Here is a 115343-nt window from a genome sequence, read left to right as displayed (position 1 = left end):
TAAATCGTTAAAACTCGGTATAAAGAGCGTCGAAAAAAAGATTCCAAAGCCTACCCCAGAATAAAAATATCCTGCCCAATTTGTTTTTCCTACAATAGCCAGTTTATCTAGAACAATACTGGAAGCTAATACAAAAATGAATGCACTAGACACTCCTGAAATAAAGCGAATGATGAGCATCAGTGTGTAGGAGTGAGTCAGTCCCATCAAGCAAGTGGTAATAATACTTACTGCAAGACTAATTCTTAAATAAAATGTTCTATGCTTTTTCAAAGGAAGAACTCCTGCTAAAATTGCCCCGGCAAAGTACCCTGCATAATTGCTTGAAGCGAGGTAGCCCGCAACAGCATCAGTAAAGGCAAGAGCCTTCTGCATGAGCGGTAAGATTGGAGTATAAGCAAACCTTCCAATTCCCATCGCAATCATTAATGAAAAAATTCCCCCAATCAAAAATAAAAAAGGATTTTTATTCAAATTTTCACCTTCAATTATAATAATTTTGTTATATTTTTATCTTATCTGTTTTTTGCCATATGCTATAATACTAAAAAATGATGTATTGATATCACTTTTCTATATATCAAAAAAGGAAGAGGTGATAACTATGGATTTGCAAGCATTGAGATTTTTTCAAGCTGTTGCAGAGTTAGGAAGCATTTCAAAGGCAGCAAGGGAAATGAACTACGCACAATCCAATCTCACAGCAAGAATTCAACAATTGGAATCGGATCTTCAAACAAAGCTATTTTATCGACATAACCGGGGGACTACTCTAACAGACAAAGGTAAAGCATTACTTTCGTATACATACGAAATATTTCAACTTTTAGATGAGATTCAAAACGTTATGAGTGATGATCAAACACCTAAAGGTCCTTTATTAATAGGTTCAATGGAAACGACTGCAGCAGTTCGTTTACCAACAATACTTTCAAAGTTCCATCGTGAATATCCTGCTGTTGACCTTACGTTAAAAACAGGTCCAACTGAGCAAAATGTTCAAGGTGTTCTACAATATGAATTAGATGGGGCTTTTGTTGCTGGACCTATTGAGCATCCAGAACTCACATTTAAAACAATAATAGAGGAAGATTTAGTACTGATAACGGACACGATACATCACCGTTTATCTTCTATAAAAGAAATACAAAATCGAACAATATTGGTTTTTCGAAATGGCTGTTCGTATCGGGCAAGGTTTGAAGAGTGGTTGCAGCATGAAGGGGTTATTCCAGAAAAAATAATGGAATTTGGAACACTTGATGGAATTATTGGCTGTGTCTCTGCGGGACTGGGTATAAGTTTACTCCCTCGAAGTGTGGTTGATAAACATATGAAAGACAATCAACTTATCCAACATCCCATTCCAAATAAATTCGGGAAAGTCAAAACCATTTTCGTTTATCGTAAAGATAAATATATATCAACTTCTTTGAGGATATTTATTGAAATGTTAAGTAATGACAATACAACGATAAATAATTCAACGTTAGTTTAGAAAGTATTTATTTTAAAATATGGTGAAGAAATAAACTTAAAGAACTGGTTCAAGAGAAATAAAGGCATATTAGGAATTAATAACGCCTGGATTTAGATCCAAGCGTTGAAAGGTTTAGCATTTAGTTTGTTATTCAGGATGCTATTTCAAATGTTTGAATAACAAACATACTGTTAAAGATTTTCTGTATTAATTCTTGGAATTTCTGGTTCAAGAGCCGTTGCTTCCCTAGCATTAACATTATGTCGATCGTTTTTGTAACTATCTAATTTATTGTCTCTTTCTATGTCTTTGGAAGTTTTGTTTTTGTCAGCCACCATATCACCTCCTACGGATAATATGTCCAACTTTTGCCTTGAAAATAAAAATGGTTGAAGCATATTAATTCACGGAACACAATCCACTTGGCAAAAGTCTTGAAGCCATGATGAAAAGTTTAGCTGTTTTAATAAATAACCGATACTAGACAGGTCAATGTTTTGTCAAAGCATTGGCCTTTTTATCATTTATTTTAAAATTACCAGCCAAAATAATAACTTTCATAAAGATTTCATTTTTGATAGTTAAATTGTAATTAACAAATCAAAAGGAGGAATTTCAATGGAACGGATCAAGTTTATTTTTACGGGAATCGGTGTATTGGCGGCCTCTGGCGTTTTAATTTTGTTTGGAAGTTTATTTTAAAAGTCAGGCTATCCGGAAGGTCTGGCCCCATCAAGTATTATTAAATATAATATTATGGCGGAAATTTTTTCGAAAGCTAAGAACCTTCATGGCATAAGTAATTCAGTTAGAGGTACAAACTTGAGTATTGAATTGCAAAGCAATTTTATGCTCTTTCTTTTTATTGCTAAATCAATTTCTATTTCTGTTTAGGAAGGTAATTTGGTCATGAAGATGCAACCAAATTTGCAGCTTTGTAATAAACAAATATATTATTTTGGGTTAAAGTATTTAGCAAATCCTGTACATCCTATACCATCAATTTTTGGATATTATGAACGCAACTTGAAATAACTCAAATTGCGTTCTTTGTTTTATAAGAAGTCTTTTTCTTACTGCTAACAGAAATGACTACAGTAATTAATGATAAGATGATGAATAATCCGCCTGCAAATGGAATCACATTGACTGAAAGTGTATCAACTATTCCTGCACCAATAACTGAACCAGCAGCAACACCTAAATGAAGAGATGAATTATTCAAGCTTTGCTGAATTTCCGATGATTCGGGTGCTATTTCAATCAAATAAGATTGCATGGCCGGTGAAATTGCCCAACTGAGCATCCCCCATAAGATCAAGATGAGGAAAAATATTGGATAGAAAACTGTTGTATATGGAAATACAAAAAATAAAGCACTAAAAACTGCTAGAGCAATAACCATTGTTTTTCTTGAGCCCAATAAATCTGCCAGTAGTCCGCCAATTCCTCCACCGCATACAGCAGCAAAACCAAAAATTAAATAGATGACACTAACCCAATTAGCATTAAAATCAGTGGTTGCTTCTAAATAAGGCTTAAAATATGCATACATAATTGAATGACCTGTCATATACAGGAATGTCGTTGTCAGCCCTAATGTGATTTTGTGATTTTTAAATGCTGCAAGCTGTTGCCTCAATGGAATTTGAGGTTTTGGTGTTATACGTCCCATAAATACATGAACGCCAATAATTGATAATGCTGTCAATACAGTTATAAGGATGAATGGTGCTCTCCAGCCAAAATTAGTTCCCAATATAAGCCCGATCGGTACCCCTAAAACTAATGAAGCACTTACTCCAACAGAGACAATCCCAATAGCCCTGCCTTTATACTGTTCTCCTGCTAAGCTAGGAGCCATAACTAAACATAATATGATTAATAGCGCTCCACTTATCCCTAAAATAATTCTTCCTATAAACAAAATAGAAAAAGTAGGTGCAAATACTGTTACGATACAGCCAATTAAAAATATGTATAAGCAAACTAATGTTAGCCGTTTTCTTTCTATTTTAGCTGTCATAACAAGTAGAATTGGGGATGCAACTGCAAAAATTACAGCAAAAACAGTTATCAGTAAACCGGCCTGCCCGATGCTTACATGTAAATCCCCTGCAATTAAATCTAAAATGCCGCTAATGATCAGTTCAACCATCCCTATTACAAAGGATATGATCATTAAAAAATAAATACGCTTATCCATATTGTCTTCCTTCCTAATTAGTTCCCACACTATATACTATCTTTTGATGAAAGTTTACTCAAGAATAAGATAATAAAAGTCATTTCGCTGCCGTTTTAACATTTTTACTAGTAAGAACCAACAAAGTACCAGTTTTTCTCCATTTTATCTATTGCTTTGAAATCGCCATCGAACGCATTTTTAGAAGGCTTTTGGTCGTTAGGCGTATATACGAACCCTGAAAAGTTATCCAGTATCCCACGATAGGTAAAAAAGAGAATGTTATAGCCATCTCCAGATTTCTCCACCACTATTTCACCGCCACCAATAGAAAGATGTTCGTATTTCTTAGGTAACTGAAGGAGTGAAGAATTGTGTGAAATGTTTGGCCTGAGTTCTCCGTTCTCAACCATTTTAACTACTTGATTTCTTTCAGATTTGTTTAATTTAAAATCTATATCCAATATGATTTGATTGAAAGGAACGATAAATAACAATAGGATTGTGATAACTTGGATAACTATAGGCTTCCAAGTTTTATTTTTAAACAATGATATTATTGCTAGTACTGTTATAAAAATAAAAAATCCAAACACCAATAAAAGAACAGGAAACATTAGAAATTCCGTTATTATATCAATTAATTTCCATTGGAAGAACATATATAGAATGACTAAAACACTGCTGAATATTGATAAATATAACAACCTGTTTCTTTTCATTTCTTCACCAACCATAGATTATCCTCATCATATAGATTATATCTTGCTGTTGAGCTAGAATCTTACATCTATTTAAATGAGATTAATGAATAATGTAGACACTCAATATTAAAATGCTGTTAAATTTAAAGGAATGTTGCCCAGATAATAAAACTTTATACGAATGTATCATAATTGAAACGAGCTAATGGTTGAAGTGAAATAAATAACAGAAATGGAGGTTTTAATATGGTTATACAATCTAATATGTCTCCAAAAGCAATAGTCAAAGTTTGGGAAATTACATCAGCTATTTTTGCAAAATATAAAGTACCATTAACTGATAAGACATTAGAAATCACGATTGATTCCGAGATTCTTCCTAATCTTCTTACTGAATTAAATACTGCTGTTGGAAGTTCCTCTGCTACCTGTATTGAAGGTGGCTGACAAATGCCAACTAAATAGGAGTAGGTTACTCTTATAAAATTCTTTTTCAAGTAACGGTGCTTTAACACAATAAAAAAGCCTAATTTCTCGGAACTCTAGGGGAATTAGGCTTTTAATTATCGGCCGTATACTTATGAATTACCGTTAATTTATTTGATTTTCTCAGCCAACTCTAAAATAATTCCCTCCGGCCCACGAACGAAGCATAACTTATAACTATCTTCATATTGTTGTATCCCACTAAAGATTTCTGTACCTTTCTTTTTCAATTTGGCCACAACAGCTTCAATACCTTCAACAGCAAAGGCAATATGCTGCATACCCAAGGTATTTGCAAAAGGTTGCTGAATTTCTCTTTCGTCTGACGACGAATAAAATTTGATTAGCTCTATCCATGCCTGACCGTCTGGCGCCCGTAATCCTACACATGCTACTTTAACGTCATTAAGCCCAACTACCTGATCGATCCACTTTCCTTCCCATTCCCCTTGCACCTCAAGGCCAAAATCGACAAAGAACTCTTTAGCAGCAGTGAGATCATTTACGATTATACCTACATGATCTATTCTGTGAATCTTCATAGCTCATTACCTCCTATGTTCCTGTTATTTTGCAATATCCTGTATTCTGGAAATGTGTTTGTCATTCTATTTCACTATAACCAGAAAATATCCTTCTTCAACAAACTTACCTGTTTGCTGAAGATCACTGAATAATCAGTGCCAGCAAATTTTTCGTATCGTTAATATTTTTGTATATGTTTAACTAAGGTCACAAATTAATAGTGAAATCCTTGGAGTTATAAAACAATCCAAATGTTCAATTAGAAGGTTCTCTCAAATGTATATATTCCTATTTTAAACAAAATATAAAGATGTCAAAAAAGGCCGGAAAAAAGAGGTGATCTGTGTGAAAAATATCTTAATGCTAGCTTTCATGTTTTTCTTTTTAACTATACCAAGTGTTGTACAAGGAGAAGAATACAATAAAAAAAGGTTACAAGATGATTTATACAACGTAACGAATGATGTTACTCAAGAACAACATTTAAAACATTTTATGCTTAATTTAATTAACAAGGAAATCATTCTATCTGCAAGAGAGTTTTATAAAGATAAAAACATTTCTGGTATGGCATTTGACTGGGAGAAAAACTACAATGTTGTTGAGGTAACAGAGCCTCAAGTAACAGGCGAAAATGCAGAATATCCATTTATAGTTAAAGTAAATGTCATTCCTGCCAACGAGAAACCATTAGGGACGGATACTCTAACCTTCGGTGTGATCGTCGATAGCCATCCCGACGCACCAGGAAAACCCTCAATTACCAGTAAGCTTATAAAATATGAGCACAAGGATTTACCAAAGGAGTAGTCTACTCCTTTGGCTTTTTTTAAATCATTACAATATTTCTATATATCCTTCTGTTCCATTCACGCGTATTCGTTGCCCATCTTTGATCAGTTTGGTAGCATTCTCCACCCCGACGACTGCTGGTAATCCATATTCACGTGCGATTACTGCTCCATGGGTCATCAGGCCGCCAACTTCGGTGACGAGGCCTTTTATAGAGACAAACAATGGTGTCCAGCTAGGGTCTGTAAAGGTGGTGACTAATATATCCCCATCTTCTAAATTTGCATCTTCCATATTTAAGATGACACGAGCGCGTCCCTCTATAACACCAGAAGAAACCGGCAGGCCAACAATAGCTTCGGCTGGGAGATTTTCTCGTTTGTACTTACCTGTTAAAATTTCACCATCAGACGTGATAACACGTGGAGGAGTTAGTTTTTCATATAATTTGTACTCGTCTTTTTGTTTGCAGATGATTTGGTAATCCAGTTTATTTGTGCGCACGACTTCACGAAGTTCTTCAAAGGTGAGATAGTATATATCTTCCTTTTCATGAATAACGCCATTTTGTACGAGTTGTTCGGCTTCTTTCAGTAAAGCCTGCTTATAAACGAAGTAGCGATTAATCATACCGTATTTTGGATATTCCCGATAGCCGATGAAATTCCGGATTAGGTCAATCATTCGTTTTGTTTCTTTGGATTTTTGTTCACCATCTGGTAATTGCTTCAATCGTTCTAATAACTCTTGTTCTTTTTTCAAAGCTTCCTGCCGCCCTTGCTCAAATTTTCGATTGCTGGCATTAGGCTCAAAGTTTCTTATATTACCAAGAATTAAGGGTATAAGTGTAGTTGGTTTTTCGCTCCAACGACTTCTGGTCATATCGATTTCTCCGGCACATCGCATTCCGTATTTATTGAGAAAAGCGAAGAAGGCGTCTCTAGCTTCCCGTCCACCATCAAACTTAACCAGTTCATCCAGAAAGTTATCATCTTTTACTTGTTCGAAATAATCAATTACTTCTGGATATGGACGAATCACATCTGCGACATCCAATAATGCTAGACCCATTTCCGAAGTAATATTGTTTGGTACAGATTGAGAAAGTATGTCTGCTACGTTTTTTTCACCTAACCACTCCATCATTTTTTCATTGATCCATGTTGAAGCATTTATAGCAGCCATAAATACAGCTGAACTTTGTGGGTCAAATAAAATCTTCTTTAATTCCTTAATATCTTCTAGAATAAAATCAAATAAATCTGATCCTGATTTGGTTTTAATGTTTTGTTTTAACTCTTCAATGGATGTTTGGCTACGCTTGATCAAATCAGAAACGATTGATGGATTGTTTTCGATTTGTGCCAGCATATCTGAATTGCCTCTACCGGGATTCGGTGCTTTATTATCATCCGGTAACGATACTATAAAATCTCCACGTTCAATGATGTTCATAAGTGCGTCCTTCATGAGCGGATCGTGTTGACCCATGGCATTTAATAAAATGTTTCTACTGACAGGCGAAGCCAGTTGTTGTGAGATATCAACAAACAGCCTTCCACCAGCTTTACGCATGGGTGCAGGAGTCGTTAACAGGAAAAAAGACAATCCCAATGGTTTGATGGGGTCTGTCATCATTTGCTGATGGCCGACAGATATAAAGACGTGGTTTTCTTGATCATTCACTTCAGGGATGGGGAAAAGAGTCGTGATTGGGCGACTCTGGACAATATGAAAAGTATCATCAACCAAACACCATTCGATATCTTGCGGACAACCAAAATAAGCTTCGATCTTTCTTCCGATGCTTGCTAGTTGTAAAATCTGTTGATCAGTAAGTGTTTGTGTCTTTTGCTGGCCCGGACCGAGTGGCTGTGCCTCTGTTCCGCCTTCTTTTCGTCCATAGATAGCCAGTTTTTTCGTTGCTATCATCTTGTTGACGATTTTCTCTTCCTGTACTTTATAACTATCCGCGGATACTAAGCCAGAGACCAGTGCTTCTCCAAGTCCAAAACTGGCATCGATGGATAGCAGCTTTCGGTTAGAAGTAATCGGATCAGCGGTAAATAAAATCCCTGAAGCCTGTGGAAAAACCATCCGTTGAACGATAACGGATAAATACACTTGTTTGTGGTCAAATCCGTTTTGCATACGGTAGATAACCGCACGATCTGTAAATAGGGAAGCCCAACATTTGCTGATATGCTGCAAGATGGCTTCTTTTCCAATGATATTTAAATAGGTGTCTTGCTGGCCAGCAAAAGAGGCATGTGGTAAATCTTCAGCGGTCGCGCTAGACCTTACTGCATAAGCATGGTCCTCGCCAAAATGGGAGAGATAGTGAGTAACAGCAAACGCAACATCGGAAGGAATTTCAACTTTCATAAGGATTTGTCGGATCTTCCTGCTGATTTCTCCAACTTGTTCTCGATCTTCTACTTTTAGCAGTGTTAGTTGATCCAACAAAGCTTGAAACGTTTCGTTTTGTTCGATGACTTTTTGATATGCCACTGTTGTCACACAAAATCCTTCGGGTACTTGTATTCCTTGAATTTTGGATAATTCCCCTAAATTTACTCCTTTACCGCCAACGAGCAAATGCTGCGTTTTTTCCATTTCCTGAAATCCGAGAACCAAAGAACTCATTCTACATCTCTCCCAACCAGTAATGTTCTATTGATTTTAGCAGTCATAAATAAGAATAAACAGTCTATATTAACCATTTTTTAGATGTTATAATTAAATTAGGGAGAGTTTATTTTTTAAAAATAGCTATACCTTACCGTACAGTAATCTGATGCTTCGGTTCATCCCCTCGAACCTTTTAGCCATGACTAAATTGCATTTAATCTGTTTATTTTCCCAAGAACACCTTATATTAATATGAGATATTTACAGTAACTTTACAATTAACGACTTGAATTAACATGTTTATTAATCTAATATATAAGCAAATAATTATATATTAATTTATAATATAAATAAGTAAATAGTTATTTACCTATATGGAAATTTAGGAGGCGTATTTAATGTTACAATCAACTGTAACAATTGAACAAACAGCCAACTTTTTAAAATTATTAGGGGACAAAACACGGTTAACGATTGTTGGGATGTTAAAACAACGAGAGTGTTGTGTTTGTGAATTGCAGGAAGTATTTGATATAAGTCAACCATCCATCAGCCAGCATCTACGCAAGTTAAAGGATGCAGGACTTGTTAAAGAAGAACGAAGAGGTCAATGGATTTATTATTCCTTGAACCCAGAAAATGAGCTTTATGGACTTATAGATCCTATTTTGCAACATGTACCAGACCTGAAAGATAAAATCGAAATTATTAATAAAAGTAATCCCACACTTCGATGTGGTTGTTAACTTTTAATTGAATAAGGAAGTGTAGATCATGAGTAACACGGGGAAAAAACGTCTTTCCTTTTTGGATCGATACTTAACGCTTTGGATTTTTATTGCGATGGCATTAGGGATTGGATTAGGATTCATTTTTCCAGGATTTGCAGACAGTTTGAATAGTTTGCAGGTAGGGACTACATCCATTCCATTAGCCATCGGCTTAATCCTAATGATGTATCCTCCGCTAGCAAAAGTTAGGTATGAAGAGATTGGCCGGGTTTTTAAAGATGTGAAGGTACTATCTTTATCACTTGTGCAAAACTGGATTATTGGACCCATTCTAATGTTTTTGCTGGCAATTATCTTTCTGCCGGATAAGCCGGAGTATATGGTTGGCCTCATCATGATTGGTTTAGCTCGTTGTATTGCGATGGTTATCGTATGGAATGATCTGGCAAAAGGGGACACAGAATATGCAGCGGGATTAGTGGCATTCAATTCTATATTCCAAATGCTATTCTTCTCTGTTTATGCCTATGTGTTTGTGACCGTCATTCCTGAATGGTTTGGAATACAAGGGGCGGTTGTTGACATTACGATTGCAGAGGTAGCTAAATCAGTCTTCATTTATCTCGGAATTCCATTTATAGCTGGTATGATTACTCGCTTCACATTAGTTAAAGCTAAAGGAAGACAATGGTATGAAAAAGTGTTTATTCCCAAAATAAGTCCCATCACATTAATTGCATTGCTATTTACCATTATCCTTATGTTTTCTTTAAAAGGGGACGTTATTGTTAGTCTGCCTCTGGATGTGGTTCGGATAGCAATCCCATTGTTGATCTATTTTGTTGTCATGTTCTTTGTTTCCTTTTTCATGGGAAGAAAAATTGGCGCGAGCTATCCCGTTACAACAACACTTGCGTTTACAGCTGGAAGCAATAACTTTGAATTAGCAATAGCTGTGGCGGTTGGTGTCTTCGGGATCCATTCTGGCGCAGCCTTTGCCGCAGTAATCGGACCACTTGTGGAAGTACCGGTCATGATTGCGTTAGTCAATGTGGCATTATGGTTTAAACGAAAATATTTTAAAGAACACGCAGCCTAACAATAATAATAAAGGTGGCTTTCAACATGGAAAACAAAAAGAAACTTTACTTCTTATGTACAGGAAACTCTTGCCGCAGCCAAATGGCAGAAGGATGGGCAAAAAATTATTTAGGTGAAGAGTGGGAAGTACGTAGTGCTGGTATAGAAGCGCACGGATTAAACCCAAATGCTGTAAAAGCCATGAAGGAAGCTGGGATCGACATTTCCAAGCATACTTCTGACATAATCGAACCTAATTATCTAAACAGTGCGGATTTAGTCGTAACCCTGTGTGGTGATGCTGCTGATAAATGCCCTGTAACACCACCAAGCGTCAAACGAGTACATTGGGGATTTGATGATCCGGCAAAAGCTCAAGGAACAGATGAAGAAAAATGGGCATTTTTCCAAAGAGTACGTGATGAAATCGGGGAAAGAATTAAGCGTTTTTCCGAAACAGGGGAGTAAGATTTAATAAAAGCCAGGAGGGATTCACCCTCCTGGCTTTAAAATGTGTGTGAATGCCGTATTCAGTCTGTAAGCCATATTTTAACTTAGCTTATTTACAGCAACTGCTTTTTTGTTCATCTTGTGATTGAACATTAGTGTCTTCTTTTACTTCCTCAATCATAACATTGCAGCAAGAACGTTCTTTCTTTTGAAATAGACTTTTAAAAATACCCATTTTAAATATCCCCCTTAAATAAGGTAAAATAGAAATCCTGATATAGTAGACATCGTAAAGACTGAACCAACGAATGCAAATACGAGCTTCTTTTTGAAGATGCTATTTAATAAAGTCAACTCAGGTAGACTTGCACCTGCTGAACTTATCATAAGAGCCATCACTGGACCCAAAGCCATCCCTTTGGCAATCATGATTTGAGAAATTGGTATCATAGTAGAAAGTCTAATATAGAGTGGGATACCAATAATCGCAGCTATAGGAACGAGCCACCACTTATCACCTCCCAAAAATGTAGATATCCAACTGGTTGGAACAGCTCCATGTATGAATGCACCGATAAATGCACCTATTAGCAAATAAGGATATACACTTTTTATTAGTTGCAGCGTTTCAATAAATGCTGCTTTTAGTTGAAATTTCTTATCCGGTTCCTGGTAACCCTTTACTACCACATTTTTTATCTGTTCTTCAAAACCAAACTTTTCTAAAGCGAAACCAATAATTACGGAGAGGAGGGATGTTATGACAGTGTAAGCAAAGGCAACTTTTACTCCGAGTACGGCCATCATTAATGTTATGATGGTTGGGTCTAAAACAGGAGAAGAGAATAAGAAAATCATGACAATTCCAAATCGCACTTTTTTGTTTAGTAGATTAACTACTACCGGTATAGTTGAGCAGGAACAAAACGGAGTGATAAAGGCGAACCCTAGTGCAACAAAGGCACTTACCAATGGATGGCTTTTTTCCATCACTCGTTCCATCTTTTTATAGGGAATGAAAGCTTGTAATAGGTTGATTAGAAAAGAGATTCCAATAAACAATAAAGTTAATTCTAATGCAATGGATAAAAAACTATGAAACACTTCAGACCACATAAGCAACCCCCTTATTTATAAAAAACATTTTTTTATTTCCGCAGCATACTTCTTGGATTTTAATTTCACAGCAATCCGGTTTTGGCACAGCATTTTGTTTTTGGCTTTTCTTAAACATATTTAAGAAATTTCTATAGAGTTTTGACGTTGGACTATTTTTTTAATACTGGCTAGCCAGTACAGCTTTCTCCATTTCTTCTTTTTTCATTTCATAATAAACTTTTAATTTCATTTCATTGAAATACATATTGCTATCTCCTTATTACTTGCAAATTGCAAGTAATTATTTTTAATAAATGAGCAAGTGGATCTTGCTCAAATTAATGGTTTACAACAAACAGTAGATTTTGACATTGCTTCGTTTAAAAGTTTGACTGATTTGATGACCATTTCCCGTTCAAACTCGCTCATATTTGAAAATACTTCGTTAAGATATTGGTTCATGTCTGCATCGATCTTCGCAGCAACATACTTTCCCTGTGTGGTTAGGGCTAGTTGAGAAACACGTCTATCTTCAGGGAGAGGTGATTTCACAACTAGTTCCATTTTTACTAGCGTTTGAATTTGCCGGCTAAAGGTGGTTATATCCATCCCTAACGTATCAGCAACCTGTTGCATCGAAGGCTTTTCCCGGCGAAGTAGTTCATATAGGATATGGCTTTGAACGAGGGATATTTCAGTTCCGCCTATTTGACAACAGTTTTTATTTAAAAGACCAAATCGCCTTGTCATTACCTGGAACAGTTCTCTAAGGTTTTCCATATTTTTCACCTCTGATTTAATTATATACTAATCATTTGCAAATTGCAACTAATTTTCTTTTAAAAATGGAAAATTTTTTATATAATGGTTATAAGCCATTAATTTCTAGGGGGATTATCATGAAAATAGAGTTAAAAACAAGGCCGGCATCAGTAAGTGACTTAGAATCGATATTAAGTATTTATAATCAAGGAATTGAGGACAGGATAGCAACATTAGAGGAAGACCAGAAAGATTTTGAATATATGAGAAAATGGTATAACAATCATACTGGACGTTTTGCGGTAATCGTAGTGGAACAAGACGAGGAGGTTATTGGCTGGGCATCGTTAAATCCATATTCAAACCGGTGCACTTATGCCGGTGTCGCTGATTTATCCATCTATATTAGAAGGGATTACAGGGGAAAAGGGGTTGGTTCCGTATTGCTTAATGAAATTGAACAGGCTGCGATTAAAAATGACTTTAACAAGATTGTTTTATTTACATTTCCATTTAATAATCTGGGGCAAGGGCTTTATAGAAAGAATGGTTATAGAGAAGTTGGAGTATTTAAGAATCAGGGAAAATTAGATGGTCGCTTTGTGGATGTAATGATAATGGAAAAGGTTTTTGAGTAAAACTGTAAGTTTATTAAATACCGGAGTATCAGATTAACTGGAAATTCAGCTAGAAGAAGCTCTTACTAAATAATTGATAACTTATAAAAAAAGAATTTAACAGTCAATAGTTTGTTTAATGAGCAACTTGGTATATAGGTTGAGTTTCTGCAAAAAAGTTGAATCGTCTTTTCACTAACCGCATCGTTTAAGTAATTATTTTAGTAAAAGAAAGCTAAAATTTTAATATAATACGGAAAAATAAAGGAATGCCCTCCCGAACATGGCATGAATTCTTATTATCCACTTGATCCACCAAACCACTGAATACATCTAAGTAATTCAACTAAAATGGGCAAGAGTTCAAGTTTTAAGCTGTCTGTATGGTAGCTTTTCTTATAGAACAAACGGAGTGCTTTGCTTCAATATTGGAGCAAGGCACTTTTCTTATTGAAGTAACCGTCAGTTTAGTGCAAAAAGGATTTTCAGAAACAAACATTCATTGTTGCCCGTCTGAATATTTTCATCTACTCATTCATTTTCTGTTCCTATATGATAAATATTCTAAAAACTTCTTGGACGCAAGGGAAAGTGATTTTTGTTCTCTCATAGCAACACCAATATTTCTAAAAGCAGGAACTTCAAGCTCTTTCGCTATAATTTTGTGTGGAATACGCTGTAATATCAATTCTGGTAATATACTGATTCCTAGCCCATTTTCCACCATAGACATAATGGCATAGTCATCCCATGTTGTAAAATTTACATGCGGAGAAATTTGGTGCCTCTCAAAAATTTCGGAGATTTCTGCTTTTGCCCCCTTTTCCAACAGCATAAACGGGCTGTTCAGTAAGCCGTTTATGGGAAACTTCTCGCAATTAGCAAGAGGATGATTTTGTGGAATCACTACCAGCAAACGGTCTTGTTCCAAAAAGACTGTTTCAAGTTCTGCTTTTGTCGGTAGCCGCAAAAATCCAAAGTCAACACGCCCATTTAGGATCCAACTCTCAATTTCTGTATAATCACCAAGCAGAAATTCAAAATCTATCATTGGGTAATCCTTCTTAAAAATTTTAATGATGTTAGGGAGCCAATGAGATGCTACGCTGGAAAATGTCCCAATTCGAATCATCCCAGATTCCATATTATTTAGTTCTTCAATCTGCTTCATTAAGATTTCATACTCATTGCAAATTCGCTTTAATTGGGGCAGTACCTTTAAACCATCCGAGGTTAAATTGATACCGGCACGTCCCCTTTCAAAAAGAGAAATCCCCCATTCCTTTTCTAAATCGTTAATCATACGGCTTATCCCAGACTGTGAATAGTCCAATATTTCGGCAGCTTTTGTAAAACTACCAAATTCTACTGCTTTGACAAATGCCATATATTTTTGAATATTCATATCTCTTTCCTCTTTCCATCTGGATTTGTCATGTATATCATGATAAACATTCGTTTTTGTAATGTGTGTGATTATGATATATTTTTACTATTAATTATTCAAGTTAGGAAAGGAAAAGGTGTTTAACGATGTTTTTTGTGAGTGATGTTATGGAAAAAGCACCAGCCAGCTACAAGTCTCAGAATCTGCGAATTATGTTTCGTAGGAGTAGATGATGAAATCTAAAATTCAGTTTATATTATCAATGATTATTTTCGGTACAATTGGTTTAGTTGTTCGAAACATTGATCTATCTTCGAGCGAAAGAGCTTTATTAAGCAGTTTCATAGGATGCTTATTTTTACTGTTAATATTCTTCGTGATAAAGAAAAAATTATCATGGAATTTAGTTAAATCTAATGCTTTATTTTTGATTCTTTCAGGTATTTCATTGGGAGGAAATTGGATTTTTCTTTATCAATCGTATGACCATACCACAATTGCCAATGCAACGCTAGGTTATTACTTTGCACCTGTATTTGTGATGCTTCTTTCTCCATTTGTACTTCGGGAACAATTATCCATCAAGAAAAATGTGTGTATTGGTGTAGCGATTATAGGGATGTTAATGATTGTCGGAGAAGGCCTGAGAGCATCCAGCTCAGATGATCTTCTTGGACTTTCCTTTGGATTAATCGCAGCTGCATTTTATGCTGCGTTATTGCTTCTAAATAAATTTATTAAAGATATGGGAAAGTTAGAGCTAACCATCATTCAGCTAGGAACAACCACTTTACTTCTAATGCCATATGTTTTCTGGACTTCCGGATTTGGTATCTTTGAAGTATCAAGCTCTTCCATTCCTTTTATTTTAATTTTAGGGATTATCAATACAGGGATTGGGTTTTGGTTATTTTTCTCTGGTATGGAAGGATTGAAAGGTCAGAGTATAGCTATGCTAAGTTATGTGGATCCATTTGTAGCTATATTGATTTCTGCCATTATTCTGCAAGAACAAATGACAATTATTCAAGTGCTTGGTGGTGTACTCCTATTAGGCTCTACATTTGTTAGTGAAATTAGATCAGTCAACTGTTCAAATCAATTAATGAAAACACCAGCTGAATAAAGTTAAACATTGTGTAGAAGTGCATTTTAAGTAACGTCAACTTTAGTTGTAAAATAAAGAAAATGGCTCGGTTCAACTGGGCCATTTTCTTTTTATTAAAAAATAAGATTCAAACCATAGTGCAAATTCGCATAATTGTGCTTAGCCAAAAACTGCTTCGTCATTGCATTTTGTTTTTTTTGTATGCTAATGGAGTCATGTTCATGGAATCTCTGAATTTATTAATAAAATAACTCGTACTATTAAAACCGACTTGATAAGCAACTTCGGTAATATTCGAATCATCTTGCTGCAGTAGATATAGGCTCTTTTGAATACGAAAATCGATAACATAATTTAATGGTGTACATTTTAAAAATCGCTTGAAATATCGACAGCATTCAGAACGGCTCAGCTGACCTGCCCTTGCAATATCCTCTAACATAATTTTTTCTGTATAATGCTGTTGGATCCAGCTTAGCATCTGCTTCATTCTTTGACTCTTTACTATTTCTGTCTGAACAAATTCTAGTTTAAAACCATTATCGATTAAGTTTTTCCAAATGAATGGTAGTCGCATCGATATATCTATTTCATAGTATTGGGACTTTTGCTCAATACATTGATAGATTTCTAAAATTGCATCTAAAATGTTTTTTCCCCAAATCTCATTTGCATCTATATATAAGTAGGGTAAATTAGTCGCTTGAACATAAGGTTTTACATAATTAGGATAGAGTTCTTGTGATAATACAAAATAGGGTGAAAGATTTAAGCAAATATAGACACAACCCGAGCGATCCTTTTCCTGTGCCATGTGCAGGCATCCACTATTGATAAACAGTCCATCAGCTTCTCGAACCACGATCCAATCTTCATTAACTTGAAAAATTGCTTCCCCTTTTACGATTAACACAAATTGAATTTCGTCATGCCAATGAAGAGGAATATATAGCCATGGATATTTTGATTAATGGTGGTTTTATAACATGCAATTGGCATAACAACTGTATGGTGTTTGGTTAGTTCTTTTAGGCTTTCGTCAATCATGAAGTTTTTCATTTGCATAGCTATCACCTCAATATATTTATATTTTTCTATTCGATTTTAGTATTATTTCGTAAAAATACTCAATTATTATAACATTATAGTTACATTTTAATAATGTGATTCACCAAAGATCAGCTGATTGCCATTATGTCTTAAGTTGTTTCTGAACTACTTTACATGTTGAAAAGGGGAAATGAACATGATTTCAAAGTTAAATCTATCAATCAATAGTGAACGTTTACTTAACCGCTTACTAGAACTTGGTCGAACTGGTCTGGATGATGATAACAAACGAACAAGATTAGCTGCTTCAGATGCAGATAAGGCTGGACGTGACCAATTAGTCACTTGGATGAAGGATGCTGGATTGGAAGTTGAAATCGACAGAATCGGTAATACCTTTGGGATTTGGTATAGTACTGAAAATAGAAATGAAGCACCAATTATGCTGGGTTCTCACATCGACACAGTCATTAACGCAGGGATGTACGACGGATGTTACGGAGTACTTTCTGGACTTGAAGTAATAAACACTTTACTGGAGACAGGTTTTGTTCCATCTCGTCCAATTGCAGTCGCGGCATTTACCAATGAAGAGGGAGTGCGCTATCAGCCTGACATGATGGGATCTCTTGTGTATGCTGGCGGGCTCTCTGCCGATGAGGCGCTTGCGCAGGTAGGTACGGATGGTACCATTTTGGGCGAGGAACTCAAACGTATTGGATATGCTGGTACGAAGGAGCCTGGCTTTTTAAAGCCACACGCTTACATTGAGCTTCATATTGAACAAGGTCCAATTTTGGATAAAAAGGGTATTTCAATTGGTGCGGTCGAGAACCTTCAAGGCATTTCTTGGCAGCGGATTACGATTGAAGGTGTTGCCAATCACGCTGGTACTACTCCAACTGATATGCGGCGTGATGCAGGACTTGCGGCGGCACGGGTAATCACCTATTTACGTGATTGTGCAAACGCTTCTAATGGGCAAACTGTTGCAACAGTTGGAACCATTGAATTTAAGCCAAATGCTGTTAATGTCATTCCTTCTTTGGCCACATTTACTGTTGATTTGCGTGATCCTAACGAGCAGCGATTGAAAAAGGAAGAGCAATCACTTGCCAGCTATCTCAAAGAACTGGCGGCATCGGAAGAAGTATCCATTACATCTGAACAACTGGTACGTTTTCAACCAGTAACTTTTGATGAAACAATCGTTAAATTGATAGAGCAATCTGCAGGCGGACGCGGACTCGGGTCAAGACGAATGACATCCGGCGCGGGACATGATGCTCAAATGATGGCACGTATTTGTCCTACAGCCATGATTTTCGTTCCTAGCATCGACGGTATTAGTCATAATCCTAAGGAGTATACAAAAGATGCCGACTTGGCAGCTGGAACCAATGTATTACTTGACGTAGTTAGCAATCTTGCGGGTAATCAGTAAATTATTTATTGGGACAAATAAAAAAGCATGGCTTACATTTTAAAAGGAGATAAAAAAAGGAGATTTTAACTGAAATGAAAACAGATATTAAATATATTGTAAATGAAAATGCGAGAAAAGCAGATGCTGAGAACGCATCTGCGGCATTTATGAACCGTGAAGTAGTGGAAAAGGTAAGAAATTTTCATAAGAGTTTCCCAGAGTATGAAGTAACTCCACTTCACAGCTTAGATAAGTTGTCCAAACAATTAGGTGTAAGCCATATATGGGTGAAGGATGAATCGTATCGATTTGGACTTAATGCTTTTAAAGTATTAGCTGGTTCCTATGCTATCGGCAAATACTTGGCAGAGAAATTAAACGTCGATATTTCAGAGCTCTCTTTTGAAAAACTAAGAAGTAAAGAAGTGAAAGAGAAACTTGGGAGTATTACGTTTATAACAGCAACGGATGGAAATCATGGAAGAGGCATCGCTTGGGCGGCAAACCAGCTAGGACAAAAATCAGTCGTATTAATGCCAAAAGGGTCTTCGGAAATAAGATTAAACAATATACGAAAAGAAGGAGCAGAAGCTTCTATAACAGATCTTAACTATGATGATACAGTTAGGCTGGCGAGTCAGAAGGCTGAAGAAAATGGCTGGGTCTTGGTACAGGATACGGCCTGGGATGGATATGAAAAGATTCCAACCTGGATTATGCAGGGGTATGGAACGATCCTGGATGAAGCAGTGGAGCAGATTACTGAAGCTGGTCAGGACCGCCCGACGCATGTGTTTTTACAAGCTGGAGTTGGTTCTTTTGCAGGCAGTATGCTCGGATATCTAGAAGAGAGATTTGGAGAGGAACGTCCTATTACAGTTATAGTCGAACCAGATAAAGCTGATTGTCTATACCAATCTATTAATGTGGGTGATGGGAAGCCTCATTCCGTGACTGGCGCTTTGGATACGATTATGGCAGGTTTAGCGTGCGGGGAGCCTAGTACCACTTCTTGGGGTGTTTTAAAAGATTATGCAGAAATCTTTGTCTCATGTCCGGATCATGTGACCGCACGAGGTATGCGAATTCTTGCAAACCCATTGGGCAGGGACCCTCAAATTGTTTCGGGTGAATCTGGTGCAGTTGGTTTGGGATTAGTTTGTCTAGTGGCTGATAATTTGGCGCTCAATGATATGAAAGAAACATTGAACCTGAATCAAGATTCGAAAATTCTTATTATCAGCACAGAAGGTGACACTGATCCGGATCATTACAGAAAAGTAGTATGGGACGGGGCCTATCCATCAGTTTAATAATTGTTAATAGATTATGAGAGGGTGAATGAATTTGAACAGTGATAATTTTGAAAGACAGCTTACTGAGTGGAGGCACTATCTTCATGCGCATCCTGAGAGCGCTTTTGAAGAAAAACATACATCTGAATTTCTAGCTGTAGTCTTAACAGATATGGGATTAGAGGTTCACAGAAATATTGGTGGTACTGGAATCGTTGCTAATCTTACAGTGGGCGATGGGAAAGGCATTATAGGTATTCGATCTGACATAGATGCTATTAATCTTACAGAGGTGGGGAAACATCCATACACCTCCCAAAATCCAGGTAAAATGCATGCGTGTGGTCATGATGGACATATGGCCACTGTATTGGGTGCAGCCAAGTTATTAACAGAGCGGAAAAATTTTAACGGGACAGTTCGATTTATTTTTCAACCTGCAGAGGAAACAGGTAAAGGCGCTTTTGCCATGATGCAGGATGGACTTTTTGAACGATTTCCAGTAGATGAGATTTATGGAATGCACAATATGCCAGGCATGCCTGCTGGTTCCATTTCAACACGGGCGGGCGGAATTATGGCGAGTGAAGATAACTTTGTGATCCGTATTAAGGGACAAGGCTCACATGCTTCAAGTCCTCATATGGGTAAAGATCCGATCGTTATTGCGTCTGAAATTGTTCTTGCTTTGCAAACCATTATTTCCCGTAATATGAACCCAAATGTTCCTGCAGTCATTTCGTGTACTGAGTTTATTACAGACGGGATTCGCAATGCGATTCCTACGAATGTAGAAATTAAAGGGGATACTAGAAGTTATACAACAGAGGTACAAAAGCTGCTGGAAGAACGGATGCGGACTATTAGTGAGGGTATTTGCCAAATAAATGGAGCGGAATGTCAATTTGAATATACCCATGAATTTGCACCAACGGTTAACTGGGCAGATTGTGTTGAAATTGCCGTAAAAGCAGCCCAAAATGTGGTCGGCGATAATAATGTGGATGGAAATTGTCAACCGTGGATGGCTTCTGAAGATTTTGGTGCGTTTTTACAGAAAACCCCTGGCTGTTTTGTATTTATAGGCAATGGTGACGATTCTGAAGGAATAGGCAATGTTCCACTTCATAACTCAAGCTATGACTTCAATGATAAGATCCTTACAATTGGAGCGGAATATTTTGCAGAGTTAATTAAAGTCCGTTTGCCAAAATAAATATTTTTATATTTTTATGCTAGTTATATTTGGTACTGAATTTAGTTAGGGTCTTGGCATTATTTTTCTGAGACCTAGTTTATAATTGAATGTTGATTTCACTGTGTTTGAAAAATAAACGGCAAAATTCCGCTTAAATTGGGAAATACCCGTATTTCCTTAAAAATAAAGGAAGATTTTCCGTTTATATGATCCAAATCTTTAAATTTTGTCTTATTTAGAGCAGTTAATCGGAATTTCTCCGCTTATATCTGCTTCTTAAGCTTCCTCTATATACATTAGCCGGAATTTCTCCGCCTATGAATTCTCATACCTACACGAAAATCAACAATGAATCATAACAGAGCCAAAAATTATAAGAAAACGATTCCAAAATAGAATAAAAAATGCCGCAATCTTCTGATAAAAACTTTTATATTGAATTGGCCTTGTTTTAAATTAATGTTGAAATTTGATATAATTTCGAGAATATATGAATGGCCAATGTTTGTAAAGGAGACCTGAGGTATGACTGAATTTTGGGAATCAAGTTTTATAGAAAATCAAATGATGTGGGGATTTGAACCTGCAGACTCCGCCATCTTAACAAAGGACTTTTTCCTTGAAAAGAAAGTGAAGGAAATATTGATTCCTGGTATTGGCTATGGCAGAAATGCAAAGGTTTTTATAGATAACGGAATAAATGTAACAGGTATTGAGATTTCAAAAACAGCAATTGATTTGGCAAGGCAAAACGGGCTTAATTTTACTATTTTTCATGGTTCAGTAACCGATATGCCTTTTGAAAACAAACTTTATGATGGTATATTTTGTTATGCGCTTATTCATTTATTGAATCATCGTGAGAGAGAGAAGTTTATTAATGATTGCTATAATCAGTTAAAGCCAAACGGATATATGATTTTTACTACTATTTCTAAAGAAGCCCCAATGTTTGGAAAGGGCAAACAACTGGGTAAAGACTATTTCGAGACAACGAATGGAGTAAATATGTTTTTTTATGATGCTGACTCGATCAAACAAGAATTTGGAAAATATGGACTGATAGAAATTTCGGAAATTGTTGAGCCACATAAGGATAAGGAAAATAAACCTCCATTTAAATTTTTAATGGTCAAATGTCAAAAAGGACTTTAATTAGACAAGATGTTTTATTTTTAAAGGACAAAATGAAAAAAATTACCCTTAGGAAAAATATAAAAGAAGGAAGTCTTGGGCAGAGACTTCCTTCTTAATGGGTAGGTAATTCATATGCTTGTAATGCAATGGCTTACATTAAGATATGCTTGACTGTTTTTTCTGACAAGGCTAAATCCTATTTAAAAAGAAAAAACTAAAGAATAATTGACCGTGTCTGAATTTATCAGCGCGGTCTTTTTTGTTAGGGTATTGGGGGATGGTCACTGAATTAGTCTATGATGAATTGCACTTCATGCTTCCTCAAGATGATGAAACATCTTCTGTTTTCTATGTAAAAGGTGCAAATGTCTATTTGACAAAAATAAAATAGCAAACAAAAGGTCAACTTCTTCGATTCGTCCGAAGAGTTGACCTTTTGTTTTTTTAGAAAACCCTAAATTTATTTGGGTTCTAATCTAATCAATAAAAGCAAGATGCACCAACAATGATTAAAAGAATGAACAATACAACGATTAAAACAAAAGTGCCGCCGCCATAGCCAAAACCGCCATAGCCATAGCCGCCAAATCCGCCACATCCGAACATTATAAAATCCTCCCTTTCATTGAATTTAATAAACGGACTTAGTAATAAAAGCCGCCATAGCCACCGTATCCGCCGACAAAAGAAGCACCGACGATAATTAAAAGGATAAACAATACAACAATCAGCGCAAACCCAGCGCCGTATCCTGCACCATCTGTCATCCAAATCCCTCCCTTACTTTTCGGTAGTAATAAAGTATGTTGAAAGTAAAAAAGCGGGAAAGGCTTTCATCCATTTTTTTGAGATTGTTATTAAGAAAAGGGAAGAATGTTTTAGCTGATCTAAAATATCCAAAAGTTGATTGCTTGGTTATCCGTGTTTTGGCAGTATGTTTTAAATGAATCAAAAGAGGAATTTAGGGATAGAACGCTAATTTTTATCATTAAAACAAAGTTAAATATGGGAGTGTTTTCATTGATAAAATTTTTTGAGTATAACTGGAAAGTAAGGGATGAATGGTTTGACTGGTGCAATCAATTAGCTACTGAAGAGTTATTAATAGAACGCAGAGGTGGTGTAGGAAGTATTTTAAAAACCCTTTTTCATATTGCTGATGTGGAATATAGTTGGCTTCGTGGTATTCAGGGAAAGGAAGATGTAGTTTTTCAGTTTGAAGATTATCATTCACTTGCAAAGGTTAAATCACTTTCAGATCAATTACGAAATGAAATTGCTGAATTTTTAGAACTACAACCTATATCTGCTAATTTTATTGGAAAAGAGTTAAAATCTGCTCATTCTTATTGAAGTACCGAGGGCAAAGTTATCAAGGACCAAATCCGAGGTCCTTGATTCATTTCCACCTGCTTTATTGGTGCGAAAGTTGAGTTAATATCCTTAACTAATGTGTTTTTTTAAGTCACGAAGCATGTAAGATTTATTTTTTGCTTTTTGTTTTGTGACTTTGTTTTTCAATAATTTCCCATTTAACATTGTTGGTAAACTTATACCAATAAGGATGACTACGATCCCCGCTATCTGTATCGTAGTGACAGTTTCACTTAGTAATATCACGGACACCATCACCGCGATTGGCAATTCAATAGCACTCAAAATGGATGTCATGCCTAATCCAACTTTAGGAACGGCAATAGTAAATAAAAACACCGGAATAATCATGCCAAATAACCCTAATGCCGAACCATAAATCCAAAGTCCTTCGTTAAACAAAGTACCATTCCAAATAATCTCTGGAGATTGAAATGCAGCAGACATCATAAAAGCAAAGAAAGAAACAAACACTAAACGGCCTGAAGTATTCATACTTGCGGTTGCCCGACCGTTTACAAATAAAAATAGTGAATAACAAAAGGCTGCCGCTAACCCCCAAATCCACCCTTGCAAAGGTATTTTTGTTAAATCAACATCAATCAAACCGGCTGCCGGAATGGTTCCCAAAACCAATAAAAGTAAAGAAATAAATTCAATTCGAGTGGGCAGCTGACGCTTTGTTATACAGGAAATCAGCATACCGATCCATGTAAATTGAAATAGGAGAACAACTGCCAAAGAAGCTGGTAAATAGTTCAGTGAATGTCCATATACAATATTTGTCAATCCAGTTAAAATGCCTGCAAAGATAAGCATTTTAACTCCTTTAAAGCTTATTTTTGTTCTGCTTGTCATGAAATAAATACTCATAGCAATGCAAAAACCAATAAAGAATTGACTTGTAACAGCTTCCGATGCTGAAAAACCGCTATTCATTGCCAGTTTTATAATCGTTGAAACTACACCATAACTACTCGCGGCCATAATAACCAAGAGAGGATACAGATACTTCTTCATATTCTACCTCCTCCAATATTTTTTTATCTTTTTAAAAAGTCAAAACTACTATTATAAAGCAAAGAGCGACTATTTTTTACAAATCTATAAGATTACTTTTTAAAAGTATAGTATATAATTAAGTAGTTTACAAACGTTTGTTTAATCTGGAAACTATTGTTTAAAAAGGATGAGGTTAACACTTTTTTATAATTCCAAATGGGCTTGTGCAAACATTGCTTGGAAGGCTGGTTGTATTGCTTATATCTTCCATATACCTTACAATTTCGTCATATACCTATTTTTTTCTTTATATTTAAAGGAGGAGTTTGATATGCCAAGAAAGGCTTTTAGTGCATCTGGAGCTGTTGCTGTTGGTCCTTACTCACATGCAATTGAAGCGGGAGATTTAATCTTTCTATCTGGGCAAACCCCAGTAGACTCAAAGACTAGAAAGCTTGTAGAAGGTGATATTGCTGAACAGACAAAGCAATGTTTTAAGAATCTATTCAATGTATTGGAAGCAGCAGGTTTAACTCCTGATCATGTTAAAAAAGTGAATGTATTCTTAACTGATATGAATAATTTCTCAGCAATGAATGAGGTTTATTCTAAACAATTTTCTGAGCCATATCCTGCTCGTACAACTATAGGTGTGGCATCCTTACCTCTTGGTGCACAGGTTGAAATCGAGATGATAGCTAGAAGATAAAATTCAGGTAAAAAGGGCTCTATCAAAATAGCTAGAGCCCCATAAACCTTTCCTTTTTCTTATTGAACACACGAGGCAGGATTGTTTAAGAACATAAAAGAATATGTAATATAGCGTAAAATTAACATATAAGAGGTGTATCAGATGTTTATAAGACAGCCATTTGATGAATTTTTAGGTTTGAAATACAAAAAGATTGATGATAATAATTTGCAAATCATGTTGCCAGTTCAGGATCTATTCATTAATAGTGCAGGTGTTATACATGGTGGCATTATTTCTTCATTGGCTGATGTAGCCGTATCAAACTTGTTACCAGCAACTGAAGACGGTATACAACAAGCTGTAACCGTTGATTTAAATGTTTCTTTTTTGAAACCCGCCACTGGTACATACTTGATGGCAAATGCCAAAATTGAAAAACAAGGCAAAACTTTAATACATACGGAGTGTTCGATTTATAACGATAAACAAGATATTGTAGCAAAATCTAAAGCAATCCTATTTCGCACAAACCTAAAATAAGCCCACAAGAAGCCCAAGAGGGCTTTTATTTATGAATCCATTTTGGTTGTTTTAATCGGGTGCTTTCTTTAAAGAAGGCACCCTTTTTATTCATTTTGAATTTAGGATTTTAATTGCAATAAAAGCACCTTTGAAAAGTTAGTACAACAACATTATGAAAGAATCTACCGTACGGCCTATCTTTACGTACATAACGAAGAAGATGTTTGGATGTTGTCCAAGAAGCAACCTATCAGGCCCGGTTTGATTTAGGCCTGCAGGTAAATGATGTTACTCAAAAAGGTGGGAAATTGGTAATAGATTATCAACTTACAGGGCTTCCGAAGAATTTGAGTCAGGGTAAACTTGAAACGATTAACCATAATTTAGAATACCTTTTCTGGTTGGTTGATAAGGAATATTTAACTAAATGGATAGTCAATTAAAATTAACAGTAAGATTTCTCTAATAAGTTTTCATCTCCACAAATTTTTCGATGAGGATTAAAAAAATAATAAAAAGATGGTAACGTATCATTATCTGAAAATTTAAACAGGTGTTGGATGGGGATGGAGGAAAAAGGAATGGAGTTTGACGTAATTGTGGTAGGTGCCGGACTTGCCGGGCTAGTAGCAACGGTGGAAATCGCTGATGCCGGGAAAAAAGTGCTGCTCTTGGATCAAGAGCCCGAAGTTTCTATGGGTGGACAGGCTTGGTGGTCGTTCGGTGGTCTGTTTTTAATAGATTCCCCGGAGCAGCGGCGGATGGGGATTAAGGATTCCAAAGAGCTAGCCTGGCAGGATTGGCTGGGAGCGGCTGGATTTGACCGAGAGGAAGACGAAGATTATTGGGGACGAAAATGGGCGGAAGCTTACATTGATTTTGCGGCGAGGGAAAAGCGCGCGTGGCTGCATGAGATGGGTGTACGCTTCTTTCCGGTTGTAGGCTGGGCCGAACGCGGCGGCTATCTTGCTGATGGGCATGGAAACTCGGTCCCACGCTTCCATATTGTCTGGGGAACAGGCCCCGGTATTGTTGAGCCATTTGAACGTCGTGTCCGTGAGCACATGAAAAATGGGCTGGTTCAGTTTCTTCAGCGTCATCGGGTGGACAATCTCATAACAAGTAATGGTGCTATTACAGGCGTAAGTGGTTCTGTTCTTGTCCCTAGTTCCGCCGCCCGCGGGGAGGACAGCAGCAGGGAAGTTGCAGGCAGCTTTGAATACAGTGCCCATGCCGTATTAATTTCAAGCGGCGGTATTGGTGGCAACCACGAATTGATTCGAAAAAATTGGCCAAGCAGTCTTGGCGAGCCTCCTAAACAAATGCTTTCAGGCGTACCGGCGCATGTTGACGGCCGGATGCTCGCCATTACCGAGGAAGCTGGCGGCAGAATTGTCAACCGCGACCGCATGTGGCATTACACGGAGGGCATCAAGAATTGGAATCCGATTTGGAGCAAGCATGGTATTCGGATTCTGCCGGGGCCTTCCTCCATTTGGCTGGACGCTCGTGGTCAGCGTTTTCAGGCGCCAAACTTTCCGGGCTTCGACACATTGGGCACCCTTGAAGCCATCAAAAAGACAGGCTATGATTACTCCTGGTTTATTTTAACGAAAAAAATCATTAAAAAGGAATTTGCCCTATCCGGTTCCGAGCAAAACCCTGATTTAACGGGAAAAAGCATTCGTAAGGTGTTAGGCAGAGCAATTGGCGATGCACCTGCTCCAGTAAAAGCCTTTATGGACAAAGGGGAGGACTTTGTCATTGCGGATAACTTGGCTGACCTCGTCAAAGGAATGAATAACCTGACAGGGGAAAATTTATTGAATCTCGCGGATATCGAACGCCAGATTCAGGCACGGGATCGGGAAATCGATAATAAATTTACGAAAGACCTGCAGATTACAGCGATGCGCGGGGCGCGTCAATATATCGGAGATAAGCTAATCCGGGTTGCTCCGCCGCATAAAATCCTCGACCCGAAAAACGGCCCGCTGATTGCCGTCAGGCTGAATATCGTCAGCCGGAAAACACTGGGCGGGTTGCAAACGGATTTGTCAGGAAGGATTTTGAATGAATCGGGCAATCCTGTTCCAGGTCTTTACGCTGCCGGTGAGGTATCAGGATTTGGCGGCGGTGGTATCCACGGCTATCGTGCTCTCGAAGGGACCTTTTTGGGCGGATGTCTGTTCACTGGCCGTGTTGCGGGAAGGGCCATTGCTGCAGAATTAACATAGATTAATAGATGGATAGGGACGTCTTTACGAAAAGGTAGAGACGTTTTTTTGTATGTATAACGAAATTTTCAATTATTTTTCATAGAAAATAATACTAAAGTAATAGCTGCATAAAAAAATATGTATAAATGGCTTATAGTTTCTTCAGTAAAAAAATTATATAACTAAATTAATGAATATTATTGAGGTGAGTCTATTGAAGCAAAATACGCATGTTAGATACAAGGGAAAAGATTACGAAATTATCTACAGGTATACTTCCGGTTATTGCGAAATAAAAGAAATAGACTCTTTATATACTGTGGAATTAGTCCATATTACGGAACTAACGATTGCTAGTTAAATAAAAGTAAGCGTTGACAAATTTTAAGTCCACCTATATATTCTTATTAAGTTAATGAAAGTGACGGAGAATTGGAGACTCACACAATTGCTATAGCTGTAATTGCGTGAGTCTTTTTTTATAAAAATTGTATTAATGGGAGTGATTGCGGTGGCTATGCAGACAGATTTTTCTTTTCAAACAACTGATGGCGTGGAAATCTATGCTAGCAAGTGGGTGAAGGGGAGCGAGGAAAAGCCTCGTGCCATTGTACAGCTTTCACATGGTATGGCCGAGCATATAATGCGTTACGATAGGTTTGCAAGGGAATTGGTTTTCCACAATATATTTGTCTACGGAAACGATCACCGCGGCCACGGTAGAACCGGTAATCAGACAAACAGTATCGGATATTTTGCCGAAGAGCAAGGATTTGAAAAAGTAGTCCAAGATATGCAAACACTGACAACCATCATCGAAAAAGAAAATCCAGATGTGCCGGTTTTTTTATTCGGGCATAGTATGGGTTCTTTTCTATCAAGACGCTATATTCAATTATTTGGAGACAGGCTAGCTGGGGTGATTCTTTCCGGCACAGGCGACGACCCAGGTCTTCTTGGGAAAATCGGCAAAATGGTTGCTTCTAGGGAGAAAAAAACGAAAGGAAGCAGGGCACCGAGTCCTTTGATGAATAATTTAACCTTCGGAAGCTATAATAAAGCGTTTCGTCCAGTCAGGACAGAGTTTGATTGGTTAAGCAGGGATGAACAAGAGGTTGATTTATATTTGGCCGACCCGTATTGCGGCGGTGTTTTTTCAAGTGGCTTTTTCCATGATCTGCTTCTCGGCCTGGAAACCATCAATAAACCTGAAAACATAAGGTCCGTTCCATCCACGCTGCCTATTTTCATTATTTCCGGAAGTAAGGACCCGGTTGGCGCGAATTCAAAAGGTGTCATCAAAACTTATAATGCCTATAAACAGGCCGGGCTGGCTGATGTAAGCTATAAATTATATGAAGATGCCCGCCATGAACTATTGAATGAGACCAATAGGGACGAAGTTCACGCGGATGTTGTGAACTGGATTCATAAACTTATTTGATAAGTCCATAATTTAGTAACTGGTCCCGTTCCCTATCGCAAAACCCGAAAAAACAGCCGAATATGCAAACCAATTTGTACCGTGTTTTGTACTAAAAGAAATGGCTCAGTTCAACTATACTGAGCCATTTCCCATCCACTAAAACTCAAATTTTACAGGTCTTAAAAATAAATCTTTTAATGTTTCTTCTGCATTTTTATTCTCAAATATGATCTCAAATAACGCATTACAAATTGGGAGTTGAACGTCATACTGCTTGGATAATTCCATCAATGCCCTTACAGTTGCAACACCTTCTGCTAATCTTCCAAATTCTTTTCCTTCTACTAATAACTGACCGAATTTTCTATTGTGACTATGTTCAGAGAATAACGTTGCTTCAAAATCTCCCAGATGACTTAATCCATATACAGTTACATCATTTCCTCCCATTGCTCTAACTAGCCGAGAGATTTCCCTTGTTCCCCTTGCCATAAGTGAACCTTTTAAACTGCTATAATTTAACCCATCCAACATTCCTGCTGCTATACCCATTACATTTTTTGCTGCAGCACCAATCTCATTCCCAATAAGGTCTTGCCCATAGTAGAACCTAATTAAATCACTATTTAACTCTTGGACAATTTTTTTGGTTACTTCAATATTGTCAGAACCGATAACCATACAGTTTGGTATATTACTCACGAAATCTTGTACGTGCCCAGGTCCAACCCATACTGCAGTATTTACATTTTTTCCAACCTCTTCTCCAAATACTTGGGAAAGTCTTTTTCCACTACTAGCTTCTAACCCCTTCATACACAAAATAAAGGTTTTACCTTGTATTGTATTTAATGTACTTAATTGATTTGCAAATGAACGTAATTCTTGCGCACAAATGGAAATAATTATTATTTCTGCAGATGATATAGCTTTTTCTAATGAATTAGTTAGTGCTACATCCTCTGGTAAAGATAGATAGTCATTTTTTCGAGTCTCTTTTAATCCAATAAAATTCCTGGAGCTTTCTCTCCCCCATAACATAACATTGTGCCCAACTTTATTAGCATACCAAGCTAAAAAGGTTCCCCAACGCCCACAACCTAAAACTGAAATATTCAATATTTCACCCTCATTTTTTTAAAATTCATCATTTACTCTTTTAAAATTGCCCTTCCATCTCTTGAATCTTTACTCTCCATCATCTCAAAGCCCATGCGAAGGCAAGATTTGAATCGCTTATCTCTGGCTTTGCAGAGTCTCTTTTCATCATCTTTGAAAAAAATTCGACAAAATTCGTGTTTTTCTCTTGACGATAGTTTGTGAAATATGTAATATTATAAAGGTCGGATTTGTTCAAAAATATTTCACACTTTTTAATATGCGGGTGTAGTTTAGTGGTAAAACCACAGCCTTCCAAGCTGTTGTTGTGAGTTCGATTCTCATCACCCGCTCCATTACATAGTAACCAACGCAGTGTACCGTTTCGCAAAGAACGTTGCGCTGCGTTTTATTATTTTTCCTTAGGAATTCCCGAGAATCCGATAGGAAGCTTCCCCGCCATGTATTTGAACAAACATGTTCATTAATGATTCTGTTAGCTTTTTGGCGTTTTCCAAATCAGTTGATGGTCTTAGGTAAATGATTTGCAAAGCATTTTTAGTTGCGGTGGTGACGGCAGATCTTTCAGAATCGACAAATGGACTTCCAAACGGTCCGTTTGCATCAGATGTTAAAATAAGTCGCTCGAGAGAATTGCTTCTGCCGTTTAATCCTATATAATACTCGCCCGCTCTTCCAATACGGATTTCCACTGGTTCCTCCAATAAATCCCTATCATAAAGGCCAATCGGCACCTGATATTGCAACGAGAAAAAATTATATAAGTCAACCGCACTCTGCCCGGAGGCAAAGTAATTTTGCTTTTTTACTCTTCTGAACAAAGCTTCGGCCGAATGGCGATACCGGTTCGGATCCTTCCCAGTCTTCTTAAAAACATTCCGCCATTCCTGGATTCCGGGAAGGTCGGTGACACTTTTTTCTTCCAGGTCAAAGAAAATTGATTCTTGAAAAAGCTGAAGCCGCCCTTTTAGCATCTGCGGCGACTCGCCCACTGTTATATTGCTATATTCGATTACCCCGACTTTAAAATTGGGTATCAGTTCTGTTAACTCTGTTGAAACCTGAATTTCCAACGTTTCCACCTCCAAAATTTCCTTAAAATAGTTTATCATAGATAGATGGCTGATAATAATTTTATTACTTCAAATAGATAAATACAGGGACGAAGGGAGGTACAAATAAATGGACATTCAGACATTAAAACAAGAAATCATAGCTTACAGCAAAGAAATCGGTATCGATAAAATTGGTTTCACGACTGCTGACCCATTTACGGAATTGAAAAACCGTTTAATCCGCCAGCAGGAACTGGGATATCAATCAGGATTTGAAGAGCCGGATATTGAAAAACGGACCACTCCTGCATTAATAATGAATGGTGCTCAGTCGATTATTTCGATCGCGTTAGCATACCCTTCAAAAATGACATACCGTGTGGAGAGCAAAAAGGGGGAAAGGCGGGGGATTTATGCCCGCGCTTCGTGGGGCCAAGATTATCATCATATTATTAAAGACCGTCTGCAGAAGCTTGAGGAGTTTATTTTAATGAAGGTTCCAGAAGCGCAGCTGAAATCGATGGTCGATACAGGCGAGCTCTCGGACCGGGCTGTCGCCGAGCGGGCGGGAATTGGCTGGAGCGGAAAAAATTGTGCCATTATTACCCCGGAGTTCGGTTCGTATGTTTATTTAGGAGAAATGATTACGAGTATTCCATTTGAACCGGATTCTTTAGTCGAAGACCAATGCGGCTCCTGCACGAAATGCCTTGAGGCTTGTCCGACGGGAGCATTGATTCAAGGCGGACAGATTAACGCGCAGCGTTGTGTTTCTTTTTTAACCCAGACGAAGGGATTTATTCCTGACGAGTTCCGCGAGAAAATCGGCAATCGTATCTATGGCTGCGATTCCTGCCAGACCGCGTGCCCGCATAACAAGGGAAAGAACTTTCATTTTCATGCTGAAATGGAGCCGGACCCAGGGGCTGTAAAACCGCTGTTGAAGCCTATTTTAAAATTAAGTAATCGCGAATTTAAAAATCGCTTTGGCTATTTGGCAGGATCCTGGAGAGGGAAGAAGCCGATTCAGCGGAACGCCATGATTGCGCTGGCCCATTTTAAGGATGAGACGGCAGTTGATGATTTAATTGAAGTTCTGGAAAACGAGGCAAGTCCCGTTGCGAGAGGGACAGCGGCCTGGGCGCTTGGCAAAATTGGAGGGGACTCTGCAGAGGCAGCATTAGTAAAAGCGTTGGACCATGAAGCAGATATCGAAGTGCGGAATGAGATTGAAAAAGGGTTGAATTTTATTAAATGAAGGAAGAGCAGATAAATGGTTCTGCTCTTTTTACCATTTCCTCGTAAAGTAGACTGAACTGGTTAAAATAGCGCCTTTATTTTAACCGTCCTCATGAAATTTGAGGTGTCCTGGTCAAAATAGGGCCTGTTATTTTTCCCGTTTCATCAAAATAAGAGGTGGACCCGTCAAAATCGTTCCCGCAATTAGGGAAATTTACCCCATTAATTAAATACCCCTAACGAAAATTGTCAAACTCTTGATTTTATCCCGCTTCCTTTCATATGTATGAAAGTGAAAGGAGTGAAAAGCCAAATGCGTGATGCCCTTCAGAAGCTTTTTGATTTCAGGGTCCAGCAATTCGTTGCTAATCCAAACCAGCGAAATGCCAAAGACTTTTTTTCAAAAGCCGTGCAGAAACGGGATACTCTCTCGAAAAGGTCAGCAGAAATCGTCAAGGTGAAAGCGTCCGGGAAAATTCTTACCACCACCGATGAAGACGATTTCCAGCAGGTGAAATACCTTGCCCATTATCAATATTTAATCAAACAAAAAGGAAGTTTATATCTTGAGGAAGAGACCGAAGAAAGAATGGCAAAGTTTTATCACGGGGCTTTAATTATGGATGAAGAAATCCACCCGCCATTATATCAGGAGTATCAATCCGAAAACCAGCCCCCATCCGAAGTAGTGCCCCCAGAACCCAATGAAGAACGAATCCGCTACCAATACAACCGACTCCAAGCTGTCCAATACGCGGAGCGCTGGTGGAACAGCTACAATCCCGCCTATAAAAAATTTGAAAACGACTGTACCAACTTTATCTCGCAATGCCTTCATGCCGGGGAAGCTCCAATGCGGGGCTATCCAAACCGCGGCACAGGCTGGTGGCTGCGAAGCCATAATTGGAGCTACAGCTGGGCAGTGGCCCACTCGCTCAAAATGTATTTTGCGCAATCCAAGCTTGGGTTAAGAGCACAAGTGGTATCAAGCCCCGACCAGCTAACATTGGGAGATATCATTTGTTATGATTTTGAAGGGGACGGCAGGTTTAATCATAATACGATCGTAACGGGCAGGGATGCATACGGGATGCCGCTCGTCAATGCCCATACGTACAACAGCCGGCAGCGGTACTGGGCATATGAAGATTCCTCCGCCTATACGCCAAATATTAAGTATAGGTTTTATTCCATAATAGACGGCTAAGGCCCCATTCTTGAAAAAGTGGTATAATAGCTTTTAGAGTTTTTTAAGAGGTGAAATTCATGTCAGTGCACGTTGTCCTATACCAGCCAGAAAACCCATCCAACACCGGGAATATTGCGCGCAGCTGTGCTGCCACCAATACTAACTTACACTTAATCGGGCCATTAGGTTTTTCTTTAGAAGACAAAATGCTGAAAAGAGCGGGGCTAGACTATTGGGAATTCGTTAACATGGTTTACTACGATTCTTTAGATGAATTTTATGAAAAAAATGCAGGCGGCGAATTTTATTATGTAACGAAATTCGGAACGAAGCCGCATACAACCTTTGACTACAGCGACACCACTAAAGATTATTATTTTATTTTCGGTCGCGAAACAACCGGTCTCCCAAAAGCGGTCATTGAAAAAAATAAGGACGCAGCTTTAAGGATTCCGATGAATGACAAGGTTCGTTCATTAAACCTGTCCAATACCGCAGCGATCCTCATTTATGAAGCACTGCGCCAGCAAAACTATCCAAACCTTAAATAAAAAAAGACTGCCGGAGCAGTCTTTTTTTATTTATTCGAACCTGGTTTGTCGTTGAATCCTGCAGTGAAAATAGCTGATAAAAATGCGATCATAACTAAAATGATTAGAAAAGTACCCATTATGTATATCCCCCTTCTTTAATCAAGTTTTCATTTTATACACATATAATTATTATAGCCTAACTTCCAAAAATGAAAAGGGCAAGTTGGTGAAAAAAGAAAAAGAAAAAGAGTAATACGTCTTGGTTACGCATGTTCGATTGTTAAGGTGCATAGAGTATATTAATCGTCTCTGATTAAACTACAGGGGGAGGGCCTTATGGACATTTTAAAAAAAATCGAGAGATTTCGTGAAGAAGAAGAGAAACTTCGCTGGGAAGGAACGTTTGCCGATTATTTGGAGCTGTTAAAGGAAAAGCCATGGGTTGCACAGTCCGCACATTCTCGAGTTTATAATATGATAAAGGATGCCGGAATCGAAGAAGTTAACGGGACGAAGAAATATAATTTCTTTAGTAATCAGTTATACGGCCTAGAGGAAGCATTAGAACGATTAGTAGAGGAGTATTTCCACCCTGCAGCCAAACGTCTTGATGTTAGAAAACGGATCTTGCTGTTAATGGGACCGGTCAGCGGAGGAAAATCCACACTTGTAACCATGCTGAAAAGAGGTTTAGAAAAATACTCACATACGGATCGCGGCTCTGTATTTGCCATTAAAGGGTGCCCAATGCATGAGGATCCGCTCCATTTGATTCCCCATCATCTAAGGCAGGATTTCTTTGACGAATACGGAATCAGGATTGAAGGCAATCTTTCCCCATTGAATATGATGCGTTTAGAGCAGGATTACGGCGGCAGAATTGAAGATGTTCTGGTAGAAAGAATCTTTTTCTCTGAAGATAAGCGAACCGGGATTGGAACCTTCAGTCCATCTGATCCAAAGTCTCAGGATATTGCCGACTTAACAGGAAGCATTGATTTTTCAACAATCGCTGAATTTGGTTCAGAGTCTGACCCGCGTGCTTACCGTTTTGACGGGGAATTAAATAAGGCTAACCGCGGGATGATGGAATTCCAGGAAATGCTGAAATGTGATGAGAAATTCCTCTGGCATTTATTATCGTTAACCCAAGAGGGGAATTTCAAAGCGGGAAGATTTGCGCTCATCAGTGCCGATGAGCTTATTGTCGCCCATACCAACGAAACCGAATACCGCTCCTTCATCTCCAACAAGAAAAACGAGGCCTTGCATTCACGGATTATTGTAATGCCAATTCCGTATAACTTAAAGGCTTCCCAAGAAGAGCGGATTTATGAAAAAATGATCCGTGAAAGTGATGTTTCCGATGTTCATATTGCACCGCATACGTTAAAGGTAGCATCCATGTTTACGATTCTTACCCGATTAAAGGAACCGAAAAAAGGCGATATCGATCTCATTAAGAAAATGCGCCTTTACGATGGCCAAAGTGTCGAAGGCTTTAATTCCGCCGATGTGGATGAACTTAAGAAGGAATATCCGGATGAAGGAATGAGCGGAATTGACCCTCGTTACGTCATCAACCGAATTTCCTCAACCATTATAAGAAAAGAAGTGCCGTCTATTAATGCATTGGATGTATTGAGGTCATTGAAGGATGGTCTTGACCAGCATCCGTCAATTACCGCTGAACTGCGCGAGCGCTATATGAATTATATCTCTTTAGCACGTAAAGAGTATGATAATATTGCGAAGAAGGAAGTTCAAAAAGCATTCGTATATTCTTATGAAGAGTCTGCGAAAACGCTGATGGATAATTATCTCGATAACGTCGAGGCTTATTGCAACAAAGCCAAGCTGCGCGATCCGTTAACCGGGGAAGAAATCAATCCGGATGAAAAGCTGATGCGTTCGATTGAAGAACAAATTGGCATTTCGGAGAATGCAAAGAAGGCCTTCCGTGAGGAAATCTTAATTCGAATTTCTGCTTTTGCAAGGAAGGGTAAACGGTTCGATTATAATTCCCATGACCGTCTTCGTGAAGCGATCCAGAAGAAGCTGTTTGCCGACTTGAAAGATGTAGTGAAGATTACCACTTCAACCAAAACGCCGGATGAGCAGCAGCTGAAGAAAATTAACGAGGTTGTCGCCCGCTTAATTGATGAGCATGGATACAATTCAACATCCGCAAATGAACTATTACGGTATGTCGGCAGTTTATTAAATAGGTAGGGTTAAAAGACTGGTGGATGTTATTCTGCCAGTCTGTTTTTTTCACTTAACTTTGAAAATTGTCCAGCTACAGCGCCTAGGGCTCGAAGGTCTACAGCCAATCCGTCAAGAAGGCTAAAAAACAGCCTTCTCGCCGGCTCGTCTGTAGCCTTGCGCCCCTGGTCAAGGCGCATCCGTTTTTCTTTTCGGCTCGTCCATTTTCATAGGCGAACGAACCAATTGTCAAAATAATTTGTAAATTATTCTCCCTTTCTGCATAGGATAAAGTAATCCATATTTCTCTTCATTTTTCCATTCTCGTTATTGTATGTTTTTTGATAAAAATGTGTGATTAATTGAAAGATTTCATTTTAAGGAGGGGTTTTCAATGTCTGTAAATAACCATCAATTTGTGATTTCGAAAGAAGATTGGTCCCTCCACCGTAAAGGCCACGATGACCAGCAGCGCCATCAGGAAAAAGTCCAAGAGGCTATTCGCAATAATTTACCAGATCTAATTACAGAAGAGAGTATTATCATGTCTAACGGTCGAGATGTGGTAAAAATTCCGATACGTTCTTTGGACGAATATAAAATTCGATATAATTATGATAAAAACAAACACGTGGGCCAAGGTGACGGTGAGAGTCAAGTAGGGGACGTTGTGGCGCGTGATGGATCAAACAGCGGCCAAAAAGGTCCAGGCAAAGGGCAGGGTGCCGGCGACCAGGCGGGAGAGGACTATTTTGAGGCGGAGGTTTCTCTAATGGAGCTTGAAGAAGCCCTTTTCAAGCAATTGGAGCTGCCAAATTTAAAGAAAAAAGAAGACCAGGAACATCTCGTTGAAAACATTGAATTCAACGATATCCGAAAAACAGGGCTGATGGGAAATATCGATAAAAAGCGGACGATGATGACTGCTTTTAAGCGGAATGCGATGAGCGGGAAACCGGCTTTCCATCCTATTTACAAGGAAGATTTGAAATTTAAAACCTGGAATGAAGTGGTGAAGCCGGATTCTAAGGCTGTGGTGCTAGCGATGATGGATACAAGCGGTTCGATGGGAATATGGGAAAAGTATATGGCACGCAGTTTCTTCTTCTGGATGACCCGTTTCTTACGGACAAAATATGAAACGGTCGAAATTGAATTTATTGCCCACCATACCGAGGCGAAGGTCGTATCTGAGGAGGACTTTTTCTCGAAAGGGGAAAGCGGCGGAACGATCTGCTCCTCTGCTTATAGAAAAGCTCTTGAGATTATCGAAACGAAATACAATCCACGCAAGTATAATATTTATCCATTCCACTTTTCAGACGGAGATAATCTCACATCAGATAATGCGCGCTGCGTAAAGCTGGTGGAGGAATTAATGAAAGTATCCAATATGTTTGGCTATGGAGAAGTTAATCAATACAACCGTCACTCTACTCTAATGTCCGCCTACAAAAACATCAAAGATGAGCATTTCCGCCACTATATCCTCAAGCAGAAAGCAGACGTATTCCACGCTATGAAAAGCTTCTTCCAAAAAGAGGAGAACGAAGTATTTGCATAAAAAAAGGCAGGTGCCGACACCTGCCTTTTTTCGTGCAACGAGATGTAGTGGGTTTTTGAATTATCCAAACAATTAAAATTTTCCTTTAAATTTTGACGAATTTGTGATAGTGTAATCTTAAATAAAGGATTTCCTGCAACAAATAATATAAATGAAGGATTACCTTCGTTTTTCTAGTGAGGTGATGGAATGGACTCACAATCATTTAAACAAAGGATTAAAGAAAAATTCCCTGATTTATCAACAGGTCAAAAAAAAGTGGCTAATTACCTGATTGAACATCTTAACCAAGCTGCCTTTAAAACGGCTTTTCAAATTGGCCGTCAAGCAGCAGTGAGTGAAACCACAGTGATCCGCCTTTCGTATGCATTGGGCTTTGAAAGCTTTAGTGAGATGCAGGCTGTCATTCAAGAAGAGCTGCTCCGCGAAAATCAAGCTGCCATTAGCGAACATACCATTATGCAAATTGGTTCTAGCGATCCTTTTAAAAGAGTCATCTTAAACGAGATTCAAATTTTAAAACAATTGATTAATAGAAGAAATGTACAGGAGATTTGGAAAGCGGTTGATGCACTTATAAAGGCAGATCAAGTGTTAATCGCCGGGCATATGCTATCCCACGCTGCTGCCTATTGGTTTTCCTATATGCTTGGATCGATCAGAGACCATGTAGACTTATGCTCTCCAACAGGGGACTTTATAGAGAAATTATCTAATCTGACTAAAGATTCTGTTGCTGTAGTATTTTCCTTTTCAAGGTATTCCACTCAAACTATGAAGATGGCTGAGTATGTTTCGGAAAATGGAATTTGTTTAATTACGGTGACAGACCGGATGCTTTCCCCAGTTGGGAGAATTTCCGATATTGTCCTGACAACAGAAGAAAATGTCCAAACCGGCAGCAATTCTATTGCGTCGGTCATTAGTTTGGTTGATTTAATTATTGAAGGTATTCACGAAAAAGACACGGAGCGGATTCGGGCCCATCAGCAAAAATTAGAAGAAATGTATTCAAGCTTTAATGTTTTTAGTGAATGATTGCGAGCAGAAATTAGAAATGAGATGTCGATCATGAATCCAATTGATTATATTGAGCAAAACAAAGAATTACTATTTCAAACCTATCACGATTTGCATAGAGTGGCGGAGCCCAGCTGGGAAGAGCAAAAAACATCACAATATTTAGTGAACCGCTTGAAAAATGCAGGTATTCTCGTCAAGACGTTTCCCACCCATTACGGAATTGTCGCCGAGATTCCCGGACAATCCGACCAGGTTATCGCTTTAAGAGCAGATCTGGACGCTCTTGTTCAGGAAGTGGATGGTGTGGTAAAGGTCAATCATTCATGCGGACATGATGCCCACAGTACTATGGTTCTTTATTCTGCCTTGGCTTTAGCTGCGAGTGGCATGAACCCGAAGCATACCCTAAGATTTATTTTTCAGCCTGCAGAAGAAAAAGGCGAAGGTGCCCTACAGATGATGGAGGACGGTGCACTAGAACAGGTTAAACTGTTGTTTGGCGTTCATATGCGCCCGCAATTTGAGGTTCCTTATTCGCATGCCTCACCTGTGATTATCCACGGTTCTGCAGGGACAGTGAAAGGGACGATTAAAGGTAGACAAGCCCATGCGGCACGTCCTCAAGACGGGATCAATGCGATAGAAGCTGCGGCGCTGATTGTCCAGAAACTTAAAGGGATTAAGCTTGAAACAAAGCTGCCTTATTCCATCAAAATGACCCAGCTGCACACTGAGAACGAATCATCTAATGTGATTCCGGAAACGGCGGGCTTTACCATCGATGCCAGAGCCCAATCCAATGAAGTAATGGATATACTAACACAACGGACTCATGAAATCATGGAGCAAGTAATGGAGGAATCGGGTGCTTTTGTTCAGTGGAAGATGGAAGAGTACGTTCCTGCAGCAATTAAGAATGAAAAAGCTATAAAGTTTGCTGAAAACGCTATCAAGGATATTCTCGGGGAACATCAGGTTGTTCCAGTCTGTGTTTCTCAAGGGGGTGAGGACTTCCATTTTTACACAGTGAAAAACCCAGGGCTTCCTGCCACAATGATTGGATTGGGCTGTGGCCTTGCTCCCGGCCTGCATCATCCAAAGATGACATTTCAATTAGAAGCACTGCATTATGGCGCTAAAATCTTAACAAAAACCATAATGCTAGCTTTAGAAGAATACTAAAAAAAAAGAGGTGTTTTATGCAAAATACTGCTCGTAAAGCGGATGCTGTCGTTCAAACTTCACCCCAGGGAAAAGAACATTTAGAACGTAAGCTCAAAACTAGACATTTAACGATGATTGCCATCGGCGGGACGATTGGTACCGGTCTGTTCCTTGCAAGTGGTGCTACCATACATGATGCTGGTCCTGGCGGTGCGCTTGCAGCCTATATGATTGCTGGAATTATGGTTTATTTCCTAATGACCAGCTTGGCTGAAATGGCAGCCCTTATTCCGATTTCAGGGTCGTTTTCGACCTATTCGGCAAGGTTTGTGGACCCCGCTCTTGGCTTTGCAGTGGGCTGGAACTATTGGTACAATAACGCAATCATTCTGGCCTTGGAGTTATCTGCGTCTTCATTAATCATGAAATACTGGTTTCCCAATACACCGGGAATCGTATGGAGTGCAAGTTTTCTAGCTATTATTTTTGCATTAAATATTTTATCTGTTAAAGGATATGGAGAAGCAGAATTCTGGTTTTCACTGATCAAGGTTGTCACGATTATTGTTTTCATCGCCATTGGTTTATTAATGATTTTTGGAATCATGAGCGGTCATACTGGCGGATTTGAAAACTTCACAAAGGGGGAAGCACCATTTAAAGGCGGCCTGTTTGCCATCTTCAGTGTTTTCATGGTAGTCGGATTTGCCTTCCAAGGAACGGAAATGGTCGGTGTTGCAGCGGGTGAAAGTGAAAATCCAGAAAGGGATATGCCGCGTTCCATCAAACAAATCTTTTGGCGGATTCTTTTGTTCTATGTTCTTGCGATTTTTGTTATTGGTGCTTTAATCAGTTACAAAGATCCAAATTTATTAGGCGGCGATTTGGAAAATATTGCTGTCAGTCCGTTTACACTTGTGTTTAAACACGCAGGATTTGCGTTTGCTGCTGCGGCCATGAATGCTGTTATTCTAACTTCGGTTTTATCGGCAGGAAATTCCTCTTTATATGTAGGCTCTCGTGTCCTTTGGACGCTTGCTGAGGAAGGTAAAGCACCTAGATTTTTGAAAAAAGTGAGTAAAGGCGGCGTACCGGTTAACGCCATTTATTTGACTACGTTAGTCGGAATGTTATGCTTTCTTACGTCCCTGTTTGGCGACGGAACGGTTTATAATTGGTTATTAAACGCTGCCGGGTTGGCAGGATATCTTTCTTGGTTGAGTATTTCCGTCACCCACTACCGGTTTAGAAAAGCTTATAAAGCCCAAGGCAGAGATATGAAAGACCTGCCTTATGTCGCCAAATGGTTCCCATTAGGCCCTATTTTGGCTACAGCATTATGTTTAGTCGCGATGCTCGGCACCAACTATGGAGCCTTTATCGGCGACAAGATAGACTGGTATGGAATTGCTGTTTCCTACATTGGACTGCCATTATTTATTTTGGGTTATTTAAGTTATAAAATCACGAAGAAATCCAAAATGGTTCCACTTCAAGAGTGTGATTTCAGCCGCGAATAAATTTGCTCCCCAAACCGCCAAATACGGCGGTTTGGCTTTTTGAAAAATTATGAAATAATGAATGATATACATATCAATTGAGGAGGGGACACAAGGTGAAAATAAAACAAGTTAACCTGCGTCATTTAAAGATGGATTTGCTTTATCCATTTGTAACTAGTTTCGGTGCAGAGTATGATAAGGATTTTATCCTTGTTGAAATCATGAATGAGGACGGGCTTGTTGGCTGGGCTGAGAATGTGGCTATGCCGACTCCTTATTATAATGAAGAAACGGTCAAAACCAATTGGCACATGCTGGAGGATTTTCTGATTCCGATTTTATTAAATAGTGAAATTCACCATCCGGATGAACTTGCTGAGAAATTTGCTCATATTCGCGGCAACTATATGGCAAAGGCATGCTTGAATATGGCTGTTTGGGATTTATATGCCAGAGAGCAAAATGCATCTCTAGCAAGTGTGCTGGGAGGAACGAAAAAAATAATCGATGTAGGCGTGAGTATCGGCATCAAGGATTCCATTGAGGCAACATTGGATGTAATTGAACAGCGCCGTGCGGAAGGCTACAAACGCTTTAAGTTAAAAATTAAGCCGGGCTGGGATGTTGAATTAATTGATAAGGTTCGTAAAGTTTTCCCAGATATTCCGCTCATGGCGGACGCTAATTCCGCTTACACCTTAGCGGATATGAATTTATTAAAAGCGCTGGATGACTATAATCTAATGATGATTGAACAGCCCTTGGCGTACAATGATATTATTGACCATGCAGAATTGCAGGCTAATTTAAAAACGTCAATTTGCCTTGATGAAAGTATCCATTCACTTGAGGATACAAAGAAGGCTTTGAAATTGGGAAGCTGTAAAATTATTAACGTAAAGGTCGGCCGTGTTGGCGGTTTAACGGAGGCTAAGAAAATCCATGATTACTGCCTAGAGCGGAATGTCCCGCTTTGGTGCGGCGGCATGCTAGAAGCAGGTGTCGGCAGGGCCCACAATATCGCCATGACCGCCATGCCTGGATTTACTCTTCCTGGTGATACAGCCGGTTCATCACTTTACTGGGCAGAAGATATCATTGAGCCGGAGGTCATTGCTGAAAATGGAACGATCACCGTTCCTACTACACCTGGAATGGGATATGAAGTTAGCATGGATAAAGTTAAAAAATATACTTTATATAGCAAGACATATCGCTGATAGAAATCGACAGGTTTGGGCCTGGCGATTCAGATTGTCGAGATTTTTCTCGGCAATTTTATATTTTGTCTAAACCTAAAGGAGTTAGGGTTTGGCGAGTAAATTTTGAAATTAGGCGAGTAAAAGTCAAAAGTTGGCGAGTAAATCCTAGTTTTTGGCGAGTAAATCCTCAAATCAAGCGAGTAAATTTTAAAAAGGTATTTTTTAGATCTCATATGTTACCTGAGCCAGGCTCGCCGCCTGGCTTTTTGGGGTGAATTCCCCCTGAAAAATAAGTTTGGAAAGTAAATCAGGTATTCCGGTAAGTATATGGCAAAAAAGTGTAAATAAAATCATGAATATGGCAAGTATTTCTCCCCATCTGGAAAGTAACCACACCAAATCGGAAAGTATATCCAAATAAATGGTAATGTGAGGACATTTTCCTCTAAGATTGCTTCGATTATGTCCTTCATGTCCTCATGAAGGGCTGGGGCTTAAAAGAATGAGGGGATAAGATGGGCCTCCATCATCCGAACTTTTTAAAAAGAATCGAGAAATCAATATATTGAAAGGCCAAAAATAAAAGGCCATCGAAAGTTTTTCGACAGCCTTTTATTTCTATTCAATTGATAAAATTCCGCTCTTACCTTGTTCCGCTTTTCCAAGCTTCTTCACATTTAATTTTGTTAAATTTGTGAAGATAACTGGTGTTACAACAGATGGTACGGATTTCTTAACAAAATTCAAATCAAACTTCAGAATTTCTTGACCATTTACTACTTGCTGGCCCTCGTGAACAAGTACGTTAAATCCTTCACCTTTTAAATTAACGGTATCCAAACCGATATGGATTAAAATTTCATAACCTTGCTTCGATTTGATGCCAATCGCATGTTTGGTTGGAAAAACATTCATTATTTCCCCGTCTACTGGTGATACAACAACCCCGTTGGCAGGGATAATTCCAAAGCCGTCACCCATCATTTTTTGTGAGAATACCTGATCAGGAACCTCTGAAAGCGGGATGATTTCCCCTTCAATTGGCATCACAAAGTCTTTATCAGTCAACGGCTGGAGACCGTTTGAAACTACTGGTTTATTTTCTTCAACACTTTTATCGAAATTTACCGCCTTCGTATCCATGTTCTTCATGGCATCGGCGACAAATTCAACCTCAGTACCGACAACAACCTGCAGGTTCTTTTTATTCAATTTCATGATCCCTTTAGCACCATGCGTTTTCAAGGCAGAATCGTTAACTTTATCCATATCCACCACATTTAAACGGAGGCGGGTTGTACAGTTATCAATCGTTGTAATGTTATCCCGACCGCCGATATCATTGATAAAATGATAAGCCATCATTTCATATTTGTTGCCTCCAGCAGTTGCAGCAGCTGGGGATTCAGAAATTTCCTCAGCAGATTCGTCCTCACGTCCAGGAGTTTTAATATCAAGTGCCTTTATTAAGAAATAGAAAATAGCGAAATAAACAACAGCATAAACAAGGCCTACAACTAATAACAAGATCGGTTTTTCAGCGATATTGAAATTTAACAAATAGTCGATTGCACCCGCTGAAAAAGTAAATCCATCCCTAATTCCCAAAAGGGAGGTAATCCACATGGACAATCCTGTTAAGACAGCGTGAATTCCGTAAAGAATTGGCGCGATAAACATGAATGAAAATTCAATTGGTTCAGTAATACCTGTTAAGAATGACGTTAACGCCAGACCGATAAACATCCCGGAAGTTGCTTTTCGCTTTTCCGGCTTAGCGGCAGCGATAATGGCAAATGCTGCTGCAGGAAGTCCAAACATCATAATCGGGAAGAATCCGGTCATGTATCCCCCGGCTGTTGGATCGCCTGCGAAGAAGCGGGCAATGTCTCCAGCTTTGCCTTCAAATTCGCCAAACTGGAACCAGAATAAGCTATTTAATACATGGTGCAAACCTAAAGGAATAAGCAGGCGGTTTAAGAATCCGAAAATACCGGAGCCAACTGCGCCTAATCCAATAATCCAGTTGCCAACTCCATTAATCGCATCCTGGATTGGCGGCCAAACAAAGCCGGCAATTCCCGCTAAAACGACCATCGCTAAGGAGGTAATAATCGGAACAAAACGTCTGCCGCTAAAGAATCCTAACCACTCAGGAAGCTTCACATCACGGTAGCGATTGTAAAGAAGTCCCGCGATGATCCCTGTGAGAATCCCTCCGAGAACACCCATGTTGATGTTTTTATCGATTGCTTTTGTTCCTTCTGTTAAAACTAAATAACCAATTGCACCAGCCAATGCTGCCGCACCATTATTATCTTTAGCAAATCCCATTGCTACCCCAATAGCGAAAATCAAAGCGAGGTTAGCAAATATGGCATTCCCCGCATTGGCAATAAACGGAATATCCAATAAATCCGGCTGCCCAAAACGAAGCAGCAATCCTGCTGCTGGCAATACTGCGATAGGAAGCATGAGAGCTTTACCGATTCGTTGTAAAAAGCCTAACATGATGTTTTCTCTCCTTTTATTAAAAGATTATCCTAGTTGAAAGCGCTTTTCGTGTACAAATATACCACCAACCGATTATAGATGTCTATACCAATTTAAAAGTGTTATTTTTTAAAATTATTCAAATACTTGATAAATCAATGTTTATAAAGGTTGAAAACGCTCTAATTTATTTCCTTAATAAAAATTGGTATAGACAACTAGAAAAAAGTAATGCTACTATTAAGTGAGAATCTGAAAGGAAGTAATGAAAATGAACCCAATAGATAATCTTATCTTAATTAAAGATATAAAAATCTATACAGAAGATCGCATTATTGAAAAAGGATATATAAAAATTGAAAATAACCACATCATTGAAGTTGGGAGATTAGAGGATCTTTCTAATGAAGGAAACTTTGAAATAATTGAGGTTCCTTCCAATTATATTGCGGTACCGGGATTCATTGATGTCCATATCCATGGAGTGAACGGTGCCGATACGATGGATGCAACAAAAGAAGCCTTGGACAACATGGCGTCGTCCTTGCCTGGTGAAGGAACAACAAGCTTTTTAGCCACCACCATGACCCATGAACCAGAACAAATTGAAAAAGCCGTTATCAATGCTGGTGATTATATATCTAATCAACCGGATAAAGGCCAGGCAGAAATTCTTGGGATCCATTTGGAAGGGCCGTTTGTCAATGCCAGCCGCGCAGGAGCACAGCCCGCACAATACATCATAGATCCAAATCTCTCATTATTAAAAGAGTGGCAAGAACGATCCAATGGAATGATAAAACTTGTCACCTTAGCTCCCGAGCGGCCAGGCGGTTTAGAGATGGTCCGTTATTTAAGGGAAAACGGTATTATTGCTTCCATCGGACATTCCGATGCCACCTTTGAAGAGGTAGGGGAAGCAGTAAAAGCCGGTGCCAATCATGTTACACATTTATTCAATCAAATGAGAGGCCTTCATCATCGTGAACCCGGCATAGTGGGTGCAGCCTTTTTGCATGATGAGTTAAAGGCAGAGATGATTGTTGATGGCGTGCATGTTCACCCGGAAATGGTCAAACTTGCCTTTAAACAAAAACAGAGTGAAGGAATTATCTTAATTACTGACTCGATGCGGGCTAAATGCTTGAAAAACGGCCATTATGACCTTGGCGGACAAGAGGTAACCGTGAAAGATGGCAAAGCTACACTTGCGGATGGGACTTTGGCCGGCAGTATTTTGAAATTGGGACATGCAGTAAAAAATGTCCTATCATTTACAGGCTGTACCCTTGAAGAGGCTGTTCAAATGGTTTCCGTGAATCCGGCAAAACAGCTAAATATATATGACAAGAAAGGCAGCATTGCGGCTGGAAAAGATGCGGACATCGTCATTCTTGATCACAATATGGAAATCTTCATGACTCTTTGCCGGGGAGCAGTTGCTTTTAAAAAGGAGGCAGAAAAAGAATGAAAATTATTGAAGTTAAAGATTATAACGAAATGAGTCTGAAAGCGGCGGAATATATCATTGAAAAAGTTATAAACAATCCTAGAATAAAACTTGGTTTAGCAACAGGCGGCACTCCTGTTGGAACTTACAAAAATTTAATTGCCGATCATCGGAAGAACGGAACTTCCTATCAACATGTTACAACATTTAATTTGGATGAATATATAGGGCTTTCCGGCGATAATCAAAACAGCTATCGTTATTTCATGAATGAGCAATTGTTCAACCATATCGATGTCCATGAAAGTAAAACCTTTATTCCGAGCGGGATTGTTAAAGATATGCAGGCTGAATGCCTTTATTATGACGATTTAATCGAAAAACATGGCGGGATTGATTTGCAACTACTGGGAATTGGCCAAAACGGTCATATCGGCTTTAATGAACCGGGAACCTCATTTCGTTCTAACACGCATGTCGTTCAGTTGGCGCCGTCAACCATTCAAGCTAACGCCAGATTTTTTAACAATATAGAGGAAGTACCAACCAAAGCCATTACCATGGGGATTGCTTCCATACTAAGAAGCAAGGAAATTTTACTTTTAGTTTCTGGAGAATCCAAGAATGACGCCATGTTTAAGCTGTTGAATGGGGAATTAACAGAAAATTTCCCGGCCTCTGCTCTGAAAAAACATCCTTATGTTACAATAATTGCAGATAAAGCGGCTGTTGCAGATTTAAAGCTGCCTTGTTAAAGGCAGGCATTAGGACATCAAAACGTCCTGAGTAAAGAGAGAAAGGTGTTAATGGCAAAATGATTAATAAGAACTCCCCCATTCCTATTTATTATCAATTGGAAGAGCATATTAAAGAGTTAATTGAAAAAGGGGAACTACTGCCGGGAGATGCCCTTCCTCCAGAACGGGAATACGCTGAAAAGTATAAAATCAGCCGAATGACGGTGAGGCAGGCCTTTACCCAGCTCGTTAATGATGGCTATTTATATCGCTTGCAAGGAAAGGGAACCTTTGTTGCAGAGCGGAAAATCGAGCAGCCCCTGCAAGGATTAACCAGTTTTACCGAGGATATGAAGACACGAGGAATGATTCCGGGGAGTCAGTTAATTCATTTTGAAATGATTCCGGCATCGATACAAGTTGCCAGTCAGCTTTCCATTTCGGAGTTTGCTCCAGTATATGAAATCAAAAGGATTCGTTTGGCAGATGGTGTTCCCATGGCGTATGAAACGAACTACATATCCGCCAATCTTATTAAAGGACTTACAGAACAAATTGTCAATCAATCATTATATGCCTATATTGAAGGGCAGTTACATTTAAAAATCGACAGCGCCTCTCAGATGATTGAGTCTTCAATTGCGAATCAAAATGAAGCAAAATTGCTTAAAATCAACAAGGGAGCGCCCGTCATGCTCATCCAGCGAAACACTTACTTAAAGGACGGGACCCCTGTTGAGTTAGTAAAGTCAGTTTATCGGGCAGACCGTTACAAATTCATGATTCAGATGAAGAGATAAAAATGATGGAGATTTTGCTATGTTCAATCAATACTTTAAAAAACTAAAAGAGCTATTGACCACCGTTGAAGAGGTGGAAGGAAAAAGCATAAAAGCGGCAGCACACGAGATTGCCAAGTGTATTGAAAATGATGGAATTGTTCATGTATTTGGCTGCGGCCACTCGCACATGATTGGGGAGGAGCTTTTTTACCGTGCTGGCGGATTGGTTCCAATAAACCCCATCTTGATCGAAGACCTTATGCTTCATAAAGGAGCAGTACGTTCGTCTCAACTGGAACAGCAAAATGATTTTGCCGATTCATTTATGGGGAACATCAGTATAGCGCCAAATGATGTCGTCATGATTGTTTCTACATCAGGAAGAAATCCGGTCCCCATTGATGTGGCAAAATGGGCTAAGAAACAGAAGGCCTTTGTCATTGCCATTACTTCACTTGCTTATCCAAAAAATGTTTCGTCCCGACATAAAGACGGACATTATCTGTTTCAAGCGGCGGACCTTGTCATCGATAACCACATTCCTATAGGGGATGCCATGATGGAGCTGCCAGATCTGGAAGTATCGTTTGGATCGGGTTCCACTGTTGTGGGCACAGCAATTGCCAATGGAATCATGGCCGAGGCGGTGAATATGATGGTGGAACATCAGTTTACTCCGCCTATCTTTAAAAGCGGCAATGCTGATGGTTCGGCTAAACATAATCGTGAGTTAATCAATAGATATAAAAACAGAATTCCTATGCTGGATAAATAAAGCATTTAATTACTCAAAAAGCTTGTGAAATCGCGGGCTTTTTTTGTGTTTTAAGACGTTAATTTCCATTAATACTTTCCTTAAGAAATTTAGAAAATAAGTAAGCAAGCGAAAATTTTTTCAAAAGGGGGTATTACAATTGATAAAAAAATCGGTTAGCTTAACTTTAACTGCTATCCTTACAATGGGTTTGGCTGCGTGTAACAATGACAGAAATGACATTAACGATCGTAACAGGGTGAGTCTGGATACGAACAACCGAAATAATGGCATCTTCAATGTTCGTAATGGCAGAGATGATGGGATTGACCATAATGGTCCACTGACGGAAGATTATACAAATAATGACAACAACGACCCGGACTTTGATGCAAATCTGTTTAATGATAATCGAAAAATAAGACGAACCAATGATGATACGGTTTCAGCTTATTTCACAAATTTAGACAGCGATCAATATCCTCATACGAGAGCTGTCTTAATCAGGGATGCTAAATATCAATTTGCCCGTCTCGACCCTAGTCAAGGCAATTGGTTCCAAACTGGAGTAATCGAGCAGGCACAGCCGTTCCTACAGGGACCAAACGTAAACGTGCCGACGCCAGCACCAGCACCTGCACCGAAGCAGACCCAGCCTGTCCCGGCTCCTGCGCCAGCACCAACACCAGCACCAAAGCAGACTCAGCCGGCACCAGCACCAGCACCTGCTCCTGCACCGAAGCAGACGACACCGGCGCCGCAGCCTAAGGCACCAGCTAAAAGTACTGCACCGACGACTGGCACAGTCGGTCAATATGCGCAGCAGGTGATTGATTTAACGAATGCCCAGCGGAGCAAAAATGGTCTTCCAGCCTTAAAGGCCGATGCACAGTTAAGTAGTGTTGCTCAAAAGAAGGCCCTAGACATGCAGCAAAACCACTATTTCTCTCATACAAGCCCAACGTATGGCTCGCCATTTGACATGATGAGGGACTTTGGTGTCACTTATAAATCAGCAGGAGAAAATATTGCGCAAGGACAGCGGACCCCACAAGAGGTAGTGAATGCCTGGATGAACAGTGAAGGCCACCGCAAAAACATTCTCAGCCCTAACTTTACCCATATTGGTGTAGGGTTTGAAGAAACAGGCAAGCATTGGTCGCAGATGTTTATCGGGAAATAAATGAAAACTCGCCGATTGGCAAGTCCGTCAGGACGGTTCATGAGGCGTAGTTGAGTTTATACTTATTAGCAAAAAACACAGCAAAAAACCGACGGCACGAATGTACCGTCGGTTTTCATCATATTTGTTTTTTCAAAATGGATGTAAGAGTGGGGAATTTGAATGAAAATGTTGTCCCTACGCCTTCTTTGCTTTCTACCGAAATAGTTCCTCCCATGGCCCGGACAATACTGTAGACAACCATCATACCAAGGCCTGTGCCATTTTTCCCTTTTGTCGAGTAAAACGGCTCTCCAAGCCGTTCGATTTGTTTGCCTGTCATGCCCATGCCAGTATCATTGACACAAATCGTTACATAGGATTGATTAAATTTTGTAGATACGCTCAAATACCCGCCATTTGGCATTGCTTCAATGGCATTTTTTAAAACATTCACAAAGCATTGGCGAAATTTCTGCCGATCTCCTTTAATCATCCCAATAACTGAAAAGTCGGTAATAATCTCAACAGAATTCTGTTTGGCTAAAGGCTGGACAATATTTATGATTTGCTTGAGTTCACTTTTAAGATTAAGCTCCTCGTACGTTTCGATGGAAGGCTTGGCAAAAGTCAAATAATCTTGGATGACTCTTTCTGCAGAATTTAGCTCTTCCTTGACGATAGATAAGTATTCTTTTCTTTTTTGCCGCGGGAGATGGTCATCCTCCAAAAGCTGTACAAATCCGCTTGCCGCCGTCAAGGGATTTCTGATTTCATGTGAAATGGCCGCGCCCATTTGTTCCACTGCTTTTAACTTTTCCGCCTTCACTAATTGCTGTCTCATTTCAATATTTTTTTGAATGAATTCAATAGCATAGGCGATAATTCCAATTCCAAGTGCGGGGATTATTAAATAAGCGACCCAAACATCGAGCCAATATGCATGGGTATCCGTTAAGACCATGCCCACTACTGTCAAAGCACTCAGAGTCATTCCGAAGCAAATAGATATGAAAATGCGTCTTTCAGGACCTTGCTTCCAAAACCAGGGGAAAATCCGCCAAACAACAATGGCATAGGGAATAAATAGCAGGGTCGTTAAAAACAAGCCAGAATTAATTCCAAAAAAGCTTCTCATAATAATGGCGGCCGCTACTAGAATCGGACCAATACCAATATATAATCCGCCGATGACGAGTGGAATGATTCTTAAATCGAACCTAGCGGAAGAAATAGGATTATAGGAAAATTGGATGCAAATCCAAAGCATCACAATAAAAAATACGATATAAGAGGACTTAGAAAGGGTAATCTTTTTACTTTTGTCGACTAAAATAAAACTGAAAAAGAGAAAGATGATTAAAATGGATAGATTTAAGAAAAGATGTTTTGTTACTTCCATTAACTTCACCATCCAAAAGACCTGTTAGGAAAATTTTACAGGTAAATTCCGCAGGTTTCAACAAATTTTACCTTTTTTTCTCAAAATTACGACAAATATGTGGAAAAAGTATATCGGAGGGATTCAAATGGTTCATTTACTCTATTATGCTACACCCATCTTAGCCGCTTTTATCGTTTTCGGACCCGTCTTTTTATTTAAATCATCAACCATTTCGGAGAATAAATCCAAGTATTATGAAGCATTGACAGAATTGGAAAAGGACCCTAAAAATGAGAAATTAAAATTAAGTGCCATCGAATTGGGACGCAAATTTTATGGTTCTGCAAGAATCACTGGTACCGCAACGACCTTTGATGAAGCCATCATAAATTGTGAAATTTACGCATGCGAAATGAATGAAACGGAAGCGTAGTGCTAAAGAAAAATAAAAATAATCGAGAACGGGGCTAAAGTCTGCGATGCCCCGTTCTTCTTTTTTTAGAATTTAGTCCATTTTTTGTCGAATTTTTGCGCTGACCTAAAAAAAGTATAAAAAAATCTAAAATCAGCAGGGTTAACGATAGGAATGAAAACATTTACAATAATTTTAGAAAGCACTTACAAAATCATGAAGAATTAAAAAAATCAAAAAAAGGAGGAGGATTTGCTAGTGAAAGCGCTGAAACGATTTTGTCTGCTCATAGATAGTCTTTTTGAAAAAGTGGCGTTAGGCTCACTGGTTGCCATGATTATCATCGTAACGCTGCAGGTTTTTACTCGAAAATTGTTTAATTTCGTATTGTTTTGGTCAGAGGAGGTTACTCTTCTGATGTTATGCTGGTTTTCGTTTATGGGAATTGCCATTGGCGTTCGTGAGAAACTGCATTTAGCCATTGAATCCTTTACCGCAAAACTGCCCCCGGCAGCGATTAACGTCATCGACAAAGTAGTATCACTTGCTACAATGGCATTCGGTTATTATTTGTTGAAATATGGCTGGGATTTTACCGTTCTAATGAGTGAATCGACTCTGCCAGCAACAAAACTATCCAATGCTTGGGAATATGGTGTCATGCCAATTACAGGTTTTATGATGATCATTTACGCCTTTTTACAATTAATTGGTATTGACACTAGAAGACACAATGTTGAAGGTGGTGGCCACTAACGATGGATCAAACAACAATTGCCATAATCATTCTGCTTTCTAGCTTTGTTATCATGCTGGTGCTGCGTTTTCCTGTGGCACTTACATTGGCAGGTTCAACTGTTCTTACAATGATATATTTGAACATTCCGCTTGAGGTTGTTGGACAACGGATGATTCAAGGTGTAAATTCATTTGCATTATTAACAATCCCGTTCTTTATCCTGGCTGGACAATTAATGAATGAGGGTGGTTTGGCCGCTCGCTTAATTAATTTTGCCATGCTAATAGTCGGCCGTGTACGCGGTGGCTTGGCAATGGTAAACGTCCTTGCCTGTCTATTGTTCGGTAATATTTCGGGTTCTGCTGCTGCGGACGTATCATCTATCGGTTCAGTTATGATCCCGATGATGAAGAAAAAAGGGTACAGTAAGGAATTTGCAACTGGTTTAACTTCCGCTGCTGCGATTCAGGGTGTAGTTGTTCCGCCAAGCCATAACTTAATTTTGTACTCTCTTGCTTCCGGCGGTGTATCCATTGCAACCTTATTTATGGCTGGTGTAGTGCCAGGAATCCTGCTTTGTGTAACGCTTATGGTTGTAGCCCGCATTTTGGCTATCCGCCAAGGCTTCACTCAAACTACTATCATTGAGAAAAAAGATAGACCTAAGGTCATTAAAGATGGAATCATTTCGGTTATGCCAATTGTGATCATCCTGGGCGGAATATTCTCGGGTTGGTTTACCGCATCGGAATCAGGCGCTATCGCTGTTCTGTATGCAGTCATTGTTACTTTCTTTGTCTTCAAGGAAATTCCGTTCAGCCGGATGGGGACCATCCTGATTCGTACCTTCAGGACAGTTTCAATGGTATTGTTTCTGATTGCAGCATCTAATGCTTTAGGTTATGTACTTTCGTTCCTGCAAATACCTAACATGGTGACAAATGGACTATTAAGTATCTCTGATAATCCGATTATTATCCTATTGATTATCAACGTGTTGCTGCTCATCCTCGGATGTGGCATGGATATGGCACCACTTATCTTGATTATGACACCAATCTTGCTTCCTGTTGTTACTGCAATGGGCATGGATCCGGTTCATTTCGGTATCATTCTAATGTTGAACTTAGGAATTGGACTTTTAACACCTCCGGTTGGTACGGTTCTTTTCATTGGCTCCGCAATTGGCGAAATCCCTATCATGAAAGCGGCCAAGGCAATGGCGCCGTTTGGATTGGTACTCGTGGCAGCATTGATGCTTTTAACCTACGTACCAAGTATTTCATTATGGCTGCCTAAATTGTTAGGGCATTAATAATGGTTTCAAAGATTTAACTATATAAAAATCAAATGTAAAATTGGGAAAGGGGATTTAAAATGAAGAAGTCAACGAAACGTGTATCTGTAACGCTTAGTGCAATTCTTGGGGCAAGTTTGATTCTATCCGCATGTGGAGGAGCCGCAGAAAAGTCAAACTCTTCCGATGGGTCAAAATCTGCCTCTGATGAAAAAACGTATTCTTTCCGTATTGCTGATAACCAGCCGGATAATTACCCAACTGTATTGGGCGATAAGAAATTTGCCGAGCTTGTTAATCAAAAATCAGATGGCCGCATTAAAATTAGTGTTTTCCCGAATGGACAGCTTGGGGATGAGAAATCTGTCATTGAACAGGTACAGCTGGGAGCGGTTGAATTTGCTCGTGTAAGTACTGGGCCGCTTGCTGAGTTCAGTAAACAGCTGGGTGTTTTCAGTCTTCCTTACATCTTTGACAATTCCGAACACCAATGGAATTTCTTAAACGGTGAAAAAGGGCAGGAATTATTAAAGAGCCTAGAAGGAGCCAAAATGTTGGGCCTTGCTTATTATGATTCCGGTTCTCGTAACTTCTACACCAATAAACCTGTCAAGAGTGTTGACGATCTGAAGGGCCACAAAATCCGTGTCCAACAGAGTCAGATTAATATTGATATGATTTCAGCCCTAGGCGGCAGCGCGACTCCAATGCCTTATGGAGAAGTGTTCAGCTCACTGCAGACTGGCGTTATCGATGGAGCAGAAAATAACCTGCCAAGCTATGTTTCAGCTAACCACTATCAAGTTGCGAAGAATATCATTCTTGACGGCCACCAGCGGGTACCTGAAGTTGTGATCATGAGCAAATCTGTTTGGGATAAATTAAGCGACAAAGATAAAAAGATTATCCAGGAAGCTGCCCAAGAATCTGTTAAAACAGAAAGAGAAGAATGGGCTAAGATGGAGAAAGAGTCAGAAGCAAAAATGAAAGAATCTGGCGTAAACATTGTTAAGGTTGAAGATGTTAAGCCTTGGCAGCAAAAGGTTAAACCTGTAATCGATAAGTATCGTGCTGAATATAGCGACGTCCTAGATGCAATCGATAAGGCAAGAAAATAATCTATATTTTCTTAAGATACTGGGAAAGACTATGCTACTATTTATGCATAGTCTTTCTTTTTTCATTTTATAGAGAAACAAGGTGTGATATGCAACGTTATGAAAGATACGCATTCCGGCGGCTAAGAAATGCACTGCTTTTGAAGGATCAGTCCCTTGTACGTAAGTTGTTTGTATTTTCTGCGCTGCTTGTTGTGGTCCCAATTGGTTTTATTGGTTTTTTTACATACGAGAAATCAGTGGAAGTGCTTGAGAATGAAGCAACTTCATACAGCTGGCAAATCATTAGACAGGTAAATACACATATTGAGTATTATGTGGGCGATTTTGAAATTGAGGTTTTAAAAATTTTGAACAACCAGACGGTTAAACGTTTTATGCAAATGGATACCAATGAGGAATTTAACTCAAGCGGGATGGAAAATGAACTAAAGCACGTGTTAGAAAATGCTGCCTACTCTAGGTCGGACATTTCGAATATTACGATATACGTGAACAATGTGGCAGCGGTAGATGCACTGAATATCCGCTATAATCGTTTCCATCCAATCGAGTCTTTTCAGTCAGAGTTCTTTCAAAAAATACTTCCGAACACAGGTGAACCTGTCATTTTCACACGGACACTGGAGGATGACGAGAACCAGGAGTATGTCATATCCATCGCGAGAAGGCTGTTTAGCTCGAAGACCTTGAAACCAATCGGATTTATTGTGATGGATGTAAATTTTAAGCGCTTTAAAGAAATTGCTAGTCAGGTTAACATAGGAAATTCGGGGTTTATGTATATCGTTGATTCGCAAGGGAATTATGTGTATAATCCAAACTTCTCCGAGCTAGGGAAAAAAGCTTCTTTTCCGCATATGAAAGAAATTCTACTTGGAGGAACAGGGGCGTTTGTCACAAGCGGAAAGGAGAAAAAATTACTCACATACAGCCATTCTGGGTTTCTTGGCTGGACAGTCATTACCGCTATTCCCTATAAGGAACTAATTAAAAGTTCTGTATATATCAGGAATACGATTTTTATGTATGCTCTTTTCACCGTGCTTGTTGCCGCCGTCCTTGGAATTGGTTTAGCCATTAGTATCATTAAGCCGATAAGAGGTCTGCAAAAGACCATGAAGAAAGTGGAAGAAGGTGATTTCAGCGGACAGGTCCAAGTCTTGTCAAAAGATGAAATTGGTGATTTGACGCACGGGTTCAATAAAATGCTAATCCGATTAAATGAGCTTGTAGATGAAGTATATCTTTCTAAAATCAGGGAAACGGAAATGCTGCTGCGTCAAAAAGAAATTGAACTAAAAGCACTTCAGGCCCAAATTAATCCGCATTTTTTGTTTAACTCTCTAGAAACCATTCGCGGAATGGCCTTGGAACATGGGATGGAGGAAATATCGGATATTTCCGCAGCATTGGCCAAATTATTGCGTTATAATATAAATAATAAATCGCAAACCGTATTGTTGGACGAAGAAATTCTCCATACAAAGGTATACCTGCGCATTCAGAAGCATCGTTTTGCTGATAAATTCGAGTATGAATTTGCGATTCCTGACTGGGCGAAAAAACAAACGATTGCTAAATTTTCAATTCAGCCGATCGTTGAAAATTCCTTTAAGCATGGGCTTGAACCGTCCGGTGGCATCTCAAAAATCACCATCACGGCGTTACAAGAATCGGAAGATGCCTATGTCATTAGAATTCAGGACAATGGAATAGGGATTGCTCTGCCAAGGTTGGAAGAAATCCGTCAAAATCTAAGACAAAAAGATGTCACAGAAGGCGGGCCCGGAATAGGTATGGTGAATGTGCATCGAAGAATCGTTCACCTTTTTGGCGACGAGTATGGTATCAGCGTTGAAAGCAGCGAAGGCAATGGTGCAGTCATAAGCATTCGCTTGCCGATGAACAGGCCTAGGGGTTAGCTGAATGAAGGATCTGAAGTCAAAAACATAAATTTTTTTGCTTTATTGGGAAGTGATGGCATGTACACAATACTCTTGGTTGATGATGAGAAATGGGTTCGTACTGCACTGAGGCATACAATCGCCAAGGCGGAACTGCCTTTTGAGGTCATTGGGGAATGCACCAATGGTCTGGAGGCGTTGGATTTTTTAAAGGAAAAGCCTGCTGATTTGGTTATGACAGACGTAAGGATGGCCGTGATGGACGGGTTAGCCTTCGTAACGGCATTGGCAAATGGCGAGTCTCGTACTGACTGTATTATGATCAGCGGTTACGATGATTTTAAGTATGTACAGCATGCTCTAAGGTCAGGGGTATTTGACTACCTGCTTAAGCCGGTAGAGCTTGAAGAATTAAAAGAATGTCTGGACAAATGGGTAAAGCATCGCCAGGAAAGTGAAGAAGCGGCAGCTGCCCCCCAAAAAGAAGCCGATCCATCAGAGTTATCCACTGTTGAGAAGGTCATTCAATACGTCAAAAGCAAAGTTCCAGGAGAGGTAACATTATCCGAAGCGGCCAACTACGTGCATTTAAATCCAAGTTATTTAAGTAAGCTTTTTAAAGATAAAACAGAACAGAACTTTGTTGATTTTGTGCTTGAAATCCGAATGAATGAAGCAAAAAAACTACTTGAGAGGACCTCCTTAAGGATTTCAGAAATAGCTGATCGGCTGGGTTATTCAGATATTACGTATTTTAGTAACTTATTTAAGCGAAAAACAGGAGTGACTCCATCTGAATATCGGAAGCGTGTCCAGACAAGCTAACAATTTCCTCCATCGTAAAACCTGTGTAGATTTTTTTCTATCCAGGTTTTACTTGGCATTTCTTTGAAACCGATTGCAATCTATTCGGTTCTAAGGTAAAATAAAACTATAAATGTTAACGTTAACATTTAGTTGAACTAACGGAAAAGGTTGCTATTAACTACAAATTTTTTTCAATCAATTTGTTAACGTTAACAATACTTTACTTACTAGGAAGATGGTGGACATATGCAAAACTTTATGGATGAGAATTTTCTTTTGAAAAATGAAACTGCTGTCCGTTTATATCATGATTATGCAAAGCAAATGCCAATAATCGATTATCATTGCCATTTAAGTCCAAAGGAAATTTATGAAAATAAAACATTTAAAAATATTACCGAAGCTTGGTTATATGGTGACCATTATAAATGGCGTTTAATGCGGGCAAATGGGATTCAAGAGGAATTCATTACCGGCAGCGCAAATGACTATGACAAATTCATGGCGTGGGCGAAAACCGTTCCAATGACGATTGGAAACCCGCTTTATAATTGGACTCATTTAGAATTACAAAGATTTTTCGGGATTTATGATTTACTTGATGAGGAAAGTGCACCAGAAATTTGGGAGAAGGTCAATGCACAATTGAATAGCGAGGGTTTTGGCGCTCGGGATTTCATTACAAAATCAAATGTAAAAGTAGTTTGCACAACCGATGATCCTGTGGACAGCCTGGAATACCACCTCAAGCTTAAAGAAGATTCAAGTTTTGCTGTCAAGGTTTTACCAAGCTTCAGACCTGACAAAGGATTAGAAATTAACCGTGATACATTCCTGCCGTGGGTTAAAAAGCTGCAAGAGGTTTCAGGGGTGTCTATTAACTCTTATGACGACTATTTAACAGCACTTGAGTCAAGAATCATGTTCTTCCATTCTGTTGGCTGTCTGGTTTCTGACCATGCCATTGATCAAATGTTGTATGCTGACACTACTAAAGAAGAAGCAGCAGTCATTTTCAGCGAAGCCTTGAAGGGGAAAAAAATCTCCTTAGAGGATGAAAAGAAATTCAAAACCTATACCTTCAAGTTTTTAGGTAAACATTATACGGAATTAGGCTGGGCAATGCAGCTTCACATTAATGCATTACGTAATACGAATTCAAAAATGTTTAAGGTATTGGGGCCGGATACGGGCTGGGATTCGATTAATGATGAGAACATCGCCAAGCCATTAGCTAAACTTCTGGATTTGATCGAACAGGAAAGCGGACTTCCGAAGACAATTATATATTCATTAAATCCAAACGATAATAATATCATTGCTCCGATGATTGGCAATTTCCAAGGCGGAGGTGTCCCAGGGAAAATCCAATTCGGAACAGCCTGGTGGTTTAATGACAATAAAGATGGCATGATTGAGCAAATGAAATCACTATCTAATATGGGTCTATTCAGCCGCTTCATTGGCATGCTGACTGACTCAAGAAGCTTCTTATCGTATACAAGACATGAATATTTCAGAAGAATTGTGTGCGCCCTAATTGCTGAATGGGTTGAAAATGGTGAAGTACCAAATAACATCGAATTTTTAGGTAAAATTGTTCAAGGCATCAGCTATCAAAACGCAAACGAATACTTTGGCTTTGAACTATAATTTTCATGTAAAAGACGAGAGCGCAAATATAGTCTCTCGTCTTTTCAAAAAGCGTTATTCCAAGTAAAATGAAAAGCGGAAGGTAAATAAAGGGTGAAACAAAATGGTTACAATAAAAGATATCGCGAAATTAGCAAATGTATCCCATACGACTGTATCCAGAGCCTTGAATGACAGTCCGCTAATCAAGCCAAATACGAAAAAAAAGATCCTTGAAATAGCCGCTCAGCTTAACTATACACCAAACTTTAATGCCAAAAGCCTTGTCACGCAAAAGTCATATACCATCGGCCTTTTCTTTACGAGCATATCCAATGGAACATCTTCCAGTTTCTTTGCTGATGCGGTAACAGGCGTAAATGCCGTCATCAATGAGGATTACAACTTGTTTGTGAGAGGGATTGACGATTATGAAGACTTTTCCACGATTCATAGCAAAAGGTTCGACGGCATTATTTTAATGAGCCAAAGTGACGCTGATAATTCCTTTATTTATCATGTGTTAAATCAAAAAATTCCGCTTGTGGTGATGAATCGGGAAATCAACGATCAGTCTATCATTAACATTCTATCGAATGAACATGAAGGTTCCTGCAATGCTGTAAACTATTTGATTGAAAATGGACATTCGAATATTGCGATTATCGAAGGGATTACAGGCTTCCAATCATCACTGGAACGCAGGGAAGGCTACCTGCAGGCATTGATGGAAAATGATATCCCAATCCGTAAGGAGTATATGGTAAAAGGAAATTATGACTTGCAAAGCGGATATGAAGCAATGGAAAACCTGCTCGCCTTAGAAAATCCGCCTACTGCCGTCTTTTGCTCAAATGATGATATGGCAGTCGGTGCTCTCCATGCGGCATTTGCTAAAGGGTTAAATGTTCCGAAGGATATTTCGATCACAGGCTTTGATGATATAGCCTCGGCACAGTATACCAACCCGCCTTTGACAACTGTCAAGAAACCAGTTGAAAAAATCTGTAAACTTGGCACTGAAAAACTGTTTGAAGTGATTGAAAATAATGAACACAAAGGTGATAAGATTTTTGTTGAAACGGAATTAGTGATTAGAAAGTCTGTATCCTTAGTGAAGTAAACTTATACCGTTTAAAGGGCGGGAAGCTTTTAAACGGTTATATAAATTGCAAAAATGTTCACGTGTGCATAAAAGGAGAGATAACTTTGCAGAAACTTAATCGAAAGACCATCCAAGGCATTGAATCTTATCCGGAAAAGGTCCTGCAATTTGGCGAAGGGAACTTTTTACGGGCATTTGTTGATTGGCAAATCGATGTTATGAATAAAGCTAACCTTTTTAACGGCAGTATCGTGGTTGTTCAGCCACGCGGGTATGAAAAGGTAGAAAGATTAAACGCCCAGGATGGCTTATATACGCTTTATTTGCAAGGGATGAAGGATGGTAAGCCGGTGAAGGAGCATACCTTAATCCAATCCATCAATAGAGGCATAAACCTTTATTCTGATTATGAAAAATATCTTGAACTCGCACAAAATTCAGAGCTGCGCTTTGTTTTTTCAAATACAACAGAAGCTGGGATTGCCTATCAGGAAACGGACCGTTTGGAAGACCGTCCGCAAAAGAGTTTTCCAGGGAAGCTGACAGCCTTTCTTTATCATCGTTTCCAGGCCTTTAACAGGGATAACAGCAAAGGGTTAATCATCATTCCTTGTGAACTTATTGAAAAAAATGGCGAGAAACTAAAAGAAATTATTCTCCAATATGCCGCTGCTTGGAATCTTGGTGCGGAATTTGTTCAATGGATCAATGATGCCAATACATTTTGCAATAGCCTCGTTGACCGGATCGTTCCAGGCTTTCCGGTTGATACGATCACAGAAATGACGGAAGAGCTTGGCTACCAGGATGATTTTGTCGTTGCCAGCGAACAATTCTACAACTTCGTCATTGAAGGGCCACAGTGGATAAAAGAAGAATTTCCAACCCATTTGGCTGGATTAGACACCATGTTTGTTGATGACTTGACACCGTATCGGACAAGAAAGGTGAGGATTTTAAACGGCGCTCATACGGCGATGACACCAGTTTCCTATCTTTACGGTTTAGAAACTGTCGCAGAAGCGGTCGAGCATCCGGTGATTGGCAGCTTTATTAAAGAGCTGATTTTTGATGAAATTATTCCGACATTAGATCTTCCAGCCGAAGAATTAGCCTCTTTTGCGAATGATGTTCTGGATCGATTTAGAAACCCATATATCAAGCATTTTCTGATGAGTATTTCATTGAACTCCATCTCTAAATATACTACTAGAGACCTGCCATCTTTATTAGAGTATATGAACCGTAAAAAGGAATTACCGGGAAAACTGGTCTTCTCCCTTGCGGCATTGATTGCTTTTTATAAGGGAAAAAGAGGTGCGGAAGATATTAATCTTAGTGATGACGAAGACATTCTTGAGTTGTTCAAAGCGCAATGGGGTACTTTTGACGGATCCATTGAAAGTCTGAGGGAAATCGTTTGTGCGGTCTTAGGCTACGAGAAGAATTGGGGAATGGACTTAAATTCTGTTCAAGGATTAGCGGACGCCGTAACGAATTATCTGCATGAAATCGAAACAAAGGGAATGAAGCAGGCTGCCCGGGCAGTTTTAAAGGAGAAAACGGCAAGATAAGGGGGATTTAAGCAATGTTGGAATTTATCCAGATTAACGAAAATGATAATGTTGTTGTGGCATTGCAGGATTTACAAAAAGGTCAATTCATTTCGGTCAATGGGCGTGAGGTTGAGCTAAAAGATGACCTAAAACGTGGTCATAAGATCGCTGTTAAGGACATTCAAGAAAATGAATTTATAGTAAAATATGGCTATCCAATCGGTCATGCCACAAAAGTAATTTCTGCCGGTGAGCATGTTCATACACAAAATACGAAAACAAATCTTGATGGAATAAAAGACTATCAATTTAACCAGAAGCTAGCCGCCAATCCTTATAAAAATGAGAACCTGACCTTTAAGGGCTATCGACGGAAAAACGGTACCGTCGGAATCCGCAATGAATTGTGGATCGTACCGACTGTTGGCTGCGTCAACGGTGTAGCGGAAACGATTATTAAACGTTTTCAAAAGGAAGTGGGCGATATCAGCCCGTTTGAAAATGTCCTTGTATTAAAGCACAATTATGGCTGCTCCCAGCTTGGCGACGACCATCACAACACAAGGACAATTTTGCAGGATGCAGCCCTTCATCCTAATGCTGGCGGCGTCCTCGTGTTAGCACTTGGCTGCGAGAATAATAATCTATATGAATTTAAGGAAAGCCTTGGCGAATTTGATGAAGGCAGAGTGAAGTTCCTTGCTTCCCAAGAGGTCGGCAACGAAATCGAGGAAGGGGTTAAGCTATTAAAGGAAATCTATGAAAATGCCAAAAACGATAAGCGCGAAGAGGTCCCATTATCCGAACTGAAACTTGGATTGAAATGCGGCGGTTCAGACGGCTTATCAGGAATCACGGCCAATCCATTGCTTGGCAGATTGTCGGATTTCCTTGCTGCCCAGGGAGGAACCACGGTGTTAACTGAAGTACCTGAAATGTTCGGAGCGGAAACGATCCTCATGGAACGAGCAGAAAATACAGAGGTTTTTGAAAAAACGGTAGAATTAATCAATGACTTTAAACAATACTTTATCGCCAACAATCAGCCTGTATATGAAAACCCGTCGCCAGGGAATAAAGCGGGCGGGATCACAACGCTTGAAGATAAATCGCTCGGTTGTACACAAAAAGCAGGGACTTCCACCGTTACAGATGTGTTAAAATATGGTGAAAGATTAAAGAAAAAAGGACTAAACCTGTTGAGCGCCCCAGGAAATGACCTTGTTGCCGCATCTGCGCTGGCATCAGCAGGCTGTCAGCTAGTCCTGTTTACAACGGGAAGAGGAACACCATTTGGCACCTTCGTTCCAACCATGAAAATTTCAACCAATACCCCGCTATTTGAAGCAAAACCCCATTGGATTGACTTCGACGCAGGAGTATTGCTGGAGCAATCAGCAGATGTCGTCTTGAGACAATTTATTGACTATGTGATTAAAGTGGCGAGCGGTGAGTTGGTGAACAACGAGAAAAACGACTTTAGAGAGATTGCTATTTTTAAAACGGGTGTAACTTTATAGGTTTGGCTCTTTTCTAAAAGATTGTTGCTAATAAGGATTCGCAAATAAGACTTGCAAAATTGCAAATATTAGGGTTGAATTCGCAAAAAAACTCGTAAAATCGCTAATAAAAGTGCTCGATTCACAAATAAAACCTGAAAAAAGAACTCAGTAATGGAGGCAGTTTTCAATGGAGCAAAACTTAGTTTCTTTATTAAAGCAAGAAAAAATTGTGGCGATTATTCGCGGCATTCCAAACGGCAGCGGTGAAGAGACAGCCAAAGCCCTAGCAGCAGGTGGAATTTCATTTTTAGAAGTGACATTAAACACTGATGGTGCCCTTAACATGATTCATGATCTGAAAGGGAAATTTGGAAGTCAATTACGAATTGGTGCGGGAACTGTATTAGACCTTGAAATGGCAAAGGAAGCGGTTCAGGCAGGTGCGGAATATCTTGTGTCGCCAAACCTGGATGAAGAGGTATTGGCTTACGGGCTTGAACAAGGTGTGGAAGTTTGGCCAGGAACCTTGACACCTACAGAGATTGTCCGGGCGTATCGCCTCGGGGCAAGCGCTGTTAAGGTTTTCCCAGTCGGCTCAATGGGAGTGAAATATATTAAAGATATCAGAGGACCGCTTAACCATATTCCAATGATGGTAACAGGCGGAGTGAATCTGGACAATATCAAAGAGGTTTTGGGCTACGGAGCCATTGCTGTTGGGCTCGGTGGAAATCTAGTAAACAATGAGTTAATTAAAAAAGGTGATTTTGAGCAAATTACACAATTAGCTGCAGCGTATACTAGACTAGCTAAAGAGGTGCAGGTACATGCAGCCAAATAACCGTACGGATGTACTGACAATTGGAGAAAGTATGGTCCTTTTTCAAACAATCGGAGAAAAAGGGATTAAATATGAGCCGCTGTTTACAAAGTCCCTGGCAGGTGCCGAATCAAATGTTGCCATCACCCTGACGCGTTTAGGCAAGAAGGTTAGATGGGTCAGTAAACTAGGTAAAGATCCGTTTGGTGACTATATTTTGTCAACACTTGGCGGAGAGGGAGTAGATGTATCCTATGCCCTTCGTGATGTGGAAAAACCTACGGCGGTTTATTTTAAAGAAAGTAAAAGCTATGGGGATCCAACCGTTTATTATTATCGGAAAAACTCAGCCGCTAGCAATCTTCAGCCAGAAGATGTGCAAAAAGAGTGGTTTGATGGTGTCAAGCATTTGCATGTTACAGGAATAACACCGGCCTTAAGTGAAAATGCTGCCGAAGCTATCCGAAAAGCAATGAAAATGGCCAAGGATATGGGACTGACCATTTCTTTTGACCCCAATTTACGGAGAAAGCTCTGGAGTGAGGAGAAGGCGCGGAGTGTTTTACTTTCGCTTATCCCGTTATGTGATGTGTTTCTGCCAGGCGTGGAGGAAGCAGAGTTCCTTTTAGGTCAACAATCCATTGAAGAATATGGCGAGAGTTTTCTGCAAATGGGGCCGAAAGTAGTTGTCTTGAAGCTTGGTGCCGAAGGTTCGATTGGCTTTATCAACGGCGATTCTGTTAAAGCAGCCCCACATGTAGTCTCACAGGTCATTGATACGGTCGGGGCTGGAGATGCGTTTGCAGCAGGGTTCCTCTCTGTGTATTTAGATAATGAGGCTGCTTTGACTCATGTATCCCTAGAAATTGCCTTAACCAGGGCCAATATTTTGGGTGCACTGGCAACTCAATTTAAGGGTGATTGGGAAGGGAACCCTTCACTTGAGGAGATCAATTCTATTATCGCAGGCAGGGTAGAAGCTACAAGATAAACATGTAATAAGTGAGGTGATTGACTTGTTTTACTTTGGAAATAAGGAAAATTCTGTGGAAGCAGGAGAAGGTGCCAAAAGGAAGCTTTTGGGAAGGGGCGGAAGCCTGATGATGACAGAAGTAAGTTTCCAAAAGGATGCAATTGGTGCAATCCACTCCCACCCGCACGAGCAGGTAAGTTATATTGTTCAAGGAAGTTTTGAGTTCAATTTGGATGGAAAAGTCCAGCGAGTGGTGAAAGGGGATAGCATCTACATCCCTTCAAATACTTTACATGGTGTTAAAGCGCTTGAAGATGACTCGATTATATTGGATGTTTTTACACCTCAGCGTGAAGATTTTCTATGATTTAAATCAAAAAACCGGGCTTCTGCTGCCCGGTTTTTTTTATAAAACGGAAATCGTGTTCCTGCCTTTTGTTTTTGAAGTATAAAGGGCCTCATCTGCCAACCGAATCAAATCCTCCGGTTTGGCTGCCGGACCAGGTATAAATGAGGCGCTCCCGATGCTTAAGGTGACGGTTTCTGCTATTTCTGAATTAATATGAGGAATATTTAGTTCCTTAACTGTTTTCTTGATTTGTGCGGCAAATTGTTCGGCATTTTCCTGGTTTGCTGCAGGCATGATGAGGCTGAATTCCTCACCTCCATAACGGCAGAGTGTATAGCCTGAATCTTCCGTTACGAGATTTTTAATAGCTTGGGCAATGGTTTGCAAGCAATAATCACCAGTAAGATGGCCATAGGTATCATTATATTTTTTAAAGAAATCAATATCAAACATTAGTAAAGAAATCGGGACTTGATTCGATTGAGCATGAAGCCACGCCTTTTCCAGTTTCGTATCAAAATATCTGCGATTCCCCACACCGGTTAATCCGTCTACATAAGAGAGTTGATTTAATCTTTCATTGGATTTTTCCAATTTATGCTGTGTTTCTTTCAGTTCGATAAGACTATTCTTTAATTTTCTTTGGTTTTCATTTGAATGGGCGATAAAGACAGAAAAATGATAGGCGATAAATCCGCCCGTTAACGAAAAAATATAATGCATGATTAATAATTTTTTTAAAACAATCGGATCTTCAATATTGATGGTAAAAACAATTGTTAGGATAAATAATCCTATCAGGTTCATGAAAAAAGCTTTAATTGTTAAATTATAATTCAATCTTGCGATTCCGCTGCTTATGATTCCTATGAACAGCATTCCAATAGAAGCAAAAAGGGCTGCATCACTATAACCGAAATGCAGAAATCTCCCTATTACAATTAGGGCAGAAGCAACCATCGCGGGAATGAATCCGCCGAATGCTGCGGCAAGAACAATCACTAGATGGCGGAGGTCTGCAATGGTTGTAGTTGAAATTTTAATACTGAAAATCATTAGTATGTTTCCCAGGATACCATAAGAAATTCCCCAATATAGTTTAGTGGATAATGGTGAAGTAGCCAGTAATGGTCTATTTTTAAATAATTGCCCCATTACATAAAAGGAGGATACTAACATGGCTGTATTTGAAACAAAATCTTTAAACATTCATATATCTCCGGTGTGTTCTTTTGGTCAGGAGTGGTTCGTTCCTATAATCCGATTATACTACAATAAGGGAAATTTCGACAAAAAACAAAGAAATAAGCAATAAGCCTCCGACATTTTCCGGGAAATTTTTATACAAAAATAGCTTCCCAATAGAAGGGAAGCCATTTTTTTTATAGGATGACAGGCAGGGGAATACCAGCTAGTTCCTTCGAGGCTATACGAGCTTTTTCTTTGGCAGCGGCAACAATTTCCGGGACTTTTTGCGGATAAAGGTCCAAGCCCTCAACAATGACACTATCCATGACTTCAATCCCTAGGAAATTAAGAGCAATTTTTAAATAACGATCTCCAGATTCTAATTCCTGAATAGGGGAACCTGTATATTGGCCGCCACGGGTTTGAATGTGAATCGCCTTTTTCCCTGATAATAATCCTTTTGGTCCGTTAGGAGTATGGGTGAAGGTTTTTCCCGCAATAAACAGATTATCGAGGAATGCTTTTAAGACCGCCGGTGAATTTAAATTCCATAATGGCGAAACAAAGACATAGTAGTCAAATCCAATAAATTCATCTGCAAGAGCGTGCATTTTGAGGATTTTTTCCCTTTCGGTCTCTGAAAGCTGGTCCATTGTATAGCCATATCCTGCTAATTTCCCGCGTGCAAACACTAAATCAGCATCCATTTGGACAAAATCTAATTGGAACAAATCCATTCTCTTAATTTCTACATCCGGCCTTTCCTTCAAAAAGGATTCGAGAAAGGCCTCTCCAATTTGCAACCCTTTTGATTTTTCAAGACCCTTTGGATTTGCGGTAATATAAAGTAATTTCTCCATCAACACACAACCCATCTGTTTAAATGATTTCATTACTTCTATTATAAGGAATTTACTTTGCTCAATTTTGAACAATAGGTGAAGTTCTTGAACATTAGGTGTCTATTATAGTTTTCAGCAGTTATGAATTGGAAACATTTTTTTGTTATAACGCTTACATAAAGTTATTGACGAAAAAAGTCGAGGGTGATATTCTACTTATACAGAAATTATTTTGTTAGTTCATTAAACAAATTAATGGAAGGATAAACCAATCTCGAGATGAACTAAATATTTTTAAACATTTATGAAAAGGATTACAAATAAAGGACTATGGAGGGAAGAAACATGGCTCAAAGTGCCAAAGTGAAAGCACCAGAATTTGTAGAAAAAGCAGCAGTTCGTCCTTTTGGAATGAGAGATAAATTAGGTTATTTGTTTGGTGATTTTGGAAACGATTTCTTCTTTATTTTAGTAGCATCTTTCTTAATGGTCTATTACACAGATGTTTATGGTCTTAATCCTGCATTCGTAGGAACCCTTTTCTTAGTTGCGCGCCTATGGGATGCCGTAGCCGATGTTTCTTGGGGACGTTTTATTGACACAAGAAAAGCAGGGAAAAACGGCAAATTCAGACCATGGATTTTCAGAATGTCATTTCCGCTTGTCATCACTGGTGTGTTAATGTTTGTACACATTCCGGGAATGTCAACAGGATTTTATGAAGCATATGCCTTTGTAACATATATTTTATGGGGAACATTATATAGTACGGTTAATATTCCATATGGTTCAATGGCTTCCGTTGTTACAAGTGATCCGGTTGAACGTACATCTTTATCAAGTTGGAGAACATTAGGAGCAAACTTGGCTGGTTTAATCATTAACGTAGTTGGCCCAATGATTCTGTTTGTCAATAATAAGGCTGATGCCAATCACTTTTTATTAGGGGCCATTATTTTTGGTGTGCTTGCCATTGCTTGTTATATGGCCTGCTACAAAATGTCAGTAGAACGTATTACAATGACTGAAACAAAACAGGAAAAAATGAATTTAGGGCAGACATTAAAAGGTCTTGCGAAAAATAAACCATTGTTATGGATCCTTATCGCATCCTTGGCATTTATGATTACCTTTATGTTAATTGGTACAGTAAACGTATATTTATTTAAAGATTACTTTGGCAATGCAAAAGCATTGAGTATGGTTGGGCTTCTTCAATCCGTTGCAGTATTTGTTGGAATGCCAATGGTTAAGCCATTAGTATCTAAATTCGGGAAAAAAGAAGTTGCCGCTGCTGGCTTGTTACTTGCTGCAGTTGTATATGGAGTTTTATACCTGCTTCCAAACCTAAATGCAAACCAATTTATTGGAATTTTAGCGATTGCCATGTTTGGGTATGGATTGTTTAACTTAGTTGTTTGGGCGTTTGTGACTGACGTTATCGATTATCATGAATACCTGACAGGATTGCGTGAAGATGGAACTGTTTACTCGATCTATTCCTTTGCCCGTAAGGTCGGTCAGGCTATTGCCGGTGGTATTGGCGGATTTGCGATTGCATCAGTTGGATATAACGCTACTCTTAAGGCGCAAACACAGGAAACATTGAGTGGAATTCATACACTCGGTACATTGGTTCCGGCAGTTATCCTAATCTTGATTTTCTTAATTCTTGTATTCCTTTATCCATTAAATAAGAAAAAGACACAACAGCTTGCTATTGATTTAGCTGAAAAGAGAAAAGCTTCTTAATATGAATGATGGAAGATAGTTAAGGGAACTTAGCTATCTTCTTTTTTTTGTGCAAAAAACAATACCCTTTTTTAACGTGAAAGGCTTTTAAACAGGAGACCTATTAGCAGAAACAAAAATTGCCGAGAAAAATACTTTCTCGACAATCATCTCATTTTTAGGAAACGGTTTCATTATCCTGCTGTTCAAATGGTAAATTCAACATCGGAACACTAAGGAAATGTTTAATCGCAAGGGCACATGCACCTAATACGCAAGACTTTTTCCCAATTGAAGATATGGATAACTCACGGTAATGACAAATGGACGAATGTAAATTTTGCTTAATTTTATCAAGAGCATCCGGATACATCCTTAGAAGTTCACTGTCTAGCACAAGGACATCAGGATTGTAAATATTAATCATATTATTTAAGCCGATGGAGAGATAGTAGAGTAACTGTTCCAGCAGCTCGTGTACTTCCTGGTCACCTTCATCAAGCCATTTTTGAATATCCTCATAGGTAAGGTTTTTCATTTGTCTTTTTTCAGACAGATACTCGAATACACTTGATTCAGAAGAGTATTTCTCCCAGCATCCTTTATTGCCGCAGTTGCATGGCCTGCCTTCTGGGACAACAATCATATGGCCAATCTCACCAGCATAGCCGTCATGCCCGCGGAAAAAGTCATCTTTCATCATCATTCCCATTCCAATTCCAGAATAGAGAGTGGCACAGAGCAGGTTATCTGTTTCATGGTGGAAAAATACCCGTTCTGCAAAAGAGCTTAGGTTGGCATTGTTCTCAAGATAAACATCGATATCAATTTCATTTTCAAGATCGGTTTTTAAATGAATATCCTCCCATCCAAGCCGTGGTACAAAATGAACCACTTCGTCCTTTCCAACAAGGCCATGGATGGCAATGACAATTCCGACAATACCGTAGAGGCTTTCAGTGTATTCTGCTTTAAATTTTTTTATTTGTTCAACTAATATAAGAAGAATCTCTGCATAGTCTTTTGTATTTATTTTAATAATAGTAGATGTAGCAGGATGACCTAGCAGGTCTGATAAGGTAAAAGATATTTGACCATAATCAAGGTCGATCCCAAGGGCATAGCCTGCCTTGCTGTTTAATGAAAGCATAATCGGCTTTCTTCCGACAGAAAAATGCTCTAGCTGTGTCTCAATAATCAGTCCTTCATCCAAAAGGTCAGCAACCTGGGCGGAGATGGTAGCTCTCGTCAGGTCAGTAACCTTGGATATATCTGCGCGGGAAATCATTCCTGCTTTTACAATTTCCTTAATGATTAAGGAACGATTTATTTTTTTTATATATGCCGCATCACCGGTAATCATTGATTTCCTCCATTTTATACACTTTTATAAGCATTTCTATTATATCAAATTATTAAATGGCGGAAAAACATATTATTGATTTCCTTCATTGACGAATTTAGATAAACGTGATAATTTATACTTGTATTTAATTAGTTTAATAAACAAATCAAATTAAACTATATGTATTTTTTAAATTTTTTAGCACAATTGAAAGGGTTTACAGCTAAAGCTTTACTATTGGGAGGGAATAGAATGAAAGCTTTTTTAGATAATCATTTCTTATTAAATACCGAAACAGCTAAGGGACTTTATGAAACTGCCGCACAGGGATTGCCGATTTTTGACTTTCACTGCCATTTAAATCCCCAAGAGGTTTGGGAAAACAAACCTTATCGTAGTATTACGGAGGTTTGGCTTGGCGGCGACCATTATAAATGGCGGGCAATGCGTATGCATGGTATTGGCGAAAGATTCATTACCGGCGACGCTGATGACTGGGAGAAGTTTGCTGCATGGGCGGAAACAGTGCCTCATTTAATTGGCAACCCGCTTTATCATTGGACACATATGGAATTAAAAATGTTTTTTGGAATCGAGAAGGTTCTTAGTCCGGAAACCGCACGTGAAATTTTTGACGAGTGCAATGAAAAACTCGAGAAGCCGGAATTCATGCCAAGAGCTTTCATTGAACGATCTAATGTAAAATTTATCGGTACTACTGATGACCCAGTTTCAACTCTTGAATACCACCAATTGTTGAAGAAGGATGAAACGTTTAAGGCCATTATTGCGCCTACTTTCCGTCCTGACGGTGCGCTTTTCATTGAGCGTCCAACCTTTAAAACTTGGCTTGAAAGTTTATCTGAAGTATCCGGGATCAAGGTGGACTCTTTAGATTCTTTTTTACAAGCATTAAAACAGCGGGTTGATTTCTTCCATGAAAATGGCGGCCGGGCATCTGACCATGATATTCAAAAAATGGAATATGTTCAAACGACAAAAGAAGAGATTTCACCAATTTTTGATAAGCGGTTCAACGGTGAAGAGCTTAATGAAGAAGAAATCACTCTATATAGAGCGTTCCTATTGACGGAGCTTGGAAAAATGTATGCGGAAAAACAATGGGTCATGCAGCTTCATATGGGCGCCATGCGCAGCAATAATACGAAAATGAAAAATCTGCTTGGTCCTGATACAGGTTTTGATTCTGTCGGTGAAACCAATTTTGCTGAAGGCATTTCCCGCTTTCTTGATGCTCTTGACGTACAGAATGCATTGCCAAGAACAGTATTGTTTAATCTAAATCAGAAGGATAATGTTGTTCTTGCTGGCATGATGGGTAATTTTTATGAAGAGGGTATCCCGGGTAAGGTTCAATTTGGTTCAGGATGGTGGTTCCTCGATCATATCGATGGAATGGAAAGACAAATGAAGGATCTCGCAAACGTTGGGCTATTAAGCCACTTTATTGGTATGCTAACAGATTCCCGCAGTTTCCTATCTTACGCAAGGCATGATTATTTCCGTCGAATCCTCTGCAACATTCTTGGAGAATGGGTGGAAAGAGGCTTAGCGCCAAATAATCAGGAGTTCATGGAGCAAATGGTTAGAAATATTGGCTATCACAATGCAGAAAAGTATTTCTTACAGCGATAAGTTAGAAAATGCCTTTCTTGATGTTCTTTACTTAAACCGCTATTATGAATGGTATATTAATGGTGCCCACGAGCCCAAACCGATAAACGGAGGGAGATTGTAATATGTCAAAGCAACAAATTGGTGTAGTTGGATTAGCTGTAATGGGGAAAAATCTTGCTTTAAATATTGAAAGCAGAGGTTATTCTGTTGCAGTCTTTAACAGATCCTACGAAAAAACAGAGGAATTTTTGAAAAATGAAGCAGAGGGTAAAAACTTTGTTGGTGCCCGCACTGTCGAGGAATTTGTTAACTCTTTAGAAAAGCCTCGCAAAATTTTATTAATGGTTAAAGCAGGTACTGCTACCGATGCCACAATTGACTCTTTAAAGCCATATCTTGAGGAAGGCGATATTCTTATCGATGGCGGAAATACCTTCTTCCAGGACACCATCAGACGGAATAAGGAACTAGCAACAGCAGGATACCATTTTATCGGAACTGGCGTATCCGGCGGGGAAGAAGGCGCATTAAAAGGACCTTCGATTATGCCTGGCGGTAAACAGGAAGCTTATGAGCTTGTCAAACCGATTTTAGAAGCTATCTCTGCAAAAGTGGAAGGTGACCCATGCTGTACGTATATCGGTCCAAATGGTGCTGGACACTATGTGAAAATGGTTCATAATGGCATCGAGTACGGCGATATGCAGCTAATTTGTGAAGCATACTTTATCCTTAAGAATGTCCTTGGTTTAAATGCAGAGGAGCTTCATCAAGTATTTGCCGAGTGGAATAAAGGCGAACTAGACAGTTATTTAATTGAAATTACCGCTGACATTTTTACAAAAGTGGATGAAGAAACTGGAAAGCCAATGGTTGATGTCATCATGGATACTGCCGGCCAAAAAGGTACCGGTAAATGGACAAGCCAAAACGCTTTAGATTTAGGTGTACCGCTTCCGCTTATTACTGAATCTGTATTTGCGCGCTTTATTTCAGCAATGAAAGAAGAACGTGTAAAGGCAAGTAAAGTGTTGAATGGACCAGAGGCAAAACCATTTGAGGGCAATAAAGAAGAGTTGATTGAAGCGGTTCGCAAGGCATTATACATGAGTAAAATTTGCTCTTACGCTCAAGGCTTCGCGCAAATGCGTGCAGCATCTGAAGAGTACGATTGGAACCTTCGTTACGGCGATATCGCGATGATTTTCCGCGGCGGCTGTATCATTCGTGCCCAATTCCTGCAAAAAATTAAAGACGCTTACGATCGTGACCCAGCATTAGCGAACCTTTTACTTGATCCTTACTTTAAGGAAATTGTTGAAGGCTATCAGCAATCACTACGTCAAGTGCTATCCTTGGCAATTGAACGCGGTATTCCGGTACCATCGTTTGCAAGCGCAATTGCTTACTATGACAGCTACCGTACGGAAACACTTCCTGCGAATCTATTACAGGCACAACGGGACTACTTTGGTGCTCACACTTATCAACGTGTTGATAAAGAGGGAGTATTCCATACAAACTGGATGGAATAGGAAGATAAATAATCGAGTAGAGGGAAAATAAAGCAGTTTATTTTCGCCCCTCTCACAACACCGTACGAACGGATCGCGTATACGGCGTTTCAATTTATATTACAGTGTGTACTTTTAAGTAACGTTCAAGAGCAGAGGGTATCCCCCTCTGCTTTAGTCTTTTGTTTGAGATTGCTCTTTGAACAACTTTCGATAACCCGATATACCGGTAACCTTTCCGGCAGAACGTTAATCCTTTTGCTTCTTCTTCGGGTATACCTAGTTGGATTAGCGACTTGATTTGTTTTCTAGGAACTTTCCATTGTTTCCAAATGATTACTCTTATTCTTGAGCGTAATTTCATATCTATTTGGGTCATTGCTTTTCTCATGTTTGCAATTCTAAAGTAGTTCACCCATCCAAAAATGACTTGTTTAAGCTTAAGAATTCTGAAATCTAGAGAGACGCTCCCGTTTCGTTTTGTAAGTTGTCGTAGCTTTCTTTGAAATTTCTGTAATGACTTTGGGTGAGGTTTCACTTGGTATCTCTCAGTTTTGAAGTCATAGTAGTATCCAAATCCTAAGAATTTTAACTCTTTAGGGCGAGAGATTTTACTCTTTTCTGCATTAACTATCAACCCTAATTTTCCTTCTATAAATCTCACGATTGATTTCATCACTCTGTTTGCTGCTTGCTCGCTCTTCACAAAGATTAGGGAGTCATCCGCATATCTAACGAAACGCAATCCTCTACTTTCTAGTTCCTTATCTAGTTCGTTTAACATAATATTACTCAATAATGGACTGAGGTTTCCTCCTTGCGGAGTCCCGACGGGAGTCTCTTTATATTTCCCATTTACCATAACTCCACTTACTAAGTATTTTCTGATTAACGAGATGACATCACCATCATCGATTGTGTTTGCGATAATTCGCATGAGTTTATCATGATGAACTGTATCGAAGAATCTTTCAAGGTCAATGTCTACTACCCAATCGTGTCCATCATTCAGAATTTCCAAACTTTTTATAATAGCCATCTCACAGCTTCTTTTTGGTCTAAAGCCGTAACTGAATTCGCTGAATTGCTTTTCGAATATCGGACTGAGAACTTGATGAATTGCTTGTTGAACTACTCTATCCACTACTGTTGGTATTCCCAACATGCGCATCTTGCCATTTTCTTTTGGGATTTCCACTCTTAAGGCAGCTTGTGGTTGGTATTTTCTTGTTCTGATGCGCTGACGTAGCTCATCTTTGTTCTCTTTCAGATATCGCTTCAGTTCATCGACTGTTATTCCATCAATCCCACTAGCACCTTTGTTTTTATAGACACGTAAGTAGGCTTCATTCATATTTTGATTGCTTAGAATCTGTTCTAAAAGTTCCACACTCGTTTCTCCTTTCCTCTCACGTAATAAGTGATAGCTCCATTTTGGTTATCCTTTGAGATACGCTCATACTTTCCCCATTAACACATTCGGAGTACGTCACTTATGCATTCGTGGCGTTGAAACACTATAAATTGTTCAGCCCTTCATGAACTAATTTCACTACTATGGCTTCTGCTGACTTCTTGCGGCTAACCTTTTTCGACTGTACTAGTTGTACACCCGCAAGACCTCCCAGGGTAAGACAACAATCTTTCCTCTTTTACTCGCCTGATTTACTCTACAAAGTTACGCACATCTTTTGGACTTTGACTTGAATTGGAGCCTCATCCCTTTGTAAAGCCTTAGTATCAGATTTCTGTTCGTCGAGCCAAGATTTTATTCCACGCTTCCTCCAGCCCTTACCTCACGATAAGTACCTTGCGCTTCCTTAGTGGTTGGTTGATGTGTACCCCCACAGTGGACTTTCACCACCTAGATAGTTGCCATGCCTGGCACACAATTAAAAGCAGGAGCCATAGCCCCTGCTTAATTTTTCATGAACAACCTGTTCTGTTAATTAACCTTTTCAACCTTGGCCTGGCTGGTAGGTACCGTGGCCGTGATGAGATCCATGTCCTGGATAATAACCGCCGTGGCCGTGGTGATACCCGTGTCCCGGATAATAACCGCCGTGGCCGTGGTGATACCCGTGTCCCGGATAATACCCGCCGTGGCCGTGGTGATACCCATGTCCCGGATAATAACCACCATGGCCGTGATGGTAGCCCATTCCCGGATAACCAGGATAACCCATGCCTAGTTGCACGCCTGGATACCCCATGCCCGGATGCCCAGGTGGTGCATAACCTCCGCCCGGTAAACCAATTGTTACTTGTCTATCCATTCTTTATCTCCTCCTCAAAATGGTTACAAATTAGTATATGTGTCCAAATTGAATGAGGGATAGGCTTATCGCCCAATTACTCATGCTTATACAATTGCTTCTTCACTTGGTCTGTTCACTTCGCGCCGATTTTCCTTGATCATCATCCCGCCGAGTAAGCCGATCAGCGCAAATACGGCTGGAATAATAAAGCCATAGTGGTACCCCACACTTGCACCGAATGAATGAAAGTGGTCTAATACCTTACCAAAAATGCTAGGCAAAAGTACTGCGCTGATAAAGCCGCCTGTGTTTGCGAATCCTGTGACTACGCCAACCTCCTTAATGGGGAAAGACTGTCGAACGACCGCAAAGGTTAGAGTACTGCCGCCATTTCCATATCCTATTAAAAAGAAAAGAATATAAAGAAGGAACACAGGCGGATTTCCACCGAAAAGCCAAATGACAGTCCAGCTTAAAAAAATAACAACATGAACCAGGACATATGGCCTTTTGAGTGAATCAATCCGTGCTGAAAACCAGCTTGTTACAGGCGCGCCGATGATGGCGCCAATCAAGCCAATCATAACAAGCTGGCTGGCAGCGGATCTTGTCATGTCATATACGTGCATTCCGTATGGCACTGCCCATGAACCAATAAATCCAACATACGTCCCAACTGCTCCAAAATGGCAGAAAAAAGCAGCCCATGCCTGACGATTTGAAAAAATCCGTCGCAGCATTACCAATGTTTTTTCCTGCCGCGGCTGTTTTTTAAGGTAAGACTGTTGCGGCTTGGTTTTGTTCAAGCCTATTTGATTTGGCTTTATAACCAAAACACAATATAAAAGAATTGCTATAAGGCAGAGAATAATACCCGTTGTCAAAAAAGGCGGTCTCCACCCAAATGAAGCAATAAAGGCAGAGAAGGGAACTGTCGCCAATAAAAATCCAAGGCTTCCGGCCATTCCCGCTAAGCCAAGTAATTTTACAAATTCATTGGCTCTAAACCACCCGCTTAAAATCAACACCAAATTGACCCAAATGGCGGCATCCCCTATTCCCACCAGCAATCTTGCCGCAAAAAGAATGGCTTCATTCGCTGCAGTACTATAAATAATTGTCCCAAGCCCTGTCAGGAGGGTGCCGCCAATAAGAAAATAATTTGGACCCAAACGGTCAGATAAAATCCCAATCGGAATTTGCAGTCCGGCATACGCCAAAAACTGTATACTTGCCAACAAACCAATCGTGGCCGCTGGTAAATGGAAATCCTTCATTAATTGATCCGAAATTAATCCAGGTGCTGTTCTTTGACTTACAATAATAAAATACGTAAACAACACTGCCGTAAAAACTATCCATCTATAATTGCTATTTTGTTTTTCCAATGTTCCATACCCCTGTTGTATTGATTATTTCCTTATTATACTCCATATTTCCCTAGATGAATTCCCTAATTTCCGATGGAGGCGGTTACATATAAAAAATTTTGGTTCTCGAAATAATTGTCATATGTGATTCCCGTCACCCCGTTCCTGCATCCATATTTACTAAAATAAATCTACAGGGGAAGGTGATAAAATTGGAAAAAAGAATATCTAATTTTTCTATTTTTGAGAATTACCACGATAGGCAGGTCGTTTTAAACTACTATGAGGACGAAGATTTTTTATGGAAAAGAGATGGATTTCATTTTGATAAAATACAATTTTTAAATGGAGTGCTTTTATTTTCAAAAAAAGATGGAAAAACCTTTTCCATTTCCATTAAGGATTATGACAGTGTATCAGTAAATACTGATTTTCAAAACTACTTCATGTTACGCAAAGGCTGTAACAGTATGGAAATGTATTTTCCAAATTGAACCGTCGAGAAAGGGTATTTTTTCAGCAATTTTTAATTTTGTAAAAACCTAAATGACCAACCTTTAGTTGTTTATCCCTGCTAACTGGCCTGTTGATTTCCGCTCCGGGCACTCGCTTTCCGCGGGGAGCTCCTGGAGCCTCCTCGGCGCTTTGGCGCCTGCGGGGTCTCCAGTGACCTCTATATCCCGCAGGAGTCGAGAGCCCTCCGCTCCAATCAACAGGGAGGCAAATCAACCTAAGTTTTGCAACACACATTTTCCATCTTTGCTAAGTGTGTTGCAATCTTTTTCATATCTTGACAGACTGCAATAAGGTGAGTCTGTTCTCTTACATTATTCAATGCCCGTAACTAGGAAGAAAAGAGAAACCAATATAAATCAAGCGAAAAAGGTTGTCGTCTGGACTAATCCATCGATAGAAACAAATTCATATTCACTATAGCAATACTCTATTGGATTGACCATTGAATTCACCACTTATTTTATTGGAGTTGTAGAACTTTATTGAATACACCGTTGATTGGCGCGGAAGGCACGAAGACTCCTGCGGGAGTACGGGGCAGGGGAGACCCCGCAGGAGCGAAGCGATGAGGAGGCTCCCCGGCACGCCCGCGGAAAGCGAAGTGCCTGGAGCGCCAATCAACAGACTTGTTAAAAAGCTTTATATAAATGATATTCAAATTAACGCGGTCGATCCTTAAAGAAAATGAGTAAAATAAAAGGTTGTCGATAGTTTCTCGACAGCCTGAGTCGGCCATTTAGGCCGGCTTTTGTTGTAAACAAAGTAGAATAATGTCTTTTCTTTATGTGGCAGCTATCTTAAAATAAATATATGTTTAGTTAACAAATTAAATGTCATTCTTAATAGGAGGGGAAATTAAACATGGTTCAAGTGAAAGTAGGGATTATCGGCTTAGGGGCACAAGGCAGTGCATATGCCGAATTTATATCTGCCGGAAAAGTGAAAAACATGGCCCTTGGTGCCCTATGTGCCACAAGCGCTACAAAAAAGGAAATGGCTGCCGAGAAGTTCCCGGGAGTCCCATTTTATCAAGATTATACAGAGTTGCTTGAAAGCGGAAATATTGATGCTGTCATTATTTGTACACCGCACTATCTTCACCCGGAGATGGGGATTGAAGCAATTAAAAGAGATGTACACGTATTAATTGAAAAACCTGCCGGAATTTATACGAAGCAGGTAAAAGAATTAAACGAAATTGCGGCAGCGAAACCGGAAATAAAAGTTGGTATATTGTTTAATCAGAGAACAAACCCGCTTTACCAAAAGGTAAAAGAGATTATTGATAATGGCGAGATTGGCGGCATTCGCAGGACAAACTGGATGATTACAACCTCGTGGCGGCCGCAGGGGTATTACGAACAAAACGAATGGAGAGCAACCTGGGGCGGTGAAGGCGGCGGGATCCTGGTTAACCAAGCGCCACACCAGCTTGATTTATTTCAATGGATTTGCGGCATGCCGAAAAAAGTATATTCTAATGTCAAGTTTGGCTATCAACGAAATATAGCGGTGGAAGATGATGTTACCGCTGTTTTTGATTATGGGAATGGAGCAACGGGTGTATTTATTGCTTGTACACATGATGTGATGGGGACGGACCGTTTTGAAATATTAGGTGACAAAGGAAAAATCGTTGTCGATGACAGTAAAAAAGTTACGATCAAACGGCTTTACAAGTCAGAATCTGAAATGAGCGCTTCGTTGACCCAGGAGGAAGTGGCAAATATTTTCAAACACGGGTATCTTGGAGATATTTACAAGGAAGAAGTTTTGGAGTTTAATTCTGTCTGGGGTGGACAACATACCGCTGCAATGGAAAATTTCGCCTCAAGTATCCTTGAAGACACGCCTTTACTTGCCCCTTGCAATGATGGGATTAATCAAGTGGAACTGGCAAACGCCATGCATCTCTCAACTTGGTTGGGGAAAGAAGTGGAATTACCAGTCGATGAAGAATTGTTTTTGGCAGAATTAAATAAAAGAATTTCAGAAGAAAATAAGTATCCTATAAAGAAATAAAAAATAAAAACCAATTCACACATTATTTTTGTGAATTGGTTTTTACTGGTTCTGATGAATCGAATGGTACGAATTCTCCGTGCTTTTCGATTAACTCAACAACTGTTTTAATAAGCTTTTTCATGTTTTATTTCCTCCTAGTGATTTGATACTCTCATTATCAGGGAATGGAAGGATTTTTACAAAGCGGCTGAAAACGGAAACATTCGAGATGAAAACGAAAACAAGGATACTGAAAGCGTACTTCATCTACCTTTTTCTCAGTATTTCGCTGTTTTTCTCCGTTTTTCAGGGGGTACAAGGTGCAGATAAATTTCAAAAACTACAAACACTGTAATCCGTTATTGGATCACCAAAAATAAGAGTACACTTTCGCAAATAAATTGACGTAAAATAACGATAGTGATATGATACAAATGAATTTGTTAGTTTGATAAACAAATTAAAATGAATGGTGGTTTACATCTCCTTTTTGAAATAATTTGAAAGGGATTACACTACGTAACAGATCTTGAAAAAAGGCCGTACATGTAAATTTTTCATAAGGAAACACTAAAGATATAGAGAAGGAGTGAAGAATTGTGGGTGTTATTCAAGACTTACTAAAAGATATACCAGTGCCGAAGATGGCAAAAGTGAAAGTGAATTTTAGCGACGAGAAAATTGATAATCTTGAACATGCGTTAATGGAAAAATTACAGCAAGAACATATAAGAAAAACAGTTAAGCCTGGAATGGAAATTGCCTTGGCCGTTGGCAGCAGGGGACTTGACCGACTTGTTGAACTAACGGAAGTGACCGTTAGATTCTTAAAGGAACTTGGGGCAAATCCTTTCATCGTGCCAAGTATGGGAAGCCATGGCGGTGCAACTGCTGAAGGACAGCGTGAAGTGTTAGCACATCTTGGCGTCACAGAAGAAAGTGTTGGCTGTGAAATCCGCTCCTCGATGGAAGTGGTTAAGATTGACGAACTGCCAAATGGTTTGCCAATTTATATTGATAAGTATGCTTCAGAAGCTGATGGAATTGTCGTCATCAACCGTGTGAAGCCTCATACTGCTTTTAGGGGCCCTGTTGAAAGCGGCATTATGAAAATGATCAGCATTGGTTTAGGAAAGCAAAGAGGTGCAGAGGCCTGCCATCAACTAGGCTTTAAGTATATGGCGGAAAATGTTCCCGCAATGGCCAAGGTCATAATGGCGAAAAAGCCAGTCCTGTTTGGTGTGGCGTCCGTTGAAAATGCTTTTGATAAAGTGGCAGCTGTGGACGTTCTTACACCTTCAGAAATTATCGAAAAGGAAGCCGACCTGCAGAAAAAAGCAAAAGAGCTATTGCCTAAGCTTTTCTTTGATCAATTGGATGTGCTAGTGATTGATGAGATTGGAAAAAATATCAGCGGTGATGGAATGGATCCGAACATAACCGGACGTTATCCAACTCCATATGCAACCGGAGGTCCGGATGTTAACAAAATGGTCGTGCTATCTGTTACTCCTGAATCCGAAGGAAATGCCAATGGGGTAGGTACCGCTGATTTTACAACTCAGCGCCTAGTAGACAATATGGACTTAGAAGGAACATATGCCAACGGCTTAACTTCAACGGTTGTGTCGCCTACAAAAATTGCCACTACGCTGCCAAATGATAAACAGGCGATTCAGGCTGCCGTTAAGACGTGTAATATTTTAGATTTTACCAAAGTGAAAATGGTGCGCATTAAAAATACATTGAAGATTAGTGAAATAGAAGTTTCTGAGGCATTGCTAGATTATATAGGCAATCATCCAAATATGGAGCAAGTTTCAGATTTATATGATATTAACTTTGATGAAAATGGAAATTTATTCTAGAAAAATCAGGGGGAGAACAATATGACAAACTTATTTGACCTAACCGGAAAAACAGCAGTAGCCGTGGGTGGAAATGGCGTATTAGGCTCAGCTATGGCCAAAGGATTAGCAGAGCATGGGGCAAAGGTTGCGATTGTCGGCCGCAATCTCGAAACGGCTGAAAAGGTTGTAAAGGAAATTGTCGAAGCGGGCGGGGAAGCGAAGGCTTTTCAAGCAGATGTCAGTTCCAAGGACTCTTTGCAGCAGGCAGCTAATGAAATCGAACAATGGGCAGGCGGCTGGGATATTCTTTTGAATGCACCAGGAACAAACAGTGCCACACCATTCTTTGAACTTGATATGGATGAGTACGACAAAATCATGGATATAAACTTAAAAGGTATTGTGATGACCTGCCAAATTTTTGCGAAGCGAATGATTGAGCAGGAGCGTAAGGGCAGCATTATTAATATTTCGTCTGTTTCATCGACAACTCCGCTTTCTCGCGTCTTTACGTATTCTGTATCAAAAGCCGGCCTTAATAGCGTGACACAATTTTTAGCGCGTGAATTTGCGCAAAATGGAATCCGTGTCAATGCGATCATCCCTGGGTTCTTCCCGGCTGAACAAAATCGCAAAATTTTGGACAAGGAGCGGATCGAGTCCATTATGCGTCATACGCCAATGAACCGCTTTGGTGAAGCGGAAGAGCTTCAAGGGGCAACTGTATGGCTTGCGTCTGAAAAAGCCTCCAGCTTTGTGACAGGTGCCATGATCCGTGTCGATGGCGGTTTCGGAGCGATGACCATTTAAACATAATGACAAGCAATTCCCTAATAAGATAACAATGATGAAGTATAAATAGATTGATTTTATTGAGGGGAGAGGGGACAATGCTTACCGAGAAATACAGTAAATTACAGTCTATTCTCCGAGAAATGGATTCAGTTGTCGTTGCCTTTTCAGGCGGTGTGGATAGTACGTTTCTGCTAAAGGCTGCAGTCGAGACATTAGGGCCTGAGAAGGTCCTGGCGGTTACAGCCGATTCAGAAACCTATCCATCCAGCGAGCTTCAAGAGGCGATTAAACTAGCGGAACAAATCGGCGTGAAACATCAGGTAATTGAAACTTCCGAGTTAGCGATTCCTGGTTATGCAGAAAACAGTAAAAACCGTTGCTATTTTTGCAAAAGCAGTTTGTTTGATCATTTAATCCCTGTCATGGAAGAAAAGGGCTTTAAAAATGCCATTTATGGTGTTATTGCCGATGATATGAATGAATTCCGTCCAGGCATGCAGGCAGCTAAAGAGAAGGGAATTCGCGGCCCGCTTCAGGAAGCGGACCTCTATAAGGAAGAAATCCGCGAGCTTTCCCGGGAGTTTGATTTGCCTACGTGGGATAAACCATCGTTCGCCTGTCTTTCTTCAAGGATTGCGTATGGTGAGTACATTACGAAAGAAAAGCTGACAAAGGTGGAAAAAGCAGAATACTATTTAAAATCCCTGCAAATCCGCCAAGTTCGCGTAAGAACTCACCAGGATATCGCCCGAATTGAGGTAGAACCTAAAGATATGGCGATCATTCTTGAAAATCATGATACCATTGTGCGTAATTTACAAGAGTTTGGCTATAAATATATAACACTTGATTTAATTGGCTATCAGAGCGGAAGTATGAATAAGGTTCTTTCCTAACAGCTTTTTACATTTGTTTTGCCTCCATAGAAAATTCACCAATAAAAAAGGTTTTGGATTTTTCCAAAGCCTTTTTTGTAGATTACTAGATTGACGGTTAATAAAAAAAGTGGATAGAGGTTAGCACAATGAAAAAAATCTTATTGGTTGACGATGAAAGGTGGGTTCGGACGGCCCTTAAGTGGACAATCAAAAAGTTGGCACTTCCCCTAGAAATTATTCATGAATGCGAGAATGGTTTAGAGGCACTGGACTGGATCAAGCAAAATGACGTTGACCTTGTCATCACAGATATCCAAATGCCGATAATGGACGGACTTTCGTTGGCGAATGAGCTATCAAAATTAAACAAGAAACAGGATTGTTTTATCATTAGTGTTCATCATGAGTTTCAATTAGCGCATCAGGCGTTGAGGAGCGGTGTGACGGATTATCTTATTAAACCGATTGAGGAAAATGAATTAAAAGAATGCCTGGAAAGATGGTTATTTAAACGAAATAAAGAAGAGGCATTCAGAAAAATTGCTCAAGTACAGGATGAGGCAATTCCATCATCTACCATTGAAAGGGTATTACAATATATAGAAAAAACCCCTTTAGATCAAATAACTCTAAAGGCTGCCGCAGAACATGTCCATATTAATCCCAGCTATTTAAGTCAATTATTCAAACAGCAGTTCAATAAAAAATTTGTTGGCTATATCACTGAGCTGCGAATTCAAGAGAGTAAAAGATTGCTTCAGAATACATCATTACGCATGTCAGAGATTGCGGAACGGGTCGGTTATTCAGATTTAGCTTATTTTAGTAATAATTTTAAAAGAATTACGGGTAGTTCTCCCTCTGAATTTAGAAAGTCAAGCGATTAACGGAATCTATTAAATGGCTCTTTTTTTTTATGCCTTAAAAAGATTAATAGGAATTTAGAAATAGGTAAGTTGACCTATTTTTCTAAATATTAAAAAAACACAAATATAGCAAAAAAAATCCTATACTACTATCATTCAATATCCTCTTAAAATTATCGTTGAAAGCGTTTACTAAAACCAATTAATAGGGGGAAGAAAAATGGCGTCAGTATCAAAACAAATAAGAAAAACGTCAAGACTGAGAAAAACACTTCTTACTGGTACACTTGCTTTATCTCTGTTAGCTCCAGTCATGGTCCCACAGGTAAGTGCAAATAGTAATGAAGACTTGGGGTACGTTGACCCAGCTTCACAAAATGCCGGAAACGGCGGGGCAGATACGGTTACATATCGTATTGCAGCCAACTCGGTTACCGGTCAACCAGAAATTGAGGCAGCAAAGAAAGGCGTTCTGACGGCGGATGGGAAGCAATTCAGAGATTTAGATGGTGACAGGAGTTTAGATCCTTATGAGGACTGGAGAAAACCTGTTAATGAGCGGGTAGCCGATCTGGTGTCAAAGATGACTTTGGCTGAAAAGGCGGGCATGATGTTAATTAACACGCACACTCCGATTGCCAACCCGGCTGATGGAAGATATGTAAGTGCAGATGACCCGATGATTGTTGGGAAAAATATGCGCCATGTCATCTTCCGGCAAACTCCGACCGTCGATGTGATAGCAAAATATACAAATCAGCTTCAGGAATTAGCAGAGGAATCGAGGTTGGGTATCCCAGTTGTTGTCACTTCAAACCCTCGTAACCATGCTTCCACAGATTACACTAATAATAGTGACGGTGCAGGTATGCACACCTTCTGGCCTGGGCCGCTAGGGTTTGCAGCAGCACGAGACGCAGAAGCAGTTAAGGAATTCGGACAAATTGCTGCAAAGGAATGGAGAGCGGCCGGCATTCGCAAGGTTTATGGTTATACAGCAGATGTCTCCACAGACCCATTATGGGCAAGAATCGAAGACACCTTTGGTGAGGACCCTACTCTAGCATCAGACATGGTATATAACGTCATAACCGGCTTCCAGGGCGAAAAGCTTGGCAGCGACAGTGTTTCGATTACGGTCAAGCACTTCCCAGGCGGAGGGGCACGTGATAATGGTTTGGACCCTCACTTTGTGGAAGGGAAATTCAATCCATATCCGACAGAAGGCAGCTTGTTAAAGTACCATATTCCTCCTTTCCAGGCAGCTATTAAAGCTAATGTTACGTCTGTCATGCCATATTACGCTTTTCCGAGTAACGAGTATAGCGCTGATCAAGGATTGCCATGGTATAAACCTGATCAGCAATTTGAAGAAGTCGGCTTTGCATTAAACAAAGGAATTTTGGATTTCTTGCGCAACGGCCTTGGTTTCAAAGGATATGTAAACTCTGATACTGGTGCTGTTGGTGGCAACGCTTGGGGTGCTGAAGATTTATCGCCGGAAGCGAAAGTAGCTAAGGCCATTCAAGCAGGAACAGATATCATTTCAGGATCATCCGACCCACAGGTTATTATCAATGCAGTAAAATCAGGGTTGCTGTCAGAATCAGAAGTTAACGAATCTGTCTCATTGCTGCTGACAGAAATGATGAATTTAGGTCTATTCGAAGATCCATATGTAAATCCACTGCAAGCTTTGGAAGTTGTCGCAGATCCTAAAGCAAAAGCACTTGCAGATGAAGCACACCTTAAATCAGTGGTTTTATTACGCAACGATAAAAATATCTTGCCGTTAAAAGATGCTAAGCTGCAAAAAGTGAAGCTTTATGTTGAAATGTTCGGCGGAGATGCAGCCGCTGCTACAGCCAATTTAAAACAGACTATTAAAAATCATGATGCCTCTATCACTATCGTGGATAATCTTTCGGAAGCAACACATGCGTTTGTTTGGGTGAAACCGGCACAATCCAACTGGGATAATAATCCACGAATCACAGTAGGTCCTGAAACAGGAGTCGCGAATGTAGATCGAATTGTTGAAATTCAAAAAACCGTTCCAACAATTACGGCAATCAACTTTATCAGCCCTTGGTTAATTAATCAAATTGAACCAAATGCGGCTGCTGTTTTAGCCACATACGGTACGAAGCCTGAAGCAGTAATAGATGTCATTCGCGGCGAATTTAACCCGATTGGAAAGCTGCCAATGGCCATCCCTGCTAGTGCTGAAGCTGTGGACAAGGAAGTTGGCGATGTCCCGAGCTTTGCACCTGAAGAAACCCCTAATTATTCTTATTTAAATAAAGCTGGTAACAAATACGAGTATGGATTTGGTCTTTCTTATAATCAAGGAAAAGCTGTTGGAAAACCAGACCATGCGGGGGAAATTGGCACACCTGCTCATGCCCAAAAAAAATAAAAAATAACATGTCAGGGCTGTCTCTACTGGGGACAGCCCTGACATGTTATTTTCATAAAATTGTTAGAAATGAAAAATAATTTAATGATAAACTATAATATGATATAGATAGTTTTATATATATTAGCAGGACAAAGAGGGCGGGATCAGAATTGAACAGACAATCCCTTGAACATGAAAATATCGAAAGTTTGAAAAAGAAAATTACTGATCTTGAAAAACGAGAAAAAGAGCTTTTAAAAAAACTCGATTATCATACATCCCTTCGTGCTATGGTTTTGGATGCCCTTCCTATTAATGTTTTTTTAGAGGAACCGGATGGGAAGACGATATTTGCTAATAAGCAGGCATGTCAAATGAATGGTATGAAATTAGAAGATCTCATCGGCAAAACGGTTTTTGATTTTTTTCCGAAACATATTGCGGAAATGAATCGGAAAATGGACCTTGAGGTTTGGCAAAAGCGTGACCTGATTACCTGTGAATTAAAGGCTGGATTCAAAGGTAAGGAACACCATATGTTTACCGGCAGAACCATAATTCACGTACCTGAATCTGGGGAGGAATATCTTCTCGGCTTTGGGTTGGATATTACCGAATTAAAATTGGCCCAGAAGCAGATTTCCCATATGGCTTATCATGATGCCTTAACCGGACTTCCCAACAGATGGTTTATAAAATCATACCTCGAGCAATATCAAGCGGAGCAAATGAATCCAAACGAAATGCTCGGGCTGATTCTTTTGGACTTGGACCATTTCAAAATCATTAATGACAGTCTAGGCCATCAAGCAGGAGATGTGTTATTGCAATCCGTTGCTGATCGGCTTAAAACCGAGACTGGTACGGGAAATATTCTTGCTCGGTTTGGCGGAGATGAATTTATTATCCTTCTTCCACACTTAAATGGTGTGGAGGATGCTGTAGAAATTAGCCAATTGGTCCTAAATCTCATGGAGGAACCTTTTTGCGTTCATAGCCAGAATTTTAAAATTACCCCAAGTATCGGAATCAGCATACACCCATTTCATGGAGAAGATATTAATACATTAATAAAAAATGCCGACATCGCGATGTACCATTCGAAGGAAAAAGGGAGAAATCGCTATTCACTCTTTACCCCAAACATGAAGAAGCAGGCATTGGCTGAAATGGAAAAAATAACGGCTGCCATTTGAATGGCAGCCGTTATTAATCATACCCATTTTAGTTCTAACAAAAATTGTTCCTTAAATAGCTGAATTAAAAACTCATTATAGTAGTCGTTTCTGACGATTATTTGATAGCGGTTGTTGGCATGAATATAAAAGTGAATGTCTGTCAGAACCTTATTATTGTCGAAATATTCACGGACCTTTTCAAGTCCTTTTTTCTGCTCCTTTGATAGAAGGGTGATGGAGAATTCATAATCATCTCCATTTTTCTTTTCCGTTAATTCAATCAGTTTCTCGTTCAATTTATACTTAACCTTCATCTAATCCCCTCCTAAATTAAATATCTCAAATAGATATAAACTGTACAAATCATAATTGAAAGAATCATTAATGGAAAGGCGATGAGCAAGAATTTACCGAATGAAATATGATGACCTTCCTTAGCTGCCAACCCAGCCACAATGACATTGGCGCTAGCACCAATCAAGGTCCCGTTTCCGCCGAGACATGCCCCTAGTGCCAGGCTCCACCAAAGCGGTTCAAGGTTTTGAATACCAAGGTCGCCCATATCTTTTATCATTGGAATCATCGTGGCAACAAACGGGATATTGTCTATAAATGCAGATGCAATCGCACTTACCCACAGAATTAAAAGCGAAGTGGAGGTAACGTTTCCACCAGTAAGATGAACAGCTTTGTCTGCCAATAAGGAAATGACGCCCGTCTCAACCAATCCGGATACAAGGACAAACAGTCCGATAAAGAAGAAAATGGTTGTCCATTCTACTTTTTCTAAAGCCTTATCCAAATACTTTTCGCCTGTTAATAAAAGCAGCAGGAAAGCTCCGGCTAAAGCAACAGTGGCTGATTCAATATGTAATAATTGATGCAGGAAGAATCCTAATATCGTTAATCCGATGACAGTTAACGATTTTGTTAATAACACTTTATCGGTTATTTCCTCTTTTTCATCCAAATCCATTACATTAGCTTTTAGTTCAGTCGATGTTTTAAGTTGTTTTCGATATATGAAAGCCAAAATGGCAATATTCACAAAAAGGATAAGAAATGAAATAGCTGAAAGGTTATAAATGAATTCCATAAAGGTTAGTTCTTTAACAGCGCTTCCAAGCATGATATTCGGAGGATCACCAATCAGAGTAGCGGTTCCGCCAATATTTGACGCAAGAATTTGCGTTATTAAAAAGGGTATTGGATTCACCTGCAGTTGGCGAGTAATACTGAAGGTAACAGGGACCATCAACAGGACGGTGGTGACATTGTCCAAGAAAGCTGAAACTACTGCCGTTATGATCCCGAACATAATTAGCGTTTTTAAAGGATCAGCTCCAGCTTTTTTGGCGGACCATATAGCAAGATATTTGAACAAACCCGTTTCGGCTGTAATGGTAACGATAATCATCATACCGGTTAATAATCCAATGGTATTAAAATCAATATGATGAAGTGCTTCTTCTTGACCGACAATTCCCAGTACAACCATTAAAATTCCACCAATCATGGCGATAATGGTTCGGTGAATCTTTTCTGTGACGATAAAGGCATAGATGACGAGAAAAACGCCTAATGCTATGAGTGCTTGTGTTGACATGTTTCGACCTCTTCTCCCTAATTTCTGCTATAAGTGTGAATACAAAAAGGAGCCCGAAAATACGACAGACTCCTCTATAATTCACCGAATATTTCCTTATTTTATTTTATAAAAGTCTGCATAGGTTGTAAAGTGTCTAAACAAATAGATGTTGTCCAAGCTTTCGTCTGTAGCCGCACATTCCTCCAATGGAAATGGACAGCCAGAGCAAGAAAGCCGGACAACAATTATTATTTTAATCATATCCATCTGCAAAACAATGGATAATTTGTGAATAAAAAGATAACATTTTAAGACCTAGTGGCCTAATTTATTTATAGTTTTAACCATTTCCTTATGCTCTGGCATTAATAATTTATACAGCTGAGTATCTGTTTGGACAAGCGGCTTGCCTTTTTCGTCCGCAATTGGCCTGACCTGGGATATGCCATTTACGACCTTCCATTTGCCGGCCACTTTTTTTATATTTAAATCAATAATCCCCAGATGACTTCCAAAGGCTCCTGCCATGACTATCGGTTTTCCATTTATTCGTCCGGTTTTCATATCCGTGTTGGCAATCTTTTGATAGGAAGGCCCGGGAAACACGCTGTGGGAATGCCCTGAAAGGATAGCGTCAATCCCAGGGATTTTTGTTAAATAGTAAACCGCATCTTCCGTATCGGGATGGTATGGTTCGTCGGTGATTCCCGTATGGGCTAGGGCTATTACAACATCTGCACCTTCCGCCTTCATGATTGGGACATATTCCTTTGCGGTTTCCACAATCGGCCGCGGGAAAACTCTGCCTTCAAGGTTTGACTTATCCCACTTCATAATCTGTGTTGGCATAAAGCTAATCACACCAATATTCAGGTCATGTTTCTTCCCATCTTGGTCCTCCAGCTTTCGTTTTAAAATGACGTAGGGTTTAAAATATGGGGTGTTTGTTTTTATAGAAATAACATTGGCGTTAATGGCAGGCATTTCGGCCCCTTTTAAAGCAGTATTTAAAAATTTTAATCCATAATTAAATTCGTGATTGCCGATTGCGATGGCATCATACTTTAAATGATTGAAGGCCCGGTAAACGGGGTGGATCTTGCCTTTGTTGATTCCTTTAATTCTGGCCAGATATTCGCCAAGGGGATTCCCCTTTAAGTGATCGCCACCATCAAATAATAGTGAATTCTTCACTTCGTTTCGTGCCTGGCGAATGAGAGAAGCAGTTTGAACCAGGCCGATTCGATTATTTTCCCTTGATAGATAGTAATCATAGTTGATTAAATCTGCATGCAAATCGGTCGTTTCAAGCAATCTTAAGTCAATCGACGTGCTTTTCTGTGCCGTTGCTTTTGCAACCGGATGCGTTGCGGAAGGCTGCAACATGAATACAAGGGCAAGCAAAAATAGAAAGGAAGTTTTTTTAAACAATAGAGGGACCTCCTTTGGTTTTAAAAGTATAGGTCCAAATAGTATTTGTTTTTTTAAAACAATTATTAATTAAAATTGGACGGACATTCCTCTTAATGTATGAGTCTGCTTTCTTTTGCTTTTTTTTGCATGGTGCCGCCGTATTTTTCAATGGGCCCTTTTAAAACTAAACCAAAGATCAAAGTGATCACGGTGATCATCGAAAGGATGGTAAGGTCATGTTTGGCAACATCCCACTCGATTCCTCCGACGGCTTCCCGCATCAGGCTGATGGCATAGGTAAAGGGTAAAAAGGGATGAAGCTTTTGAAAGAATGACGGCATCACCTGAACAGGAAAAGTGCCCCCAGCACCGGAAATTTGCAGGACAAGAAAAACAATGGCCAACCCTTTTCCAACATTTCCGAAAATGGATACCAGTGTATAGGTAATCAGCATAAAGATAGCACTAATCAGTAATCCAAATAAGATAAACCAGGTCTTATCAACTACATAGGTCTTCAACAGCAGAATATCACCCGCGGTTACGATGAGAGCTTGGCATAGCGCGACGGTCAAAAAGGTTAAAAAGCGGCCTAAATAGACATGATTCGGATGATACGTACCTGGCAAATCATGCACTTCGACAGGGATTAATGAAATAAGCAGAGTCGCACCTACCCATAAAGCAAGTGTGGTAAAAAAGGGAGACATGGCCGATCCGTAATTCGGAATCGGAAATAGCCTTTTTTCCTTTAATAGAACAGGCTCGGCAAAAAAGTCACTTTCCTTTTTGACATCGTTACGCAGCAAATCAATAATGTCACGGATATCCTCCGTTTTTTCAAATTCACGGATTTGATTGGCTAGATTTGTGATTTTTTGCTTTACAGCAGGGAAATCCCTTTTTATTAGGGCCAAATCCCGTTTCCCGATGGCAATTCCGGCTGCGGCATCCTGAAGGATTTTTTTAATTTGTAAAAGTGTTTGGTCAGCGTTTGCAAAAAATTCATTTGCCTTGACGGGAACTTGTTTGGCGGCATCACTGATTTGCGCAAACTTCGGTTCGATTTTGCTGTCATATTGATTCACAAGCAGTCCTAAACCTGATGACAGATCCGAAGCAATTTGGTTAGTCCGCACCAGCAGGTCCTGTGAGGGTGTTCCAAGGCTTTGAATCGTTTTTAAATTATTTAATAGTCTTTCGGCGGAGTCTTTTTGCTTATTTAGTTGTGCTATTTCACCCGTAAAGAGTGGTGCAGTCCCTAAGCCATTTACTTGATTTAATAGGTTGATTAAAAGTGTTTCCGCATGGATTAATGCGGTAAGGCGGGTGATTCCATCATTTAGTGCACTCTGCTTTTCCTTTGTATTGGCGGTATTTGATAATAAAATTCCCGTGACTTGTTCCACATCTGCTGCTGTTTGCTCCATAAAGATTAGATTTTGCTTAACGGCGGGTGCGAGATTTTCGAATGTTTCTTTATTACTGTCAAAAAACGTTGTTAGTTGTTCGGATAGCTCTTGGGCGTGGCCCAATATGGAGTCTACTTCATTGATTTTTACTTGTAAGTCTGCCACGATTTTTTCCGCCTGGTCTGCGTCTTGATTCGAGGTATTAATGATATTTTCGGCCTCCGTCAAATGATCGTTTAACCAAAAAATCATGGTTTTCAGTTTCTCAATATCAGGCAGGTTTTTTTGCAGTTCAATGCCAAGCTGATTAAAAATATCAAAAATAACGCCATTGGCTGTCTTCACAAAGTTTTTGCTGATTTGCTCTTTGATGCCTGTGGCTCCTTTAGCTGTGATTTTTGGGGCAATAGCATTAATTTTTTCATTTACAACATAGATGAGTACCGGCTTTTGCGGGTTATCGCTGAGGACAGTTCCAATTTTTTTAGAGAAATCCTTCGGAATCGTAATGCTCGCGAAATAATCTCCGTGTTTCACGCCTTGGTCCGCTTTTTTAGCATCAACAAAATCCCAGCCAAGCGATTTATTTTGTTTAAGAGATTTCACAACCTCTTCGCCGATGTTGATCTTTTTCCCTCTTAGGACGGTGCCGTTATCCTCATTGATAACGGCAATTGGAATTCCGCCCGTATTGCCGTATGGATCCCATGACGCTATTATATTAAACCAGGCATAAAGAGACGGTATAAACATCAGTGCGATAATCACGAGGGCTGCAGCCCAATTCGTCATGACACTTTTTATATCATCTTGAAAAATTTTCAAAATCTTATTCATATCAGCCAATCACCTAACATTGATGTTTAATAATTAATAGTATTTGTCATATTTACCTGTTGATACCCTAGATTTAAAAAGCAAATGCTAGGGATACTGGTCAGAAATTTGTCAAAAACATATGAACAAATAGTGAATAATACTATCTTCATAATAAAAAAGAAGATAAATTTTTTATAATGATGGTAGTTAAATCAGGGAGGTAATTTGACATGAATATAACTACTATTATTGAATTAGAGAATCAAGAAGTTGAAACGATCGCCGGTGCAAAATTAGTGTTCGCCCAGGAACAAATTGAGGAAAATATCATCGAGACCTGTGTGGAATGTTTTCAAGAGGATGATTCCGAGGATCGGATTTCAACGGAAGAAGCTATGGAAAGAGTGTTTGCCAAATTGCAGGAAGATGGAATTATTCCCGAAAATGTCGAGGAGTTTTCCTTTGAACTGCCATCCTGTGAGAGATTAAAAAGCAAAGCTGATAATATGGCCGACATTCCGCAAAAAGTTATTCTATCATTTGTGTCATAAAGAAGTTCCTTGGAGCTTCTTTTTTCCATTCTGAGTTGTAAGTAAGTGTGACATAAGTCGAAGCCAGAAGCTTCCATGTGCATTATAATGGAATTGGTAAACCTTGGAGATTGGTTCAGATAACTCATTTGTAAACGCTTACAAATGTTAGGGGGCTGCTGTTTATTTGAAGGCGAATGGCAAGATTACCATTTTATCAGGGCATTTTGGCAGCGGAAAAACCGAGATTGCCATCAATTTGGCTTTATCAGAACGGACGAAACATGATAAAGTTGCCATCAATGATTTGGATATTATCAACCCTTACTATCGTTCCCGGGATGCTGCCTCAGTTTTCAGGGAGCATGATGTAGAATTAATCGCCCCACAAAACCGCTTGGCTTCAGCGGATTTGCCAATCGTATCAGGGGAGATTTACCGGGTGCTCCATGACTCCAGGTATCGCTTAATCGTCGATGCCGGTGGGGACAAGGACGGGGCGACAGCGCTTGGGCAATATTATCACGAATGGAAAGATATGCAGCCAGAACTATGGTTTGTCTTGAATGCGAACAGGCCTTTTGTCAGTACATTAGAGGGGGCGGCATACACGATTGGCAAGATTGAAAACGCCTCCCGCTTGAAGGTGACCGGCATCATTAATAATACCAACATCGGTCTTGAAACCACCATGGAAGATGTTTGGCGGGGCCATGAGTTAAGTAGTCTATTGGCGGAAAAGCTGAATATCGCATTTTTATTTACAACGATAGCCAATCATCTACAAAAAGATGCCTGCAATTTTGCTTACAGATATGAAGCGTTTTTTATTAAGCGGTATATGAAGTTACCTTGGGAAGGGTGAGTTCTATGGAAAAACGAGTTGTTTTTAATGAAGCCAGTTGTAAATCGTGCAGCCTTTGTGTGCAGGTTTGTCCCACCAATGTTATTTTTCTCGCAGACTATTTAAACAGTAATGGATACCGGCCTGCCGCAGTTGTTGATCAGGAGAACTGCATTAGCTGTGCCAAGTGCGCCCAGGTTTGTCCGGATACGGTCATCTTAGTGTATAGGCCAGTCAAGGTATTACAAACGGTGTGATAGGGGGCGTTAGTTGTATGGGGAAAGTATTAATGAAGGGAAATGAAGTGATTGCAGAGTCGGCAGTCCATGCTGGCTGCAAATATTTTTTTGGTTACCCGATTACGCCGCAAAGTGAGCTGGTTGCCTACATGGCAAGACGGCTGCCGGAAGTGGGCGGATTGTTTTTGCAGGCAGAAAGTGAAGTCGCCGCCATTAATATGGTGTACGGTGCCGCTTCGGCTGGTGTCCGAGTGATGACTTCCTCGTCAAGCCCAGGCTTTAGCTTGAAGCAAGAAGGGATTTCTTATTTAGCAGGAGCACAGCTGCCGGCCGTGATTGTCAATATTGCCAGAGGCGGCCCCGGGCTCGGCAATATCCAGCCCGCCCAATCGGATTATTTTCAGGTAACGAAAGGGGGCGGGCACGGTGATTATCATACTCCCGTTTTGGCTCCAGCCAGTCTGCAGGAAATTGTAGACTTGACCAAGGATGCATTTGATATTGCCGACCGTTACCGAACACCGGTTATTTTGCTGGGGGACGGAATGCTTGGGCAAATGATGGAACCGGTGGAATTCACGGAGGGTACAGAAATTCGTAAATTTGCAAAGCCGTGGGCGACAACCGGAACCCTTGGTGACGGCCCTCCTAGGACGATCACATCGCTTGAACTTGATGCTGAAAGTTTGGAAAAACGAAACTGGGATTTGCAGCAAAAGTTTGCTGTCATGAAGGCAAATGAGATCCGCTATGAAACTTACCTGACGGAAGATGCGGATTATATTATGGTGGCTTTTGGGACGGTAGCACGGATTACCATGAATGCTGTTAATAAGGCAAGGGAGGCAGGCGTCAAGGTTGGATTGATCAGGCCGATTTCATTATGGCCATTCCCAGAGAAGCCGTTTCTTGAAACGCGTGACCGGGTAAAAGGCTATATTTCAGTAGAAATGAGCGCCGGACAAATGGTCGAGGATGTCAGGCTGGTTGTTGAGGGACATGCTCAGGTTGACTTCTTCGGACGAACAGGCGGCATAGTGCCAACGCAAGATGAAATTTTTGAAAAAATCATGATGGCTGCCGGGGGGGTTACGGTATGACAATGAAGATAGTCTTTCAAAAAACGAGCGGACTAACTGACAAGCCCACGCATTACTGTCCCGGCTGTACCCATGGCGTCATTCACCGCTTGGTGGCCGAGGTTTTGGAGGAAATGGGTGTTTTGGAAGATACGGTTGGCGTGGCTTCAGTCGGCTGTTCGGTTTTATCGTATGAATATTTTAATTGTGATATGACACAGGCCGCCCATGGCCGCGCCCCTGCTGTTGCGACCGGAGTGAAGCGGGTTTTGCCGGATCGGATGGTGTTTACCTATCAAGGTGACGGCGACCTTGCTTCAATTGGTATAAGCGAGGTCATCCACGCCGCTGCTCGTGGTGAGAATATTACCGTGATTTTTGTAAATAACGCCATTTACGGGATGACAGGCGGACAAATGGCGCCAACAAGTTTGATTGGGCAAAAGACAGCGACCACCCCTTATGGCCGGGATGTCTCGGTCCATGGTTCACCGATCAAGGTTTGTGAAATGATTTCTGTGCTGGATGGCGCCGCTTATATTGAGCGGGTATCGACGCATGATGTTCCCCATATACAGAAAGCCAAGAAGGCCATTCGCCGGGCCTTTGAAACACAAAAAAGAGGCGGTGGATTTTCAATGGTTGAGATTTTATCGACATGCCCGACCAACTGGGGACTGGACCCGGCGGAGTCACTTGAATGGGTAAGGGACAATATGGTGCCAGTTTACCCTTTGGGGGTTTATAAAAATAAAGCGACTGGGAACCTGTAGAAGGGATTAGAGGGGGTGGGCGGAATTATGCTTGAGGAAATGATTATTGCCGGCTTTGGTGGCCAGGGAGTGATGTCGATGGGACAGCTGATTGCCTATGCCGGTATGCTTGAAGGGAAAGGTGTCTCCTGGCTTCCTTCATACGGCCCTGAACAGCGCGGCGGGACAGCGAACTGTGCGGTAGTGGTGAGTGATGAACCAGTCGGATCGCCGGTCGTAACACGGCCGTCAACGGCGATTATTTTAAATAACCCTTCCTTTGACAAGTTTGAACCTTGTGTTCGTCCGGGTGGGCTGCTCATCGTTAATTCGTCACTGGTGACAAAGACCTCGGGGCGGGAAGATATTGAAATGATTGAAATATCAGCAACCGACATGGCCAATGATCTTGGAAATTCGCGTGTGGCCAATATGATTTTATTGGGTGCGTTCCTGGAACAAACGAAGGTCGTCTCAGAGGGGGCTGTTATTGAATCGTTGAAGAAGGTTCTTGGTGAAGAGAAACAGCACTTGATTGAGGTCAATAAGTTGGCATTGAAAAAGGGAGCGGCTTTTGTTGGGGGAAGAATGGTTGTTTGATGTTTGATGGTGGAGGGCCAGCCGAGGGTTCGGCTGGCTTTTCTCGTACCTCTCATTAATAATATAATCTTCGAGGAAGAGACGCTATATTGCTCAAGGACCAAAAAATGGCCGGTGGGAAAAAATAAGGCAGCTTTATAGCCCGTGGACCAACAAAAATATGGGCGGTGGTAAAAATAAGGCAGCTATATTGCCCGTGGACCAACAAAAATATGGACGGCGGTAAAAATAGGGCGGCTATATTGCCCAAGAGCACCAGAAAAATAAGCTAACGGTAAAAATAAGGCAGCTATATTGCCCGTGGACCAACAAAAATATGGCCGGTGGTAAAAATAAGGCAGCTATATTGCCCGTGGACCAACAAAAATATGGACGGCGGTAAAAATAAGGCAGCTATATTGCCCGTGGACCAACAAAAATATGGTCGACGGTAAAAATAAGGCAGCTATATTGCCCGTGGACCAACAAAAATATGGTCGGTGGTAAAAATAAGGCAGCTATATTGCCCGTGGACCAACAAAAATATGGTCGGCGGTAAAAATAAGGCAGCTATATTGCCCGTGGACCAACAAAAATATGGCCGGTGGTAAAAATAAGGCAGCTATATTGCCCGTGGACCAACAAAAATATGGTCGGCAGTAAAAATAAGGCAGCTTTATAGCCCGTGGACCAACAAAAATATGGGCGGTGGTAAAAATAAGGCAGCTATATTGCCCGTGGACCAACAAAAATATGGTCGGCGGTAAAAATAAGGCAGCTATATTGCCCAGGAGCACCAGAAAAATAAGCTAGCGGTAAAAATAGAGCGGCTATATTGCCCAGGAGCACCAGAAAAATAAGCTAACGGTAAAAATAAGGCGGCTATATTGCCCGTGGACCAACAAAAATATGGTCAGCGGTAAAAATAAGGTAGCTATATTGCCCAGGAATACCAGAAAAATAAGCTAACGGTAAAAATAAGACAGCTATATTGCCCAGGAGCACCAAAAAAACAAGTTAGCGGTAAAAATAGGGGCTTTTTCCCCTTTTTATTCAAAATAACGCCCTAATGTATTCCCTTTAGCTATATAATTTTGTAGTAAAATTCTTCTAATTGTCTTTTTTGATACCATTTCATTACACCACTCAAAAACCAAATTGGTAGTAATCTTAATTCCCGGAAACAGCATTACCAACTCCCGTACACACCGCAAAACCGCAGAATCAACGTACTCCTCATGCCCGCATAATCCGCACAGAATTGTATTCCCCTTTAAAGATGTTGAAAGTGTATGGCAGGAAGAAGAAAGGATCCCTTTTTGCAAGTGAGTATATTCATATAAAGGAAATTCAGCAAAGGGAAATTCTTCTTGATCAAGCGAAATGAGCAGCTCTGCCAGTTTCTCATGACCCTCATTCAGTATCGAATATGGTTTATCCAATTTCTTCATAAATTTCTTGATTTGTGTCGGGAAAATAACATGGTCATTTTGAGGCGCTTGGTATAAAGTAAACTCGGGGTTTATGTGGACTAGGTAAGATTCAACATGATATTTGTATCCATAGTTTTGAAGCAATTGCCTAAATAGATTTTCACATCGCTCCAACTGATTAATAGGGTTTCTTATCTCTCGATTGCCTTTCTTTAAATGCCCGTCAGCATCGTAATAAAAATCCCCTTCAAAATTTTTCACATCAATCAGATAAATTTCTCTTTGATACATAATTACTGTATCAATTTGAAAATAAGATTTGTTGAGCTTGAGCTGCAAATCGTTAATAACTAGACACTGACACTGAAGCTTTTCAGTCAACTTGTCAAACTCCAATTCACCGGCAAAACCCTTTTCCGCATTCAGATAATTCCATTTGTCATCATCTGACAACAGCATGCGGGCATTCAATGACCTCATTTTCCTTAATTCCTTTCTTAATGTGCGCGGTTTCTTAAGCATAGTCCACCATCCTTTATTAAAATCTCAGATTTATTTTACTAAAAAAATAACTTTCACAACCGCACGAACTATGAAATATTTGTTAACATTTTCCTGCAAACTAGATATTTTTTGAAAAAATAGTGACATATTAAAAAAAGTGACCCAACTCACTTAACTGAAAATGATTATCATTTATAATGAAAACATAAAGGAGGCATAAACAATGGAAAAGAATTCAGTTAAAGCCTATATGGAATACAGTGAAGAGAAATTCACGAAAAGGATTATTTACAAGAAGGGTGAAACGACAGCATTTGTTTTAAACTTTCTGCCAAATCAAACCCTCCCAACTCATAAACACCCAGGAACAGAGGTTTATCTGTATGTTCTAACCGGCAGCGGCACAATAATCATAGATGGAACAGAGACAACGGTAACTGAGGCAGACCTCATCCATGTTCAAAGCGAAGAGGAAATGTCCTTCAAAAATACGGGCAGTGAACCTGTAAGTTTATATGTAGTATTAAGTAAAATTCCAAGCGAGCTATATGCTAAAAATATTTAACAGCAAAAGCCAGCCCAATCAGGCTGGCTTTTTACGATGCGAAATATCACGTTTATTCTTGAATCCAAAAAACCACCAATTCCAATCACCCAACAGCTTCATTAAAGAAGGAACAAGGACCATCCGGACAATGGTAGCGTCAATAAAGATGGCGACCGCAATGCCGACTCCCAATTGCTTGATGGGCATGACGCCAGTAAAAGCAAAAGCACCTGTTACGACAATCATAATCGCTGCCGCGGAGGTAATGATTTTACTCGTATACGTTAAACCGGAAATGGTCGCTTCGGTATTATCGCCAGTCCTCAAATAAAATTCTTGTATCCTGGAAATGAGGAACACCTCGTAATCCATTGACAGTCCAAATACAAGCGTAAACACAAAAACGGGCAGAATCAATCCGATGTTAACGGGAGAAACCCCGAGATGTCCCTCCTGGAAAACCCATACAACAATCCCAAATGTGCAGCCAAGGCTCAAGGCGTTCATCAAGATGGCTTTAAACGGAATGAGAATCGACCGAAAAGCAGCCATTAAAATTACCAAAGTTGAAATCATAATCAACAGCAAACCATACGGAGCCTTCTCGATAATCTCATCAAAGATTTCCTGCTCGAACTTAATGGGACCTCCAACCGAAGCCTTCACACCTAAATCTTTGTCCGACCAATCCTTAACCAATTGCCGGGCTTTAGCTGAATGCTCACCGGTCTTTAAGTAGACCTCAACAAGCATTTTATTTTCACGGATGAAGTGATCGAAAACAGGGGTAAGCTTGCTCATTTCGCCATAAAGCAGCAGCTGTTGGAATTGCGCAGCATTCTTAATGCCAAAGGCAGAAAAGGGCGAATCGACCGTATAAACTAGTGGGTCCTTCTCCAATTTATTGATCACTAGGCTTACCTTTTCGAGATTATCCCTCGTCAGCACACCGCCGCTGGTCTCCAGAATAATCGATACCTTTTTTTCATCGCGTTTTTCTTTTTCGAAAAAATGATCCTTAAATTTTTCTAAAGCGACACGTGATGGATAATTAGGCGGCAGGGAATCGGTGCCCGGAATCGTAAGAACCATTTGCTTAACAGGAATAAGTCCAACCAGCAAAATGGCTAGAGCGCAGACTGCCATCAGAACGGGCCGGCGCATGACAAACTTGGCAAATAAGTACCAGCCGCTTAGCCGATTGTCTGAAATCCGCAACAAGCTAAATTTATTGATTCTGTGTCCTAATAGTGCCAAGAACGCCGGCAGAAACGTTAAAGAGCAGAGTGCGGAAACAAGGACGACAGTCATTCCGCCAAGGGCGACATTTTGAAAAATATCAATTTGGATAAACCAAAGCCCTGATAATCCGATAAATACGCATAGGCCGGAAAAGATAATGGACCTGCCGGCCGTGGCAACGGTGATCGCGATGGCTTCGCCCACTGATTTCCTTGTTAATTCTTCCTTATAGCGGTTAATAAATAACAGCGCAAAGTCGATACTTAAGGCAAGACCGATCATCGGCACTATATTTAAAATAAAAATAGTTAGGTCGATGCCGTAACTGAAAAAATAAACTGTCCCCATGGTGGTTAAAATGGATACCACACCAATAATCAGCGGAAGGGCTGAAGCGACAAGACTGCCGAAAGCGAGGATGAGAACGAGCAGGGCAATTGGCAGGCCAATCATCTCCGCTTTAGCCAAATCCTCTTGGCTGGCTGTATTTAAATCTTTAACGATGATTGGTTCCCCCGTCATCGTTACCTTTAACCCCTTTTTATTTTTAAGCAGCTTTTTTAAATCGCTTATTTCTGCCCCAAGGCTTTCCGCTTTTTTATTAAAAGTAAGCATGCCATAAGCGTAATTCCCTTTTATCATACCGTCCTGGGCAAATGGGGGAATAATGTCCTCTGCATGGTCAAAGTCCTTAAGTCTTACAAAGGTATCCTGCATAAAATCCTGAAACTTTTCATCGCTGACGCCCTTTTCTTTTTGAAAAACAAGGATGATAGAGGATTTGGCCTGTCCAAAGTCTTTTTCCAAAATCCGCCTCGTTTCGTTATATTCTCCCTTATATTCAAAACCGTTTCCGCTTAACACCGCAGGCAGTTTCAAAGCGAAAAAGCCAAACAGGATAATAGCTAAAATCCAAACCAGTATCACCCATTTTCGATTCCGATAAATAAATCCACCGAGCTTTTCCAACCCATCACCCCAATAAAAAATAACAACCAAATTAAGTATACAAATATTACAGCGATAAACGTTTGACTATTTCATGACTTTTTAAAAAGAAAACCTTCTATAAATATTTCCCTTCTTATCCAGTGAAAATGTACATATTTACAAATGTTCAACCGCTTTGTTATAGTTATTTCTGGGCAAGCTAAGATACATAATGATATAAAAATAGGGGGAATCAGCAATGAGCCAAAACATAGCAAGAATGATTGACCATACATTATTAAAACCAGAAGCAACAAAAGAGCAAATCGTTAAATTAGCGGAAGAGGCAAAAGAATATTCATTTGCTTCCGTTTGTGTAAATCCTACCTGGGTAAAAACAGCTGCTGAAATACTTAAAGATACACCAGATGTTAAAGTTTGTACTGTCATCGGCTTTCCGCTTGGGGCAACGACCTCAGAGACGAAAGCATTTGAAACAAAAAATGCGATTGACAATGGTGCGGATGAAGTGGATATGGTCATCAACATTGGTGCACTTAAAGATCAGCAGGATGATTTAGTTGAATCGGACATTCGCAGTGTTGTGGAGGCAGCGAAGGGGCAAGCATTAGTAAAGGTCATTATCGAGACTTCACTGTTGACTGATGAAGAAAAGAAACGGGCATGTGAGCTTTCAGTCAAGGCTGGTGCTGATTTTGTTAAAACTTCGACAGGATTCTCTACCGGTGGGGCTACGGTAGAAGATATCCGCTTAATGCGCGAAACAGTTGGCCCGGATATCGGTGTTAAAGCATCCGGTGGCGTAAGAAGCAGGGAAGATGCCCTTGCAATGGTTGAAGCCGGTGCAACACGGATTGGCGCAAGTTCAGGTGTGGCCATCTGTAAAGGAGAAGTTTCCTCAAGCAACTACTAATACTTATATGACAAAAAGAGGCTGCCCTTAAAGGACAGCCTCTTTCGTGACTAAAAGAAAAGATGTAGAACGTAATATAAAATACCAGCTAATAGTGCGGTTATTGGCAAAGTAATTACCCAAGTAATCAGCATCCGTTGGGCTGTATCCCATTTGACTCCTTTAAGTCTGTGAGAAGCACCCACACCTAAAATTCCGGAAGATATGACATGTGTTGTACTGACAGGCAAATGGATATAAGTGGCGCCAAAAATTATTGCTGCACCAGTTAAATCAGCGGCAACACCATTAATTGGACGGATTTTCATGATTTTGCCGCCAACGGTTTTTATAATTTTCCATCCACCGATAGAAGTACCAAGTCCCATCGCTATCGCACAGGATAATTGGACCCAAAAAGGTACCTCGGCATTATGTGGAAGATACTGATTCGCAATCAGTGCCATTGTGATAATCCCCATCGATTTTTGGGCATCGTTTGTTCCATGTGAATAAGATTGCAATGCCGCAGTTGCGATTTGGATAAAACGGAAATTTCGATTTGTTTTTGTTAAATTGAAATTTTTAAAAACAACTTTAAAAATACTATAAATAATGAAACCAACAACGAAAGCTAAAATCGGTGAAAGGATTAAAGCTTCCAGAATTTTTATAAATCCTGTGTAATTTAATACTTTTAGTCCTTCCGCTGCAACAGCGGCACCGGCAATGGAACCAATTAGTGCATGGGAAGAACTGCTCGGGATTCCGTAATACCAAGTGATTAAATTCCAGGCTATTGCCGCAAGCAGTGCAGCTAAGATAACAATTGATCCGTGCGCTAAATTAAATGGGTCAACGATATCCTTTGAAATTGTTTTAGCAACGCCTGTGAACGTAAGGGCCCCGACGAAATTCATGACAGCGGCAAGCAAGATTGCCTGTCGTGGTTTCAATGCTTTTGTCGAAACCGAGGTAGCAATTGCATTTGCCGTATCATGGAAACCATTAATAAAGTCAAATGCAAGAGCCCCGATGACGATTAATATTGTAAGTATTAAGACAGCACTCATATTAAGACTCCTTATGCATTTTTCATGATAATGGTTTCAAGAATATTGGCAACTGTCTGGCAGCTGTCGGCAACGTCCTCAAGGTTCTCATAAATTTCTTTATATTGGATGATACGGATTGGATCCTTTTCTACATTAAACAGATTTTTAATGGATTGTCGTAAAATATTATCGCACTTGGATTCGAAATCCTTAATTTTTATAGCATGTTCTCTTATTTGCGGAAGCTTTTTATTAGATAGAAGCTCCACGGCTTTATCAATTTCAATAACACTGCCTCGAATGGCGTCCACAAACTGAAGCATGAAATCATCTGCCTGAGTGATGGAGTACATTTCAAATAATGCGGAAGTTGCTTCAAGACCGTCTAATACATCGTCCATTACCATTGCAAGGTGAAGGATGTCTTCCCGTTCGATTGGTGTGATAAAAGCATCATTTAATTCTTTAATGACTTCATGAACAAAGGAATCTCCCTTCGTTTCAATTTCCTTCATTTTTTCAGAGAAAATTTTTAAATCACTGACGTTTTTCAGCTTATATTCTGTAAAAAAATTTGCCCCTTCTTTAAGGTTGGAAGAAATATTGCTTAGCAAAACTGAGAATTTGTCATTTTTCTTAAATGCCATTAGAGATACCCTCCATATTTGTACGTGTTGTTCATCAACGGAATAATTTTAATGAAGATAGTGTAAAAAATAAATAATTTAAAAATAAATTTACAAAAACTTAACAAAAGAATTTTCAGACAATTATTTTGCAGATGTACTATTTTACTTTTGCCAAGATGCCAAAATTTATGTATGAATTTTGGCATAGCCATGAGTAAAAAAAAGAAAACAGGGTAATTTATAAGGTAACAGGCAGACATCCTCAGATGCTCTGCTTGGCAGGCTCAAGAAAAAATCGAATGAATACTAAAAAAGGAGTGTTCTATGTGAGCTTTATTTGGGCATTAATTGTTGGCGGTATAATCGGTTGGTTAGCCGGCCTTATTGTAGGAAGAGACGTACCTGGGGGAATTATTGGTAATATCATTGCTGGTTTTGTTGGTGCATGGTTGGGGACTCTGGTATTGGGAAACTGGGGCCCGCATGTGGCTGATTTCGCCATCATACCGGCGATCATTGGTGCAGCAGTCCTAGTGCTTTTATTAAGCTTTATCATGAGGGCCTTCAGGAAAGCAGACTAATCATCATGAAGAAAGCCTCCCGAATTTTTGGGAGGCTTTTTATAGTGAGTAAATATCAAATTCTTTAAAAATAACCGGGTCATCCGTAAATGGTCCATATACAACGATTTTTTCCTCTGTTAAGGGGTGGGTTAACTCCAGTTTTCCGGCATGGAGGGCCTGTCTGTTCACGAGCGGTTTCCCCCCATAAACAACATCCCCAACTATAGGGTGGCCTAGATGGCTTAAATGCACACGAATTTGGTGCGTCCGCCCCGTATCAAGCCAGCATTTTACGTAGGATAAATTACCCTTTCTGTCTTCCTTCACCACTTGATAATGCGTAATCGCGGCTTGCCCAGAGGGGGATACCCTTCTTTTGGTGGGGTGATGCCGATCGCGGCCAATCGGGGCATTAATCGTCCCTTTTTTTTGCTTCAACAATCCATGGACCAAGGCAAGGTATGTTCTTTTGATTTCCCTTTTTGCAAGCTTTCCGTCCAAAAGTGCTCCTGCCAGTGCATGTTTAGCTAGCAGGATGGCACCGGAAGTATCACGGTCTAACCGATGAATCTGGCGGACATCCCTGATTTCCCCTTTTGCTTGCAAATAAAAGGCCGCTGCATTGATTAAAGTATCGGTATCATTTTCAGAGTCATTTGGATGTGTGTTCATGAATGGCGGTTTATTAATAATCAATAAATGGTCATCCTCAAAGAGGACATCGATATCCAGATAGTTAGGGATCACATGCGGTTCCTCTTCGGTAAATAATTGAATTTGCAGTTTCGTGCCCTCTGAGAGCGGAGTCGTCCAGGAACATTCAGTGCCATCAACCTGAACCTTTTTTTCCATTCGAAACGCATGTGTTAACTTTTTAGGGGCTTCCCATTCATGACGGAAGATTTCTTCGATTGTCGTTCCTGCCCATTTTTTAGGAACGATAATCTGAAACCATTCCCCGAGCCGTATTGTTTTCAGCATAATATCTCCTTCTTATTCCAGCAGGGCAGCTAACAGTAATTACCACCCTAAATACAAACTAAGATATGTTATTCTTATCATATATAATACGACAGAAATAAGCGCGTGAGCAAAGGTGGGTTATGGAGTGAAGATCGTTTTTGCCTCGACTCCAAGTCAGGAAGAAAAAATTTGTGAGCTCGTGGGATATATTTATTCCAATATATTTCCGCTATATTTTACGGACGAAGAAATTAACCGCTTTGAAAAATTAAAAATATTGCATACCTCTAAACAACATTTTGAAGAATTCAGCACGTTAAAGGATGCGTTTCAAGTGATGGCCAGTATTCAAACCTTAATATCGATACTGGAGTCACATCAGCTAGACGACCAATACGAAGCTATTTTTAATAAAAATGTGGCAAACCTTCATGATTTCGGCTTGTTTTTTCCGTTTGAGTTTGAACAGTTTGCTGAAGCAAAAAGCATGAAAAATACTGTTCTCAGCATTTACACGAAGGCAGATAACCAACTGCTTATTTAATAGAAGAAAAAGCCGTTATGCTGGCTTTTTCTTTTTTTTATAAAAAAACGGCTCATTTTAATGTAATATAAGTATTGGATTGCCGAAAATATTGGGCCTGCGAAAATTGTCGGGATTTTGACGCTAGGTTTTAAAGGAGTATCAACCACCTGCTTAGAACCAATATTAGGTATAGATAACATACTGGAGGGAACCTAAAATGAATTGGAGAAATGCAGCAAAGAGCTGGATCGAATTTAATGAATTGGACTCCGAATTAAAGAGCCAATTAAAAACGCTTGAGAGAGACGAAAAACTGCTTGAAGAAGCTTTTTATAAAAATTTAGAGTTTGGAACAGGCGGAATGCGCGGAGAACTTGGTGTCGGGACAAATAGAATGAATATATATACTGTCCGCAAAGCATCAGCTGGTCTGGCTGCATACATAGAAGAGCAGGGGGAAGAAGCAAAACAACGCGGCGTTGTCATTGCGTTTGACTCTCGCCATAAATCACCGGAATTCGCGCTGGAGGCTGCTAAAACCCTTGCAACGCGAGGAATTCAAACCTATGTGTTTGATGAGCTTCGCCCTACTCCGGAGCTTTCATTTGCCTTACGGTATTTAAACGCATTTTCGGGGATTGTCATTACCGCCAGCCATAATCCACCGGAATATAATGGCTATAAAGTATACGGATCAGATGGCGGTCAGCTGCCTCCGGAGGCTGCCGATCAGGTTATTGCGAAAGTAAATGAAATTGACAATGAATTGGTTATCAAGGTCGATAAGGAAGAAACTTTAAGGGCTTCCGGTTTAATCAAAACCATTGGTGAAGAAGTCGACCAAGCCTATATTTATAAGCTAAAGACGATTTCCGAAAATCCGCAGCTTGCCGAAGAAACGAATATTCAAATTGTCTTTACACCATTGCATGGGACGGCGAATAAACCTGTCCGGGCTGCGCTTCGGGCATTAGGCTATAAAAATGTAACGGTGGTAAAGGAGCAGGAACTGCCTGATCCCGAGTTTTCAACCGTGAAAAGCCCTAACCCAGAAGAACATGCCGCTTTTGAGTTAGCCATTCGTGATGGCAAAGCTGTGGGGGCCGACCTGTTAATTGCAACAGACCCAGATGCTGACCGCCTGGGAATAGCTGTTCAAAATCCAGAGGGTGAGTATGTAGTATTAACCGGTAACCAAACCGGAGCATTATTGCTTGATTACTTACTTTCTCAGAAACAGCAAAAAGGGACTTTGCCACAAAACGGTGTGGTGTTAAAAACAATTGTAACCTCTGAATTAGGACGCAAAATTGCATCAGCCTATGATTTAGAAACGGTCGATGTTTTAACTGGCTTCAAATTCATTGCCGAAAAAATCAAGCAATATGAAGAAACAGGTGAACATACCTATTTATTTGGCTATGAAGAATCTTACGGCTATTTAATCGGCGACTTTGCCCGTGATAAGGATGCCGTTCAAGCAGCCCTTTTGGCGACAGAGGTTTGCGCGTATTATAAGAAGCAGGGATTGAACTTATATGAAGGTATGATGCAGGTTTTTGAAAAATACGGCTATTACCAGGAAGGACTCCGCTCTTTAACATTAAAGGGAAAAGAAGGAGCAGAATTGATTCAGCGTATTTTGGCTTCCTTCCGCAGCGAACCGTTAACGGGGCTGGGTTCCTTAAAAACGTCTGTAACAGAAGACTATTTAACAGGTATTAGGACGATTGATAACCGAGAAGAGAAAATTGACCTTCCAAAATCAAACGTGTTGAAGTATATTTTTGAGGATGGATCATGGGTTTGCTTACGCCCATCGGGGACTGAGCCAAAGGTTAAATTTTACTTTGGTGTTAACAGCGGGACACTTGCGGAAAGCAAAAGCAAATTGCAAACCATTGAAAAGGACTTCATGGATTTGGTTGATCAAAAGGTTAAGCAAATTCAAAACGTATAGTATTATTTATGAAAACACGACATCCAAAAGGTTTTGGATGCCGTGTTTTTTTGGTGGAATTCATAGGTTTGGTTTGGAAAAAGGTTCTTTAATAAAATCAGTATCCACTTGATGTTTCAGGAAAGACTATACATCGGTATCTCATTTGGCGATTGTTCAAATGTTTCGTTGGCATGGTCGATGTAGCGAAGCAGGCTGTATAGTTTGGTCTCGATAACGGAATAGTCGCGTTCAAAATTGTAGGCGTGCAGGAAATGTTCAATCTTCTTAGATAAGAACTGGTCTGTGGTTCTCACCATTAATATCAATAAATTATCCCATTCAGACCGGTGTGTATAAAACAGCGCCCGGTCATAATCCAATTTATTCATTTAATTTTCTCTCCTCCTTACTAGGAGTTGAGATTATTTTATGAAGTTTTGCGCTGAACTTTCACGCAAAAATTTGGACACCTTGTCCTCACAACGTTTTCAACATTTACCTGTATATTTTGTAATTGTTATTATCTTGTTTCATCAATCCTTCTCTTTCTTCATACATTGTGGTAAGAGGAAAAGGGGGAATGGCTGATGAATGAGGGAGATAAGAAGGCACTCGAATATGCGATCGATGAAATAACGGAAATCGCCAAAGGTTTTGGCTTAGAATTTTATCCGATGCGTTATGAAATTTGCCCTGCCGAAATCATTTATACATTTGGAGCTTATGGGATGCCAACCCGATTTTCACACTGGAGCTTCGGGAAGCAATTTCACAAAATGAAGATTCATTATGATTTAGGTCTAAGTAAGATTTATGAACTCGTCATTAATTCTGACCCATGTTACGCATTTTTGCTGGATTCCAATACGTTAATCCAAAATAAACTGATTGTTGCCCACGTTTTGGCCCATTGTGATTTCTTTAAAAACAATGTCCGGTTCCAAAATACAAAACGGGATATGGTTGAAAGCATGGCAGCTACGGCGGAAAGAATTCATCAGTACGAAATTCAATATGGAAAAAAAGAAGTGGAAAGCTTTCTTGATGCAATATTGTCTATTGATGAGCATATCGACCCTTCCTTGATGCGTCCAAAATTGGCATGGTCCTTGGAGGACGATGAGGACGAGGAAGAACACCGGGCAGTTTCACCGTATGATGATCTTTGGGGTTTGGACAAAAAAGACGAAAAGGATTCAAAGCCGCCACGTCGAAAAAAATTTCCGCCAAGACCAGAGAAAGATATATTACTCTTCATTGAAACATATAGCCGCGAGCTGGAGGATTGGCAGCGTGATATTCTTACGATGATGCGGGAAGAAATGCTGTATTTCTGGCCGCAGTTAGAAACAAAAATCATGAACGAAGGCTGGGCCTCTTTCTGGCATCAAAGGATATTAAGGGAAATGAATCTGACCAGCGGAGAATCCATTGAGTTTGCCAAATTAAATGCTGGGGTCGTTCAGCCGTCAAAAACGGGAATTAACCCTTATTATCTTGGCTTGAAAATTTTCGAAGACATCGAGGATAGATATAATAATCCGTCTGAGGAAATGAAAAGACGAGGTGTTGAGCCGAATTCAGGACGTGAGAAAATCTTTGAAGTCAGGGAAATTGAATCGGATATTTCCTTCCTTAGGAATTATTTAACCAAGGATTTAGTCTTTAGGGAAGATATGTATCTTTTCCAAAGGCAAGGCCGCGATTATAAGATTGTTGATAAAGAATGGGAACATGTCCGCGATCAATTGGTGAATATGCGGGTAAATGGTGGATTCCCGTATATCACGGTGAATGATGGCGACTATATGAAAAATGGCGAGCTATATTTGAAGCATTGGTTTGAGGGTGTAGAGCTTGATGTCAAATATCTTGAGAAGGTTCTGCCATATGTACATCAGCTTTGGGGCAGGCCGGTCCATATGGAAACTACCATTGAAGACAGAGCCATGTTGTTTTCCTATGATGGTAAAGGAGTTCACCGCAAGTACTTATAAATATGCACTTAATGACAAACATGATATTATGTTAGAGGCTGAAAAAGTTCAGTCTCTTTTTTATTGTGTCATAAATGAAAATACATACCTTAATCCAAACTAATCTTAAGGGGGATTGAATGATGAAAGATACCAAATTGGATTCTAAAGTGCTTGATGTGCTTCAAGATAAAATTCAATTAATTAAAACAGAAAAAGGTGCCATCTATTTAGTTGGACCGATTCGCCTTCCGGTAAATTTATACGGTGAAACCGTTGTATTTCATTGGTATTGTTGGCTGAATTGCAATGAGGTAACCGAGGATTTTGAAAGGATTATTGATAAATTGTCTTCGGTTAATTTAGCCGAGCTTCAACAATCCAGTGTTCTTGTATATGGCGACTTCACATATGGTGAGGATGCAATTATGCGAATGCATTCGATTTGCCACACAGGCGATATTTTTGGCAGCAAAAGATGCGACTGCGGCTTTCAATTGAAACGGTCCATGAAAATGATTGTCGAACATGGGACAGGCGCCTTGTTTTATTTGGCCAATCATGAAGGGCGTGGAATTGGTTTATTTAGCAAGGCAATGGCGTATATCCTTCAAGAAAACAATTATGACACCGTCGAAGCGAATCATGCTCTTGGATTCGTGGATGATGCAAGAAATTATAGCGATGCCATTCGGGTTCTTAAAGCATTGCGCTCTAAACCGGTAACCTTGATTACAAATAATCCAAAAAAATTAGATGCATTGAAAAACGCTGGTCTACCTGTTTCCGGGAGGAAGCCGTTATGGGGAGATGTATCCGAGTATAACGAAAAATACCTGCAAACAAAGATTAACCGTTCAGGCCATTTAAAGGACGAAGGGACTTGTCCAAATGACTAATCACGAATTTTATATGGATTTAGCATTAAAAAATGCTGGGGCGATGAAGGGACAGACGGACCCCAATCCATTAGTGGGTGCGGTGATTGTTAATGATAACCGGGTGGTCGGAATCGGCGCCCACTTGAAGGCCGGTGAACCTCATGCCGAGATTCATGCCTTAAGGATGGCAGGTGAGAAAGCAAAAGGCGGAACCATTTATGTAACCCTTGAACCATGTTCCCACTACGGAAGGACAGGCCCTTGTGCTGTTGCTTTAGTGGAAGCAGGGATTAAAAAGGTAGTAATCGCAACCCTCGACCCGAACCCGGTGGTAGCGGGAAATGGCGTTAAAATTCTTAAAGATGCCGGAATTGAGGTCGTGGTCGGCGTTCGGGAAGCGGAATCCAACCGAATGAATGAGGTTTTTAATAAGTTTATCGTTCAAAAAACGCCATTTGTGACCATGAAGGCTGGATCCACCCTGGATGGAAAAATTGCCACCCATACCTCTGATAGCAAGTGGATTACCGCCGAGGAAGCAAGACTCGATGTCCACCAACTGCGAAACGAAAATATGGCCATTCTTGTGGGAATCAATACTGTCATAAAAGATAATCCGGAATTAACGGCACGCATTCCGAACGGACGAAACCCATTACGGGTTATTTTGGATTCTACCTTAAAAATTCCGCTGGATGCTAAGGTGGTTACGGACAAACTTGCTCCAACCTGGATCTTTACTAGTGAACAGTATGATACTGAAAAGCAAAACAGATTAGAGGACTTGGGAATCAAAGTTTTTCAAACAAATGGGTCAAACCGTGTATGTCCAGAACAGGTTGTACGTATTTTGGGTGAAAATCTCATTTCCTCCGTGTTTATTGAAGGGGGAGGGGCGGTTCATGCTTCTTTCCTTGAAAAAAAACTGATCGATAAAGTGGTATTGTATTTTGCCCCTAAACTAATTGGCGGTACTAATGCACCAACCTTCCTTGAAGGTACAGGTATAGAAAAAATGCGTGATGCAGTTGAATTAACAGACTGTTCCTTTACACCAATCGGAAAAGATTTTAAATTCATTGGTTATCCAAAATATAATTTTTAATAAAGATGACTGCCTTAAGAGTTCATTAGGGCAGTCTTTTTTTATCTATAAATCGTGTATATTTTGTGAAACCTCAAAAAAGAACGTTGACATTGAGAATCATTCTCTCTATAATCAAAAATGTGAATGATAATCATTATCAAATAAATGGTTTACATAAAAATTAATCGGGGGAGTTACAACATGTCACTAAAACTGAAACTTATTACATCACTTGCAGCATTATCACTTATTCTAGGTGCATGCGGAAAAGCAGAAGAGACAGAAAACAAGTCAAAGGTTGAAAATACAGAAAAGCCAGCCGAAAAGAAAGAAGCAGCAGAAAAAGAAGAAGCAAACTATGCAGATTCATATAAAGAGGCTATTGCTGAACTTGATAAAGCCAAAGAAGGCAAGGAAGTCGATTTTAATAAAGTAACAGAATTGTATAAAGCTAATTTACAAGAATTAGTTAAACAACGTGATGCGGAATTCCAAGATACTCTGGATGAAAAAATAACGACCGCATTAGCAGCAGGGAAAGACGGTTCCATGGATAAAGTAGTGGTAAGGCAAATTTTTGATAAATTAATGCAAAAGGTATTCTATACATCCATCAAGCATGATTTCACAGAGATGGTAGAATACTGGGGCAAAACAGAAGAAGTAAATAAAGAACTTGAGGAAGCAAAAGAATTTTATGCTATCATCAAATCGACTGTTGAAAAGCGTGATGCTGCCTATGGAACAAATATGGTAAGCGCCATTGAGGGCGGCTTTAGCGAAATTGATAATGGTATTAAAAACAATGACCAATTGGCAGTAAACTTAGGTAAGCAAGTAATCGATAAAACGTTAATGAAGACCTTCTATCTTGCAACCGGCGCGCTTCCTAACGGCTATGCAACAAAAGCAGCAGCTGAAGCACAGAAGGATGCTGCTCTTGCAAAGGTTGAACAGGCTGAAGGATGGGCTTTCTTCCAATCCATTTATACTTACTTAAATAAGCATGCTGCTGACGAAACTGCCTTTATTGAAAAGCAATTTAATCTTGAAACAGATGCCAAAACAATTGATCCAGCAGCTGTTAATAAAGCATTTGTTCGTGGCTTTGCGAAAATTGCCATTGATGAATACAAAGAAAGTAAAGAATCAATTGGTGAAGATAAAGGTGTCATTACTGGGTTGGAGGGAGCTTTATTTATCGATGTGATTGGTGAAGATATTAAAGCGCTTATTGGAGAAGCAGAATATAAATCCTTAACTGAGAAAGCGCAGCAATATGTTGAAACAGCAAAAGCGAAAGATAAGACTGCAGGCGTTGCACAGGTAGACCAACTTATTGCTTCTCTGAACACTATCGTAGAAAAGGCGAAATAATCTTCAGGAAAAACCTTGATGAAAGACGCAAGGTTTTTCCTTTTGTCTCCAGTTATGAGAAAATGGGAATATTACTGTGTTGTAGAGGTGTTTTTACTTGAAAATAATCGTCACCGGTGGAGCAGGATTTATTGGTTCCCACCTATCAAGCAGGTTGATAAAAGAAGGGCACCAAGTGCTAATCATTGATGAATTACACCCGTATTACTCCGTTGAAAGGAAAAAGCGGCAGCTTGAAATGATCAAACGTGCCGGGAAATTTACCTTTTATCAGAAGAGCCTGATTCATCATGAAGGGGAAGTAAGGGACCTTTTTCATTTATTTAAGCCTGATAAGGTCATTCATCTTGCTGCCATTCCTGGAGTCCCCAACTCGATTGTGGTTCCGAATGAATATGTAGATTATGACATCAAGGCAACTATTAACGCTTTAAGACTTGCTGGTGAAACAGGTGCCAAGCAGTTTATATTCGCTTCGTCATCGTCCGTCTACGGTGACAAGCAAAACATCCCGTTAAAAGAAGAGATGGCTAATGGAAAGGTAGTTTCCCCGTATGCGGCGGCTAAGTACGGCGCAGAGGCGTTTTGTCATGCCTACTCGACCATTTATGATTATCAGGTATCTATTCTCCGCTTTTTTACGGTTTATGGCCCATGGGGACGTCCGGATATGGCGATCACGAAATTTATTAAACAGTTGATGGCTGACCAGGAAATTGTCGTATTTGGCAGCAGAACAGCCAGGGACTATACATATATTGATGATTGCGTTTCAGGGATCATTAGTGCGTTTCAGCAAAAGGATCAATACGCTATTTTTAATATCGGTTCAGGCAGTCCAATCCTGATTGAAGAGTTAATTGAGCAGCTGCGCGGTTTTTTTCCCGGAATGAGGGTCAAACATGCTGGATTTCGTCAGGGTGATGTTCATTCAACATGGGCAGATATTTCGAAGGCTAAGGGCGAGCTTGGCTTTTACCCGTCTATGTCATT

Annotated in this window: 104 protein-coding genes, 1 tRNA gene and 2 pseudogenes (2 of these 107 cut by a window edge); 73 read left to right on the top strand and 34 right to left on the bottom strand. The window is 39.8% G+C overall.

The genetic code is table 11. The features are described 5' to 3' along the window. Positions 1-474 carry the 5' end (the start) of a YbfB/YjiJ family MFS transporter gene (locus tag KHA99_RS07890; RefSeq protein ID WP_213116833.1) on the bottom strand. It extends 720 nt beyond the left edge of the window, so only the first 474 of its 1194 coding nucleotides appear in the window; it begins with the start codon at positions 472-474; its stop codon lies beyond the left edge, outside the window. A gap of 130 nt (positions 475-604) precedes the next feature. Here KHA99_RS07890 and KHA99_RS07885 point away from each other — a divergent pair, with 130 nt between their 5' ends. Next, a complete protein-coding gene (locus KHA99_RS07885; protein ID WP_213116832.1) occupies positions 605-1498 on the top strand; it encodes a LysR family transcriptional regulator in 894 nt (297 codons plus the stop codon). 173 nt (positions 1499-1671) lie between these two features. Here KHA99_RS07885 and KHA99_RS07880 read toward each other — a convergent pair whose 3' ends face one another. From KHA99_RS07880 to KHA99_RS07870, 3 genes are all read right to left on the bottom strand, one after another. Next, entirely contained in the window at positions 1672-1815 is a 144-nt protein-coding gene (locus tag KHA99_RS07880) for a hypothetical protein (protein WP_213116831.1), read from the bottom strand. A gap of 701 nt (positions 1816-2516) precedes the next feature. Further along, positions 2517-3686, bottom strand: a complete 1170-nt coding sequence (locus KHA99_RS07875) for an MFS transporter (RefSeq protein WP_213116830.1) — start codon at positions 3684-3686, stop codon at positions 2517-2519. 107 nt (positions 3687-3793) lie between these two features. Beyond that, complete coding sequence (locus KHA99_RS07870; RefSeq protein ID WP_249366452.1) at positions 3794-4402, bottom strand: hypothetical protein; 609 nt, start codon at positions 4400-4402, stop codon at positions 3794-3796. A 213-nt stretch (positions 4403-4615) separates the two neighbouring features. Here KHA99_RS07870 and KHA99_RS07865 point away from each other — a divergent pair, with 213 nt between their 5' ends. Further along, positions 4616-4816 (top strand): hypothetical protein, encoded by a 201-nt coding sequence (locus KHA99_RS07865; protein ID WP_213116829.1) that lies wholly within the window; start codon positions 4616-4618, stop codon positions 4814-4816. A gap of 149 nt (positions 4817-4965) precedes the next feature. Here the strand turns inward: KHA99_RS07865 and KHA99_RS07860 are convergent, their stop codons facing one another. Next, positions 4966-5397, bottom strand: a complete 432-nt coding sequence (locus tag KHA99_RS07860; RefSeq protein ID WP_213116828.1) for a VOC family protein — start codon at positions 5395-5397, stop codon at positions 4966-4968. 328 nt (positions 5398-5725) lie between these two features. On the opposite strand from KHA99_RS07860, the gene KHA99_RS07855 reads away from it, so the two are divergent. Continuing rightward, positions 5726-6190, top strand: coding sequence for a hypothetical protein (locus KHA99_RS07855; protein WP_213116827.1), 465 nt, complete (start codon positions 5726-5728; stop codon positions 6188-6190). Positions 6191-6217: 27 nt separating this feature from the next. Here KHA99_RS07855 and ppsA read toward each other — a convergent pair whose 3' ends face one another. Beyond that, positions 6218-8818, bottom strand: a complete 2601-nt coding sequence (gene ppsA, locus KHA99_RS07850) for a phosphoenolpyruvate synthase (protein ID WP_213116826.1) — start codon at positions 8816-8818, stop codon at positions 6218-6220. A 383-nt stretch (positions 8819-9201) separates the two neighbouring features. Between ppsA and KHA99_RS07845 the strand changes: the two genes are divergently transcribed. Genes KHA99_RS07845 through arsC form a run of 3 tightly spaced genes read left to right on the top strand, consistent with a single transcriptional unit; the run spans position 9202 to position 11082 of the window. Then, positions 9202-9549, top strand: a complete 348-nt coding sequence (locus tag KHA99_RS07845; protein ID WP_213116825.1) for an ArsR/SmtB family transcription factor — start codon at positions 9202-9204, stop codon at positions 9547-9549. A gap of 28 nt (positions 9550-9577) precedes the next feature. Then, positions 9578-10633: an ACR3 family arsenite efflux transporter gene (gene arsB / locus KHA99_RS07840; RefSeq protein WP_213116824.1), complete on the top strand. Its 1056-nt coding sequence runs from the start codon at positions 9578-9580 to the stop codon at positions 10631-10633. A 26-nt stretch (positions 10634-10659) separates the two neighbouring features. Beyond that, positions 10660-11082, top strand: coding sequence for an arsenate reductase (thioredoxin) (gene arsC / locus KHA99_RS07835; protein WP_213116823.1), 423 nt, complete (start codon positions 10660-10662; stop codon positions 11080-11082). Positions 11083-11173: 91 nt separating this feature from the next. On the opposite strand, the gene KHA99_RS31160 is transcribed toward arsC, so the two are convergent. The 3 genes from KHA99_RS31160 to KHA99_RS07825 form a co-directional block, all read right to left on the bottom strand. Further along, positions 11174-11299, bottom strand: coding sequence for a hypothetical protein (locus KHA99_RS31160; RefSeq protein ID WP_261363769.1), 126 nt, complete (start codon positions 11297-11299; stop codon positions 11174-11176). A gap of 14 nt (positions 11300-11313) precedes the next feature. Continuing rightward, a complete protein-coding gene (locus tag KHA99_RS07830; RefSeq protein WP_213116822.1) occupies positions 11314-12180 on the bottom strand; it encodes a permease in 867 nt (288 codons plus the stop codon). Positions 12181-12495: 315 nt separating this feature from the next. Beyond that, positions 12496-12942, bottom strand: a complete 447-nt coding sequence (locus tag KHA99_RS07825) for a MarR family winged helix-turn-helix transcriptional regulator (protein WP_213116821.1) — start codon at positions 12940-12942, stop codon at positions 12496-12498. A gap of 119 nt (positions 12943-13061) precedes the next feature. On the opposite strand from KHA99_RS07825, the gene KHA99_RS07820 reads away from it, so the two are divergent. Beyond that, positions 13062-13562 (top strand): arsinothricin resistance N-acetyltransferase ArsN1 family A, encoded by a 501-nt coding sequence (locus KHA99_RS07820; protein WP_213116820.1) that lies wholly within the window; start codon positions 13062-13064, stop codon positions 13560-13562. Positions 13563-14076: 514 nt separating this feature from the next. On the opposite strand, the gene KHA99_RS07815 is transcribed toward KHA99_RS07820, so the two are convergent. Further along, positions 14077-14946: a LysR family transcriptional regulator gene (locus KHA99_RS07815; RefSeq protein ID WP_213116819.1), complete on the bottom strand. Its 870-nt coding sequence runs from the start codon at positions 14944-14946 to the stop codon at positions 14077-14079. A gap of 214 nt (positions 14947-15160) precedes the next feature. Here KHA99_RS07815 and KHA99_RS07810 point away from each other — a divergent pair, with 214 nt between their 5' ends. Further along, positions 15161-16054 (top strand): DMT family transporter, encoded by an 894-nt coding sequence (locus tag KHA99_RS07810; RefSeq protein WP_213116818.1) that lies wholly within the window; start codon positions 15161-15163, stop codon positions 16052-16054. Between the two features lie 160 nt (positions 16055-16214). Here KHA99_RS07810 and KHA99_RS07805 read toward each other — a convergent pair. Next, a pseudogene (locus KHA99_RS07805) lies at positions 16215-17095 on the bottom strand (AraC family transcriptional regulator). A gap of 187 nt (positions 17096-17282) precedes the next feature. On the opposite strand from KHA99_RS07805, the gene KHA99_RS07800 reads away from it, so the two are divergent. The 4 genes from KHA99_RS07800 (at position 17283) to KHA99_RS07785 (ending at position 22160) form a co-directional block, all read left to right on the top strand. Beyond that, positions 17283-18530, top strand: a complete 1248-nt coding sequence (locus KHA99_RS07800) for a Zn-dependent hydrolase (protein WP_213116817.1) — start codon at positions 17283-17285, stop codon at positions 18528-18530. 74 nt (positions 18531-18604) lie between these two features. Continuing rightward, entirely contained in the window at positions 18605-19825 is a 1221-nt protein-coding gene (gene dpaL / locus KHA99_RS07795) for a diaminopropionate ammonia-lyase (RefSeq protein WP_213116816.1), read from the top strand. A gap of 28 nt (positions 19826-19853) precedes the next feature. Beyond that, positions 19854-21023: a M20 aminoacylase family protein gene (locus KHA99_RS07790; protein ID WP_213116815.1), complete on the top strand. Its 1170-nt coding sequence runs from the start codon at positions 19854-19856 to the stop codon at positions 21021-21023. Positions 21024-21530: 507 nt separating this feature from the next. After that, complete coding sequence (locus tag KHA99_RS07785) at positions 21531-22160, top strand: class I SAM-dependent methyltransferase (RefSeq protein WP_213116814.1); 630 nt, start codon at positions 21531-21533, stop codon at positions 22158-22160. A 462-nt stretch (positions 22161-22622) separates the two neighbouring features. Here KHA99_RS07785 and KHA99_RS07780 read toward each other — a convergent pair whose 3' ends face one another. Together KHA99_RS07780 and KHA99_RS07775 are read right to left on the bottom strand one after the other, a co-directional pair. Then, complete coding sequence (locus KHA99_RS07780) at positions 22623-22748, bottom strand: YjcZ family sporulation protein (protein WP_213116813.1); 126 nt, start codon at positions 22746-22748, stop codon at positions 22623-22625. 38 nt (positions 22749-22786) lie between these two features. Then, complete coding sequence (locus KHA99_RS07775; protein WP_213116812.1) at positions 22787-22909, bottom strand: YjcZ family sporulation protein; 123 nt, start codon at positions 22907-22909, stop codon at positions 22787-22789. Between the two features lie 253 nt (positions 22910-23162). Here KHA99_RS07775 and KHA99_RS07770 point away from each other — a divergent pair, with 253 nt between their 5' ends. Further along, complete coding sequence (locus tag KHA99_RS07770; RefSeq protein WP_213116811.1) at positions 23163-23495, top strand: DinB family protein; 333 nt, start codon at positions 23163-23165, stop codon at positions 23493-23495. Positions 23496-23585: 90 nt separating this feature from the next. Here KHA99_RS07770 and KHA99_RS07765 read toward each other — a convergent pair whose 3' ends face one another. Then, complete coding sequence (locus tag KHA99_RS07765; RefSeq protein WP_213116810.1) at positions 23586-24536, bottom strand: EamA family transporter; 951 nt, start codon at positions 24534-24536, stop codon at positions 23586-23588. Positions 24537-24849: 313 nt separating this feature from the next. On the opposite strand from KHA99_RS07765, the gene KHA99_RS07760 reads away from it, so the two are divergent. The 5 genes and pseudogenes from KHA99_RS07760 to KHA99_RS07740 all read left to right on the top strand — a co-directional run bounded on the left by KHA99_RS07760 (position 24850) and on the right by KHA99_RS07740 (position 29397). After that, positions 24850-25227: a RidA family protein gene (locus KHA99_RS07760; RefSeq protein ID WP_213116809.1), complete on the top strand. Its 378-nt coding sequence runs from the start codon at positions 24850-24852 to the stop codon at positions 25225-25227. 144 nt (positions 25228-25371) lie between these two features. Continuing rightward, entirely contained in the window at positions 25372-25752 is a 381-nt protein-coding gene (locus KHA99_RS07755; RefSeq protein ID WP_213116808.1) for a PaaI family thioesterase, read from the top strand. Between the two features lie 206 nt (positions 25753-25958). Further along, entirely contained in the window at positions 25959-26177 is a 219-nt protein-coding gene (locus KHA99_RS07750; RefSeq protein WP_213116807.1) for a hypothetical protein, read from the top strand. Positions 26178-26249: 72 nt separating this feature from the next. Next, a pseudogene (locus KHA99_RS07745) lies at positions 26250-27971 on the top strand (FAD-binding dehydrogenase); the annotation flags it as partial. A gap of 499 nt (positions 27972-28470) precedes the next feature. Next, entirely contained in the window at positions 28471-29397 is a 927-nt protein-coding gene (locus KHA99_RS07740) for an alpha/beta hydrolase (RefSeq protein ID WP_213116936.1), read from the top strand. 138 nt (positions 29398-29535) lie between these two features. Here the strand turns inward: KHA99_RS07740 and KHA99_RS07735 are convergent, their stop codons facing one another. After that, positions 29536-30498, bottom strand: a complete 963-nt coding sequence (locus tag KHA99_RS07735) for an NAD(P)H-dependent glycerol-3-phosphate dehydrogenase (protein WP_213116805.1) — start codon at positions 30496-30498, stop codon at positions 29536-29538. A 261-nt stretch (positions 30499-30759) separates the two neighbouring features. Here KHA99_RS07735 and KHA99_RS07730 point away from each other — a divergent pair. Next, positions 30760-30833: transfer RNA gene (locus tag KHA99_RS07730), tRNA-Gly, on the top strand. 66 nt (positions 30834-30899) lie between these two features. Here the strand turns inward: KHA99_RS07730 and KHA99_RS07725 are convergent. Next, on the bottom strand, positions 30900-31571 hold the full coding sequence (locus tag KHA99_RS07725; RefSeq protein WP_213116804.1) for a B3/B4 domain-containing protein: 672 nt from the start codon (positions 31569-31571) through the stop codon (positions 30900-30902). Positions 31572-31680: 109 nt separating this feature from the next. On the opposite strand from KHA99_RS07725, the gene queG reads away from it, so the two are divergent. From queG to menC, 9 genes are all read left to right on the top strand, one after another. Next, positions 31681-32811, top strand: coding sequence for a tRNA epoxyqueuosine(34) reductase QueG (gene queG, locus KHA99_RS07720; protein ID WP_213116803.1), 1131 nt, complete (start codon positions 31681-31683; stop codon positions 32809-32811). A 294-nt stretch (positions 32812-33105) separates the two neighbouring features. Next, positions 33106-33999 carry an amidase domain-containing protein gene (locus KHA99_RS07715; RefSeq protein WP_213116802.1) on the top strand — a complete coding sequence of 298 codons (894 nt, stop codon included), beginning with the start codon at positions 33106-33108 and terminating at the stop codon, positions 33997-33999. Between the two features lie 59 nt (positions 34000-34058). Next, a complete protein-coding gene (gene trmL, locus KHA99_RS07710; protein ID WP_213116801.1) occupies positions 34059-34532 on the top strand; it encodes a tRNA (uridine(34)/cytosine(34)/5-carboxymethylaminomethyluridine(34)-2'-O)-methyltransferase TrmL in 474 nt (157 codons plus the stop codon). Positions 34533-34850: 318 nt separating this feature from the next. Beyond that, positions 34851-36746 carry a PrkA family serine protein kinase gene (locus KHA99_RS07705; RefSeq protein ID WP_213116800.1) on the top strand — a complete coding sequence of 632 codons (1896 nt, stop codon included), beginning with the start codon at positions 34851-34853 and terminating at the stop codon, positions 36744-36746. A 367-nt stretch (positions 36747-37113) separates the two neighbouring features. Next, entirely contained in the window at positions 37114-38283 is a 1170-nt protein-coding gene (gene yhbH, locus KHA99_RS07700) for a sporulation protein YhbH (RefSeq protein WP_213116799.1), read from the top strand. A gap of 189 nt (positions 38284-38472) precedes the next feature. After that, the gene (locus KHA99_RS07695; RefSeq protein WP_213116798.1) at positions 38473-39321 is read left to right on the top strand and encodes a MurR/RpiR family transcriptional regulator; all 849 of its coding nucleotides are present in this window, start codon (positions 38473-38475) and stop codon (positions 39319-39321) included. A 33-nt stretch (positions 39322-39354) separates the two neighbouring features. Continuing rightward, a complete protein-coding gene (locus KHA99_RS07690; RefSeq protein WP_213116797.1) occupies positions 39355-40488 on the top strand; it encodes an amidohydrolase in 1134 nt (377 codons plus the stop codon). Between the two features lie 17 nt (positions 40489-40505). Next, entirely contained in the window at positions 40506-41990 is a 1485-nt protein-coding gene (locus KHA99_RS07685) for an amino acid permease (RefSeq protein ID WP_213116796.1), read from the top strand. Positions 41991-42085: 95 nt separating this feature from the next. After that, a complete protein-coding gene (menC, locus tag KHA99_RS07680; RefSeq protein ID WP_213116795.1) occupies positions 42086-43192 on the top strand; it encodes an o-succinylbenzoate synthase in 1107 nt (368 codons plus the stop codon). Positions 43193-43792: 600 nt separating this feature from the next. On the opposite strand, the gene nagE is transcribed toward menC, so the two are convergent. After that, positions 43793-45685: an N-acetylglucosamine-specific PTS transporter subunit IIBC gene (gene nagE / locus KHA99_RS07675; protein WP_213116794.1), complete on the bottom strand. Its 1893-nt coding sequence runs from the start codon at positions 45683-45685 to the stop codon at positions 43793-43795. 253 nt (positions 45686-45938) lie between these two features. Between nagE and nagA the strand changes: the two genes are divergently transcribed. The 5 genes from nagA to KHA99_RS07650 all read left to right on the top strand — a co-directional run bounded on the left by nagA (position 45939) and on the right by KHA99_RS07650 (position 50573). Then, positions 45939-47138, top strand: coding sequence for an N-acetylglucosamine-6-phosphate deacetylase (gene nagA / locus KHA99_RS07670; RefSeq protein ID WP_213116793.1), 1200 nt, complete (start codon positions 45939-45941; stop codon positions 47136-47138). Beyond that, complete coding sequence (nagB, locus tag KHA99_RS07665; protein WP_213116792.1) at positions 47135-47872, top strand: glucosamine-6-phosphate deaminase; 738 nt, start codon at positions 47135-47137, stop codon at positions 47870-47872. The genes nagA and nagB overlap by 4 nt, the downstream gene beginning before the upstream one ends. 59 nt (positions 47873-47931) lie before the next feature. After that, positions 47932-48654 (top strand): GntR family transcriptional regulator, encoded by a 723-nt coding sequence (locus KHA99_RS07660; RefSeq protein WP_213116791.1) that lies wholly within the window; start codon positions 47932-47934, stop codon positions 48652-48654. A gap of 19 nt (positions 48655-48673) precedes the next feature. Next, the gene (locus tag KHA99_RS07655) at positions 48674-49411 is read left to right on the top strand and encodes an SIS domain-containing protein (protein WP_213116790.1); all 738 of its coding nucleotides are present in this window, start codon (positions 48674-48676) and stop codon (positions 49409-49411) included. 139 nt (positions 49412-49550) lie between these two features. Continuing rightward, positions 49551-50573, top strand: coding sequence for a CAP domain-containing protein (locus KHA99_RS07650; RefSeq protein ID WP_307852005.1), 1023 nt, complete (start codon positions 49551-49553; stop codon positions 50571-50573). A 118-nt stretch (positions 50574-50691) separates the two neighbouring features. Here the strand turns inward: KHA99_RS07650 and KHA99_RS07645 are convergent, their stop codons facing one another. Then, on the bottom strand, positions 50692-51954 hold the full coding sequence (locus tag KHA99_RS07645) for an ATP-binding protein (RefSeq protein WP_213116789.1): 1263 nt from the start codon (positions 51952-51954) through the stop codon (positions 50692-50694). A gap of 127 nt (positions 51955-52081) precedes the next feature. On the opposite strand from KHA99_RS07645, the gene KHA99_RS07640 reads away from it, so the two are divergent. From KHA99_RS07640 to KHA99_RS07580, 13 genes are all read left to right on the top strand, one after another. Next, on the top strand, positions 52082-52369 hold the full coding sequence (locus KHA99_RS07640; RefSeq protein WP_213116788.1) for a hypothetical protein: 288 nt from the start codon (positions 52082-52084) through the stop codon (positions 52367-52369). A 237-nt stretch (positions 52370-52606) separates the two neighbouring features. Continuing rightward, positions 52607-53104 (top strand): TRAP transporter small permease, encoded by a 498-nt coding sequence (locus KHA99_RS07635; RefSeq protein WP_213116787.1) that lies wholly within the window; start codon positions 52607-52609, stop codon positions 53102-53104. Positions 53105-53106: 2 nt separating this feature from the next. Beyond that, positions 53107-54402, top strand: coding sequence for a TRAP transporter large permease (locus KHA99_RS07630; RefSeq protein WP_213116786.1), 1296 nt, complete (start codon positions 53107-53109; stop codon positions 54400-54402). Between the two features lie 62 nt (positions 54403-54464). Beyond that, on the top strand, positions 54465-55502 hold the full coding sequence (locus tag KHA99_RS07625) for a TRAP transporter substrate-binding protein (RefSeq protein WP_213116785.1): 1038 nt from the start codon (positions 54465-54467) through the stop codon (positions 55500-55502). Positions 55503-55591: 89 nt separating this feature from the next. Next, positions 55592-57427 carry a sensor histidine kinase gene (locus tag KHA99_RS07620; RefSeq protein ID WP_213116784.1) on the top strand — a complete coding sequence of 612 codons (1836 nt, stop codon included), beginning with the start codon at positions 55592-55594 and terminating at the stop codon, positions 57425-57427. Between the two features lie 60 nt (positions 57428-57487). Beyond that, positions 57488-58234 (top strand): response regulator transcription factor, encoded by a 747-nt coding sequence (locus KHA99_RS07615; RefSeq protein WP_213116783.1) that lies wholly within the window; start codon positions 57488-57490, stop codon positions 58232-58234. A 228-nt stretch (positions 58235-58462) separates the two neighbouring features. After that, on the top strand, positions 58463-59869 hold the full coding sequence (gene uxaC / locus KHA99_RS07610) for a glucuronate isomerase (protein WP_213116782.1): 1407 nt from the start codon (positions 58463-58465) through the stop codon (positions 59867-59869). Positions 59870-59972: 103 nt separating this feature from the next. After that, on the top strand, positions 59973-60971 hold the full coding sequence (locus KHA99_RS07605) for a LacI family DNA-binding transcriptional regulator (RefSeq protein ID WP_213116781.1): 999 nt from the start codon (positions 59973-59975) through the stop codon (positions 60969-60971). Positions 60972-61057: 86 nt separating this feature from the next. Then, positions 61058-62527: a tagaturonate reductase gene (locus KHA99_RS07600; protein WP_213116780.1), complete on the top strand. Its 1470-nt coding sequence runs from the start codon at positions 61058-61060 to the stop codon at positions 62525-62527. 14 nt (positions 62528-62541) lie between these two features. Next, entirely contained in the window at positions 62542-64029 is a 1488-nt protein-coding gene (locus KHA99_RS07595; protein ID WP_249366450.1) for a UxaA family hydrolase, read from the top strand. A gap of 169 nt (positions 64030-64198) precedes the next feature. Continuing rightward, a complete protein-coding gene (locus tag KHA99_RS07590; RefSeq protein WP_213116779.1) occupies positions 64199-64852 on the top strand; it encodes a bifunctional 4-hydroxy-2-oxoglutarate aldolase/2-dehydro-3-deoxy-phosphogluconate aldolase in 654 nt (217 codons plus the stop codon). Continuing rightward, positions 64839-65822 (top strand): sugar kinase, encoded by a 984-nt coding sequence (locus KHA99_RS07585; protein ID WP_213116778.1) that lies wholly within the window; start codon positions 64839-64841, stop codon positions 65820-65822. The genes KHA99_RS07590 and KHA99_RS07585 overlap by 14 nt, the downstream gene beginning before the upstream one ends. 25 nt (positions 65823-65847) lie before the next feature. Then, positions 65848-66171, top strand: a complete 324-nt coding sequence (locus KHA99_RS07580; protein WP_249366449.1) for a cupin domain-containing protein — start codon at positions 65848-65850, stop codon at positions 66169-66171. A 39-nt stretch (positions 66172-66210) separates the two neighbouring features. Here the strand turns inward: KHA99_RS07580 and KHA99_RS07575 are convergent, their stop codons facing one another. Together KHA99_RS07575 and KHA99_RS07570 are read right to left on the bottom strand one after the other, a co-directional pair. Next, positions 66211-67362 (bottom strand): GGDEF domain-containing protein, encoded by a 1152-nt coding sequence (locus KHA99_RS07575; RefSeq protein WP_213116777.1) that lies wholly within the window; start codon positions 67360-67362, stop codon positions 66211-66213. 173 nt (positions 67363-67535) lie between these two features. Next, positions 67536-68201 (bottom strand): FMN-dependent NADH-azoreductase, encoded by a 666-nt coding sequence (locus tag KHA99_RS07570; RefSeq protein WP_213116776.1) that lies wholly within the window; start codon positions 68199-68201, stop codon positions 67536-67538. A 327-nt stretch (positions 68202-68528) separates the two neighbouring features. On the opposite strand from KHA99_RS07570, the gene KHA99_RS07565 reads away from it, so the two are divergent. Continuing rightward, positions 68529-69935: an MFS transporter gene (locus tag KHA99_RS07565; RefSeq protein WP_213116775.1), complete on the top strand. Its 1407-nt coding sequence runs from the start codon at positions 68529-68531 to the stop codon at positions 69933-69935. Positions 69936-70092: 157 nt separating this feature from the next. On the opposite strand, the gene KHA99_RS07560 is transcribed toward KHA99_RS07565, so the two are convergent. After that, on the bottom strand, positions 70093-71277 hold the full coding sequence (locus tag KHA99_RS07560; protein WP_213116774.1) for an ROK family transcriptional regulator: 1185 nt from the start codon (positions 71275-71277) through the stop codon (positions 70093-70095). A 234-nt stretch (positions 71278-71511) separates the two neighbouring features. On the opposite strand from KHA99_RS07560, the gene uxaC (KHA99_RS07555) reads away from it, so the two are divergent. Together uxaC (KHA99_RS07555) and gnd are read left to right on the top strand one after the other, a co-directional pair. Continuing rightward, the gene (uxaC, locus tag KHA99_RS07555; protein ID WP_213116773.1) at positions 71512-72915 is read left to right on the top strand and encodes a glucuronate isomerase; all 1404 of its coding nucleotides are present in this window, start codon (positions 71512-71514) and stop codon (positions 72913-72915) included. 104 nt (positions 72916-73019) lie between these two features. Then, the gene (gene gnd / locus KHA99_RS07550) at positions 73020-74432 is read left to right on the top strand and encodes an NADP-dependent phosphogluconate dehydrogenase (protein WP_213116772.1); all 1413 of its coding nucleotides are present in this window, start codon (positions 73020-73022) and stop codon (positions 74430-74432) included. 94 nt (positions 74433-74526) lie between these two features. On the opposite strand, the gene ltrA is transcribed toward gnd, so the two are convergent. The 3 genes from ltrA to KHA99_RS07535 all read right to left on the bottom strand — a co-directional run bounded on the left by ltrA (position 74527) and on the right by KHA99_RS07535 (position 78057). Beyond that, positions 74527-75801 (bottom strand): group II intron reverse transcriptase/maturase, encoded by a 1275-nt coding sequence (gene ltrA, locus KHA99_RS07545; RefSeq protein WP_213115845.1) that lies wholly within the window; start codon positions 75799-75801, stop codon positions 74527-74529. A gap of 568 nt (positions 75802-76369) precedes the next feature. Continuing rightward, positions 76370-76687: a hypothetical protein gene (locus tag KHA99_RS07540; protein ID WP_213115846.1), complete on the bottom strand. Its 318-nt coding sequence runs from the start codon at positions 76685-76687 to the stop codon at positions 76370-76372. An 86-nt stretch (positions 76688-76773) separates the two neighbouring features. Further along, positions 76774-78057: an MFS transporter gene (locus tag KHA99_RS07535; protein ID WP_213115847.1), complete on the bottom strand. Its 1284-nt coding sequence runs from the start codon at positions 78055-78057 to the stop codon at positions 76774-76776. Positions 78058-78251: 194 nt separating this feature from the next. Between KHA99_RS07535 and KHA99_RS07530 the strand changes: the two genes are divergently transcribed. From KHA99_RS07530 to KHA99_RS07495, 8 genes are all read left to right on the top strand, one after another. Continuing rightward, the gene (locus tag KHA99_RS07530; RefSeq protein WP_213115848.1) at positions 78252-78533 is read left to right on the top strand and encodes a hypothetical protein; all 282 of its coding nucleotides are present in this window, start codon (positions 78252-78254) and stop codon (positions 78531-78533) included. A gap of 883 nt (positions 78534-79416) precedes the next feature. Next, positions 79417-80577 (top strand): Gfo/Idh/MocA family protein, encoded by a 1161-nt coding sequence (locus tag KHA99_RS07525; RefSeq protein ID WP_213116771.1) that lies wholly within the window; start codon positions 79417-79419, stop codon positions 80575-80577. Positions 80578-81158: 581 nt separating this feature from the next. Then, positions 81159-82427 carry a nickel pincer cofactor-dependent isomerase, group 22 gene (locus KHA99_RS07520; protein WP_213116770.1) on the top strand — a complete coding sequence of 423 codons (1269 nt, stop codon included), beginning with the start codon at positions 81159-81161 and terminating at the stop codon, positions 82425-82427. 21 nt (positions 82428-82448) lie between these two features. Further along, on the top strand, positions 82449-83219 hold the full coding sequence (locus KHA99_RS07515; protein WP_213116769.1) for an SDR family oxidoreductase: 771 nt from the start codon (positions 82449-82451) through the stop codon (positions 83217-83219). An 80-nt stretch (positions 83220-83299) separates the two neighbouring features. Beyond that, positions 83300-84100: an ATP-dependent sacrificial sulfur transferase LarE gene (gene larE / locus KHA99_RS07510; RefSeq protein ID WP_213116768.1), complete on the top strand. Its 801-nt coding sequence runs from the start codon at positions 83300-83302 to the stop codon at positions 84098-84100. A gap of 128 nt (positions 84101-84228) precedes the next feature. Further along, on the top strand, positions 84229-84969 hold the full coding sequence (locus KHA99_RS07505; RefSeq protein ID WP_213116767.1) for a response regulator transcription factor: 741 nt from the start codon (positions 84229-84231) through the stop codon (positions 84967-84969). A gap of 199 nt (positions 84970-85168) precedes the next feature. Then, positions 85169-87367 (top strand): glycoside hydrolase family 3 protein, encoded by a 2199-nt coding sequence (locus tag KHA99_RS07500; protein WP_213116766.1) that lies wholly within the window; start codon positions 85169-85171, stop codon positions 87365-87367. A gap of 152 nt (positions 87368-87519) precedes the next feature. After that, positions 87520-88545, top strand: coding sequence for a GGDEF domain-containing protein (locus KHA99_RS07495; RefSeq protein WP_213116765.1), 1026 nt, complete (start codon positions 87520-87522; stop codon positions 88543-88545). A 17-nt stretch (positions 88546-88562) separates the two neighbouring features. Here the strand turns inward: KHA99_RS07495 and KHA99_RS07490 are convergent, their stop codons facing one another. The 4 genes from KHA99_RS07490 to KHA99_RS07475 form a co-directional block, all read right to left on the bottom strand. Continuing rightward, positions 88563-88841 carry a hypothetical protein gene (locus KHA99_RS07490; protein ID WP_213116764.1) on the bottom strand — a complete coding sequence of 93 codons (279 nt, stop codon included), beginning with the start codon at positions 88839-88841 and terminating at the stop codon, positions 88563-88565. Positions 88842-88852: 11 nt separating this feature from the next. Beyond that, positions 88853-90133: an ArsB/NhaD family transporter gene (locus KHA99_RS07485; protein WP_213116763.1), complete on the bottom strand. Its 1281-nt coding sequence runs from the start codon at positions 90131-90133 to the stop codon at positions 88853-88855. A gap of 297 nt (positions 90134-90430) precedes the next feature. After that, a complete protein-coding gene (locus KHA99_RS07480) occupies positions 90431-91546 on the bottom strand; it encodes a metallophosphoesterase (protein ID WP_213116762.1) in 1116 nt (371 codons plus the stop codon). A gap of 92 nt (positions 91547-91638) precedes the next feature. Further along, the gene (locus KHA99_RS07475; RefSeq protein WP_213116761.1) at positions 91639-93777 is read right to left on the bottom strand and encodes a YhgE/Pip domain-containing protein; all 2139 of its coding nucleotides are present in this window, start codon (positions 93775-93777) and stop codon (positions 91639-91641) included. 212 nt (positions 93778-93989) lie between these two features. Here KHA99_RS07475 and KHA99_RS07470 point away from each other — a divergent pair, with 212 nt between their 5' ends. From KHA99_RS07470 to KHA99_RS07445, 6 genes are all read left to right on the top strand, one after another. Continuing rightward, positions 93990-94310 carry a hypothetical protein gene (locus tag KHA99_RS07470; RefSeq protein ID WP_213116760.1) on the top strand — a complete coding sequence of 107 codons (321 nt, stop codon included), beginning with the start codon at positions 93990-93992 and terminating at the stop codon, positions 94308-94310. Positions 94311-94476: 166 nt separating this feature from the next. Further along, positions 94477-95154 carry a CpaE/TadZ family protein gene (locus KHA99_RS07465; protein ID WP_213116759.1) on the top strand — a complete coding sequence of 226 codons (678 nt, stop codon included), beginning with the start codon at positions 94477-94479 and terminating at the stop codon, positions 95152-95154. Positions 95155-95159: 5 nt separating this feature from the next. Continuing rightward, the gene (locus KHA99_RS07460) at positions 95160-95390 is read left to right on the top strand and encodes a 4Fe-4S binding protein (RefSeq protein ID WP_213116758.1); all 231 of its coding nucleotides are present in this window, start codon (positions 95160-95162) and stop codon (positions 95388-95390) included. A gap of 17 nt (positions 95391-95407) precedes the next feature. Further along, the gene (locus KHA99_RS07455; RefSeq protein WP_213116757.1) at positions 95408-96472 is read left to right on the top strand and encodes a 3-methyl-2-oxobutanoate dehydrogenase subunit VorB; all 1065 of its coding nucleotides are present in this window, start codon (positions 95408-95410) and stop codon (positions 96470-96472) included. Further along, positions 96469-97224 carry a thiamine pyrophosphate-dependent enzyme gene (locus tag KHA99_RS07450; RefSeq protein WP_249366448.1) on the top strand — a complete coding sequence of 252 codons (756 nt, stop codon included), beginning with the start codon at positions 96469-96471 and terminating at the stop codon, positions 97222-97224. Before KHA99_RS07455 ends, KHA99_RS07450 begins: the two co-directional genes overlap by 4 nt. A 27-nt stretch (positions 97225-97251) precedes the next feature. Next, complete coding sequence (locus tag KHA99_RS07445; RefSeq protein ID WP_213116756.1) at positions 97252-97803, top strand: 2-oxoacid:ferredoxin oxidoreductase subunit gamma family protein; 552 nt, start codon at positions 97252-97254, stop codon at positions 97801-97803. A gap of 1028 nt (positions 97804-98831) precedes the next feature. Here the strand turns inward: KHA99_RS07445 and KHA99_RS07440 are convergent. Next, a complete protein-coding gene (locus KHA99_RS07440; protein WP_372447576.1) occupies positions 98832-99686 on the bottom strand; it encodes a nuclease-related domain-containing protein in 855 nt (284 codons plus the stop codon). 256 nt (positions 99687-99942) lie between these two features. On the opposite strand from KHA99_RS07440, the gene KHA99_RS07435 reads away from it, so the two are divergent. Then, a complete protein-coding gene (locus tag KHA99_RS07435) occupies positions 99943-100284 on the top strand; it encodes a cupin domain-containing protein (protein WP_213116754.1) in 342 nt (113 codons plus the stop codon). A gap of 18 nt (positions 100285-100302) precedes the next feature. Here KHA99_RS07435 and KHA99_RS07430 read toward each other — a convergent pair whose 3' ends face one another. Next, entirely contained in the window at positions 100303-102477 is a 2175-nt protein-coding gene (locus tag KHA99_RS07430; protein ID WP_213116753.1) for an MMPL family transporter, read from the bottom strand. A 220-nt stretch (positions 102478-102697) separates the two neighbouring features. Here KHA99_RS07430 and deoC point away from each other — a divergent pair, with 220 nt between their 5' ends. Beyond that, on the top strand, positions 102698-103372 hold the full coding sequence (gene deoC / locus KHA99_RS07425) for a deoxyribose-phosphate aldolase (RefSeq protein ID WP_213116752.1): 675 nt from the start codon (positions 102698-102700) through the stop codon (positions 103370-103372). A 50-nt stretch (positions 103373-103422) separates the two neighbouring features. Here deoC and KHA99_RS07420 read toward each other — a convergent pair whose 3' ends face one another. Together KHA99_RS07420 and KHA99_RS07415 are read right to left on the bottom strand one after the other, a co-directional pair. Beyond that, entirely contained in the window at positions 103423-104424 is a 1002-nt protein-coding gene (locus KHA99_RS07420; RefSeq protein ID WP_213116751.1) for an inorganic phosphate transporter, read from the bottom strand. 11 nt (positions 104425-104435) lie between these two features. Further along, positions 104436-105053 (bottom strand): DUF47 domain-containing protein, encoded by a 618-nt coding sequence (locus tag KHA99_RS07415; RefSeq protein WP_213116750.1) that lies wholly within the window; start codon positions 105051-105053, stop codon positions 104436-104438. A 308-nt stretch (positions 105054-105361) separates the two neighbouring features. Here KHA99_RS07415 and KHA99_RS07410 point away from each other — a divergent pair, with 308 nt between their 5' ends. Next, positions 105362-105616, top strand: a complete 255-nt coding sequence (locus tag KHA99_RS07410; protein ID WP_213116749.1) for a GlsB/YeaQ/YmgE family stress response membrane protein — start codon at positions 105362-105364, stop codon at positions 105614-105616. A gap of 39 nt (positions 105617-105655) precedes the next feature. Here KHA99_RS07410 and KHA99_RS07405 read toward each other — a convergent pair whose 3' ends face one another. Next, on the bottom strand, positions 105656-106579 hold the full coding sequence (locus KHA99_RS07405) for an RluA family pseudouridine synthase (protein ID WP_213116748.1): 924 nt from the start codon (positions 106577-106579) through the stop codon (positions 105656-105658). A gap of 127 nt (positions 106580-106706) precedes the next feature. Between KHA99_RS07405 and KHA99_RS07400 the strand changes: the two genes are divergently transcribed. Both KHA99_RS07400 and KHA99_RS07395 read left to right on the top strand, forming a co-directional pair. After that, the gene (locus KHA99_RS07400; RefSeq protein ID WP_213116747.1) at positions 106707-107105 is read left to right on the top strand and encodes a YhcU family protein; all 399 of its coding nucleotides are present in this window, start codon (positions 106707-106709) and stop codon (positions 107103-107105) included. A 199-nt stretch (positions 107106-107304) separates the two neighbouring features. Next, entirely contained in the window at positions 107305-109047 is a 1743-nt protein-coding gene (locus tag KHA99_RS07395; RefSeq protein WP_213116746.1) for a phospho-sugar mutase, read from the top strand. Positions 109048-109163: 116 nt separating this feature from the next. Here KHA99_RS07395 and KHA99_RS07390 read toward each other — a convergent pair whose 3' ends face one another. Then, positions 109164-109418 carry a YhdB family protein gene (locus KHA99_RS07390; RefSeq protein ID WP_213116745.1) on the bottom strand — a complete coding sequence of 85 codons (255 nt, stop codon included), beginning with the start codon at positions 109416-109418 and terminating at the stop codon, positions 109164-109166. A gap of 198 nt (positions 109419-109616) precedes the next feature. Between KHA99_RS07390 and KHA99_RS07385 the strand changes: the two genes are divergently transcribed. From KHA99_RS07385 to KHA99_RS07365, 5 genes are all read left to right on the top strand, one after another. Continuing rightward, positions 109617-111026 carry a SpoVR family protein gene (locus KHA99_RS07385; protein ID WP_213116744.1) on the top strand — a complete coding sequence of 470 codons (1410 nt, stop codon included), beginning with the start codon at positions 109617-109619 and terminating at the stop codon, positions 111024-111026. A 122-nt stretch (positions 111027-111148) separates the two neighbouring features. Continuing rightward, a complete protein-coding gene (locus KHA99_RS07380) occupies positions 111149-111904 on the top strand; it encodes a GTP cyclohydrolase II (RefSeq protein ID WP_213116743.1) in 756 nt (251 codons plus the stop codon). Beyond that, positions 111897-112991: a bifunctional diaminohydroxyphosphoribosylaminopyrimidine deaminase/5-amino-6-(5-phosphoribosylamino)uracil reductase RibD gene (gene ribD / locus KHA99_RS07375; RefSeq protein ID WP_213116742.1), complete on the top strand. Its 1095-nt coding sequence runs from the start codon at positions 111897-111899 to the stop codon at positions 112989-112991. Before KHA99_RS07380 ends, ribD begins: the two co-directional genes overlap by 8 nt. A 183-nt stretch (positions 112992-113174) precedes the next feature. Beyond that, positions 113175-114350, top strand: a complete 1176-nt coding sequence (locus KHA99_RS07370) for a hypothetical protein (RefSeq protein ID WP_213116741.1) — start codon at positions 113175-113177, stop codon at positions 114348-114350. Between the two features lie 97 nt (positions 114351-114447). After that, positions 114448-115343, top strand: the 5' portion of a protein-coding gene (locus tag KHA99_RS07365) for an NAD-dependent epimerase/dehydratase family protein (protein WP_213116740.1). 58 nt of this gene lie beyond the right edge of the window; 896 of the gene's 954 nt are visible here — the first part of the coding sequence; the start codon lies at positions 114448-114450; the stop codon falls past the right edge of the window.

The sequence above is a fragment of the Neobacillus rhizophilus genome, assembly GCF_018343535.1.
GTDB lineage: Bacteria > Bacillota > Bacilli > Bacillales > Cytobacillaceae > Neobacillus > Neobacillus rhizophilus.
The sequence above is the reverse complement of the archived record's forward strand: the minus strand, read 5'-3'. Positions and strand labels throughout refer to the sequence as shown.

Bases quoted from the DNA above. Each gene is read 5' to 3' on its own strand.
- KHA99_RS07885 (WP_213116832.1), top strand. From the start codon at position 605: ATGGATTTGCAAGCATTGAGATTTTTTCAAGCTGTTGCAGAGTTAGGA.
- KHA99_RS07875 (WP_213116830.1), bottom strand. From the start codon at position 3,686: ATGGATAAGCGTATTTATTTTTTAATGATCATATCCTTTGTAATAGGG.
- KHA99_RS07870 (WP_249366452.1), bottom strand. From the start codon at position 4,402: ATGGTTGGTGAAGAAATGAAAAGAAACAGGTTGTTATATTTATCAATA.
- KHA99_RS07865 (WP_213116829.1), top strand. From the start codon at position 4,616: ATGGTTATACAATCTAATATGTCTCCAAAAGCAATAGTCAAAGTTTGG.
- KHA99_RS07860 (WP_213116828.1), bottom strand. From the start codon at position 5,397: ATGAAGATTCACAGAATAGATCATGTAGGTATAATCGTAAATGATCTC.
- ppsA (WP_213116826.1), bottom strand. From the start codon at position 8,818: ATGAGTTCTTTGGTTCTCGGATTTCAGGAAATGGAAAAAACGCAGCAT.
- KHA99_RS07845 (WP_213116825.1), top strand. From the start codon at position 9,202: ATGTTACAATCAACTGTAACAATTGAACAAACAGCCAACTTTTTAAAA.
- arsB (WP_213116824.1), top strand. From the start codon at position 9,578: ATGAGTAACACGGGGAAAAAACGTCTTTCCTTTTTGGATCGATACTTA.
- arsC (WP_213116823.1), top strand. From the start codon at position 10,660: ATGGAAAACAAAAAGAAACTTTACTTCTTATGTACAGGAAACTCTTGC.
- KHA99_RS31160 (WP_261363769.1), bottom strand. From the start codon at position 11,299: ATGGGTATTTTTAAAAGTCTATTTCAAAAGAAAGAACGTTCTTGCTGC.
- KHA99_RS07830 (WP_213116822.1), bottom strand. From the start codon at position 12,180: ATGTGGTCTGAAGTGTTTCATAGTTTTTTATCCATTGCATTAGAATTA.
- KHA99_RS07825 (WP_213116821.1), bottom strand. From the start codon at position 12,942: ATGGAAAACCTTAGAGAACTGTTCCAGGTAATGACAAGGCGATTTGGT.
- KHA99_RS07820 (WP_213116820.1), top strand. From the start codon at position 13,062: ATGAAAATAGAGTTAAAAACAAGGCCGGCATCAGTAAGTGACTTAGAA.
- KHA99_RS07815 (WP_213116819.1), bottom strand. From the start codon at position 14,946: ATGAATATTCAAAAATATATGGCATTTGTCAAAGCAGTAGAATTTGGT.
- KHA99_RS07810 (WP_213116818.1), top strand. From the start codon at position 15,161: ATGAAATCTAAAATTCAGTTTATATTATCAATGATTATTTTCGGTACA.
- KHA99_RS07800 (WP_213116817.1), top strand. From the start codon at position 17,283: ATGATTTCAAAGTTAAATCTATCAATCAATAGTGAACGTTTACTTAAC.
- dpaL (WP_213116816.1), top strand. From the start codon at position 18,605: ATGAAAACAGATATTAAATATATTGTAAATGAAAATGCGAGAAAAGCA.
- KHA99_RS07790 (WP_213116815.1), top strand. From the start codon at position 19,854: ATGAATTTGAACAGTGATAATTTTGAAAGACAGCTTACTGAGTGGAGG.
- KHA99_RS07785 (WP_213116814.1), top strand. From the start codon at position 21,531: ATGACTGAATTTTGGGAATCAAGTTTTATAGAAAATCAAATGATGTGG.
- KHA99_RS07780 (WP_213116813.1), bottom strand. From the start codon at position 22,748: ATGTTCGGATGTGGCGGATTTGGCGGCTATGGCTATGGCGGTTTTGGC.
- KHA99_RS07775 (WP_213116812.1), bottom strand. From the start codon at position 22,909: ATGACAGATGGTGCAGGATACGGCGCTGGGTTTGCGCTGATTGTTGTA.
- KHA99_RS07765 (WP_213116810.1), bottom strand. From the start codon at position 24,536: ATGAAGAAGTATCTGTATCCTCTCTTGGTTATTATGGCCGCGAGTAGT.
- KHA99_RS07760 (WP_213116809.1), top strand. From the start codon at position 24,850: ATGCCAAGAAAGGCTTTTAGTGCATCTGGAGCTGTTGCTGTTGGTCCT.
- KHA99_RS07755 (WP_213116808.1), top strand. From the start codon at position 25,372: ATGTTTATAAGACAGCCATTTGATGAATTTTTAGGTTTGAAATACAAA.
- KHA99_RS07740 (WP_213116936.1), top strand. From the start codon at position 28,471: ATGCAGACAGATTTTTCTTTTCAAACAACTGATGGCGTGGAAATCTAT.
- queG (WP_213116803.1), top strand. From the start codon at position 31,681: ATGGACATTCAGACATTAAAACAAGAAATCATAGCTTACAGCAAAGAA.
- KHA99_RS07715 (WP_213116802.1), top strand. From the start codon at position 33,106: ATGCGTGATGCCCTTCAGAAGCTTTTTGATTTCAGGGTCCAGCAATTC.
- trmL (WP_213116801.1), top strand. From the start codon at position 34,059: ATGTCAGTGCACGTTGTCCTATACCAGCCAGAAAACCCATCCAACACC.
- KHA99_RS07705 (WP_213116800.1), top strand. From the start codon at position 34,851: ATGGACATTTTAAAAAAAATCGAGAGATTTCGTGAAGAAGAAGAGAAA.
- yhbH (WP_213116799.1), top strand. From the start codon at position 37,114: ATGTCTGTAAATAACCATCAATTTGTGATTTCGAAAGAAGATTGGTCC.
- KHA99_RS07695 (WP_213116798.1), top strand. From the start codon at position 38,473: ATGGACTCACAATCATTTAAACAAAGGATTAAAGAAAAATTCCCTGAT.
- KHA99_RS07690 (WP_213116797.1), top strand. From the start codon at position 39,355: ATGAATCCAATTGATTATATTGAGCAAAACAAAGAATTACTATTTCAA.
- KHA99_RS07685 (WP_213116796.1), top strand. From the start codon at position 40,506: ATGCAAAATACTGCTCGTAAAGCGGATGCTGTCGTTCAAACTTCACCC.
- nagE (WP_213116794.1), bottom strand. From the start codon at position 45,685: ATGTTAGGCTTTTTACAACGAATCGGTAAAGCTCTCATGCTTCCTATC.
- nagA (WP_213116793.1), top strand. From the start codon at position 45,939: ATGAACCCAATAGATAATCTTATCTTAATTAAAGATATAAAAATCTAT.
- nagB (WP_213116792.1), top strand. From the start codon at position 47,135: ATGAAAATTATTGAAGTTAAAGATTATAACGAAATGAGTCTGAAAGCG.
- KHA99_RS07660 (WP_213116791.1), top strand. From the start codon at position 47,932: ATGATTAATAAGAACTCCCCCATTCCTATTTATTATCAATTGGAAGAG.
- KHA99_RS07655 (WP_213116790.1), top strand. From the start codon at position 48,674: ATGTTCAATCAATACTTTAAAAAACTAAAAGAGCTATTGACCACCGTT.
- KHA99_RS07645 (WP_213116789.1), bottom strand. From the start codon at position 51,954: ATGGAAGTAACAAAACATCTTTTCTTAAATCTATCCATTTTAATCATC.
- KHA99_RS07640 (WP_213116788.1), top strand. From the start codon at position 52,082: ATGGTTCATTTACTCTATTATGCTACACCCATCTTAGCCGCTTTTATC.
- KHA99_RS07630 (WP_213116786.1), top strand. From the start codon at position 53,107: ATGGATCAAACAACAATTGCCATAATCATTCTGCTTTCTAGCTTTGTT.
- KHA99_RS07625 (WP_213116785.1), top strand. From the start codon at position 54,465: ATGAAGAAGTCAACGAAACGTGTATCTGTAACGCTTAGTGCAATTCTT.
- KHA99_RS07620 (WP_213116784.1), top strand. From the start codon at position 55,592: ATGCAACGTTATGAAAGATACGCATTCCGGCGGCTAAGAAATGCACTG.
- KHA99_RS07615 (WP_213116783.1), top strand. From the start codon at position 57,488: ATGTACACAATACTCTTGGTTGATGATGAGAAATGGGTTCGTACTGCA.
- uxaC (WP_213116782.1), top strand. From the start codon at position 58,463: ATGCAAAACTTTATGGATGAGAATTTTCTTTTGAAAAATGAAACTGCT.
- KHA99_RS07605 (WP_213116781.1), top strand. From the start codon at position 59,973: ATGGTTACAATAAAAGATATCGCGAAATTAGCAAATGTATCCCATACG.
- KHA99_RS07595 (WP_249366450.1), top strand. From the start codon at position 62,542: ATGTTGGAATTTATCCAGATTAACGAAAATGATAATGTTGTTGTGGCA.
- KHA99_RS07590 (WP_213116779.1), top strand. From the start codon at position 64,199: ATGGAGCAAAACTTAGTTTCTTTATTAAAGCAAGAAAAAATTGTGGCG.
- KHA99_RS07585 (WP_213116778.1), top strand. From the start codon at position 64,839: ATGCAGCCAAATAACCGTACGGATGTACTGACAATTGGAGAAAGTATG.
- KHA99_RS07575 (WP_213116777.1), bottom strand. From the start codon at position 67,362: ATGTTTAAAGATTTTGTTTCAAATACAGCCATGTTAGTATCCTCCTTT.
- KHA99_RS07570 (WP_213116776.1), bottom strand. From the start codon at position 68,201: ATGGAGAAATTACTTTATATTACCGCAAATCCAAAGGGTCTTGAAAAA.
- KHA99_RS07565 (WP_213116775.1), top strand. From the start codon at position 68,529: ATGGCTCAAAGTGCCAAAGTGAAAGCACCAGAATTTGTAGAAAAAGCA.
- KHA99_RS07560 (WP_213116774.1), bottom strand. From the start codon at position 71,277: ATGATTACCGGTGATGCGGCATATATAAAAAAAATAAATCGTTCCTTA.
- uxaC (WP_213116773.1), top strand. From the start codon at position 71,512: ATGAAAGCTTTTTTAGATAATCATTTCTTATTAAATACCGAAACAGCT.
- gnd (WP_213116772.1), top strand. From the start codon at position 73,020: ATGTCAAAGCAACAAATTGGTGTAGTTGGATTAGCTGTAATGGGGAAA.
- KHA99_RS07540 (WP_213115846.1), bottom strand. From the start codon at position 76,687: ATGGATAGACAAGTAACAATTGGTTTACCGGGCGGAGGTTATGCACCA.
- KHA99_RS07525 (WP_213116771.1), top strand. From the start codon at position 79,417: ATGGTTCAAGTGAAAGTAGGGATTATCGGCTTAGGGGCACAAGGCAGT.
- KHA99_RS07515 (WP_213116769.1), top strand. From the start codon at position 82,449: ATGACAAACTTATTTGACCTAACCGGAAAAACAGCAGTAGCCGTGGGT.
- larE (WP_213116768.1), top strand. From the start codon at position 83,300: ATGCTTACCGAGAAATACAGTAAATTACAGTCTATTCTCCGAGAAATG.
- KHA99_RS07505 (WP_213116767.1), top strand. From the start codon at position 84,229: ATGAAAAAAATCTTATTGGTTGACGATGAAAGGTGGGTTCGGACGGCC.
- KHA99_RS07500 (WP_213116766.1), top strand. From the start codon at position 85,169: ATGGCGTCAGTATCAAAACAAATAAGAAAAACGTCAAGACTGAGAAAA.
- KHA99_RS07490 (WP_213116764.1), bottom strand. From the start codon at position 88,841: ATGAAGGTTAAGTATAAATTGAACGAGAAACTGATTGAATTAACGGAA.
- KHA99_RS07485 (WP_213116763.1), bottom strand. From the start codon at position 90,133: ATGTCAACACAAGCACTCATAGCATTAGGCGTTTTTCTCGTCATCTAT.
- KHA99_RS07475 (WP_213116761.1), bottom strand. From the start codon at position 93,777: ATGAATAAGATTTTGAAAATTTTTCAAGATGATATAAAAAGTGTCATG.
- KHA99_RS07470 (WP_213116760.1), top strand. From the start codon at position 93,990: ATGAATATAACTACTATTATTGAATTAGAGAATCAAGAAGTTGAAACG.
- KHA99_RS07460 (WP_213116758.1), top strand. From the start codon at position 95,160: ATGGAAAAACGAGTTGTTTTTAATGAAGCCAGTTGTAAATCGTGCAGC.
- KHA99_RS07455 (WP_213116757.1), top strand. From the start codon at position 95,408: ATGGGGAAAGTATTAATGAAGGGAAATGAAGTGATTGCAGAGTCGGCA.
- KHA99_RS07450 (WP_249366448.1), top strand. From the start codon at position 96,469: ATGACAATGAAGATAGTCTTTCAAAAAACGAGCGGACTAACTGACAAG.
- KHA99_RS07445 (WP_213116756.1), top strand. From the start codon at position 97,252: ATGCTTGAGGAAATGATTATTGCCGGCTTTGGTGGCCAGGGAGTGATG.
- KHA99_RS07435 (WP_213116754.1), top strand. From the start codon at position 99,943: ATGGAAAAGAATTCAGTTAAAGCCTATATGGAATACAGTGAAGAGAAA.
- deoC (WP_213116752.1), top strand. From the start codon at position 102,698: ATGAGCCAAAACATAGCAAGAATGATTGACCATACATTATTAAAACCA.
- KHA99_RS07420 (WP_213116751.1), bottom strand. From the start codon at position 104,424: ATGAGTGCTGTCTTAATACTTACAATATTAATCGTCATCGGGGCTCTT.
- KHA99_RS07415 (WP_213116750.1), bottom strand. From the start codon at position 105,053: ATGGCATTTAAGAAAAATGACAAATTCTCAGTTTTGCTAAGCAATATT.
- KHA99_RS07405 (WP_213116748.1), bottom strand. From the start codon at position 106,579: ATGCTGAAAACAATACGGCTCGGGGAATGGTTTCAGATTATCGTTCCT.
- KHA99_RS07395 (WP_213116746.1), top strand. From the start codon at position 107,305: ATGAATTGGAGAAATGCAGCAAAGAGCTGGATCGAATTTAATGAATTG.
- KHA99_RS07390 (WP_213116745.1), bottom strand. From the start codon at position 109,418: ATGAATAAATTGGATTATGACCGGGCGCTGTTTTATACACACCGGTCT.
- KHA99_RS07385 (WP_213116744.1), top strand. From the start codon at position 109,617: ATGAATGAGGGAGATAAGAAGGCACTCGAATATGCGATCGATGAAATA.
- KHA99_RS07380 (WP_213116743.1), top strand. From the start codon at position 111,149: ATGAAAGATACCAAATTGGATTCTAAAGTGCTTGATGTGCTTCAAGAT.
- ribD (WP_213116742.1), top strand. From the start codon at position 111,897: ATGACTAATCACGAATTTTATATGGATTTAGCATTAAAAAATGCTGGG.
- KHA99_RS07370 (WP_213116741.1), top strand. From the start codon at position 113,175: ATGTCACTAAAACTGAAACTTATTACATCACTTGCAGCATTATCACTT.